This window comes from Variovorax sp. P1_H2 (genome assembly GCF_056405295.1).
Window position 1 is genome coordinate 1 of record NZ_JBFUCJ010000007.1, and the last position, 103,447, is coordinate 103,447.

The window sequence follows — 103,447 nt, forward strand, 5'->3', positions numbered from 1 at the left end:
CAGCACGTCCACAGCACGTCCATGCTCTGGGCGCGGGTGGTGCGCGGGGCGGCCTCGAGCGCGAAGGCGGTCAGGCCGGCCGCGGCCAGGCGCTGCAGGCCGGCGGCGTCGAAGGGGTTGAGCATGCCGATGAGCACCGCGCCGGGCTTCATCAGCGCGCACTCGCGATCGTCGGGGCTGCGCACCTTGAGCACGATGTCGCAGCCGAAGGCGCCCGCGGCATCGGCAATCTCGGCACCGGCGGCCTGGTAGGCCGCGTCGGTGACGCTGGCGGCCACGCCCGCGCCCGATTGCACCCGCACCACATGGCCTTGGGCCACCAGCTTCTTCGCGGTTTCCGGGGTCACGGCGACGCGGGTCTCGCCGGCTGTCGTCTCGGCAGGAACGCCTATTTGCATGGTTCTTTCTTTCGTGTCGAGGGTCTGCGTGCGCCGAGAATCAGCCGACGCGTTCAGTCGAAGTTCAGGATCACCTTCATCGCCTGCGATCGATCGGCCGCCAGCGCGAAGGCGCGGGCCGAGTCGCGGTACGAGAGCGTGGCCGAGATCAGCGGCTTGACGTCGACCAGCCCCTTGTTGAGCAGTTCCACCGCCACCGCGAATTCCTCGTGGAAGCGGAAGGCGCCGCGCAGGTCGAACTCCTTGGCGACGATGGTGTTGATCGGCAGCTGGATCTCGCCGCCCGCCAGCCCCAGCTGCACGATGATGCCGCGCGGCCGCAGCGCGTCGAAGGCGCCGACCAGCGCACGCGGGTTGCCGCTGGCCTCCAGCAGCACGTCGAAGCTGCCCTTGTCCTTGGCGAAGCGAGCCAGGCCGGCGGGCTCCTCGGCGACGTTGATCGCCTCGTCGGCGCCGACCTTCAGCGCCTTCTCGAGCGTCAGCGCGCCGACGTCGGTGGCCACGATGTGCGCCGCTCCGGCGCGCCGCGCCGCGATGATCGCCAGCGCGCCGATCGGCCCGCAGCCGGTCACCAGCACGCGCTTGCCGAGCAGCGGCCCCGCGCGCCGCACCGCGTGCAGCGCCACCGACAGCGGCTCGGCCATCGAGCCTTCGCCGTCGCTGACCGAATCCGCCAGCTTGTAGGCCTGGTGCGTCTCGACCACGATCTGCTGGCGGAAGGCGCCCTGCACATGCGGGTTGCGCATCGCGCTGCCGTAGTAGCGCATGTCCAGGCAATGGTTCTGCAGCCCCTGCTGGCAGAAGCGGCACAGGCCGCAGGGCCGGCTCGGGCTGATCGCGATGCGCTCGCCGGGCTGGAAGCCGGTGACGGCGGCGCCCACCGCCTCGATCATCCCGGCCACCTCGTGGCCCAGCACCATCGGCTGCTGGATGCGCACGGTGCCGAAGCCGCCGTGCTGGTAGTAATGCAGGTCCGAGCCGCAGATGCCGCCGCAGCGCACGCGCACCTGCAGCTGGTCGGCGCCCAGTTCGGCGGTTTCTATTTCCTCGACGCGCAGGTCGCCGGGGGCGTGAATGACAAGTGCTTCCATGGTCTTCCTCAGAGGGTTGCCGTCACGCCGCCATCCACGTAGAGGATGTGGCCGTTGACGAAGTTGGAGGCGTCGCTCGACAGGAACACGGCGGCGCCGACGAGATCCTCGACATCGCCCCAGCGGCGCGAGGGCGTGCGCCCGACGAGCCATTTCGTGAACTCCTCGTTCTGGACCAGCGCCTCGGTCAGCTCGGTCTTGAAGTAGCCGGGCCCGAGGCCATTGACCTGGATGCCGTGCTGGCCCCAGTCGATGGCCATGCCCTTGGTCAGCATCTTCACTGCGCCCTTGCTGGCCGTGTAGGGCGCGATGCCCGGACGCCCGAGCTCGCTTTGCACCGAGCAGATGTTGACGATCTTGCCGCGCTTGCGACCGATCATGTGGCGCGCCACGGCCTGGCCCACCAGGAACACGCTGTCGACGTTGGTCTTCATGAGCTCGTGCCAATCGGCTTCCGCAAACTGGTCGAGCGGTGCGCGGCGCTGCATGCCGGCGTTGTTGACCAGGATGTCGATGGCGCCGACCTCGGTTTCGATGCGTGCGATGGCGGCCGTCACCGCCTCGCCCGAGGTCACGTCGAACGCGGCGGTCAGCACCTGCAAACCCTCGCCGCGCAGCACGTCGGCCGCCGCTTCGAGCTTCACGGCATTGCGCGCGTTCAGGATCACGCGTGCACCGGCGCCCGCGAGGCCGCGCGCCAGCGCGAAGCCGATGCCGGAACTGGAGCCGGTGATGAGTGCGGTGCGGCCGGTGAGGTCAAAGCTTTTCAGTACGGATTGCAAGGGGATCTCCAGCAGTGATTGGGGTTTCGCCGAGCCAGCCCAGGACGGCCGCGCACTGTGCCTGCACCGGCTGCGTGGCGTCCGTCCGGAACACGTCGGGCTCTCCGACAGGTGGCTCGAGCATCTGGAACTGATTGTCCACGAGGCTGGCCGGGAACAGGTGGGCGGATCGCGCCGCGACGCGCGCCCTCGATTCGTCGCGGCCGATCTCGAGATAGATGATCTTCAGGTGGGGCTCCGCGCCGCGCAGGCGGTCGCGGTAGCCGCGCTTGAGCGCCGAGCAGGTCAGGACCGTGGGGACGGCGGAGGCCGCGAGCAGGGAACCCAGCGTTGCAAGCCATGGCGACCTGTCGCGGTCGTCCAGGGCAATGCCACGCCGCATCTTCTCCTGGCTTTCCGGCAGGTGGTAGTCGTCGCCTTCGATGAGCACGCCGTGAAGTGCGCGCGCCAGGCATGCCGCAACGGTCGACTTGCCGCAACCCGCGACCCCCATGACAAGCAGCTTGTGGGGCATCGCTCAGCTCGCCAGCACCTGGGGATTGACAGGCGTGGGCGGCCGGCCGGYCGACGGACCGAAGCCGAGCGCGGCAATCAGGTTCTCCGCCGTGAGCGCCGCCATGGCGTGGCGGGTTCGTACCGAGGCGCTTCCGATGTGGGGCGTCAGCACCACGTTCGGCACTGCAAGCAGATCGGGATGGATCGCGGGCTCGCCCTCGAACACGTCCAGGCCCGCCGCGGCGATCGTGCCGCTGCGCAAGGCCTGCGCCAGCGCCGCGTCGTCGACGATGCCGCCGCGCGCGATGTTGGTGAGCGTGGCGGTGGCTTTCATCAGCGACAGTTCGGGAGCGCCGATCGCGTGGTGGGAGGACGGGGCGTAGGGCACCACCAGCACCRGGTGGTCGGCTTCCTTCAGCAGCGTCTGCTTGTCGACGTAGCGGGCCCCGCATTCGGCTTCGACGGCTTCCGGCAGGCGCGAGCGGTTGTGGTAGATCACCTTCATGCCGAAACCCGCCGCGCCACGGCGCGCGATGGCCTGGCCGATGCGGCCCATGCCGAGGATGCCCAGCGTCGCGCCATGCACGTCGCCGCCGACGAACATGTCGTAGATGCCCGTTTGGGTCCACTCGCCCCGCCGCAGGAAGCGTTCGGATTCGGCGATGCGGCGCGCCGCCGCCATCATGAGGGCAAACCCGTAGTCGGCCGTGGTCTCGGTGAGCACATCGGGCGTGTTCGTGACGAGCACGCCGCGTTCCGTGCAAGCCGCGACGTCGACGTTGTTGTAGCCGACGCCCACGTTGCACACCGCCTTGATCGAAGGGCAGGCGTCCAGAAGGGCGGCACTGATGCGCTCGCTGCCGGTGCTCATGACGCCTTGCTTGCCCTGGAGCCGGCGGATCAGCTCGTCAGGGCTCCAGACGGTGTCGGCGGGGTTGTCCTCGACGTCGAAATGCGCGCGCAGGCGGTCTGTGATGTCGGCGAAGGTGGCTCGGGTGGCCAGGACGGCGGGGCGCATGAATGTCTCCTGTGTCTCGGTCAGCGGTGGGCCCCAAAGGTATCCGTGCCGCTGGCGGCGACCAAGACGAGATCGTTCTAGTCCCATTCGAAACGCTTATGTACCGGGAACGCGCCGGTCGCCCATAAGGAAATGCGGCACCCCTAGAGCGATGCCGTCTTTGCGTCGAGGGCTGCACGGCTCTACCGTTCGGGCATCGACATCGAGAGGAAGAATCCGTGAGCCCGTCCCGCATTTCCAGGCGCATCCGCCGCATCAAGCCGTCCCCCAGCAGCGCAGCCGCAGATCGCTTCGCCGAGCTGCGCAGGGAGGGCAAGGACATCATCAACCTGGCCATCGGCGAGCCCGACTTCGACACGCCGCCGCACATCCGCCAGGCGGGCTGCGAGGCGATCGAGCGCGGGGAAACCCGGTATACCCCGGTGGCGGGCACGCTGGCGCTGCGCGAGGCCATCGCCGCCAAGCTGAAGCGGGAAAACGGCCTGAGCTACGGCCCGCGCGAGATCATCGTCACCTGCGGCGCCAAGCATGCGCTGTTCAACGCGTTGTCGGTGACGGTGGAGGAGGGGCACGAGGTGATCGTGCCCGCGCCGTTTTGGGTGTCCTACCCCGACATGGTGCTGGCCTGCGACGGCACCCCGGTGACGGTGGCCTGCCGCGAGGAGGACGATTTCCGCCTGACGCCCGAGGCGCTGGAGGCGGCCATCACGCCCGCGACCCGCTGGCTGGTCTTCAACTCGCCGACCAATCCCACGGGCACGACCTACACGACGGCACAGTTGCGCGCCCTTGCCGACGTGCTGCTGCGCCACCCGCAGGTCATGGTGCTGACGGACGACATCTACGAACACATCCGCTTCGAGGCCGAGGCGCCCAAGCATCTTCTCGCCATCGAACCGGCGCTGCGAGACCGCACGCTGGTGGTCAACGGCGTGTCGAAGACCTACGCGATGACCGGCTGGCGGATCGGCTATGCAGCCGGCCCTGCGGACATCATCGCGGCGCTGGACATGCTGCAGTCCCAATCGACCAGCGGCGCCTGCTCGATCAGCCAGGCCGCAGCGGTCAGCGCATTGAACGCCGAAGCCGCATTTCTTCCGGATTGGGTCGCGACCTACAGGCAGCGGCGTGACGCGGCGGTCCGCCTGCTCAACGACATTCCCGGCATCCGCGCGCGGGCCCCGGGCGGCGCCTTCTACCTGTACCCCCACTGCGGCGGTCTCATCGGCAAGCGCACGCGCGAAGGCAAGGTGCTCGAGACGGACAACGACGTGGTGATCCACCTGCTCGAAGCCGGCGGCGTGATGGTGCTGGCCGGCACGGCCTACGGCGTGTCGCCGTACTTCCGGATGTCGACCGCGACCCGCATCGAACAGATCGAAGAGGGCTGCCGCCGCATCGCCCATGCCGTGGCGCAACTGCGCTGAGCGCCCGGCGCCCGGCCTGCGTATCAAGAAAGTTTATGGGCGAAGGCGCATTCCCTATTGGCCGCGCCGAAGTGCGCTTCCTATCATTCTTTCAACCCTTCAACCTTCGGAGAACAGCGATGACTTGCTACCCCACGACGACGAACAGGCGCACGGCGGCCTTGATGGCGATCGCAGCGATTTCCGCCCTGTGTACGTACGCGCCGGCACGCGCCCAGACCACGGAAACCTTCAAGGTCGGCATCATCAGCCCGATGAGCGGGCCCAACGCCCGCTACGGCGCCTTCGCCAACAAGGGCGCAGCGCTCGCCGCCAAGGAGATCAATGCGGCGGGCGGCGTGCTCGGCAAGCAGATCCAGCTCGTCAGCGGCGACAGCCAGTGCGTACCGGCTGAAGGCGTGGCGGCCACGCAACGCATGATCAGCCTCGAGAAGACGCCGGTCATCATCGGCGACGTGTGCAGCTCAGTGACCCTGGCGATGCAACCGCTGGCCGAGGAATCGAAGGTGCTGCTGGTCAACGCCGCCTCGTCGAACCCGGACATCACCTACAAGTCCGGCGTCGGCGGCTTCAAGTGGACCTTCCGCAACTACCCCACCGACGAAGTTCGGGCGGCCACGGTTCTCGAGTACGCGGCGAAGACCAAGGGCTTCACGAAGTTCGCGGTGCTGTCGGTCGACAGCGACTACGGGCGCGGCGCGATCAAGTTCACCAAGCGCTATCTGCCCAAGTACCCAGGCACGGAGATCCTCAGCGAGGACTACTACAAGGATTCCGAGACCGACTTCCGTTCGGTGCTCAGCAAGATCCGCCGCTCGGGCGCGCAGGCCATCATCCTGTACGGCCAGGCCGACACCACGCCCATCATCGCGCGCCAGATGCTCGAACTGGGCCTGGCCGGCAAGGTGGCCCTGGTGGGCAACGGCGAGTTCAACACCAAGGACACCATCGCCGCCGCGCCGAAGGTCATGAACGGTGCGGTCGAGGCGGCCGCCTGGCTGCCCGAAGTGCCGGCGCCGCGCAGCCAGAAGTTCGTCGAGGACTACAAGAAGGCCAACGGCGGCGAGATGCCCAACAACCACGCCTACACGCACTACGACACGCTGCAACTGGTGGCGCAGGCGATCAGGAACGCCAACAGCCTGAAGGGCGAGGACATCCGCAACGCGCTGGCCAAGATCAAGTACGACAGCCCGATGGGCGTCGTGACCTTCGACGACCACAACCAGGCCGTGATGCCGATGGTGCTGCTGGAGATCACCGACGGCAAGCCGGCCATCAAGGGAACGATCACCACCAAGATCGACTACGCGGCCCAGTGATCGACCACCCAACGCCTGCGAGCACATCGTGAGTTCCTTCATCCTCGAACAGATCGTCAACGGCATCATCACCGGGTCGATGTACGCCCTGGTCGCCGCCGGCATGACGATGATCTTCGGCGTGCTGCGGGCCATCAATTTCGCCCACGGCGAGTACTACATGCTGGGCACCTTCGCGGCCTGGTGGGTCATGGCGCAGCTCGCCGCCGACTACAGCATCGCCATCATCGGCGGCGTGGCCATCGTCTCGCTGATCGCGGTGCTGATCGGCCGCGCCGTGATGCAGCGGCTCATCGGCCAACCCTTCCAGGCCGGCGTGCTGGCCACGCTGGGTCTGTCGCTGATCCTGCAGAACATCGTGATCCTGGCGTTCGGCGGCGGCTACAAGGTGTTCTCGGGCGGCTGGATCGAGCCGATCGAGATGGGCGACTTCGGCATGTCCCAGCAGCGCGTGATCCTGGTCGTGGTCACGCTCGCCGTCTTCGCCGGTCTCGAATGGATGGTGCGCGGCACCCGGCTGGGCCGGTCGATCCGGGCCGTCTCGCAGAACATCGAGTGCTGCCAGGTCAACGGCATCGATGTCGAGCAGGTGGTGCGCCGCACCTTCCTGATCGGCGTGGCCATCGCCGCGTTGTCGGGCATCCTGACCGGCCCGATCAACGTCAGCATCTACGGCGGCATGGGCGAGTCGATCACCCTCAAGACCTTCGCCGTGATCGTCATGGGCGGCATGGGCAACGTGCGCGGCACCCTCATCGCCGGCTGCCTGCTCGGCGTCGTCGAAAGCCTGGTCGCCAGCTTCATCGGGTTGCAGTACCGCGACTCCGTCGGCTTCATCGTGCTGCTCCTGATGCTGATGTTCCGGCCGCACGGCCTGTTCAGCAGCAAGGCGCGATTCTGATCACTCATCGTCTGGAGCAAGTCCTCATGTCTTCCACCACGCTGGACGCACCGATTTTGCCGGCCGCAAGGGTCGCCAAGGTCAACTGGAGCGTCTCCGCCCTGGCACTCGCCGCATTGCTGGCCACGCCGCTCTTCCTGGGCGACTACTACCTGCACGCCATGGTGCTGGCGATGATCTTCCTGCTGCCCGCGCTGGGCCTGAACCTGATCCTCGGCTACACCGGCATGCTCTCGCTCGCACAGGGCGTCTTCTTCGGTCTCGGTGCCTATGCCTCGGCGCTGATGTCCATCCACTTCGGCACGCCCTTCCTCGTGAACTTCGTGGTCGCCGGCTTGTTCGCCGGGCTGGTGGCGCTGCCGCTGGGCATTCCGGCGCTCAGGCTGCGCGACACCTCCTTCGTGATGTGTACGCTTGGCATGGTCGTGATCGCCCAGATGGTGTCGAAGAACTGGGTCGACTTCACGCGGGGCGACATGGGCCTGTCCGGCATCGCGCGACCCCGGCTGGGCTTCGGCGACATGGTGTTCACGGTCATCAAGGCGCCCGAGTACTTCTACCTGGTGCTCGCGCTTGCCGCGCTGGCAGTGGCCTTCTTCGTCGCGCTCATCCGGTCCCCGGCCGGCCGCTGCATGGTGGCGATCCGCGACAACGAGACGCTGGCCGAATCGCTGGGCGTTCCGACCTGGACCTACAAGCTCATCGTCTTCATGCTGAGCGCCGTCTTCGCCGGCCTCGGGGGCAGTCTCTACGCCCACTTCTCGACGGTGGTGAGCCCGCTGGTGTTCCAGTCCTACTACTCCAACACGATCCTGATCATCGTGCTGGGCGGTGGCGTCGGGAAGATCCCGGGCGCCATCATCGGCAGCTTCATCTTCGTCGCGGTCTCGGAGGCGCTTCGGATCACGCCGGAGCTGCGCATGATCATCTACGGCTTCGTGCTGCTCGGCCTCGTGTTCCTGTTTCCGCAAGGCCTGGCGCCGCTGTTCCAGCGCGCGGCCGAACGCATCGCACGCCTCGGCGGGGCTGGCAAGGACAAGCACCATGTCGGCTGACGTCATGCTGCGCATCGAAGGCCTGCGCAAGAACTACGGCGCCGTGGCGGCACTGCAAGGCGTGGACATCGATGTTCGCCGCGGGGAGGTGATGGGTCTCATCGGCCCGAACGGCTCGGGCAAATCGACGCTCTTCGATTGCTGCACGGGCTTGCAGAAGAGCGACGCCGGCCGGGTGCTGCTCAAGGGCGTGGACATCACGGCCTGGCCGATGAACCGGATCGCTCGCGAAGGGCGCTTCCTGCGCAGCTTCCAGAAGACGGTCGTGTTCCCGACCCTGGATTCGGAGGAGAACCTGATCCTCGCCGGGCAGATGTCGCGCTTTCCGAGCGTGCTGTCCACCTTCTGGGTCGGGCCGGCCGCCCAGCGGCGCGTGAAGGCGCTGCGCGAGCGGGCACGGGAGCTGATCGAGGTGTCGGGCCTGTCGCGTGTGGCGCACCTGCCGGCCGGAAACATGTCGGGCGGCCAGCAGAAGCTGCTGCAGTTCGCGTCGATGCTGATGCCCGATCCCGAACTGATCCTGCTCGACGAGCCCTTGGCCGGCATCAACCCGATCCTGATCGAGAAGGTGATCCAGTGCATCGAGCATGCGAACCAGGTGCTGGGCGTCACTTTCGTCGTGATCGAGCACAACACCGACGTGCTCATGAACCTGAGCCATCGCGTCGTGGTGCTGCACCAGGGCACCAAGCTGGCCGACGACACCCCCGAAGCAGTGGTGCGCAACCCGGAGGTCGTCGAGGCCTACCTTGGAGGCTGAAATGAAGTTCACCCATTCCTGGCCTTGGCCGTGCCGTTTCATGCGTCGTGGGTCACGCGATAGCGTGGTGGAGAACTGATATGGCGGATACAGACATGGAACTCGAGATCGACAACCTGCGCGCCGGCTACGGCCACCTGGACATCCTGCACGGCGTGAACCTGAAGATCCGGCACGGCGAGTTCGTCACGCTGCTCGGACCGAACGGCGCGGGCAAGTCCACGCTGCTCAAGTCGCTCTTCGGCATGACCACGCACAAGGGCGGCGCGATCCGCTGGAAGGGCAAGGACATCGCCGGGCTGCGTCCGCAGGCCATGCTGGCGCAAGGCATCGCCTACGTGCCCCAGGGACGCTGCAACTTCCAGCTCATGACCATCGACGAGAACCTCGAGATGGCGGCCTACACGATCAAGGACGGCGACCTGAAGGGCGAGCGCGAATACGTCTACGACCTCTTTCCGATCCTGCGCAAGCGCCGCAACGAGCTGGCCGGGAACATGTCCGGCGGCGAACAGCAATTGCTGGAGATGGCGATGGCGGTGCTGCGGCGGCCCGAGATCCTGCTGGTGGACGAGCCTTCGGTCGGCTTGTCGCCGCAGGCGATCACGCTGGTCTTCAACGAACTCAAGCGCCTGCATCAGGGCGGCCGGACCGTTCTGCTGGTCGAGCAGAACACCCGCAAGGCCATGGAGGCCGCGGAGCGCGCGGTCGTGCTGCGCCTCGGCAAGGTGATCTGGGACAGCCCGGTCGGCGAGCTGAGCACCGCGGACCTGGGCGAACTCTTCATGACGGGCCGCCGCGCATCCGACGCGCAACCGGCCTGATCGCTGCATCCAATCGAACACTGAAGGAGCTGAAAAGCATGAAACTGGCATTTGACACCGGCGGCACGTTCACCGACTTCGCCATGACCGAAGACGACGGAACCATCCTGCTGCACAAGGTACTCAGCACACCCGACGCACCGGCCCGGGCCGTGCTGCAGGGCGTGGACGAACTGCTGGCCAAGGTTCGCGAGAAGAACGGCGGCCAGGCCGCGGGCGCCGGCACCCTGCAGATCCTCGGCGCCACCACGGTGGTGACCAATGCGGTGCTGGAGCGGCGCGGCGTGCACACCGCCTTCATCACCACCGATGGTTTCCAGGACATGCTGCGCATCCGCACGGAAGGGCGCTACGACCTGTACGACCTGCGCATCAAGTACCCCGACCCGCTGGTCACGCGCGATCTGTGTTTCGGCGTCGAGGAGCGCATTGCCGCGGACGGCACCGTGATCAAGGCGTTGGACGAGGAGGGCGTTCGCACGATTGCGAAGACGCTGCTGCAGCGCAAGGTCGAATCGGTCGCGGTGTGCCTGCTGCATGCCTACAAGTACGCGCAGCACGAGGGGCGCGTGGCGGAGATCCTCGCCGAGGAGGCGCCGGGCATCTCGGTGTCCCTGTCGTCGACCGTCTGCCCCGAGGTGCGCGAGTACGACCGCGCATCGACCACCGTGGTCAACGCCTACACCCGGCCGATGATGGTCGGGCACGTGAACCATCTGGAACGCGAGCTTTCGCAGCGAGGCGTCGAGGGGCAGCTGCTCTGGATGACGTCGAGCGGCGGCGTGGTGCCGAGTTCGTCGGCTTCCCGCACACCGGTGCGCCTGATCGAATCGGGCCCGGCCGCGGGCGCGGTGGCGGCCGCCGACTACGCCCGCCAGGCGGGAGAGGCGAGCGTGCTCTCGTTCGACATGGGCGGCACCACGGCCAAGCTGTGCCTGATCCCGAACGGCGAGCCGATGGTCGCCAACGACCTGGAGGTCGCGCGCCACGAGCGCTTCCGCAAGGGCAGCGGCTTTCCGCTCAAGATCCAGTCGATCCACATGATCGAGATCGGCGCCGGCGGCGGCAGCATCGCTGCGCGCAGCAAGCTGGGCCTGCTCGGCGTCGGCCCGCGCAGCGCGGCGGCGGCGCCGGGCCCGGCCTGCTATGGCCGAGGCGGTACCGAGCCGACGGTGACCGATGCCGACCTGCTGCTGGGCTACCTGGACGCGAAATCCTTCCTCGGCGGCGACTTCGCGCTCGACAAGCCCGCGGCCGAAGCCGCGATGGCGCGGCTGGCCAAGGAACTGGGCATCACGCCCGAGCGTTGCGCCTGGGGCGTTCACGACATGGTCAACGAAAGCATGGCCGAGGCCGCATCGATGCAGGCCACCGACAGCGGGGTCGACCCGCGCGCGTTGCCGCTCATCGCCTTCGGCGGCGCGGGCCCGGTGCATGCCTACGGCGTGGCGCGCAAGCTCGGCATCCGAAAGGTGATCTGCCCGACCGGCGCGGGCGTGACCTCGGCCATCGGCCTGCTCGGAGCGCCGGTCGCGGCCGACCTGTCCACCAGCCTGCCGATGCGGATCTCGGCGTGGAATCCGAGCGCGGTCAACGTGGTCAAAGCCACGCTGGCCGAGCAGGGGCGCGAGGTCGTGCTGGCGAGCAAGGTGCCCGCCGACCTCATCCGCTTCTCGTACACCGTCGACATGCGGCACGTGGGCCAGGGCTATGAGATTTCCGTCCCGCTGCCGGATCTCGATCCGGCCGACCCGGCCTTCGTCGCCGAACTGATGGCTCGCTTCCACGCCAACTACGTCGCGCTCTACGGCCGCGCGGTCACCGGCACGGATGCCGAGATCATCACCTGGCGCGTTCGTGCCAGCGGGCCCAAGAGTGCGGTGTCGCTGGCCGGACTGCGCGGAGCAGCCGGCGCGGCGCGCGAAGCGCGCAAGGGAACGCGGCCGGTCTTCTTCTCGGAACTCGGCAAGTACGTCGAGACGCCGGTCTACGACCACTATGCCTTGCGGCCCGGCGTGCCGATCGAAGGCCCCGCGATCATCGAGCAGCGCGAGTCGACCGTGGTGATGGGGCCGAACGCCACCGCCTCGCTCGACGACCAGCACAACCTCATCATGCTTCTGTCCTGAAGGTACGTCATGCCCATCCTCCAACCCGATTTCAACGACCCGATCACGCTGCAGGTGATGTGGGACCGCCTGGTCTTCATCGCCGACCAGGCCGACACCGCCCTCGGGCGCACCGCCTTCTCGCCGATCGTGCGCGAGAACCACGACTACGTGAACGTGCTGCTCGACGCCCAGGGCCGCGCGCTGGCGCAGTGCACCTGGTCGATCCCGGTGTTCATCACCACGCTGCCCATGGCCGCGCAGAACTACTTCCTCAAGGCCTTTCCGCCGGAATCGCTGGAGCCGGGCGACGTGCTCGCCACCAACGACCCCGTGATCGGCACCGGGCACCTGCCGGACATGGTCATGCTGACGCCGATCTTCCGCAACGGGAAGATCGTCGCCTACGCCGGCAGCATCGCGCACCTGCCCGACATCGGCGGGCGGCCGCAGTCGCCGGATTCGACCGACATGTTCGAGGAGGGCATCCGGATCCCGATGCTCAAGCTCTTCAAGGCCGGCAAGCCGAACACCGACGTGTTCTCCGTGATCGAGGCCAGTGTGCGTCTTCCGCATGAAGTCCGCGGCGACATCCAGAGCATGGTGGCGGCCAACGAAGTGATGAGCCGCGAGTTCAGCCGCTTCATGGACGAGTACGGGCTCGACGACTGCGAGGCGCTCGGCCAGGCCATCTTCAGCCGCTCCGAGCGGCACATGCGCAAGGCCATCGCCGCCTGGCCCAACGGCAGCTACAAGGCCGACATGACCATCGACGGCTTCGAGACCGAGGTGAAGCTGTGCGTCAGCGTCGAGGTGGGCGACGAATCGATCCACGTCGACTACACCGGCACCTCGCCGGAAGTGGCCAGAGGCATCAACGTGGTGCCGCACTATCGCGTGGCCCACAGCGTGTACGCGCTCAAGTGCCTGCTCGATCCCGATACGCCGAACAACGAAGGCTGCATGATCCCGCTGACCGACTCCGCGCCGGCGGGCTCGATCCTCAACCCGCGGCCGCATGCGGCGGGGGCAGCGCGGAACCTGGTCGGGCACTGCATTCCGAGCCTGATCTTCAAGGCGCTGCAGAACGTCGTGCCCGAAGGCGCGATGGGCGACAGCGGCGGCGCGCCGATCTGGGGCATCAACTGCCAGGGCCAGCGCTCCGACGGCACCGCCTATGGCAGCGCGCAGAATTTCCACGGCGGGCAGGGCGGCCGTTCGTCGATGGACGGGCTCGACACCCTGAGCTTTCCGTCGAACTGCCGCGTGACGCCGATCGAGATGTACGAACTGGCGGTACCGGTGCTGACCGAATGCAAGGAACTCATTCCCGATTCCGGCGGCCCGGGCAAGTACCGGGGCGGCCTGGGCCAGCGCGGGATCATCCGCAACCTGTCCGACCGGGAGATGAACATCTACCTCAGCACCGAACACGTGAAGCATCCGTGCCTGGGCGTGCTGGGAGGCCAAGCCGGACGCAACGGTGCGGTGCTGCACGACGACCAACCCGTGTTCGCCAAGGGCCGGCTGGTCCTCGCCCCGGGCGAGCGCCTGACGATCGAATTGCCCGGCGGCGGCGGCTGGGGCCACGCCGAAGAGCGACCGCGCGAGTTGATCGAGGATGACCTGAAGCAAGGCCTCATCAGCGTGAAAGGTGCCCGCGCCGACTACGGCTACGAAGCGCCCGCCGCCGCGAAGCCGGTGAAGGTGGCTGCGTGATGGCCGCCAAGGCACTGGCAGGCCAGGTGGCCCTGGTCACGGGCGGTGGGTCCGGCATCGGCCGTTCGACCGCCCTGATGCTCGCGGCCGAGGGCGCGCGGGTGGTCGTGATGGGGCGCCGCATCGACCCGCTGGAGACCGTGGTCGCACAGATTCGCGCGGCCGGCGGCGAAGCGTGGGCCCGGCAGGCCGATCTGCAGAGCCGCGAGCAGTTGCAGGAGCTGGTGCGCTGGACCGAGGCGGAGGTCGGCGCCGTCGGCATCCTGGTCAACAACGCGGGCCTGACCAGCCGCGTGCGCAACATCCGCTGGATCGAGCCGGACGACTGGGAATCCGCGATCTCCGTCAACCTCACGGCGGTCTATGTGCTGATCCAGGCGGTGCTGCCCGGCATGCTCGCGGCAGGGAAGGGGACCATCGTCACGGTGTCGTCGCTGGCGGCGGTTCGTCCCAACCTGCTGGGCGGAGCGCCCTACGGTGCGGCGAAGGCGGCGGTGACGAACCTCATGGGCTTCATGCACGCCACCTTCCGCAACAACAACATCCGCTCGACGACGATCCTGCCCGGCGAGGTCAACACGCCGATCATGGACACCCGCGTGCGCCCGCCGAGCGAGGCCGAGCGTGCGGCGATGGTCGCGCCCGAGGACGTGGCGCGCGCCATCCTGCTGGCCTGCACCTTGCCGCAGGGCACCACCATCGAGCAGCTGGTCATCAGTCCGACCCTGGCGCGCGACCAGGGGCCCGATGTCGAGATCAGCCGCTGGCTCGGCGCGCCCGACGGCACGCCCGGAAAACCCTGAACCGGAGCAAACAATGAGCACGACTCTTCACGAACGACTGGCGCACGGCGATGCCGTGCTGATGGTCAACCCCAATCACGTGTCGCCCACGCTGTGCGAGAAGCTGGTGCGCTCGGGCGCCGACTCGGTCTTCATCGACTGCGAGCATGGCCTCGCCAGCTTCGAGGACATCCACCACATGGCCAAGGCCGCGCGCTACGCCGGCGGCTGGGGCATCGTGCGCCCGCAGAACCAGGAACGCTCGACCATCACGCGCTGCCTGAACGCCGGCGCGGACGGCGTGATGGTGCCGCTGATCCACACAGCCGAGATCGCCAGGCAGGTGGTGCACACCTTCCGCTACGCCTGTCCGGACGATCATGCGAGCAAGCTGCTGATCGGCATGGTGGAGTCGGTCGAGGCGGTGCGCAATCTCGACGAGATCCTCGCGGTCGAGGGCATCGACGTGTTCTTCGTCGGCCCGGGCGACCTGTCGCAATCGATGGGCTATTCGCCCGCCGTCGGCGCGGGCAAGCGTCGTCCGCAGGCGGTGCTCGACCTCGTGGACCAGACGCTGCAACGCATTCGTGCGGCCGGAAAGATCGCCGGCACGCTGGTCGTGCGGCACGATGTGCAGCATCTCGTGTCGGCCGGTGCGCAGCTTCTGTATTACCACGCCGATCCGTTCGTGAACGAAGGCGTCGCGGCCATGCGCCAGCTGTCCTCGGTCGCTACCGACCCGGCCGTGGCCTGATCGTCAGGGCGACGGAACTTCCTTGGTTGGCGCACTGATTCCAGGGAGCCGGCCGGCAGCGAAGAGGTTGTCGATCTGCGCTCGAAGAATATCGAGCACGGCCTTCGCCTGGTCGGACATCGGCAGATGATTCGGTATGCACAGCGACACGGTCGCCTGCAGGCCCGGCTCGACGATGCGGCGGATGTCGGACGCTGAAGAGAAATCCGCGAGTGCCGCGGGAAGGATCGCGGCACCCATGCCGGCTTCGATGGCCTGACGCAGCGTTTCCGACGATTCGATCTCGGCCCGGATCTTCGGGACGACGCCGACGCGGGCGAAGGCCTCGTCAACCGTCCTTCGCAAGAAGTGCATTCGGCTGGGGAGGAGCAGATCGATGCCGGCAAGCGAGCGCAGGGTGATCGTCTGGTCGTTCGTCGGCGGCAGGCGAATGCTGGCGGGCGCGATGAGAAACAACGCCTCGGTGAGGAGGGGATGCAGCGTCACGCCCTTCATCGGACTGCTGGCGTAGATGATGGCCATGTCCATGCGTCCCGTCATGACCATCTCGCTGAGCACCAGCCCGAAGTTGTCGTTGATGAAGAGGTTGACTTCGGGGTATTGGCTCCGCACCGCCTTGAGCAGCGGCATCGAAAGGATGGACGCCGTGCTGTAGGTTGCGAGCCCGACCGACACCGGGCCCGAGATGGCGCTCGCGTCGATGCGATGGGCAAGATCGCGTTCGAGCTGATCCAGGTGACCCAGCATGATCTGCGCGTGCCGATACAACTCGGCGCCAGCGCTTGTCGGCGTGACGCCGGCATTGGATCGGACAAGCAGCTTTTGTTTGAAATGCTCTTCGAGGGAGGCGATGTGCTGGCTCAGCGCAGGCTGCGCAAGACGCAGCTGATGTGCCGCCGCCGACAGGCTCTTGGCCTCGACCGCCGTCACGAAGCTCTTGAGGGTCTTGAAATTGACTGTCATGGAAGCGGATCCGTTTTCCGGTCGTGGCGGGCGTCTTCCCGGCGCCGGCCTGGTTCACTGATCGTAACCCCGGTTGACGACGCCAAAGGGTGGCTTGATGCTTGCTTGATTCCATTTTGCAAGCAAATTCGGGGCCCTCGTGAATCTCAGGCGTTTGAAGTATTTCGTGAAGATCGTGGACGTTGGCAGCCTGACTTTGGCGTCCGAGATCCTGCATGTCGCGCAGCCGGCGCTGAGCCAGCAACTGGCGACTCTCGAAGGCGAGTTCAATCAAAAATTGCTTCTGCGAACTCAACAAGGCGTGGTGGCCACGGAGGCGGGAAAGGTGCTCTACCGGCACGCACAAACGATCTTGCGACAGTTCGACCAGGCGCGTGCGGATGTGCTCAACGCCGGGCGCAGTCTGGCGGGACAGGTGTCGGTGGGACTGGCGCCCGGGACCGCCGCGTCGACGCTGGCGCTCAAGCTGCTGCAGACGGTGCAGGGGCGGCATCCCCAGATCGTGCTCCATATCAACGAGAACTTCGGCACCACGCTATGCGATGTGGTGCGAAGCGGCCGCATGGACATGGCCGTGCTGTATGGCGGCGAGAGCCCGGCGCAAGGGATTTCGTTCGATCCGCTGCTGACGGAGGACCTGTGCGTCGTCGCGCCTCCGGAACTCGTCAGCCAGGATGGCGAACTGGCGCTGTCCGACCTTCGAAACATCGATCTGCTCCTGCCCTGCACGAGCAACCAGCTTCGCCGTTACATCGACCATGCGTTCGCGTCGGCGCAGGTGGTGCCCCGCGTGGTGGCGGAGATCGAGTCATCGAGCACGCTGGCGGCCGCGATCGCTTCGGGCGTCGGTGCGACGATCCTGCCGGTTTCGATTGCGAGGTCAGTCGCTGCCACGGCGTCGGCGAGCGTGTGCCGACTCGTTTCGCCCACCATCGAAGTGCCGCTCTCGCTTTGTGCGTCGGATCATCTGCCATTGTCCGAGCCTGCGCAGGTCGTCAAAGGCATCCTGCTCGAGCTTGTTGGCGGACTGGATCTGGCGGGCGGGCTGCACATGGCTCACTGATTCGGCGAACTGCAGCGCCGGGGAACGCGAGTCAGTTCGGGCAGCGTGCTTCGAGGGCGTCGACGAAGCTGCGGTCCCAGCGGCCTTCCTTCATGGCGCGCATCGTCTCGGCTTCGGTCGCCAGGTGCGACCGGGCCTTCTCGATCAGCCATTCGGCATCGTTCGGCGAGAACGCCATCAGCCCGTCCTGGTCGCCGACCACGACATCGCCGGGATTCACCAGCATGCCGCCCACCGACACCGGGACATTGATCTCGCCGGGACCGTCCTTGTACGGGCCGCGATGGTTCACGCCGCGTGCGTAGACCGGGAAGTCGCGCGCGCGGATCTCGGCCACGTCCCGGATGGCGCCATCGAGCACGACCCCCACGGTGCCGATGGTGGCGGCGTAAAAGGACAGGATGCCGCCGATGACCGCATTGGCCAGGTCGCCGTCGGCGTCGATCACGATCACGTCGCCGGGCCGGCAGAACTCGAAGGCGCGCAACAGCGTCAGGTTGTCGCCGCCGCGCGACTTGATGGTGACGGCCGTACCGGCCATCGTCCCGGGCCCCGGCCGGTGATAGGGGTTCAGCCCGACGCTGCCGATGTTGCGGTGCATGTTGTCGCTCAGCGCCGCGACCGGGATGTCGCGCAGCGCGGCGATGTGGGCCGGATTCACTTGCGGCGCGGACGGGTTCTTGCGGATGCCCTTGAATTGCATGGATGTCTCCTGTTCGGTGGGGGGGCGAGGCGGCCGGTCCCTGCTCAACGCAGTTCGGCGACCGCGCGGGCGATGCGCGTGCAGCCTTCCTCGAGAATGTCGATGGAAGTCGCGATCGACAGCCGGAAGTAGGGCGAGAGGCCGTAGGCGGTGCCCGCGACCATCGCGACGCCTTCGCTTTCCAGCAGGTACATCACGACGTCGCCGTCCTCGGCCAGGACCTTGCCGGAGGGCGTGGTCTTGCCGATCAGGCCGCTGCAGTTGACGTAGAGGTAGAAGGCGCCCGGCGGCGTGGCGCAGCTCAGGCCGGGAATGGCGTTGATGAGGGCCAGGGTGCGGTCGCGGCGCTGCTTGTAGACGGCGACACTCTCGGCGACGAAGGACTGGTCGCCATTCATCGCGGCCGCGGCGGCGGCCTGGCTGATCGAGCAGCAGTTGCCGGCCGACTGCGACAGCAGCGTGTCCATCGCGCGGACCATGTCGACCGGCCCGGCCACGTAGCCGATACGCCAGCCGGTCATCGCATAGGTCTTCGAGACGCCGTTGACGACCAGCGTGCGATCGCGCAGCTCGGGTGCCACGGCGAGGATGTGCGGCGTCTTCTCGCCGTCGAAGCGGATGTGCTCGTAGATGTCGTCGGTCATCACCATCACTTGGGGGTGGCGCACCAGCACGTCGGCAAGGGCCCGGTATTCGCCCGCGGTGTAGGCGGCGCCGGTCGGGTTGCTCGGCGAATTGATCAGCAGCCAGCGCGTGCGCGGCGTGATGGCGGCCTCGAGCTGCGCGGGCGTCAGCTTGAAGCCGTTGACCTCGGGGCAGGCGACGATCACCGGCTTGCCCTCGCAGGCCAGCACCATGTCGGGGTAGGAGACCCAGTAGGGCGCGGGCACGATGACTTCGTCGCCCGGCTCCACCGTGATCGCGAAGGCGTTGTAGATCGCGCTCTTGGCGCCGTTGGTGGCGATGATCTCGTTCATCGCGTAGGTCAGGCCGTTTTCCCGTTTCAGCTTGGCGACGATGGCTTCGCGCAGCTCGACCGTTCCGGCCATCAGGGTGTAGCGGGTGGCGCCCTTGTCCATCGCCGCGGCGGCGGCCTGTCGGATGTACAGGGGGGTGTCGAAGTCGGGCTCGCCGACGACGAGGTTCACGATGGACTTGCCCTGGCGGCGCAGCTCGTTGGCGCGGTCGGCGGCCGAGGTGCTGGGCGAAGGCTTGATGCGGCGGACGCGCTCTGCGATGCGGGAGGTGGTCATGGCTTCCTGGAGTGGGATGGCAGGACCGTACGGTACGCAGATCGCCTTCCCGAAGCCAAGACGAGATCGCTCTGGTCGGATAGGTAGAGCTTATGGAAGGCCCCGATGGCCCGTCCCCGGGGCCGGTGCTAGGCTCGGGATTTGCTTTGGAGGCAGGGTGAACCTGCGGCGACTCAAATACTTCGTGAAGATCGTGGACATCGGCAGCCTGACGCAGGCGGCCGAGGTTCTTTACATCGCCCAGCCGGCGCTGAGCCAGCAACTGGCCACGCTCGAGGGCGAGGTGCGGCAGCAACTCCTGGTGCGCACGAAGCGCGGCGTGACGCCGACCGAGGCCGGCAAGGTGCTGTACCGCCATGCGCAGATCATCCTGCGCCAATGCGAGCAGGCGCAGGTCGACATGGCGGCGGCCGGGCAGGGCGTCTCCGGCCAGGTGTCGGTGGGTCTCGCGCCCGGCACCGCGGCGGCGGCGCTCTCGCTGCCCTTGCTGCGCACGGTGCGGGCGCGCCATCCGGGCATCCTGCTGTACCTGAACGAGAACTACGGCACCACGCTGAGCGAACTGATCATGAACGGCCGAATGGATCTGGCCGTGCTCTACGGCGACAAGGCGATCCATGGCCTGACCTTTCTGCCGCTGCTGAGGGAGCCTTTGTTCCTGGTCGGGCCGGCGTCGATCCCGGCACCGGCCCAACCGGTGCGGCTGGCCGACCTGCGCGACATGGAACTCTTCCTGCCGCGTCCGTACAACGTGGTGCGCAAACTGGTCGATGCGGCCTTCAGCCGGCTTGGCGCGGCGCCGCGCGTCGTGGCCGAGATCGAATCCGCCTTCACGCTGACCGCGGCCGTGGCCGACGGACTGGGTGCCACGATCCTGCCGGCGTCCATGGCGCGCGAGGTGGTGGCGTCCTGTGGGGCCTGGCAGTTCCAGATCGTCGACCCGGTGATCGAGGCGCCGCTGGCCCTGTGCCAGTCGGACCACCTGCCGCTCTCCGAACCGGCGCAGGCGGTGAAGGACATCCTCCTCGAACTGGTCACCGAGCTGTCGAACAACGCCGCCGCGACCGAGGAGCCGGTGCTGGCCAAGGCGTCATAAGCCGACCTTATCCCGGCACAGCCAATCCGTCTTTGGCTTTGCAGCCTTCGCGGGCTACCGTTCATGCCTGCCGTCACGCGTTCGCGGAATGCGTCGGCCACCAAGGAGATCCCGCCCTTCAGCGGCGGGTCCGGCATGAACCAGGAACAGATCAGGATCCTCATCGACGCACTGGCGGCCTCGGCGCTGTCGGAGCTGGAGTACAGCGAAGACGGTTGCACGCTGCGGCTGGTGAAGCAGGGGGCGTCGACGCCGCTGGCCCGCGCCGGGCGCGGCGCCGCGGATGCCTCCGCCGCCCCGCAGGCCACCGCGCACGGGAGGGACGATGCGCGCGCCGACCTGGCTGGCGCCATCCAGGCGCCCTCCGTCGGCCTGGCTGCGAGCCCGATCGAATGCCTGGCGCCGCTCTATGGCGTGATCCACCTGCAGCCGTCGCCCGGCGAGCCGCTGTTCGTGCAGCCGGGCCAGCAGGTCGCGGCCGGCCAGACCTTGTGCGTGATCGAGGCGATGAAGGTCTTCAACGAAGTGCGCGCCGAGACCGACGCGACCATCGCCGAGGTGCTGGTGCGCTCCGGCGACGAGGTCGAGGCCGGCCAGCCATTGTTCCGTCTTGCCTGAAATGAAACACCCCCGAAGCGCCTGCGGCGCCTCGAGTCGCTGCCATTGGCAGCGGCTCTTCGGGTCCGTCCAAGCCTGCGCAGGCAGGCTTGGAGCCGCGGACCTCAGCCCCTCCAGGGGGCGATACCAGCGGCCCGGCGAAGCCGGTTCCGCGGTATCCCTGGTATCTGACGGCGCCGGTTTCATGCGTCATGGCTCGCGCGATAGCGCAGTGGAAAACTGAGAAGGACATCATGTTCGACACCGTCCTCATTGCGAACCGCGGCGAGATCGCCTTGCGAATCCTGCGCGCCTGCCGCGGCCTGGGCCTGAAGACGGTGGTCGCGCACTCCGACGCCGACCGCGATGCGGTCTATGTGCAGCAGGCCGACCAGGCGCTGTGCATCGGTCCGGCCAGCCCCGGCCAGAGCTATCTCAACCAGTCGGCGCTGCTCTATGCGGCCGAGGTGAGCGGCGCGCAGGCGATCCATCCCGGCTACGGGTTCCTGTCGGAGAACGCGGGCTTCGTCGAGAAGGTGGAGCAGGCCGGATTGCGCTTCGTCGGACCGAGCGCCGCCTGCATCCGCGTGATGGGCGACAAGGTTGCGGCCAAGCGTGCGATGCGTCGGGCCGGCGTGCCTTGCGTGCCGGGTCCGGACGACGGGTTGCCCGACGATCCGGAGGCCGTGCGTGCGCTGGCGCGCGAGGTCGGATACCCGGTGATCGTGAAGGCGGCCGGCGGCGGTGGCGGTCGCGGCATGCGCGTGGTCCGGGAGGAGGGCGAGCTGCTGGAGGCGCTGGCGCTCACGCGCGAGGAGGCGCGCCGCGCCTTCGGCAATCCCGAGGTCTACATCGAGAAGTTCCTGCTGCATCCGCGGCATGTCGAGATCCAGGTGCTGGCCGACAGCCACGGCCACGCGATCTGGCTCGGCAGCCGGGACTGCTCGCTGCAGCGGCGGCACCAGAAGGTGATCGAGGAAGCACCCGCGCCCGGCATCGACGAGGCGCTGATCGCCGCGGTCGGGGAGAGTTGCGCGGCGGCCTGCCGGCAGATCGGCTATTGCGGCGTCGGCACCTTCGAGTTTCTCTACGAGAAGGGCGCCTTCTATTTCATCGAGATGAATACGCGGCTGCAGGTGGAGCATCCGGTGACCGAGATGACCACGGGCATCGATATCGTGCAGCAGCAGCTGCGCATGGCGCGCGGCGAGCGGCTGGCGATCACGCAGGCCGATGTCCCCTGCAGGGGACATGCGATCGAATGCCGTATCAATGCGGAGGATCCCGACAGCTTCGCGCCGTCGCCGGGTCGCATCACGGGCTGGCGCGTGCCCGGCGGCTTCGGCGTGCGCTTCGATTCGCACGCGGGCCCGGGCTACCGCGTGCCGCCGTACTACGACTCGATGATCGGCAAGCTGATCGTGCATGGCGCCAGCCGCGAGGACGCACTGGATCGCATGCGGCTCGCGCTGGGCGAGCTGCAGGTCGACGGCATCGCAACCAACGTGCCGCTGCACCGCGCGCTGCTTCAGGACGACGGCTTTGCCACCGGCGGGGTCGACATCCACCACCTCGAACGCTGGCTGCAGCGCAGGAACGCACCGTGAACTCCCCGACGACTGGATCGATCCCGACGCTGAGCCTGCTGGGCACCACGGCGCTGCTGTTCGAAGCCCCGGGCGCGATGGAGCTTCATTCGCAGCAGCGCATCTGGGCGCTCGCGCAGGAGGCTGCCGAATGGCCCGAGGTGCGCGAGGCCGTGCCCGGAATGAACAACCTGATGCTGAGCTTCGTTCGCCCGCCGCGTGCGCTCGATGAACTGAAGGCCCGGCTGGAGGCCGCCTGGGAGGCCGTCACGCCGCTCACCCGCGAGGGCCGCGTGGTCGAGCTGCCGGTGCGCTATGGCGGTGCCGGCGGTCCGCACATGGCGGACGTGGTGGCGCACACCGGCCTGTCGGTCGAGGAGATCGTCGAGCTGCACAGCGCGCCGCTGTACCCGGTGTATGCGCTGGGCAGCCATCCCGGCTACTGCTACCTGGGTGGCATGGACCCGCGCATCGCGACGCCGCGGCGCAAGGTGCCGGTGCTCAGCATTCCGGGTGGCGCCGTGTCGATCGGCGGGGCGCAGACCGGTGTCTCGGCCTCCGCCGGGCCGAGCGGCTGGAACACCATCGGCAGCACCACCATGGTCTTCTTCGACCCGGGGCGGAATCCGCCGGCCACGCTGCAGCCGGGCGACCGCATTCGCTTCCTGGTGGAAGGGATAGAAAAATGATCGAGATACTTTCCAACGCGGCCCTGGCGACCGTGCAGGACCTCGGGCGCCTGGGCAGCCTGCGCTTCGGCGTGGGTACCGCCGGTGCCATGGACGACCTCGCGCTGGCGGCGGGCAACCTCCTGCTGGGCAACGATCCCGGCGCCGCGGGCATCGAGATCCCGGTCTTTCCGTTCAAGCTCCGCTTCACCGGGGATTGCGCCTTCGCGCTGACCGGCGCGGACTGCGGCGCGACGCTGGACGCGCAACCGCTGCTGCCGTGGTGGTCGCACCAGGCGCGGGCCGGCCAGGTGCTGACGCTGGGCCTGCCGCAGGGCGCGCAGCGCGCCAGCCGTGCGCTGCTGTGCCTGCCGGGCGGCATCGATGTGCCCGAGGTGCTGGGTTCGCGCAGCACCCAGATGCGCGGCGCCTTCGGTGGCCATGAGGGCCGGGCATTGCGCAAGGGCGACGTGCTGGGCGCCGCCGACCCGAAGCGCGCCTGCCGGACCGGCTTCGGCCTGGTGCCGCCGGCCATCGCCCTGCCGCTGGAGCTCGACGGGCGGGTCGCGCTGCGGGTCTTGCCGGCGGCCGAATACCTGGGCTTCGAGGCCGCGTCCCGCGAGGCCTTCTGGGCCGGCGAATGGCGCATCACGGCGCAGAGCGACCGCTACGGCTACCGGTTGGCCGGGGAGGCCCTGCAGCCCGTGGCGCCGATGGAACTGCGTTCGCATGGCATCGTGCCCGGCGTGATCCAGGTCCCGCACAGCGGGCAGCCGATCATCCAGATGCGCGACGCGCAGCCGTCGGGCGGCTATCCCAAGTTCGGCACCGTGATCGAGGCCGATCTGTGGCGACTGGGCCAGGCGCCGATCGGCAGCCGGATCCGCTTCATCGAGACGAGCTGGGACGAGGCCGTGGCCGCGCTCGAACAGAAGGAGGCCTGGCTGGCGAAGGTGGCACGCATGGTGGCGCTGCACCGCAGCGGGCCGATGGGGAGCGCTGCATGAAAAAGGCGCCTCACGAGCTCCTGGAGATCGCCGGCTGGATGGCGGCGACGGACATCGGCTTTCTCGAACTGCGGATGCCCGGCGCGACCGTGCGGCTGGGGCGGCAGGGCGAGGCGGTCGTGGCGCTGGACCCCATCCCGCCCGGCGAGGCCGCCGGGCCGGTCGCCCGCGGGCCCGTGGTCCCAACCCAGGCAGGGCTCGCTCCCGACACCGTGAGCGCCGCTTCCGTCGGCGTGTTCCTGCACGCCCACCCCGGCGCGACGGCGCCGTTCGTGCGCGTCGGCCATGACGTCCAGGCCGGCCAGACGCTCGGACTGCTGCGCATCGGCGTCCTGCTGCTGCCGGTGAGCGCCCCGCGAGCCGGCACCGTCGCCGCGCTGCGGGCCGACGACGGCGCGACTGTCGGCTACGGCACGGCCCTGGTCGAGCTGCATCCCATCTGACGACAAGGAAAGCACCATGGACATGGACCTGAACGCGGACCTGGGCGAAGGCTTCGGCTCCTGGCGCATGGGCGACGACGAGGCGCTGCTGGGCATCGTCTCGTCGGCCAACGTCGCCTGCGGCTTCCATGCGGGCGACCCGCAGATCATGGACCGCACCGTGCGCACGGCGCTGGCGCGCGGCGTGGATGTGGGCGCGCATGTCGGCTTCCCGGACCTGGCCGGCTTCGGCCGCCGCCCGATGCAGATGGACACGGGCGAGCTGGTCGCGGCCGTGGTCTACCAGCTCGGCGCCCTGGCGGGCATCGCACGCACCGCGGGGCACCGCATGACGCACATGAGTTTTCATGGCGCGCTCGGCAACATGGCGGCGGCGGACGCGGAATTCGCGGCGCCGCTGGTGCGGGCGGTGGCGGACTTCGATCCCTCGCTGACGATCAGCTCCTCGGCCAGCCGGGCCATCGAGGATGCGGCGCAGCGCTGCGGCTTGCGCATTCGCACCACCTTCCTGGCCGACCGCGCCTGCGACGACGCGGGGCTGCTGATCCCGCGCAAGATGCCGGACTCGGTGATCCACGACCCCGAACGGGTCCTGGCGCGTGTCCGGCAGTTGCTGGCGGAGGGCACCGTCACCACCTACGCCGGCAAGACGATCCCGATGCGCGTGCATTCGATCCTGGTCCACGGCGACACGCCGGGCGCGGTGACACTGGCGCGCGGGGTGCGCGAGGTGGTCGAGGCGCACGGCCGTGTGGTCCCGATCTCGCGCCAGGCCGCCTGAAGCGCGCCGTCGAGCGGGCACGGACATGGTGCTTACCCTAGGTCGGCGCGCACGCTTCCAGGGCGACATAAGGGGGGCTTATCGCTCCACAGCCAAACCGTCTTGGCGCGCCGAACCTGCGGTCGATACAGTGAATTCATCGCGGTCCGAAAGCGCATTCGACAAGGGCGCGACCGGCCGCCATCCCACAGAAAGAAAGTGATCCAGATGCCCTTCTCCGATTACAAGACCGCCCTGGTGACAGGTGCCTCCTCCGGCATCGGCGCCGCCGTTGTCGAGCGCCTCTGCAAGGAAGGCCTGCAGGTCCATGCGCTGGCCCGCAGCGGCGCCAAGCTGAAAGAACTCGCCGCGCGCACGGGCTGCATCCCGCACGCCATCGACGTGAGCGACCTGCACAGCGTCACCGCGCTGACGAAGGAGGTCGAGTTCGACGTTCTCGTGAACAACGCCGGCGTCGATCGGCCGGGATCGATCCTGAAAGCCGACGCCGAAGGCATCGACCTCCTGGTGGACGTCAATCTGCGCGCGGTGCTGCATCTCTGCCGGCTGGTCGTTCCGGGCATGGTGGCGCGCGACAGCGGCCACGTGGTCAACATCAGCTCGATCGCCGCGGCCTACAACTTCGGCGGCAACAGCACCTACCACGCGACCAAGGCGGCGGTGAGCATGTTGTCGAGGCAATTGCGGGTGGATTGCTTCGGCAAGCGGGTGCGCGTCACCGAGATCTGCCCGGGCCGCGTGGCGACCGACATCTTCGCGCACGTGCACGGCGACTCCGAGGAGACGCGCAAGCGCTTCGTCGAAGGCTACGAGCTGCCGGAGGCTGCCGACATCGCCAACGCCATCGCCTTCGCGATCGCGGCGCCTGTCGCGGTGAACATCGGCCACATGGAAATCACACCGACGCTGCAGGTGCCCGGCGGCCTCTCCACCGCCAAGCCGGAGACGGTGCGGGCCTGAGCCTCGCCCGTTCACACGAGAGCACGCCATGAAGGACTTCGACCTCCTTGCGATCCTGCTGAAGCCCGAGTTCGGCGCCATGCTGCTGCACGGGATGGTGCTGACCCTGAAGATCGCGGTCGGCTCCTGGCTGCTCGCGATGTCGATGGCCGTCGTCCTGCTGGTGGTCCGGCTCAGCGCCAACCCGGTGGCCGAGCAGGCCGTTGCGGCCTATGTCTCCTACCACCGCAACGTGCCGACGCTGGTGCAGCTGATGCTTTGGTACTTCGGCATCTTCAGCCTGCTACCGGACGCCGTGCAAGCCTGGCTGTCGAACAACAATGCCGAGGCGCTGATCTCGATCGTGGCGCTCGGTCTCTGCCAGGCCGCCTACTTCAGCGAGGACATGCGCTCCGGCCTGCGCGCCATCCCGGCCGGACAGTCCGAGGCGGCGCGTGCCCTGGGACACGGCTACATCGGCGCGATGCGGCACGTGATGCTGCCGCAGGCGGTGCGCAACGCGGTGCCGGCCCTGGTGAATCACAGCGTGTCCCTGTTCAAGAACAGCAGCCTGGCGATGGCCATCGGCGTCGCGGAACTGACCCATGCGGTCAAGGAGATCGAGAGCCAGAGCTTCCGCACCTTCGAGGCGTACAGCATGGCGACCTTGATGTACCTGCTGGTGTCCCTGCTCATCATGGCGGTCGGGGCCTGGATCGCACGCCGCTATCGCGTTTCCGGGGCGAGGTAAGACATGTTCGGCATCTTCGACATACTGCGCGACAACTGGCTGCTGCTGCTGGTCGGCCAGTATCCCAACGGGCCGATGGGCGGCATCGTCGCCACGCTCATTCTCTCGGTGCTGGGCATCGTGCTGGCCTTCCCCGTGTCGGTGCTGCTGGCACTGGCGCGGCTCTCCCCCTGGCGCGCGCTGCGCTGGCCGGCGACGGTGCTGGTGTACATCGTGCGCGGTGTTCCTCTCCTGATGGTCATCCTGTGGGTGTACTTCCTCGTGCCGATCCTGATCGGGCGGGACGTGTCCGGCTTCACCACGATGTTGTGCACGCTGGTGATCTACGAAGGCGCGTATCTGTCGGAAGTGGTCCGCGCCGGCATCCAGGCGCTGCCGAAGGGACAGACCGAGGCGGCCCGCGCGCTGGGCCACAGTCACCTGGGCACCATGGCTTACGTGATCCTGCCCCAGGCCCTCTACAACATGCTCCCGAGCATGCTGAGCCAGTTCATCTCCACCATCAAGGAGACCACGCTGGGCTACGTGATCAACGTGCAGGAACTCACCTTCGCCGCCAATCAGATCAACAACCAGTTGCTGACCAAGCCGTTCCAGGTGTTCTTCATCCTGGCGATGACCTACTACGTCGTCTGCTTCAGCCTGACCCAGCTGGCGCAATGGCTGGAGCGCCGAATCGTCCACAAGCGGCTCGGCAGCGCGACACCCGCCACCACCGAGGACGGCCTGCCGCTGCCGCCGGTGGCAGCCAACTCCTGACACCGCGATTCGACGGTGAGCGAAACAAAGAACGGAGACCGACCATGGAAACGCTTGAACAACCCAGCGCACGGCTGAAGCCGCGCGAGGACGACACCATGATCCTGTTTTCCAATATCAACAAGTGGTATGGCGACTATCAGGCGCTGACCGATGTCAACGCCGAGGTCAAGAAGGGCGAGGTGGTCGTGGTCTGCGGCCCCTCCGGCTCCGGCAAGTCGACCTTGATCCGCACGGTCAACCGGCTGGAGGAAATCAAGTCCGGCCAGTTGCTGTTCGATGGCCACGATATCCATGCCCCGATGAGCAGCCATGCGCTGAACAAGCTGCGCAGCCGCATCGGCTTCGTGTTCCAGAGCTTCAACCTGTTTCCCCATCTGTCCGTGCTGGACAACATCATGCTGTCGCCAGTGCATGTGCTGGGTGTGAAGCGCAGTGACGCCAAGGCCAGGGCCGGCCAGCTGCTGGAGCGCGTGGGGCTGTCGAACAAGGCCAATTCCTATCCGGCGCAGCTCTCGGGCGGCCAGCAGCAGCGCGTCGCGATCGCCCGCGCCCTGGCGATGGAGCCGCCGGCCATGCTCTTCGACGAGCCGACCAGCGCGCTGGACCCGGAAATGGTCGGCGAGGTGCTGTCGGTCATGCGCAGCCTGGCCAACGAGGGCATGACGATGATGTGCGTCACCCACGAGATGAACTTTGCGCGCGAGGTGGCCGACCGCGTCTGGTTCATGGACGCCGGCCGCATCCTGGAGAAGGCGGACCCTGAGACCTTCTTCACCCGACCCCAGCACCCGCGTGCGCAGCGATTCCTGTCGGACCTGCGGGCGCATTGAGCCGATCGATTTCCCCTTGTTTTTCACCCGTTATTCTTCCCAGGAGCTTCCCATGTCGAATGCCAACGTGTTTCGTCTTGCCGCCCTCGGCGCGGCCCTCTGCGCATGCTCGCTCGCGGCCCAGGCCGACCAGTGGAGCGACATCGCTGCACGCAAGGAACTCAAGTGCGGCACCTTCGCCGACGTGCCGCCCTTTGCAGCGCCGGACCCGAAGACCCGCGAGATGGTCGGCCACGACGTGGACCTCTGCAACGCCATCGCGAAGGAGCTCGGCCTGACGGCCAAGGTGACGCCGCTGTCGGTCGAGGCCCGCGTGCCCGAGGTCAAGCTCGGCCGCGTCGACGTGACCATCGCCAACCTGGCCTACACCAAGAGCCGCGGTGAGCAGATCCAGTTCAGCGACCCGTATTACGTCGCGAAGGAAATGCTGGCGGTCAAGGCGTCGGACCCGGGCACGACCAAGGCCGATTTCAAGGGCAAGCGCCTGAGTTCGACCAAGGGCTCGACCTCGGAGCTGTCGATCAAGATGAACGGCTCCGAACCCGTGACCTTCCAGGACACCGGCTCGGCCTTCATGGCCGTCCAGCAGAACAAGTCGATGGGCATGGTGGCGAACACCATGACGATCACCAAGCTGGTCAACCAGTCGAAGACCGAGGGCGTCGAGCTGAAGATGATCAAGGAACCGATGGTGCTGCAGCCGATCGGCATCGGGATGAAAAAGGACGAGCCGGTGTTGCTGGCCAAGGTGAACGAAGCGCTCTACGCGCTGGAGAAGAAGGGCGAGCTGGACAAGCTGTGGAACAAGTGGCTCGGCCCGAACACCGAATACAAGATGACGCGAGAAGAGAAGGTCACGCCGCTGGCCGACTTGAAGTTCGAACTGCTGCCTTGAGTGCCGGCTTGCCGCCGGGTGAGCGCCAGGTTGGCCGTCATCGACCCGTTGCGTCGCGCCGCGCGGCAGTGCGTTCGAGGAGACGCAGATCTTCAAATTAATTCGACTGTCAAACTAATTCGGCTCCGACGCGGTCGGAACATAGTGCGAGTGCAGGGCCGGCTGGTGAGGATTGAGAATCGCGTGCAGGACATAGGCTGCGCCTCCCACCGCGGTCGCCAGGTCGGCGTAGCGCGCTGTCTTCACCGCTGGCGCGACAAGACCGGCCCTTGCCGCGTACCGGGCGAGTACCTCGGTGGCGGCATCGAGCAGGGTGTCGCCGCCGAGGGTCACGGTCTCGCCTCCCAGGACGATCACCTGCGGGTTGAAGGTCGTCCAGGCGTTCTGGAGCAGCACGCCAAGCACGGCACCCGCTCGCGCGAAAGCGCTCCGGGTCGCCGGATCGCGAGCGCTCATGCGCGCACGCAGCGCGCGCCGGTCGATGGTGTCGTTCTGAAAGCAGCCTGCCGCGGCCGCGATGGCCTTGAGCCCGATGTACGCCTCTGCGCAACCGAGGCGACCGCAGGAGCAGGGCTGGCCATCGATCACGAGGGTCGTGTGGCCGATCTCGCCCGCTGAACCGCTGGCGCCCGTGAACAGCGCGTGGTTGAGGATGATGCCCGCCCCGACGCCGACGCCGCAGCTGACGTAGACCAGGGGATCGTCGACCGGCCGTTCGCAGAACTCGGTCTCGCCGACCGCTGCCAGGTCGGCCTCGTTGTGATAGTAGACCGGGACGTCCGCCAGACCCGCGCGTGCGAGTTCGGCGCCGAAGCGACGGCCGATCTCGACATGGCGCCAGCCGATGTTCGGCGCAAATTCGAGCATGCCCGAACGCTTGTCCACCGGCCCGTGCAGTCCGACGCCGATGCCCAGCAGGCGCGAACCGTCGCGTGTCATCTTCGCGGAGAGGGCGGTGGCCATCTCGACGAGTTGGTGGCAGGCTTGATCCGGATCCTTGGATCGCAACGCTGCCTGGCTCGACTCGAGTATTTCCCCATGGATCGAGGTCGCCACGACCCGGACGACGTCGGGTCCAAGGTCGACGCCGAGCAAGACCATGTTCTTGCCATCGAGCCTCAAAGGCGTGGGCCGCCGTCCGACGGTACCGGTCACGAATGCATCCGCCTCGACCAGCCACCCTTCATCGATGAGTTCCTTGATGAGCAGGCTGACCGTCGATCGCGTCAAGCCGCTGCGCTCGGACAGGCCGGCGCGCGAGATGCCGGCGTGTTCGCGCAGCAGGCGAAGCATGGCAATGCGATTGATGTTCTTGACGAGAGCCTGATCTCCCGTGACTGGCGTTGGCGTGTGCATTGGCTCCTTCGGCGCGCTCGTTCGTTTTATGGCTGCTGGTCGAACTAATGGTCTCACATTTCGATTTTCCAGATGTGTCATGGCGATCCTTGGAGCCGATGGCGCGGCGAGCCAAGCCGAAAGCGTGGCGTCGACTTCGAAAATCTGCACCATCGGCGTATTCCCTAGTGACGTCATCAGCGGCGGATGGCACATTTGTTTGGCCATCAAACAAATAGGAGACACGATGAGAAGCATCAAGTTGGTTTCTTCTGCGGTGCTCGCCGCGGGGATGTGCCTGTCCTCTGCCGGTGTCCTGGCCGCCGACATGACCGTTCGTCTGCTCCACGTGGACCAGAACCCCGAGACCGGCGCCTTCTACAACGACGTCGCACGCCGCTTCGAATCGACGCACCCCGGTGTCAAGGTCGAGATCCAGTACCTCGAGAACGAGTCGTACAAGAAGAAGCTGACCACGCTGCTGCAATCACCCGACCGGCCCAACATCCTGTACAGCTGGGGTGGCGGAACCATGCGCGACCAGATCAAGGCCGGGGTGGTCGAGGACCTCTCGGCGCCCATGGACGCGAAGTGGCGCGAGAGCTTCATGCCGGCTGCGCTGCAGGCCTTTACCGTCAACGGCAAGGTCTACGGGGTGCCGCTGCAGCTGGGCCAGGTCGGGTTCTTCTACAACAAGGACCTCTTTGCCAAGGCCGGCGTGGACGCCGGGTCGATCAAGACCTGGGACGACCTGCTCGGCGCCGTGAAGAAGATCAAGGACTCGGGAAGCACGCCGATCATCGTCGGCGGCGGGGACAAGTGGCCGCTGCACTTCTACTGGTCGCATCTGGCATTGCGACTCGGAGGCAAGGCTGCCTTCGACGCTGCCATGCAAGGCGAGGGTAAGGGCTTTGCGAGCGACACCTTCGTCCAGGCGGGCACCTTGTTCCAGCAGCTGACCGACCTGAAGCCCTTCCAGCCGGGCTACCTCGGCGCCACGTTTCCCCAGTCGTCGGGCCAGTTCGGCGACGGCAAGGGCGCCATGGTGCTCCAGCTGAACGCGATGCTCGGCTCGATGAAGGCGAACTCCGCGAACAAGCTCGGCATTCCCGAGGACAAGCTGGGATGGTTTCCGTTCCCGGTCGTCGCGGGGGGCAAGGGCGACCCGAGCGACACCTTGGGCGGAATGAATGGCTGGCTCGTCACCAAGGGCTCTCCGAAGGAGGCCRTCGAATTCCTGCGCTTCTTCTCGGAGGCAAAGAATCAACGGGTGCCCGCTGAACGCGGCTCCTACATCCCCGTGGTGATTGGAACGCAGGATGCCATCGCCAACCCCATTCTTCGCCAATTGGCAGGCAACGTTTCGAAGTCCCCCTACCACCAGATCTATTACGACCAGATGCTTGGCCCGTCGGTTGGTGCGGTGGTCAACGACGTGTCGGTCGAACTCGCCACGGGGAAGATGAAGCCGGCGGATGCAGCGGCTGCGGTACAAGCCGCCTGGCAGCGCGCCAACAGCACCAACTGAACGACCCACGCGACCCCGACTCAGGCGCCGGCATTCGATGCGCGTAGACAGGGAAGGAGCCATCGTGACGACGATCGATCACAGTGCAGGTGCCGTGGCGCCCGCCCTAACGGGCAGGTCGCGGGCCTGGCGTCGCAAGCCATCCAAGCGAATCGGCGGAACAACGGCCGTGGTGCTGTTCTTTCTTCCGCCGGCGATCTTGTTGTTCACCCTGTTCGTCGCCTTGCCGATGGGGGCCGCCGGTTGGTACAGCTTCTTCAACTGGAACGGCTATGGCGTGCCCACGAATTTCGTCGGCTTGCGAAATTTCGTGGACCTCTTCCGCAATCCTGCGTTCCACACGGCCCTCGGCAACAACCTGCTGATCATCGTGGGGTCGCTGGCCGTGCAGTTGCCATTGGCGCTGGCAATGGCGGTATTGCTTGCCGACCGGGTGATCGGCACGACCACGTTCAGGTTGATCTTCTTTCTGCCGTACATCCTGGCGGAGATCGCGGCCGGCCTGATCTGGCGCTTTGTCTACGACGGCGACTACGGCTTGCTGGCCAAGATCTGGGAATCGTTCGGAGCGACGGCGCCTTATGTGCTGTCCGAACCCGAGATCGCCATGTACGCCATCCTGGTGGTCGTGATCTGGAAGTACTTCGGCTTCCACATGATCCTGTACATCGCCGGATTGCAGCAGATCGATCGCAGCCTGTACGAGGCCGCTCGCATCGACGGCGCGTCGCGCTGGYAGATCTTCAGCCGGATCACGGTGCCGCTGCTGGGCTCGACGATCAGGCTGTCGGTGTTCTTCGCGATCCTGGGGTCGATCCAGCTGTTCGACCTCATCATGCCGCTGACCAAGGGCGGCCCGTCCGACAGCACGCAGACCATGGTGACCTTCCTCTACAACTACGGTGTCACTCGCATGGAAATCGGATTCGGCAGTGCCGTCGGCGTTGTCCTGTTCCTGATCTGCGTGGTCTTCGCCTTTGGCTACAAGCGGGTTCTGATGCGCCATGATTAGTCACGATACATCCGCGCCGAAGTCGGCGTCCATGTCGCCGGTCGTTCGCTACGCAGCGCTGTTCCTCGTTGCCGGCCTGGTGCTGATCCCGTTGGTCGCCACCGTCCTGGGTGGATTCAAGACCTTGGGAGACCTGCGCGTCAATCCCTTCGGGATCCCGGGGCAATGGGAGTGGCGAAACTACTGGGACATCCTGGGCGGGAGCCGCTACTGGCAACTGATGGGGAATTCCGCGGTGATCGCGTTGCTGACGGTCGTCCTGACGGTGATGGTCTCGGCGATGGCCGCATTTGTGTTCGTGCACATCCAGTTCTTCGGCTCGACCTTCCTCATCAACTACCTTCTTCTCGGATTGATGTTCCCCGCGGCGACCGCAATCTTGCCGCTCTTCATCCAGATCCGGGACCTGGGCCTGCTCGACAACTACTGGGGCGTCGTCCTGCCCCAGGTGGCCTTCGGCCTGGCGTCGAGCATCCTGCTGTTCCGCAACTACTTCAAGCAGCTGCCGGCGGAGTTGTTCGAGGCGGCACTCATTGACGGCTGCGGCTACTTCAGGTTCTTCTGGCACATCGTGCTGCCCCTGTCGAGACCCATCCTGGCGACGGTGTCGGTGATCGTCTTCGTGCACAGCTGGAACTCCTACCTGCTGCCCTTGGTGGTCTTCAACCGCGAGACGCTCTACACGTGGCCTCTGGGAATCATGGCGTACCAGGGCGAGTTCTCCACCGACTGGAACCTGGTGCTGGCATTCATCACGCTCACGATCCTTCCGGCCGTGATCATGTTCTTTGCTGCGCAGAAGCACATCGTGGCCGGCCTGACCTCCGGCTCTGTCAAAGGATAAGGACCCATCATGTCTTCGGTGAGTATCAGAAAAGTCCAGAAGGACTATGGCCCGGTGTCCGTCATCCGAGGCGTCGACGTCGAAATCGATGACGGCGAATTCGTGATTCTCGTCGGCCCTTCCGGCTGCGGAAAGTCGACCCTGCTGCGAATGATTGCCGGGCTCGAGGACATTTCGGACGGCGAGATCCGCATCGGCGAGAGGGTGGTCAACGATGTCGCACCCAAGGAACGCGACATCGCGATGGTGTTCCAGAGCTACGCGCTGTATCCGCACATGACGGTCGAGCAGAACATGGCGTTCTCGCTCAAGATGGGCGGTGCGAAGAAGAGCGAGATCGACCCGAAGGTCGCGCGTGCGGCGAAGATCCTCAGTCTCGAGCCGCTGCTGGGTCGCCTGCCGAAGGAACTCTCCGGTGGCCAGCGTCAGCGCGTCGCGATGGGCCGGGCGATCGTTCGCGACCCCAAGGTGTTCCTGTTCGACGAGCCGCTGTCCAACCTCGACGCCAAGCTTCGGGTGCAGATGCGCACCGAGATCAAGGCGCTGCACCAGCGCCTGGGAACCACCATCGTCTACGTGACCCACGACCAGGTCGAGGCCATGACGATGGCCGACAAGATCGTGGTGCTGCATGACGGCGTCGTCGAGCAGGTGGGCGCCCCTCTCGACCTGTACGACCGTCCGAGCAACTTGTTTGTGGCCGGCTTCATCGGCAGTCCCGCGATGAACCTCCTCAAGGGGAAGGTGGAGCGAGAGGGCTTCGTGGTCGATGCATCCGGTGGCCTGACCTTGCCCTTCTCGAACGCACCGACAGCGACGCCGGGACTGCCGGCGGTCTACGGCATCCGGCCCGAGCACTTCGTGCTCGACAGCGCGGGCTTCCCGATCACGGTGGAGGTGGTCGAGCCGACCGGCTCCGAGACTCAGGTGATGGCACAGCTCGGTGGACAGGCGATCACCGCGGTCTTCCGCGAGCGCATCACCGCCGGCCCCGGCGAAGTCATCCGGATCGCCGCACAGAGCGAACACGCGCATCTGTTCGATGCGGCGACAGAGCAACGAATCAATTGAAGGAGCAGGTCAATGGAATTTCTGAGCGTCAAGGCCAACCAGATCGTCGATGCCCGCGGCAAGAGCGTGCGGCTCAGGGGCACCTGTGTCGGCGGCTGGATGAACATGGAGGACTTCATCAACGGCTTCTCCGGCGCGGAGCACACGCTGCGGTTCGAGATGGCGGAGGTCCTGGGGAAGTCGAAGGCCGAGTTCTTCTTCGAGCGATTCCACGACCACTTCTTCAATGAAGCGGACATCGAATACCTCAAGAGCCTTGGCACCACGGTGGTCAGGCTCCCGCTGAACTACAGGCACTTCGAGGACGACAACAAGCCCTTCACCTACAAGGAGGCCGGCTTTCAACGGCTGACGCAGGTGCTGCGGTGGTGCGAGAAGCACGGCCTCCATGCCATCCTCGACCTTCACGCCGTCCAGGGGTGGCAGAACGTGCATTGGCATTCGGACAACGCCAACAGGCACAGCCTGTTCTGGAAGCACACGCATTACCAGGACCGGTTCATCGCCCTGTGGAAGGAGATTGCCCGGCGATACAAGGACGAGGCCGTCATCGCGGGATTCAACCTGATGAACGAGCCCTGCGTGAACAACCAGTTCGGCGACCTGCCCTGGAACATCCACAAGAACTACCGTCCGGACTGGGACCTGATGAACGCCGTCTATCGGCGGGCCGTCGACGCGGTCAGGGAGATCGATTCCAGGCACATCATCTTTCTCGAAGGCGATCGCTATTCCTACCTCTTCGATGGCCTGGAAGCCCCCTTCGCGGAGAACCTCGTCTACAGCAGCCACAACTACACCATCGCGGGCTTCGGCCCGGGCCAGTATCCCGGAACGATCGATGCGGGACAGTCCCGAAGCTATGGCCCCGAGCACTGGGACCTGGCGAGGCAAGAGACGGAGTTCACGAACCACGAAGGCACCGTGTTCACGAAGAAGCACGGCACTCCCTTGTGGGTCGGCGAGTTTGGATCGGTCTACAACGGCGGCCTGGAATCGGTGCCCGACCGCCTGCGTGCCATGGACGACCAGATCGGCATTTTCGAGCGCCATGGCGCGCACTGGACCACCTGGACTTACAAGGACGTCGGCGTGATGGGGCTGGTGACCCTCGACCCCGAGTCGGAGTACCGGCAGCGGGTCGGCGACTTCATCCGGAAGAAGGAGCAATTGGGCGCCGACGACTGGATGGTGTGGATGCCCCAGACGCCTGTCAAGCAGGAAACCGGAAAGCTCGCGCAGCAGATCTACGACGTCATCGGCGACGAAGACATCACTCAAAACTACAACCGCAAGTGCTTCAGCTCGGCGGTGCTCTGCTTCTACACCAGCGCCCTGATGCAGCAGACCTACTCCCGCCTGTTCAAGGACTTGTCCGAAACGCAGATCGATCGGGTCCTCTCGTCGTTCTCGCTGAAGCAGTGCAAGGTGAACAACGAACTCGCCGGGATCGTGAGGAAGTATGCCGCCTTCCCGACGCAGTCACGCGATTGATTCCCCACTGACAGAGGACCACTCATGGACAAGGTAGGTATCGGCTTCATCGGCTGCGGGAACATCAGCGAGGCTTATTTGAAGGCCGCGACGAAATTCCCCATCCTCGACATTCGAGGCGTTGCGGACATGAAGCCGGAGGCAGCGCAGGCGCGTGCCTCACAGTTCGGGCTCAAGGCACTCTCGGTCGATGCGCTCTTGCGCGACCCCGCGATCGAGATCATCGTGAACCTGACGATTCCGGCGGCGCACGTCGAGGTCGGCCTCATGGCGATCGCGGCCGGCAAGCACGTCCATTCCGAAAAGCCATTGGGTCTCACGACTTCGCATGCTCGAACGCTGCTCGAAGCCGCCGACAAGCGTGGCCTTCGCGTCGGCTGTGCGCCCGACACCTTTCTGGGTGGAGCCCACCAGACGTGTCGCAAGCTCGTCGACGAAGGCGCCATCGGCAAGCCAGTGGCTGGCACGGCGACTTTCATGTGTCCGGGTCACGAGCGTTGGCATCCGAATCCTGCCTTCTACTACGCGGAGGGCGGCGGACCGATGCTCGACATGGGGCCGTACTACATCACGGCACTGGTCAACCTCATCGGACCGGTTGCGCGCGTCTCCGGGTCGACCTCGCGCGTGCGCAGCGAGCGCCTCATCACCAGCGAGCCGCTCAAGGGCACGAAGATCGACGTCGAAGTGGCCACCCATGTCGCCGGCACGATGGAGTTTGCGTCGGGCGCCATCGTTTCGATCGCCACCAGCTTCGACGTGCCGAAGCACCGGCATGTACCGATCGAGCTCTACGGCACCGAGGCCAGCATGATCGTCCCCGATCCGAACTACTTCGGCGGCACGATCCAGCTCGCCCAGGCGGGGCAGGATTGGGTCGAGCAGCCGATCGGACATGCCTACGGAGACGGCAACTATCGAAGCATCGGCGTGGCCGACATGGCGCACGCCATCCGCGCCAACCGTCCGCACCGCGCGTCGGGCGAATTGGCCCTTCATGTCCTCGAAGTCATGGAGGCGTTCGAAACCTCATCGCGACTCGGTCGCCACGTGAGCATCGAGACCCGGCCCGAGCGGCCGCAGATATTGCCGACCGCGTTCTCGGCAGGCGGCCTCGGCTGAATCCATCAACGAATTGAACAGAGGCAACTCAATGCGCGAAGCCATGATCGTGTGGGGCGGCTGGATGGGGCACGAGCCCGACCAGGGTGCGAAGATCGTCTCGGACATGTTGACGGAGCGCGGCTTCAAGGTCCGTGTCGAAACCTCGACAAAGGCCTTCGCGGACCCGGCCATCGCGGACCTGAGCCTGATCGTTCCGATCATCACGATGGCCAAGATCGAAAAGGACGAACTCGCCAACCTGACCCGAGCCGTCCGCGAAGGCGTCGGCCTCGCCGGCTTTCATGGCGGCATGGGCGATGCCTTTCGCGAGGCGGTCGACTACCAGTTCATGACGGGAGGCCAATGGGTGGCCCATCCCGGCAACGTCATCGACTTCCGCGTGAACATCGTCAAGCCGGACGATCCGGTGACGAAGGGCATTGGCGACTTCGACTACCACTCGGAGCAGTACTACATGCACGTCGACCCGTCGAACGAGGTGCTGGCCACGACGACCTTCACCGGCGAGCATGCGCCATGGATCGAAGGCGTGGTGATGCCGGTGGTGTGGAAGCGCCGGCACGGGCAGGGGCGGGTGTTCTATAGCGCGCTCGGCCATGTCGCCAAGGAGTTCGAGGTGCCGCAGATGCGCACGATCCTCGAGCGCGGCATGCTCTGGGCGGCGCGCTGACACAACCCGACGCCGTACACCCATGACTTCTTCCACGCCCGTCTACAAGGACCCCGCGCAGCCGTTGGCGGCGCGCGTGAACGACCTGCTCGGACGCATGACGCTCGAGGAAAAGATCGCCCAGATGCACGCCTTCTGGCTGATCCTGTCCGAGAGCGGCGAACACCGGGTGCGTCCCGGCGAGGCTTTCGTTGTTGCCAGCGACGCCGATTCGGTGCTACGGCGCCTGGCCAACGGTATCGGACAGATCACCCGGCCATTGGGCACGCGCAGTGTCGAAGCAGGCAGCGGATTGCGCGCGCTCAACAAATTGCAGCGCTATCTACGAAACGAGACACGTCTGGGCATTCCCGCGATGTCGCATGAAGAGTGCCTCGCAGGCATGATGACCCGCGATGGCACGCTGTTTCCGTCTCCGCTGGCCCTCGGCGCCACCTGGAATCCCGCGCTCGTCGAGAAGGTGGCAGCGAAGATCGGCTTCGAATGCCGGGAGTTGGGATGTCAGCAAGGACTGGCGCCCGTTCTCGATGTCTCGCGCGATGTCCGGTGGGGACGCACGGAAGAAACCTTCGGCGAGGATCCCTATCTCGTCGGCGTCATGGCGACGCGTTATGTTCGCGGCATCCAGGGCCCCCGGCGAGACGTGCTCGCGACGCTGAAGCACTACGCGGGTCATTCGTTCAGCGAGGGCGCACGCAACCATGCCCCGGTGCACGTCGGCTGGCGGGAGCTGAACGACACCTTCCTGCTTCCCTTCGAGATGGCCGTGAGGCAGGCCAACGCAGGCTCGGTGATGCCGGCCTACCACGACATTGACGGCGAGCCGACACACTGCTCGCACCACCTGCTGACAGAGGTGCTGCGCGAGCAATGGGGCTTCGACAGTCTGGTGGTGGCCGACTATGTGGGGGTGAGCTTGCTCTATCAGCACCACGCGGTGGCAGCGGATGCGACCGAAGCCGCGGCCCTGGCCTTCAATGCGGGGCTGGATGTCGAGTTGCCTGCGGATGATTGCGCGCAGCACCTCGCGGCGGCGATCGAGCGCGGCCTGATCACGTTGGCGACCGTCGATCGCATCGTCTCTCGGATCCTCACGGAGAAGTTTCGCCTGGGACTGTTCGAGAAGACCTTCGAGGACGCCGCAGCGGCGCCCGCGCTGCGTACGCCCGAAGTCGTTGCGACGGCCCTCGAAGCGGCGCGCCAGGCGATCGTGGTGCTGGACAACCGGGGTGGCGTGCTGCCGCTCAGTCCGGCCGGCGCTCCCCGCCTCGCCGTGATCGGCCCCACGGCCGACGATCCATTGGCCATGCTCAGCGGCTACAGCTACCCCGCCCACGTCGTCCTGCACAACCAGGTCGAAGACACCCGTCACATCGTGACGCCGCTGCAGGGCCTGCAGGCGATCTATGGCGCAGACAGCGTGCGCTACGCGAGGGGCTGTTCGATCATTGAAGTCCGCAAGAAGGGAACCCCGGTGTTCCCGGGCGATGTGCGCGCAGAGGGCATCCAGCCCACCTCGCCGGTTTCGCTTCGCACCGATGAAATTCCCGAGGCTGTCGACGCCGCCCGCAATGCAGATGTCGCCATCGTCCTGGTCGGCGACCTCGCAGGCCTTTTTCAAACCGGCACGATCGGGGAAGGCTCCGATGCGGATTCGCTCGATCTGCCCGGTGTGCAGCAGCAGTTGCTCGAAGCCGTGGTCGATACCGGTACACCGACCGTGGTCGTGCTGACCAGCGGGCGCCCCTACAACCTTGGCGGACTGGAGGATCGCATCGCAGCCTTCGTGATGGCGTTTGCCGGCGGCCAGCAGGGCGGCACCGCCATCGCCGAGGTCCTTTCGGGCCGCGCCGAGGCCACGGGCAGGCTGACCGTCTCCGTGCCGGAAAACGTTGGCGCCATGCCGTACTACTACAACCACAAGTTCAAGAGCGGAGGAACGCCGATTGCCCTGCACTTCGGCAGCCGATATCCCTTCGGCCATGGCCTGAGCTACACGCGCTTCGAGTACCGCAATCTGGAAGTGCCCCTTTCTCCCGTCCCCATCGAAGACGGCGAGATCGTGCTCAGCTTCGACCTCGCCAATACGGGATCCCGAAAGGGTGTGGAAATCCCACAGCTGTACGTGCGCGATCGCCTGGCCAGCGTCGTGCGACCCGTGCGGGAATTGAAGGCCTTTGGCCGGGTGGAACTGAGCGCCGGCGAGGTCGCCCGGGTGACCTTTCGGGTACCGGTGGACATGCTGGCCTTCACCGGCATGGCCGGTGCGCGAATCATCGAGCCGGGCACGTTCGAGTTGGGGATCGGTGCATCGAGTGCCGACATCCGGCTGCGTGCGCAGATCGACGTATGCGGCAGCACGCGCACGCTCGAACAGAACTGGCGCATGGAAAGCAGCTGTGACATTCACCCCCTCTCCCCGGCACCCCTCCTCTAGATCTCCCAATGCAACCGAAGCTCAATTCATCGTTTCTTCCCACCGACGCTTCCGGCGCCTTGCTCGTTGGCCGAGTCTGGCGTGCAGGCCCAGTCAACGGACCTTGCGTCGTGGTGGTTCGAGACGGTCAAGTGGTGGACATCACTGCCTCGGCGCCCACCGTGTCCGACCTTCTCGAGCGGCATGACCTCCTGGAATTCATCCGCAACTGCCCAGGGGAGCCCTTGGGTGAGGTCGCCGGGTGGCTGGACAAAGCCATGACGGCCTCGGGAGAGTCTGGCGCCGAGAAGCTCCTGGCACCGTGCGATCTGCAGGCCATCAAGGCATGCGGCGTCACCTTCGCCGTCAGCCTGCTGGAGCGTGTCATCGAGGAGCAGGCCGGCGGCGATTCGGCCAAGGCCACACAGATCCGGCATGACCTTCAGCGCACGATCGGATCGGACTTGTCGGCCATCCGACCCGGCTCGCCCGAGGCGGAAACGCTCAAACGCGAACTCATCCGCCAGGGCACATGGTCTCAGTACATGGAAGTCGGAATCGGCCCGGACGCCGAAGTGTTCTCGAAGGCGCAACCCATGTCAGCGGTCGGTTTCGGCGAGGACGTCGGCCTGCACCCGAGCTCGTCGTGGAACAACCCCGAGCCCGAGATCGTGCTGGCCGTCAACAGCCGTTCGCAGATCGTGGGTGCGACACTGGGCAACGATGTCAATCTTCGGGACATCGAAGGCCGCAGTGCCCTGTTGCTGGGAAAGGCCAAGGACAACAACGGGTCCTGTGCGATCGGACCGTTCCTGCGCCTGTTCGACGATGACTTCACGCTGGACACGATCCGTGCGGCCACCGTGAGCCTGACCATCGAAGGGCAGGACGATGGCTTCAGGCTGGAAGGCTCCAGCCGGATGGCCGAGATCAGCCGCGACCCCGCGGATCTGGTGCGGCAGACATGCGGTCCACACCACCAGTATCCGGACGGCTTTCTGCTGTTCCTCGGCACGATGTTCTCCCCGATCCAGGATCGGGAGGCCGAAGGCGAAGGGTTCACGCACCGCCTCGGCGATCGCGTGACGATCTCGACGCCATCGCTGGGCGCGTTGTTCAATCACGTGCAACGCTCCGACGCCATCGCGCCCTGGACCTTCGGGGTCCGAGCGCTCTACCAGAACCTGTCCTCCCGCGGCATTGCCGCTTCCTGAGGCCCGCGAAGACCAAGAGAGGGACCATCAATGTCTGCCATCTATCCGAGCCTTGCCGACAAGCGAGTCGTCGTTACCGGCGGGAGTTCCGGCATCGGCGCGGCCATGGTCGAGGCCTTCGCCCGGCAGGGCGCCCAGGTGTTCTTCCTGGACATCGCCGACTCGGACGGCCGTGCGCTGCAGTCGAAACTTCGCGACGCCGCGCACCCGCCTGTGTTTCACCGTTGCGATCTGACCGACCTCCAGGCAACCCAGGCGACCTTCGCGGCGATCGAGGCAGCGGCGGGACCGGCCAACGTCCTCATCAACAATGCGGCCAACGACGACCGGCATGAAATCGGCGACGTCACCCCGGACTACTGGGACCAACGGATCGCCGTCAACCTGCGGCACCAGTTCTTCTGCGCACAAGCCGTTTCGGGCGGCATGCGGGCAGCCGGCGCAGGCGTCATCCTGAACCTCGGCTCGATCTCCTGGCACCTCGCGCTGGCCAATCTGTCGATCTACATGACCGCCAAGGCGGGCATCGAGGGACTGACCAAAGGATTGGCGCGCGATCTGGGCGGATTCAACATCCGTGTCAACTGCATCGTTCCGGGGGCGGTGCGCACGCCCCGTCAGATGAAGTTGTGGCAATCGCCCGAGAGCGAGGCGAAGGTCGTGGCGGCGCAATGCCTGCAGCAACGAATCGACCCTGTGCATGTGGCGGCGATGGCGCTCTTCCTCGCTTCGGACGATGCAGCCCGATGCTCCGGGCGCGAGTACTACGTGGACGCAGGCTGGTACGGCGGATGAAAACAGAGGCTGCCCGAAAGGCTCGCCGGTTTCGCTCGCAGGACTGGTTCGCCAACCCCGATCACATCGACTTGACCGCGCTCTATCTCGAGCGCTTCATGAACTACGGCGTCACGCCGGCAGAACTGCGCTCCGGCCGGCCCATTGTCGGGATCGCGCAATCCGGAAGCGATCTGAATCCGTGCAATCGCGTCCATCTGGAACTGGCAAAGCGCGTGCGTGACGGCATCCGCGACGCCGGCGGCATTCCGATGGAATTTCCCGTGCATCCGACTTTCGAGAATCGCCGGAGACCGACGGCGGCCATCGACCGCAACCTGGCTTACATGGCGCTGGTCGAGATCCTGCATGGCTACCCGATCGACGCCGTCGTGCTGACGACGGGTTGCGACAAGTCGACGCCATCCCAGGTCATGGCCGCGGCGACCGTGGACATTCCCACGATCGTGCTGTCCGGCGGCCCCATGCTCGACGGCTGGTTCGAAGGAGAACTCGTGGGCTCCGGCGCGGCGATCTGGAAGAGTCGGCGACTGCTGGCCGCCGGCCAGATCGACGAATCGAAGTTCATGGATATCGCGACCGCGTCGGCGCCTTCGGTGGGGCACTGCAACACCATGGGAACAGCGTCGACCATGAATGCGCTGGCGGAAGCGCTCGGCCTGTCCTTGACCGGCTGTGCCGCGATTCCTGCGCCTTACCGGGAACGAGGGCAAATGGCCTATGAAACCGGGCGCCGCATCGTCGAGTTGGCCTTCGAGGACAGGCGGCCCTCTTCGATCCTCACGCGGGATGCGTTTCTCGATGCGATCGTCGTCAATTCCGCGATCGGCGGTTCCACCAACGCGCAGCCGCACCTCATGGCCATGGCCCGTCATGCGGGCGTGGAACTGCGTCCGAGCGACTGGACCGAGTTCGGCTTCGACGTGCCGCTGCTGCTGAACATGCAACCGGCGGGCAAGTACCTGGGCGAGGCCTTCTATCGCGCCGGAGGTGTTCCGGCCGTGATGTGGGAGCTCGAGCAGGCGGGCAGGTTGCGCAGCGCGCGCCCGACCGTCACGGGCAAGACGATGGCACAGAATCTCGAAGGTCGACACAGCGCGAATCGGGAGGTGATTTGCGAGTTTGCGCGTCCCCTCAAGAATCAGGCAGGCTTCCTCGTTCTGAGCGGCAACCTGTTCGACTTCGCGATCATGAAGACCAGCGTGATCTCCGAAGAGTTTCGCGCGCGCTACCTGAGCCGTCCGGGCGCGGAGGGCAAGTTCGAATGCCGGGCCATCGTATTCGAGGATTCGGATGACTATCACGCGCGAATCAATGATCCTGCGCTCGCCGTCGACGAGAACTGCATCCTGGTGATACGCGGTGCCGGGCCTGTCGGCTGGCCGGGGTCGGCGGAAGTCGTGAACATGCAGCCGCCGGATGCGTTGCTCAGGCGCGGGATCACCAGTCTTCCCACCTTGGGCGATGGGCGGCAGTCGGGGACCTCGGACAGTCCGTCGATTCTCAACGCTTCGCCCGAAAGCGCCGTCGGCGGCGGGCTGGCGCACTTGCGAACGGGGGATGTCGTCCGCATCGACCTCGACGCCGGGCAATGCAACATGCTGGTGTCCGATGCGGAGATCGCGCGCCGCAAGGACGAGGGGACGCCGTCGATCCGGCCGACTCAGACGCCATGGCAGGAGATCTATCGCGCGACGGTCGGACAACTCGAATCGGGCGCCTGCATGGAGTTGGCGCTCAAGTATCGCGGCGTGGGCGACACGCAGCCTCGTCACAACCATTGATTGCGACGGTGTGTCATGAGGCGGCAAGTTCCGGATGAACTGTTGTTGCTTCATTGAGCCTCGGTACTCAGGAGGGACTCTGACTCGACGTCCCATGCGCTCCCTGCCATGTCGCAACGTACCCAAGTCGCCGCGAGATCCGGTCGGCGCATTCCAGAGGCGCCATGGGAGCCGGGAAATCCAAAGGCGGCAGCATGACGCTCGACGGTATCCATGGTCGGTGGCCCGATCATTTTGGGAGATGATGCCGAGGACAACCTGAATGGGCGGGCGTCATCAAGCACAAGGAACGACACCATGGACAAGCAGCCGACCGGCCTGAAGAAGGGCCTCACGAGCTACGGCGATCAGGGCTTCTCCCTGTTCCTGCGCAAGGCCTTCATCAAGGGTGCGGGCTATACCGAGACGGCGCTCGACCGCCCCGTGGTGGGCATCGCCGACACGGGCAGCGCCTACAACCCGTGCCACGGCAATGCGCCCCAGCTCGTCGAGGCGGTCAAGCGGGGCGTGATGCTGGCCGGCGGACTGCCGATGGCGTTCCCGACCATCTCGGTCCACGAGAGCTTCGCCGCGCCGACCAGCATGTACCTGCGCAATCTCATGTCGATGGACACGGAGGAGATGGTGCGGGCCCAGCCGATGGACGCCGTGGTGTTGATCGGTGGCTGCGACAAGACCGTGCCCGCCCAGCTCATGGGCGCGGCCTCGGCCGGCCTGCCCTCGATCCAGCTCATCACCGGCTCCATGCTGACCGGCGGCCACCGCGGCGAGCGCGTCGGCGCCTGCACCGACTGCCGCCGCTATTGGGGCAAGTACCGCGCGGCGGAAATCGACGACGAGGAAATCGCCGACGTGAACAACCAGCTCGTCGCCAGCGTCGGCACCTGTTCGGTGATGGGCACGGCCAGCACCATGGCCTGCATCGCCGAAGCCCTGGGAATGACGATGCCGGGCGGCGCGTCGCCGCCCGCGGTCACCGCCGACCGCATCCGCATCGCCGAGCAAACGGGCACGCAAGCCGTCCAGATGGCGCGCGACGGCCTCCGCATCGACAAGATCCTGACCCCGGCCGCCTTCGAGAACGCGATGCGCGTCCTGCTGGCGATCGGCGGCTCGACCAATGGCATCGTGCACCTGACCGCCATCGCCGGGCGAATGGGCCTGGAAGTCGACCTGGATGCGCTCGACCGCATGGGACGCGAAACGCCGGTGCTGCTGGACCTGAAGCCTTCCGGGCATCACTACATGGAAGACTTCCATCACGCGGGCGGCATGGCGACGCTTCTGCGCGAGCTCAAGCCGCTGCTGCGGCTCGAGGCAATGACGGTGACGGGCCGCACGCTGGGCGAGGAGATGGCGCGCGCCGGCGCCGGTTTCGCGCAGGACGTCGTCCGGCCCATCGCCAGACCGATCTACCCGCAAGGCGGCATTGCCGTGCTGCGCGGCAACCTGGCCCCAGGCGGCGCCATCATCAAGCAGTCGGCGGCGGACCCTGGGCTCATGGAACACGAAGGCCGCGCCGTGGTGTTCGAGAGCACCGAGGACCTGGCGAACCGTATCGACAACGACGATCTGGACGTCAGCGCCCAGGATGTGCTGGTGCTGAAGAACATCGGCCCCAAGGGCGCGCCGGGCATGCCGGAGGCCGGCTACATTCCGATTCCCCGCAAGCTGGCGCGAGCGGGGGTCAAGGACATCGTGCGGATCTCGGACGGGCGCATGAGCGGCACCGCCTTCGGCACCGTCGTGCTGCATGTCACGCCGGAAGCGGCCATCGGAGGGCCGCTGGCGCATGTTCGCAATGGCGACAGGATCCGCTTGAGCGTACGCAATCGCGAGATCTCGTTGCTGGTATCGGATGAAGAACTGGCGCGTCGCGCGCAGGAATCGCCGGTGGTCGAGCCGACCGCAGAGCGCGGCTACCGCAAGCTGTTTCTCGACACCGTCACCCAGGCGGACCAGGGTGTCGACTTCGACTTCCTGCGGGCACCGAGGAGGGTCGGAAAGGTGCCGGAGTAGGTCCGCTCCAACGCAGCACGAATCTTCTACTCGGCACGGATGTCGTTGTTCTTGACGACCTCGCCCAGCAGCTTGAAGTAGTCGCGCGTCAGCGTGGCGAGCTGCTCGGGCGTGCCGCCGCCGGCGTCGTCGCCTCGGTCGGCGATGGTCTTCTGCACGTTGGGTTCCTTGAGGGCGCTGTTCATCGCCGTGTTCACCTTCTTCACGATGTCGGCGTTCAAGCCCGGCGGGCCGTACAAGCCGATGAAGGAGATGACCTGGAAGTCCTTGATGCCGGCTTCGGCCGCCGTGGGCACATCGGGGAACGCAGGCACCCGCTTGGGGCCGGTGACCATCAGCGCCTTGAGCTGGCCGGCCTTGAGGAAGGGCGCGACCACCGACGACGCATCGAACATGGCGGGCACGCGCCCGGCGATCAGGTCGGTCATCGCCGGACTGCTGCCCTTGTACGGAACGTGGCTCATCTTCGGCTTGCCGATGCGCTCGCGGAAGAGCTCCATCGCGGTCTGCACGAGACTGCCGGGCCCGCCCGACGCGTAGTCGACGGCCTTGCCCGCTTTGTCCTGCGCCTTGACCCAGGCGATGAATTCGTTGACATCCTTGACTGGCAGGCTGGTCGGTACGACCAGCATCAGGGGAGAGGTCAGCAGCAGGCCGATGGGCGTCATCTTGAGCGGATCGGCCACAGGCGTGTTGCGGTAGGTGTGCGGATTGAGCACCATGTTGCTGCCATTGCCCACCAGCAGCTTGTAGCCGTCGGGCGGCGCCTTGAGGACGAAATCGGTGGCGATGTTGCCGTTGACGCCGGGCTTGTTGTCGATCACGACGCTCTGGCCCAGGCTGGCCTGCATCCCGGCCGTGAGGACCCGCCCGGCAAAGTCGGTCTGCCCGCCCGGCGGGTAGCCCACCACCAGCGTGACCGGCTTGGTGGGCCAGGCGCCCTGGGCGAGAGCGGATCCGGGCAACATGCCGGCGCCAAGGGTGCCGAGTCCGTACTGCAGGGCGCTGCGGCGCGACAAAGAGCGGTTTGGCCCGATGGGGTTCATGGGGGTCTCCAATATTGGCGTGCGCGAGCGAGCCATCATAGGAGTGTGCGGGGGGCCTCACAAGCGCGCTGTCGCGCGTGCCGCTGCACGATCCGCAGCGAGAATCCGGCCTTCAGGCGCGGCTGGACTTCAGCCACGCGGTCGTCTGCGCGACCAGGGCGTTGGCGATCGCCGAGGGTGCGAAGGCTGAATGCGTGACCGCGAAGATCCCGAACGACGGGCTTGCGGTGATCGGCCGGAAGTCCAGCGTGTCGGTGCGGCACGCACGCGCGGTGAGGTCGTCGACGATGGCGATGCCGGCACCGGAGGCTGCCAGCGCGCAGGCCATCTGCCCGGCGCGCACCTGGAGCGACGGGTTCTCGTCGACCGCGTGGCTCGCACACCAGTCGGCGATGATGCGGCCTTGCGGCGTCTCGCGGCTGAAGCCGATCAGCCGCTCGCGCACGACATCGCGCGGCAGCAGCGAGCGCTTCCGGCCCAGTGCGTGGCCCTTGGGGAACACGCAGGCCAGCCGCCACTGTCCGATGACCCGGGAGTCGAGCAGCGCATTGTCGATCGGCAGTGTCGAGATCGCGACATCGGCTTCGCGGCTGGTCAACCGGCTCACCATCTCGCGCGCCGGCAGCGTTTCGACGAACAGCCTGGCGCCCGGGAACTGCGTGGCCAGCGCCGCGATCGCGTGCGGCACGGCGACCAGCCCCGTGCTGGGACTTGCCAGTACGCGCAGCGACAGCCGGGCACCGGTCTTCAGGTCCCGTGCGCATTCACTGATCCGGCGAATCCCGCCATAGACCTCGGCAACCTCCTGGTAGAGGGCGAGCGCCTCGGGGGTCGGCGCCAGCCGGCCCTTCCTGCGCTCGAACAGCTTCAAGCCGAGTTGCAGCTCGATGTGGGCCAGCATGCGGCTGATGCCGGGCTGCGACACGTGCAGCAGGCGCGCCGCGTCGGTCACCGAGCTGGCGAGCATCACGGCGCGGAACACCTCGATCTGTCTCAGGTTCATGGCGTCTCCATATAACGTGATGTTATGGGATCGCCAGATGTTGGTATTGGCGTGTGCAGGCCGCGCTTCCTAAGATCGACCGATCGATCAACGACACAAGAATGGAGACAGACGCATGGCCCACCCCCTTCCCACCCCGAGCCGGCGCACGGTGCTTTCGGCCATGGCGCTCTTCCTCGGCGCCGCCTGCGCCGGAATTGGCCGGGCCGCGGACGCCTGGCCGAACAGGACGGTGCGCATCATCGTGCCGTTCGCGCCCGGCGGCGGGGCCGACAGTTCGGCGCGCGTGCTGGCCGAAGTGCTGGCCCCGCAGCTCGGCCAGAGCGTCATCGTGGAGAACAGGCCGGGCGCCGGCAGCGCCATCGGCGTCATGGCGGCGGCGCAGAGCAGGGATGGCCACACGCTCCTGATGGGCAGCAACAGCATGGTGATCAATCCGGTGCTGAACCCCGCCATCAGCTACGACGTCGCCCGTGATTTCGAGGCGGTCGGCATGGTGTCGGCGCAGCCGCTGGTGCTGGTGGTCCCGGCGTCGTCGAAGATCACCAGCTTCGCCGCGCTGGTGGCGCAAGCGAAGGCGCAGCCCGGCACGGTGACCGCCGGCAACAGCGGCAACGGCACGCTGGCGCACCTGACCGCCGAGCTGTTTGCGGTGCAGACGCAGACCGCGATCACCAGCGTGCCCTACAAGGGCGAAAGCGCACTTCTGCCGGACCTGATCGGCGGCCTGGTGACGTGCGGCTTCCTCAACCTGCCCAGCGTGATCGCGCACATCCGGTCCGGCCGGCTGCGCGCGCTGGCCGTGTCGTCGCCGACACCGGTGGCCGACCTGCCGGGGGTGCCGACGCTGCGCGCGCTGGGCCAGCCGAGCCTGGAGGTCCAGGGCTGGGCCGCGCTGCTCGCCCCCAGGGACACGATTCCCAGGGAAGGGCTGGTCCGTCTGGAAGCCTTGCTGATGCAGGCCCTGGCCTCCGATACCGTGAAGGCCCGTTTTGCGGCCCTGAGCGTCGAGCCGGTCGCCAGCGGCCGCGAAGCCACGGCCCGGTATCTGAAGGCCGAAGGCGCGCGCTGGCAGCAGGTGATCAAGGCGCGCGGCATCAAGGCGGATGCGTGATGGACAGCGCCACCTTCGGCTACCGCATCGCGTCGACGCTGACCGCTGACGTGGTCGTCTGCGGCGGCGGCATCGCCGGCGCGATGGCGGCGGTCGCGGCCGCCCGCGCCGGCGCGTCGGTGGTGCTGGTCGAACGCTACGGCTTTCTCGGCGGCAATGCCACGGCCGGCGCGGTCGCGCAGTTCAACAGCTGGCAAACGGCCAACGGCCGGCGCGTGGTCGCCGGGCTGGCCGACGAGGTGGTGGCGCGGCTCGGCCGCTACGGCGGCGCCGGCGAGCACGCGAGCTTCGTCATGTCGACCGGGCACAGGATGGACCGCGTCGAATACGCGCCCGAGGTGCTCAAGCTGGTGCTCGACGACATGGTGCGCCAAGCCGGCGTGCGGCCGCTGCTGCACGCCAGCGTGCTCGACGTGGGCGTCACGGGCCGCTGCATCGACGCCGTGCATGTGCTGACCAAGAGCGGGGCGGTCGAACTGCGCGCGCGCGTGCTGATCGACGCTTCCGGCGATATCGATGCGCTCCAGCGCGCGGGTGCCGCCTTCCTCGGTCTCGACGACGGGGAGGCGCTGCAGCCGGCCACGATGATGTTCCGGTTCGGCCCGATCGACTTCGGGCGATTCGACGCCCTGTCCAGCAGCGAGATCGCCCTGCTGGCGCGGCGCGGCTTCGAGGATGGGCACCTGGCCCGCGCTGCCCTGCATGCCAGCCGGGATCCGTTCAGCAGCGACGCCTGGTTCAACATCAGCCGCCTCGGCATCGATGCCACGGACGCGATGGCCTTGGGCGAAGCCGAGATCGAAGGCCGGCGCCAGGCCTGGAAGGCCGCGCAGTACCTGCGGCAATTCGTTCCCGGGTGCGAGGGCGGCCAGTTGCGCGCATTCGGCACGCAGGTCGGCGTGCGCGAGACCCGGCGCATCGTCGGCGACCATGTGCTGACCCGCGAGGATCTGCTGCGGCCGGAACAGTTTCCGGACGCGATCGCCGCCGGCGCGTATCCGATCGACATCCATCCGTCAGCCGGCGGCGAACTGCGCTACGAAGGCCTGGGCGGCGATCATGCCTACCAGATCCCCTATCGCAGCCTGATTCCGGTCGGCTTCGACAACGCGCTCGTGGTGGGCCGCGGCGTGTCGGCGACGCATAGCGCGCATGCGGCGATTCGCGTGATGACGATCTCCATGGCGGTGGGACAGGCGGCCGGGACGGCGGCCGCGATGGCGGCGCAGGCGGACGGCGCCTTGGCCCATGTGCGCGCGGTGTCGGTAGAGGCGCTTCGCAAGGCGCTGCGCGCGAGCGGGGCGGTGCTGCACTGAGTGAGTGCGACGCGCCGCCCGCCTGCCTTCGGCTTCAGGCGTTCGAACGCTCGCCTGCGCGGCGCAGGGCATCGGCCTGATGCGCCTGTTCGGCGTCGCGCAGGCTCTTTGCCGCGCGGGCCGCCGCGTACTGCACGTAGAGCACGTCGATGGCTTCCGTCCATCGCTGGATGGCCGCCTTGTGTTCGATGTCGGCGTCGTGATCGCGCACATGCGCGGCGGGGTTGCGCTCGGGGAAGGCCGGAACGGCGGTGCCGGCCCTGCGAAGGATGGCTTCTTTTTGGTCTATGGTGAGCATGACTGTCTCCAGCAAGCACCGTTCCAGGCCCTGGGCCCCGAACCTGGCGATGGGGGCTATTTTCATGCGCTCATCCTCGCCATGGCGCCCGACGGCCGCGCCTGATCCCCCAAGGAGGGGAGAATCACGACGATGCACCGACACCATTCCCCGCAGTTTCGAATGCAAGGGCTTTGCGCCCTGACGCTGGCTGCCGCCGTCCTGGCGGGCTGCGCTTCCGCGCCGTCGACCGCGCCTTCATCGCCGGCCGCCCCGGTGCCCGCCGCGCGGCCGGCTGCGGCGTCGCCGCCGATGCCCGCGGGCGCCGACGACGCGGCGCTCCAGCAGGGCTTCGCGCGCTGGGTCGCGGATTTCCGCGGCAAGGCGCGTGAAGCCGGCGTCAGCGAGGCGACGCTGCAAGCGGCCTTCGCCGACGTGCAGTACCTGCCGCGGGTCGTCGAGCTGGACCGCGCCCAGCCCGAGTTCACGCGCACGGTCTGGGACTACCTCGACAACACCGTGACGACCCAGCGCGTGGCGCTCGGCAAGGACAAGATGCTGCAGGTTCGCGCCGATGCCGATGCGGCGGCCGCGCGCTACGGCGTCCCGCCTTCCATCGTCGTTGCGATCTGGGGCATGGAGAGCAACTTCGGCGGCAACTACGGCAGCACGCCGACCATCGACGCCCTGGCCACGCTGGGCTTCGAGGGCCGGCGCGAGGAATGGGCGCGTCGCGAACTGCTCGCGGCGCTGAAGATCCTCGACAAGGGCGACATCGATCGCGCGCACATGATCGGCTCCTGGGCCGGTGCCATGGGCCAGACGCAGTTCCTGCCGTCGAACTTCCTGGCCTACGCCGTGGATGCCGACGCCGACGGCCGGCGCGACATCTGGGGCAGCATGGCCGACGTCACGGCCTCGACCGCGAACTTCCTCGCGCGTTCGGGCTGGAAGCCGGCCCAGCCCTGGGGGGTCGAGGTGCAACTGCCGCCGGGCTTCGACTTTGGCCGCGCCGACACCGGCGTGCGCCAATCCAGTGGGCAATGGGCCGCCGAGGGATTGCGCAGCATGGACGGTCGGCCGCTGCCGGAATTTGCCGACGGCATGGTGCTGCTGCCCGCGGGTGCCCGCGGACCGGCTTTCCTGGTGGGGCCGAATTTCCGCGCCATCCTGCGCTACAACAACTCGACCAGCTATGCGCTCGCGGTCGGGCTTCTGGCGCAAGGCCTGGCGGACGGGCCCGGCGTGCAGGCGGCCTGGCCCCGGGACCTGGCGGCGCTCAGCCGCAGCCAGCTGCTGGAACTCCAGACCGCGCTGAACCAGCGCGGCTTCGCCAGCGGGACGCCCGACGGCATGATGGGGCCGGCCACCCGCGAAGGGATCCGCCAATACCAGCGCAGCGTCGGCCTGCCCGCCGACGGCTATCCCAGCGCAGCCGTGCTGCAGCGCTTGCAGGCGCCGTAGCCACGGCCGCCCGGCCGACATCAGGCACCGCCCATGGTGTCCAGCAGCACGGCCTGCAGCAGGCAGCGGTGGTTCTCCGCCCGCCGAGCCTCGTCGATGGGGCCGTCCGGCCCCTGCAGGGACCAGTGAGGAGGATGCGTGGCATCGACGGCGAGGGCCCCCGCTTCCGGTGCCGCGTCCGGATTGCCGGCCACCCGGACCGCGAAGCCCATGTCCTGGGCCGCCGACAGGAAGGCGCGGTCGCGGCCCGTCTGCGGCTCGCCACGGAACAGGATCGTCGGCTCCGGTGGCGGCGGCGATCGGTAGTCGCACAGCGTCATCAGGTCCGCCAGCATCCTGGCCGGATGCTCGTCGAGGCCCAGCCCGGCATAGACCGGGACGCCCGCTTCCTGTTCGATCCGGTCGACCGTGGCGGGCGCGAGCGCGCCGCAGTCGATGGCGTCGTACATGCGTCCCAGCAGGCGCGCCAGCGTCCCGATGTCGTGCGGCGTCCCGGCCTCGGGTTCGACGAACCGGATCTCGGCCACCCGGGCCCCGAGGTCCAGGGCCGCGCGATGGAGGGTCGACGCCTTCCGCCCCGCAGGCGCGCCGAGCAGCAATGCCAGGTTCCTGCCGCGCAGCGACTTGCTGAGGGCGCCGTTGCGGCCATCCGCCCGCAGGCGCCTGGCGGTGGCGAAGACGGCGAGAACGCGAGCCGCATCCAGCGGCTCGTTCCACCAGAGCCGGTGAAAGGGGATGGAAGGGGTGGTGCTCACACCCGTGAAGGTAGGGCCTGCGGAAAAACAGATCTTGACCCCCATCAAATCCGTCGAGCGGTCGCGCGGATCGGCGGCTGATACCGAACCGACACCGAAGGTTGACGCACTGTTACCGAGGCCGTCATCGCATTGATGCGCCTGTTGCACGCGATTCCTAAGCTGTGCCCATCGATCTGCAAGGAGCCAGAAAATGATTGAAGCCAGCGTATCCAGGTGCACGGGGTCTGCCGTTCGGCGCATCGCCGACATGCTGCAATTGCTCGAGGACAGCTTCCCGATTCATCGGCGAGTGGTCCATGCGGGCGACTCGGTGTACCAGATGGGCCAGGAGTTCGGCAGCCTCTACATCGTCAATTCGGGCTACTTCAAGCTGGTCAACCTGTCCGGCGAAGGGCGCGAACAGGTGGTCGGGCTGTACTTCAAGGGTGACTGGCTCGGCCTGGACGGCATTGCGGCGGGACAGTACAACTGCGATGCCGTCGCGATGGACACCGGAGAGATCTGGGCCATCCGCTACGACGCCCTGATCCAGGCGGCCGTCCGCGCGCCGGCGCTGCTGACCCTGCTGCACGAGGCCATGAGCCGCGAACTGACGCGCGATCACGACTCCATGCTGGCGCTGTGCACGCTGCCCGCCGACGCCCGCGTCGCCGGCTTCCTGCGCTACTGGGCCGATGCGCTCGCCCAGCGCGGCCTTCGCACCGACCAGATCACGCTGCGCATGACGCGGGCGGAAATCGGCAACTACCTCGGCATGACGCTGGAAACGGTGAGCCGGGCGTTGTCGCGGCTGGCGCGCGGCGACGTGATCCGCTTCACCGAGAAGGGCCGGCGCGACATCCACATCCCGCAGGTGGAAGCGCTCACGGCCTTCATCCAGGGCAGCGTGGCACCGGCGGCCGCCGCCTTTCACTGGGCGGGGCCAGGGGGCGCGGCGGTTCAGGCCGCCTCGACCCTGGGCACGAGGATGTAGCCCGCGCCCCGGACCGACTTGATGATCTGGGGATTCTCGGGGTCGAGTTCGATCTTGCGCCGCAGGCGCCCGACCTGGACATCGATCGTGCGGTCGAAGGGACCGCCTTCGCGGCCCCGCGTGTGTTCGAGCAGGAAGTCGCGCGACAGGACCCGGCCCGGGTGATTGGCCAGCGTGGACAGCAGTTCGAATTCGCCGCTCGTGAGGGCCACTTCGTTGTTGCGCGAATCGATCAGGCGTCGCGCGGCGGTGTCGAGCTCCCAACGGTCGAAGCGCAGCCGCGTCGCGGGCCCCGCCGCAACGGCCGTCGCGGCCTGGGGCGCGGCGGGCGCGGGCGAGGCCAGGCGGCGAAGCACCGCCTTGATGCGGGCCACCAGTTCGCGCAGGTCGAAGGGCTTGGTGACGTAGTCGTCGGCACCCACCTCGAGTCCGACCACCTTGTCGACGGCATCGCCGCGTCCGGTCACGATGACCAGCCCGCAAGACCAGTGTTCCCGCAGCTGGCGCGCGATCGCGAAGCCGTCTTCCCCGGGCAGCCCCAGGTCGAGCAGCACCAGCGCCGGCGCATCGCGCGCCATGAGTTCGATCAGCGCCTTGCCGGAATGCAGCTGGCTGACCCGAAAGCCATGGCCGGCGAGGTAGTTGGCCAGCAGCTGGGTGATGTCCGGTTCGTCGTCCAGGACTGCGAGATGGATGGAGGTGCTCACCCGCGCATCGTAGTCGCGCCGGTCCGGTCCATCAATCGGCAACGGTCGGTGTCAGCCGGCGCCGCCGAGCAGGATGGCCTGGACGATCCGGCAGCGCCGGTCCGCGAGTGGCGATTGGCGGTCCAGCCGCGCAGCCAGCCTGGCGCTTGGATGGCTGCTCAAGGCGATCCCGCCATAGACCGGGATCCCCGAACCGGACCGGATCTGCGCCACCAGGCGGGGGTCCATCCCATGGCATTCGATCGCATCGTAGAGCCGGCCCAGCACATGGGCCGTGTGCCGGATGTCCTGGGCGCTGCTCCGGTCGTCGAGCTTGGGCCGGACATGGGCGATGCGGCCGCCCAGTTCTGTCACCGCACGTCGGAACAGCTGCGCGGCGTCGTCGTCGACGCGCTCGCACAGCAGGGCCAGGATCTTGCCGCGCAACGCCGATCGCAGCGGATCGCCGTCACGGGCATGCTCGAGCTGCCGGGCTCGCTCGACGAGCGTGGCGGCATCGGTGGGCCAGGACGCATCGATGGGCTTCGAACTGGCAGCGTGGGCGGGCGGGCGGGGCTGCATGGGCGGTAGGTTGCACGTGGACAGCCCAGCCTATCGCAGGCCCTGGCGCCGGCCTTGACCCCGATCAAGCGCGCTCGACGGCGGCCTTGCCAGGCGTCATTCCGTGCGCGGGGAAGCCGCCAGGACCTTGGCAATGGCGTTCGCCAGGTCCTGCCGCGTGCAGGGCTTGCGCAGCAACTCCCAGCGCAGCGGCGAATCGCGGTCGGCACCCAGCAGCTCGGGCGAGAAGCCCGACATCAGGAGGACCGGCATCGATGGGAAGCGCTGCTGGGTCCGGGCTGCGAGTTCGGTGCCGCGCAGGCCCGGGCCCAGCGCGATGTCGGTCAGCAGCAGGTCGAAGGGCGGCTCGGTGTCCAGCATCAGCAGCGCCTGTTCGGCGTTGGCCGCCATCGACACCTGGAGGCCCATCGCGTGCAGGAAGGTGGCGACGACGCTGCGCAGGTCGATGTCGTCTTCCACCAGCAGCACCTTGAGTCCCGGCGGAATGGGCTTGGCGGCGCCTTCCTCGCTGCTGGCGCCCTGCTCGCCCGCGAGGGACTGCGGTATGTACAGCGTCACGGTGGTGCCCGAGCCGAGTTCGCTGTCGATCGTCACGGCGCCGCGCGACTGGCTCACGAATCCATAGACGGTGCTCAAACCGAGTCCCGTTCCGCGCCCGGCTTCCTTGGTCGTGAAGAAGGGCTCGAGCGCCCGCTCCTTCACGTCGGGCGACATGCCTGTTCCGGTGTCGGAAATCGAAATCGCCACGTACCGTGGCCCCCGCGGACCGTCCGGTTCGGCGTCGACGTGCAAGCCGGGCGGCAAGGCGGAACAGACCCGGGACCCGAAGCGCAGCACGCCGCCGGCCGGCATCGCATCCCGGGCGTTGATGGCGATGTTGAGCAGGGCCGACTCCAGCTGGACCGGGTCGACCCGAACCGGCGGGCAAGGCGCGTGCGCGTCGACCTCGATGTGGATGTGCTGGTCGAGCGTCCGACGCAGCATGTCGGCCAGCGCCTTGAGGGTGAGTTCGATGTTCACCGGGCTGGGCAGCAGCACCTGGCGGCGCGAGAATGCCAGCAGCTTGCCCGTGAGGTCGGCGCTGCGCTGCGTGGCCCGCATGGCGGCGCCGACGAGTTGCTGTGCATGGCTGTCGCCGGCGATCGGCGGGTATTCCTGCAGCACTTGCAGGTTGCCCTGGATGATCGTCAGCAGGTTGTTGAAGTCGTGGGCGATGCCGCCGGTCAGCTGGCCGACGCTTTCCAGCCGCTGCGCGTGCTTGAGCGCATCCTCCGACTCGACCCGCTGGAGGCTGGCGCCCAGCAGGCTCGCGAGTGCCAGCAGGAAGCGCGTCTCGTCGTCGCCGAAGTCTCGCCGGGCCCTGGACCCCACCGACAAGGCCCCGATGGTGTTGCCCCGGTCCGATATCGGCACCGCCAGGCCGCTGGTCAGGCCGGCCTCCAGGTAGGCCGGGGGAACGACGAAACGGTCCTCCTGGCCATAGTCCTCCACCCGCAGCGGCCGCTCCTGGGACAGCACCAGGCCTGGCGTGGCGTCCGGGCGATAGGGCAGGACCGTGCCGATCTCCTCGCCCGGCACCGCGCCGACGCCGCTCGCCACGCGCAGCCCCTGGCGGTCCTTGTCGAGCAGGAAGACCATCGCGACATCCACCTCCAGGGCCTCCGCCGCGATGACCGGGACGTGGCCCAGCAGGGTGTGCGGATCGCGGGCATCGACCACCAGGCGGCCGAACTCCGCCAGATGGGCGTTGTAGCGCCCCCGCTGCAGGGCTTGCTGCACCCGCGGGTAGGCGCCGATGTCGCGGATCGCGGCGATGACGAGCGGCAGCCCCAGCGCCTGCAGGGGGCTGAGGGCGATCTCGACCATCACCTCGCTGCCGTCCTTGCGGCGCGCCACCAGTTCCGTGTGCGTTCCCATCGGGCGGGCCCGGGGGGCGCGCCCGTAGCTTTCGCGAAACTGCGCATGACGGGGCCGGATCGCATCGGGGACCAGCGCATCGACGGGACTGCCGATCAGCTCTTCGACCGTGTAGCCCAGCAGCCGGGCCGCCGGCGGATTGCCCATCACGATCGTGCCGCTGGCGTCGACCACCAGCAGCGAGTCGGGATAGGCCAGGAACAGCGAGCGGAACACGTCGCGCTCGTCGATGCCGGCCGGCAGCGCGGCCACGGGAGGGGAGGAGGTGGGCATGGGTGGCGGGTCGGACGTCATCGGGCGCAAGTGTCCGCGCATCCGGCCCGGATGAGAAGAGCGGCGACCCCCGATCGCGGCCGGTCAATGCGCCATCAGAACGGGCACCGTCATCGACTGCAGGAGGGTCCGGGTGGCGCCGCCGAGCACCAGTTCGCGGGCCCGGCTGTGTCCGTAGCAGCCCATCACGATCATCTCGGCGCCGCAATCGGCCGCCATGGAGAGCAGGTCCTCGCCGGCATGGCGTTCGGACAGCCGGGCCTGCTCGTGCACCTGCGCGATACCGTGCCGCCGGAGGTATTCCCGGACCTGCACCGGCGCCGCCTGGGTTTCGTCGTCGTCGCGGTCGACCAGGTGCACCTGCTTGGCGCCGCGCAGGAAATGCAGCGCCGCCGTGACCGCATGGGCGGCCTCGCGAGTCGACTTCCAGGCGACCAGGACGGTCTTGGGCGCGATGGTCGCCGCGCCGGCATAGGGGATCACGATGGCCGGGCGTCCGCCGTCGATCAGCACCGACTCGACGAAATCCGCCGGGACGTCGAAGCCCTGCGCATCGCCGGGGTCGCGCTGGCCGAGGAACAGCAGATCGGCGCTCAGCGCCCGGCGCGCGAAGGTCGCGGTCACCGGCTCGCCGGCGAGCTCCAGCCACTCGCAGGCCTGTTTGCTGCTGCCGCGTGCCCGCTCGAAGGCGCCCATGGCCTTGATCCGGTGGTCGAGATCGATCTTGCCCGCCAGCGGCAGGGCAGCGCCGCCCGGCATGGGCAGCACCGGCGGGTAGAGTGGTGCGACGGCGAACAACGCGCTCACCCGCGCATCGCAGTCGGCCGCCAGCTGCAGCGCGAGCCGCAGCCGTGTTTCTGCGCGTGCCGTGCCGTCCAGGTGGACGAGGAGGGATTTGAGAGGCGACATCATGGGACGGCTCCTGCGAGTGGCGGCATGGTCGGTGCGGGACTCTTCAGCGCTGCCGTCGACTCTCGACGATGTCCTGGCAGGCGGCGCAGCGAATGGCCATGGCCTGGGCCAGCAGCCGTTCGCGCGGGATCTCCTCGCCGCAGTCGATGCAGATCCCGTACCGGCCTTCGGCCATCCGCTGCTGCGCCTGTTCGATCTCCCTCAGCCGGGTGCGGTCGACCTCGATCTGGGCGAAGCGCACGTCGTCGAGCTGTTCGATCTCGGCATCGTCGGCATGGCTATGGACGTCGTGCTCGCCGGCGCGCGCGTCGCCAGCCGGGTGCGGTGCGGCGTCGTGCAGTTCGTCGAGAACCTGGCGCTTCAGGACGCCGAGTTGAAGGGCCAGGGCTTCGCGGTCGGCCGCAGTGAGATGTTTCATGGGGTCATTCCTCGACCAGCAGGTTGTTGACGACGCTCCCGACGCCGGGCGCCGACCAGGCGGCACCCTGCGCGGCGCGGCGCTCGGCCCAGGAGCGGACATGTCCGCGCAGCGTGACCTGGGCGCCTTCGACCAGCACCTCGATATGCAGCKCATCCCGGTCGGCCTGCCGCTGCAGGGCCTCCCGGATTTTGCGCTCGACGTCGGCCGGGCTGAAGCGGGCTTTCACCTCGACCAGGTCGGTGACGCCCTTGACGCCCAGCAGGTTGCGCACCGCGACCTCGGCCGCCCGGCGCTGGTATTCCCATTCGACATGCCCGTTGAGCGTGATCCAGCCGTTCTCGACCATCGGATGGATGGCGTCGTCGGGCACCAGCACATTCCACTCGAGCGCGTTCTCGGCCGCCCTGGCGATGTCGGCGTCGGTGCGTTCGCTGCCGGCGGGCAGCTTGACCGCCATCTCGACGGCCAGGGCCTTGACGCCCTTGACGCGCTGCGCGGCGCGCTCGATGGCGTGTTTCTCGGCGTGGCTCGAGGGGTGTCCGGTCAGCGTCACCACGCCATCCCGGACGATGACCCCGACGTCGGTGGCGGTGATCGCGGGGTCGAAATTCAGCTCGGCGACAATGTCGCTTCGCAGCATGGCATCGGATTTCATGGCATTCCTTTCGGTGATGGATCGCAGCGGCCCCGCCTGTTGCAGCAGGATCTCCTGGCTCGGTCATGGAGTCTGGCCCAGCGTCCGGGCGCGGCCTTGATCGGCGTCAAGGGAGGCGCATGGCCGTCGCGTGAACATCGGCCCGTCTCCATCGAAGACGAAAGACCCACCATGAACCTCGGGACCATCCTGGCGCACCTGGACCATTCGGCCGAGTGCGCGTCGCGCGTCGGACTCGCCGCTTCGCTCGCGAGGGTCCATGGCAGCCACCTGGTCGGGCTCATCCCCACCGGCCTGTACGACGGCCGCATTCCTGCCGATGCGATGTCGAAGGGCGACGCCAGCTTGGCCGCCGCGTCCGCCGACTACCTGCGCGTTCGCGCGGAGGCCGTCGCCCACGTGTTCAGGGACCAGTTGCGCGGACCCGGGCCGCTCTCCAGCGAGGTTCGCGTGGTGGACGAACCCTCGGTCGACGCCGTCATCCGGCATGGCCGTGCCAGCGACCTGGTCATCGTGGGGCAGGACGACGATGAGACCGACGACATGACCGCCCGCAAGCTGGCCGAGCAGGTCATGCTGCACGTCGGCCGGCCCGTCCTGGTGGTGCCTCGCGCCGGATCGGTACGGCAGCCTGGCAACAAGGTGCTGGTCGGTTGGGACGGCTCGCGGGAAGCGGCGATGGCCTTGCGCGACGCGCTGCCGCTGATCGCCCCGGCGTCATCCGTGTCGCTGATTTCGCTGCAGCGGGCCGGCGAGACCCTGGACGAAGGCCGGCTGCTGATTCCGCAGACGCTCGAATGGCTGCAACGCCACGGCATCCATGCGAAGGCCGAACGGCAGGTCGTCAGCACGGACTTCGCGCAGGCCTTGCTGGACAGTGCCGCCCGGATGGACAGCGACCTGCTGGTGATGGGCGGCTACGGGCACACCCGCATGCTGGAATTGGTTCTGGGCGGCGTCACGCGCGAGATCCTCGCGGGCATGAAAGTTCCCGTCCTCATGGCGCATTGACGACCGGCACATAGGCCAGGCGCCGATCGCGCATCACCAGCAGCGCCACCATCCGCCCCGGCGGGATCCCGGCGAGCTTGCGCCTGAAGTCCTCGACGCGGTCGAGCCGGCTGTCGTTCACGGCGACGACGATGTCGCCCGTGCGAACGCCCTCGGTGCGCGCCGGTCCGGCGGCGTCGCGGACCACCAGGCCACCGTCGCTGCCGAACTGGAGCTTCTGCGTTGGCGAGAGCTCGCCGAGCTTCAAGCCGAGGCCGTCGCCCCATTCGGAGCTCGGATTGGCCCGCGGGACGGCCCGTGGCCCGGCGTCTTCCGACAGCGTCACCCAGAGCGTCCGCTGGGTTCCGTGCCGCCACAGCTCCACCGGGCTTCGGCGCCCGGCCGGGCTGTTGGAGACCTGCCGCAGCAGTTCCGTGAAGTGCGAGATCGGAACGCCGTTGAACGCGGTGACGATGTCGCCCCGAAGCAGTCCCGCTGCATGCGCAGGGCCCTCGGGGTCCACCCGCACCACGAGGGCGCCGGTGGACTCCTTGAGGGCGAAGGACTGGGCCAGCGGGGGCGTCATTTCCTGGAATTCGGCGCCGAGGTGGGCGCGGCGTACCCGCCCCGATGCCTTCAGCTGGGCCGCCACCTTCATCGCCAGGTTGATCGGCACGGCAAAGGACAGGCCCATGTAGCCGCCGGTGCCGCTGTAGATCATCGAGTTGATCGCGACCACCTCGCCGCGGCTGTTGAACAGGGGACTGCCCGAACTGCCGGGATTGATCGCCACGTCGGTCTGGATGAAGGGGACTTCCCCGGCGCCTCCGATATAGCGGTCGACCGCGCTCACCACGCCCGCGGTGACGCTGCCATGGAATCCGAACGGGGCCCCGATCGCCGCGACCCAGTCGCCCGGCGCCAACTGCGAGGAGTCGCCGATGGGCGCGATGGCGAGACCGGTGGCATCGATCTTCAGCAAGCCGACGTCGGTGCGCCGGTCGATGCCGACCACCCGCCCGGGGAAGCGGCGGCCGTCGCCCAGGCGGACCTGCGCTTCGTCGATGCCGGCGAGCACGTGGGCGCTGGTGAGGATCAGGCCATTGCTGCCGAGGACCACGCCGGACGCCAGGTCGCGGATCTGGCTGATCCGGACGTCGGCCGGCAGCGGCCAGGCCAGCCTGTCCGCAAAATCGTTCTCGGGCGCGAACTCCAGCTCCAGGCCCTCGGCCCGTTCGTCGCGGCCGATCCGCAAGGTACTGATGTCGACCACGCTGGCACTGCGGCTGGCGACCAGCGAGGAGAAGGCGGGCGCGCCCGGCGGCGCCGGCATGGCCGGCGCGGCGCGCTCGGCGACAGGGGCCGGGGCGGCAGGCTGCTCGGGCACGGACGCGCAGGCGCCGACCAGCCCGACCACCCCGAGAGCGGCCAGCGCTCGAATGGTGACGAAGGCGGCGCGCAGCTGCCGCCCTTGCGGCCGCGGCATCCTCACGTCAAACCGCCTGCGGCGACAGCGTGACCGGGCGAACCACGGCTTTCGAGTCCTCCGCGCTGGCGACCGCCGTCCCGAAGGCCTGCAGCCGCGCCGCGCAGCTGCCGTCGTCGACTTCGCGCATCGTGATTGCGGTCGCCAGGATCGGAGGGCGCCCGATCAGGCGGGTGACCTCGGCAGCGGCTTCGGGCGCCCCGCTGCCGCCCATGACGGACACCATGGCGACATCGGGCAGGTGGTCGCGCCGCCGTGCCACGAAGCTGCGCATCGGGCCCGCCAGTCGCAGCGCCCAGATGGGCGATATCAGGACCACCGCGTCGAAATCCCTCGGCATCGGTCCGTCATAGCGGATGGCCGGCTGCAGCCGGAACAGGGACTCGAGGACGCAGCGCAAGGTGCCGGTCACGCCGCTGCGCGGCCGGACCTCCACGATCTCGGCCATCGGCCAGCCCTGCTGGCTGCTCAGCAGTTGCGCCGCGCGCTTGCAGGTGCCTGTGTAGGAGTAGAAGACCACCAGAACCTTGCTCATTGCCATCTCCGCATCGTGGGCCAAGCTTCAATTTAGAGGCATCCTGCCGACGCTGTCTTGCGCTGAATCAATGCAGCTCCCCCGGAGCCCCGGCGCGCCCATTCCTCCATCGCAGTGGCTCCGCCGCGCCTGGCGCGACCCACGACGCATGAAACCGGCGCGGTCCGATACCAGGGATACCGCGGAACCGGCTTTGCCGGGCCGCCGGTATCGCCCCCTTGAGGGGCTGAGGTCCGCGGCTCCAAGCCTGCCTGCGCAGGCTTGGACGGAACCGAAGAGCCGCTGCCTCTGGCAGCGACTCGGAGGCGCCGCAGGCGCTTCGGGGGGGCTTCATTTCCTAGTTCGCGATGCTTGATCCATGTCAACCATGGCCCGGGTTCATTGACTACGATGGGGCGCAATTCGCTCAGGGACCGTTGTGCCGCCCGAACACGGCGAAGGAGCCATCGATGGTGCTTTCACTTCCGCTGCGCGGCATGCTCGAAGGCATCAGCACACGCTCCGGCGCTTCCTTCGCGGTACAGCTGCCGGACGGCACGCGGGTGGCCGTGGGTGCGGACGCCCCCGCGTTCACGCTGTGCATCCACACCGATGCGGCCCTGTTCGGCATCGCCACACGCGGCCATATCGGCCTGATGGAGGCGTACTTCGACCAGGAGGTCGACGTCGACGGCGACTTCGCCGCGGCGCTGGCCACCGGCATGGCCTCCGGCTTCGACCAGCAGCCCGGCGCGCTCAACAACATCGAGAACGGATTGCACGAGCTGAGGCACTCGAACCGGGATCCGGCCACGGCCAAGGCGAATGCCCGCTTCCACTACGGCCTGGGCACCGACTTCTATCGCCAATGGCTCGACGAGCCGCTGATGATGTACACCTGCGGCTACTGGGACGCCGACACGCACAGCCTGGAGCAGGCGCAGCGCAACAAGATCGACCACGTCTGCCGCAAGATCAGGCTGGCGCCGGGCGAACGCTTCGTCGACATCGGCTGCGGCTTCGGCGGCTTCATGTTCCGCGCTGCGGAAACCCGCGGCGCGTCGGGCACCGGCGTGAACATCACGACCGAACAGGTCGAATGGGTGCGCGACGAGATCGAGCGCCGCGGGATGGCCGGGCGCCTGCGCGTGCGCGAGGCCGATTTCCGCGATGTCGACGCCCCCTACGACAAGGTGGTCTCGATCGGGGTCCTCGAGCATGCGGGGCGTGACCAGCTCGGCGAAGTGATCCAGGCGCATGCGGACTTCCTGAAACCCGGCGGGCTCGGCGTGCTCCATTTCATCGGCCACGTGGGCCGCTACGAGACCGAGCTCTTCATCCGCAAGCATGTGTTCCCGGGGGGATGGATCCCGAGCCTTGCCGACGTCATCGTCTGCATGGAGCGCAGCGGCCTGGAGGTGGTCGATGTCGAGAACCTGCGGCGCCACTATGCGCCGACGCTGGAGGCATGGGCGGCCCGCTTCGAGTCGCGCTGGGAGGCCATCCGGGTGCTCGACCCGACCCGTTTCGACGAGCGCTTCCGACGCATCTGGCGCACCTACCTGACCGGCTGCGCCGAGATGTTCCGCTCGCCGGCCGGCTACACGCACCTGTTCCAGATCGTCTTCAGCAAGGGCAACATCACGCGCGACAGCTACCCGATGACCCGCGCCCACCTGTATGCCGACTGATGCCGACGCGCATGCCGCCCGCCGGCGCCGGCTGCTCGCCGCCTTCGAGGCGAGCGCGGCGGCGCAGCAGGACGCGCCGCTCGGCCTGGCCAAGCGCAGCTCGAACCTGTTCCGCGACCGCCAGCGGATCGCCAAGCGGCGCCTGGACCTCGGCGAGTTCGACCACGTCCTCGGCGTCGACACGGCGGCTTCCACGGTGGAGGTCGAGGGCCTGACCAGCTATGAGGCGCTGGTCCGGGAGACGCTGCCGCACGGCGTGATGCCGGCCGTGGTGCCGCAGCTCAAGACGATCACGGTCGGCGGCGCGGTGGCCGGCGTCGGCATCGAGGCCACCTCGTTCCGGCACGGCCTGGTGCACCACACGCTGGTCGAGTTCGACGTGCTGCTGCCGGACGGGCGGATCGTCGCCTGCACGCCGGACAACGCGCATCGCGACCTGTTTCTCGGCTTCCCGAATTCCTATGGCTCGCTCGGCTACGCGCTGCGGCTGGTGCTGAGGACGCTGCCGGTGAAGCCCTGGGTGCAGGTCCGGCACCTGCAGTTCACGCGGCCCGACGCCTTTTTCGCGGAACTGGCGGAGCTCTGCGGCGGCGCCGCCGATTTCATCGACGGCGTGGTGTTCGGCAGCGATTCCCTGGTGCTCAACGTGGCGCGTTTTGTCGGCCAGGCCGAGTCGCCGAGCGACTACGGCTTCGAGCGGATCTACTATCGCTCGCTGCGCGAGACGCCGGTCGACGACCTGCGCACGATCGACTACCTGTGGCGCTGGGACACCGACTGGTTCTGGTGTTCGCGGAACTTCGGTGCCCAGAATCCCTTGCTGCGCCGCCTGTACGGCCGTTCCCGCCTGAACTCGCGCACCTACGCGGCGCTGATGCGATGGAACGCCCGCTGGGGCCTGAGCGCGAAGCTCTCGCGGCTGCGAGGCAGGTATCCCGAGTCGGTGATCCAGGACGTCGACCTGCCGATCGCGCGCGCCGGCGAGTTCCTGGATTTCCTGCTGCGCGACATCGGCATCCTGCCGATCTGGATCTGCCCGGTCCGCGCGCCCGAGCCGCAGCTCGACTTCACGCTGTACCCGCTCGAGCGCGGCACGCTCTACGTGAACTTCGGCTTCTGGGACGTGATCCTGGCCGAAGTGCCACACGAGGCCGGCCACTTCAATCGGCGGGTCGAGCACGAGGTGCAGCGGCTGGGGGGCATCAAGTCGCTCTACTCGGATTGCTTCTTCACGCGGGAGGCGTTCGACGCGGCCTACGGAATGGCCGCCTACGAGGCCCTGAAGGCCCGCTACGACCCGGGCGGCCGCGCGCCGCACCTCTACGACAAGTGCGTGCGCCGGGTCTAGGGATCTCGTTCACCCTAAGGCCTGGACGACCTGGCGGCCTCGAGCGCTCGCGAGGCGGCGTCCTTGGCGGCCAGCGCGGCGCTGCGCGTCGCATCCTCGGCCCGTTGCAGCGCCTCGCGGGTGGCCCGCGCGGCCTGCTCCGCTTCTTCCCGGCTCGCCGCCGCCGCCCGCCGGGCGGCCTCCTCGGCCTTCTCGAGCGCCTCCTTGGTCGCTGCGACCGCCTTCCTGCTTTCGTCCTGGGTCGCGCGTGCCGCATCCTTGCCGAGGTCGAGCGCCATGTCGGCCGAGGCCGATGCCTTTGCCTCGAAGCGGCGCGCCGCATCGGCTGCCTTCCGGGCCGCTTGCCGGATCGCTTCGGCCAGGGCCTTGGAGATCTTGCCGGCGCTCGCGCTGCTTTGATCGAGGGCCGCCTTGGCTGCGTCGGCCGCCTTCTGCCCTGCGATCTGGGCTTCGCGCGCCGCCTTGCTGGCGGCGTCCTTCGCCTTCTGGCTCGGCGTCGATGCCGGGCTCAACTGGCCGGGTGCGGTGTAGTCGGCGGAGAGTGCCGCCGTGTTCAGGGCCATCGCCAGCAGGGCGAGCACAATCCTGGCTTTCATGGAAACTCTCCCGAGTGAACGAGCCCTTGAAGCATCTTCCGCGCCGGCAGGGACGGGTTTGCGCCAGCGCAAGGAATTCGTCTCTGCGGCCGGTAAAAAGGGACGACTCCGATCGATGCCCGACACCAGCCCCGTACGCTCGTCGCCGACATGAAGCCTGAAACTCCCGATGCGCTCACGGCAGGCCGCTCCCTCGTGACGGCGCTGCGCGAACAACTGCAGGCCGAGACCGGCCAGCCGGTCTCGCTGGTCGAGACCCACATCTCCTGGGTGCTGCTGACCGAGCGCCTGGCCTACAAGCTGAAGAAGCCCGTGCGGTTGTCCTTCGTCGATTTCAGCACGCTGGCGGCGCGCAAGCATTTCTGCGACGAGGAGCTCCGGCTCAACCGGCGCCTCGCTCCCGCGCTCTACCTCGACGTCGTCGCGGTGCGCGGCAGCCCCGATGCGCCGCGCCTCGACGGCGGCGGCGAACCGATCGAGTACGCCGTGCGCATGCGGCGCTTTCCGGAAGACTGCCTGCTGCGCAACCTGTTGCTGGCCGGGAAGCTGCAGGCGCCGCAGCTGTCGCGTTTTGCCGACCGGCTCGCCGCATTCCACGCGCAAGCCGAGGTCGCCCCGCTGTTCTCCGAGTTCGGCGCGCCGGAACAGGTGGTGCGCCCGATGCGCGAAGCGCTGGCGGGCCTGGCCGCGGAATGCGGCGCCGAGCGGCTCCAGTCGCTGCTGGCCTGGATCGCCGAGCGTTCCGAGTCGCTGCGCACCGCATGGCTCGAACGCCAGCGCCAGCGGGCGGTACGCGAATGCCATGGCGATCTTCACCTGGCCAACGTGGTGCTCGTCGAAGACCAGTTGACCGCCTTCGACTGCATCGAGTTCGACCCCGCGCTGCGCTGGATCGATGTCATGAACGACGTCGCCTTCCTGACCATCGACCTGAAGGCCCACGGGCGCCCCGACCTGGCGTATCGCTTTCTCGACGCCTATCTGCAGCAGGGCGGCGACTATGCCGGCCTGGCGGTGCTGCGTGCCTACGAGGTGTATCGGGCCCTGGTCCGTGCCCGGGTCGGCGTGCTGCGGGCGCAAGTGTCCGACGGCCCGCAGCCCTCCGGGCCGGACTATCTCGGCTGTGCCGAGGCGCTCGCCGCGCCGAATGCCGCGCCGGCGCCCCGGCTGCTGATCACGCATGGACTGTCCGGATCGGGAAAGTCCACCGTCGCCGGGGAACTGCTCGCGCTCGCCGGCGCGGTCCGCATTCGATCCGACGTCGAACGCAAGCGGCTGTTCGGATTGGCGCCCCTGCAGCGATCGGCCGAGCAGTCGGTGGACATCTACACCCCGGAGGCGACGCGGCGCACTTTCGACCGGCTGGCTGCGTGCGCGCGCACGGCGCTGCAGTCGGGCTATCCGGTGATCGTCGATGCCGCCTTTCTGCGACGCGACGAGCGGATGGCCTTCCGGGCGCTGGCCGCCGAACTGCGCGTGCCTTGCTCGATTCTCCATTGCCAGGCCGCCGACGCCCAACTACGGCGCCGCGTGGCGGCTCGCGGCGCCGGCCACAGCGACGCCTCGGAGGCGGATCTGGCGGTGCTGGAGCGTCAGCTTGCCAGCCACCAGCCCTTGGACGGCGACGAGCGCGCCATCACGCTGGAAGTCGACACCGAAGCCACGCTGGACGCGGTGGCGCTGCGGGCCCGGTGGCTCGCCCGCAGCCGTTGAGACGTGCGGCGCGGGCGGCGTTGCGCTACTCGAAGGACAAAGCGGCCGACGGCAGGCTCACGTTCTCCGGCTGCTGTGCCGGCTCGGGCTTCGCCGTCGACGCGGCCTCCGCCGCGCGCACCAGCAGCACCGGCACCGTCGCATAGCGCAGCACGTTTTCGGCGCTGCTGCCCATCACCAGGCGGCCGACGCCGCGGCGGCCGTGCGTGCCCAGCACGATCAGGTCGGCGGGCCAGCGGACGGCCTCGGCCGTGACCTGCTCATGGACGGTGCCCGAGAACTTGTCGCACAGCACCGTGTCGGCTTCGACGCCGGCCGCCTTCGCCGCGGCCTGGCCCTCGTCGAGCAGGCGGCGGCCGGCCTGGCGCAGCTCGTTGAGCCAGTCGCCGGCGAAACCCGCGTAGGCATCCATGGCCAGCGCGAAGGAGAGTTCGTCGATGACGTGGAACAGCCGCAGCCGGCCCTGGGTGATCTTCGCGAGGGCGATGGCCTCGTCCAGCCCGCGCTGCGAGGTCGCACTGCCGTCGACGGGAACAAGAATTCGCTGATACATGAAATGCTCCTTGGGATGGATGCCGTCAGTATCGGAATGCGGGCGCACGGGGGCTTGACGTGGCGCAAACCTAGGCGATCGCATGCCCCCCGAGGTAGGCGGCGCTGACGCGCGCGTCGTTCGCCATCGTGGTCGCGTCGCCCTGGAGCACGATGCGGCCGCTGTCCATCACATACGCGCTGTCGGCCACCCGCAGGGCGGCGCGGGCGTTCTGCTCGACCAGCAGCACGGCGGTGCCTTCGGCGCGGATGTCGCGCACCAGCTCGAAGACCTGCCGGACGACGATCGGCGCCAGGCCCATCGACGGCTCGTCCATCAGCAGCAGCTTCGGCCGGCTCATGAGCGCGCGGGCGATGCAGAGCATCTGCTGCTCGCCGCCGGACATCGAGCCGGCCTTCTGGCCGATGCGCTCCTTCAGGCGCGGGAAGCGCGTGAGCATGCGTTCCAGATCCTGCGCGAAGGCCGCGGCGGGGCGCTTGCCGGCGCCGAGCTTGAGGTTCTCGAGCACCGTCATGGCCGAGAAGATCTGCCGGCCCTCGGGCGCCTGCGCCAGGCCGCCGGCCACCACCTCGTGCGGCGGCCGGTTCGTGATGTCGCGGCCCTCGAGCATGACCTGGCCCGACGTGGCCTTGTAGACGCCCGAGAGCGCACGCATCAGCGTCGTCTTGCCGACGCCGTTGCTGCCGAGCACGCAGACGATGCCGCTGGGCGGGACCTCGATCGACACGTCGTGCAGGATGGTCTGCTGTCCGATGCGGACGCCGAGATTGCTGACACGCAGCAGGGCTTCGTTCATGCGGGTTCTCCCAGTGGCACGGCGGCCGGGGCATCGGCCTCGACCTCATCCTCGACCTCGGTGCCGAGGTAGGCGTCGAGCACCTTCGGGTCTTTCGAGATCAGGCCGGGCGGGCCGTCGGCGATCTTCTGGCCCGAGGCCATGACCATCACGCGCTCGCACAGGCTCATGACGAAGCCCATGTCGTGCTCGACCAGCAGGATCGTCATTCCCTCGGCCGACAGGGCCCGCACGAAGCCGGCGAGTTCGGCCGTTTCGGTGTCGTTCAGGCCGGCCGCCGGTTCGTCGAGGATCAGCAGCGTCGGCTGCAGCGCCAGCGCGCGCGCGATCTCGAGGTACTTGCGCTTGCCGTAGGACAGGTTGGCGGCCAGTTCGCCGGCCAGCGCGTCGAGGCCGGTGCGCTCCAGTGCCTGCATCGTCAGGCGGCTGATGCGCTCGGAGATCGCGCGCCGCGCGAACAGGCTGTTCCACGGACTGTGGCCCACGTGGCCCAGCGCGCCGATCGACACGTTGTCGAACACCGTCACGTTCGGCAGGATGCGCAGGTTCTGGAAGGTGCGCGCGATGCCCAGGCGCGCCACTTCGTGCGGCTTGCGCGCCGAGATCGAGCGGCCCTCGAAGCGCACGTCGCCGGACGACAGGCGGGTGTAGCTGGTGATCAGGTCGAATAGCGTGGTCTTGCCGGCGCCGTTGGGGCCGATCAGGCCGACGCGCTCGCCCCTGGCGATGTGGCCGCTGAATTCGCCCACGGCGGTCAGTCCGCCGTAGTGCCGGGAAACGTTGTCGATGTCGAGCAGATGGGTCATGGTGGTGCCTGTGCGCCCCGTTCAGCGCCAGCCCAGCCGGTCGCTCGTGCGCCAGGCTGCGCCGAAGCGCTTGCGCACGAGTTCGATCGCCGAGACCTCGCCGAACAGGCCCTTGGGCCGGAACATGATCGACAGGAACATCACCAGGCCGACCACGATCATCCGGAAGTCGCCGACCGGGCGCATCAGCTCGGGCAGGCCGATCAGCAGCACCGCGCCGATGATGGCGCCGGGCATGCTGCCCAGGCCGCCGACCACGATCATCGAGATGATCAGGATCGACTCCGAGAAGCGGAAGTCCGCGGGCGAGACGTAGCCGGTGCTGTGCGCCCACAGCGCACCGGCCACGCCGGCGAAGAAGCAGGAGAAGCCGAACACCTGGATCTTCAGGCGCACCACGTTCAGGCCCATGGCCTCGGCGCACTGGTCGTCCTCGCGCACCGCGCGCAGCGCGTTGCCGAAGTAGGAATGCGACAGTCGGTGCACGACGGCCACGGTGGCCGCGAGGCACAGCGCCGTGACCAGGTAGGCCGCCATGTCGCTGTTGGCCGGCAGGCCCGGCACGCTGAGCGGCGGGATGCCGCTGATGCCCATCGGGCCGCGGGTGAAGCCGACCCAGTTCAGCAGCGTGACGTGGATGATCTCGCCGACGCCGAGCGTCGCGACCGCGAAGTAGATGCCGACCAGCCGCATCGTCGGCAGCGCCAGCAGGATGCCCGCGCAGGCGGTCACGATGCCGGCCACCGGCAGCGTCAGCCCTACCGGCCAGTGCAGCGCGGTGGCCAGCAGCGCCGCGCAGTAGGCGCCGATGCCGTAGAAGGCCGCATGGCCCAGCGACAGCAGCCCGGTGGTGCCGGTGATCAGGTTGGCGCTGAGCGTGAGGATCGAGAACACGCAGATGGTGGTCGCGATGCGGAAGATGTAGCCGCCGCCGACCAGCAGGCCGGCGGCCGGCACGGCCAGCAGCAGCACGGCCAGCAGCGCGAGCGCGAGGGTTCGGGAGGATGTCGTGGAAAGCATGCGTGCACCGGTGCTCAGGCGCGCTCGCGCCCGCCGCCGAACAGGCCGGTCGGGAAGAACACGAGCGTGATCAGCAGGAACAGGTAGGCGACCATGTCGCCCCAGCCCTGCGCGAAGAAGGTGGTGGTGAGCGCCTCGGCCATGCCGAGGATCAGGGCGCAGACGACCGCGCCGCCGATCGAGCTGAGTCCGCCCATCACCATGGCGACGAAGGCCTTGACGCCCGGCGTGAAGCCCATCGACGGGAAGATGGAGCCCTGGTAGAGGCCCACCACCAGCCCCGCGACGGCGCCCATCATCGAGCCGATGACGAAGGTCGCGACGATCGTCCGCTCGGTGTTGAGGCCGACGTACATCGCGCCCATCGGATTGTTGGCCACGGCGCGGATCGACAGGCCGATCCGGGTCCGGAACAGCAGGACGTACAGGCCGGCGAGCATGACGACCGACAAACCGAAGATCACGAACTGGCCGCTGGAGAACGAGATGGAGCCGATCTCGATCGGCGTCATCAGCAGGTAGTCCTGCGGGATGGTCTGCATGCTGGCGCCGAAGAACTTCTCGACCACCTCCCGGATGACGATCGACAGCGCCAGCGAGGACAGCAGGGTCGCCTCGCGGATGGCCTTCGACTTGAGCGAGGCCTCGTCGCGGAAGCGGCGGAACGGACGGAAGGCGATGCGCTCGAGGCTGAAACCCAGCGCGGCGCCCACGGCCAGCACGAACAGCAGCACCGCGAACAGCGGCGGCGCCGTGCTCGTGATGAACAGCAGGCCGGCGTAGGCGCCCAGCATGTAGATCTCGCCATGGGCGAAATTGACGACGTTGAGCACGCCGAAGATCAGCGTGAAGCCGATCGCCATCAGCGCATAGACGAGCCCGAGGCTCAGCCCGTTCGCGAGCTGCTGCACCAGGATTGCATCGAACATGTTCTCGGAGGTCTTACTTGGCGACGACGGCGAAGGCGCCGGAACTGACTTCCATGCGGGTCAGGCCCTTGGAGGGCTCCCGGGTCTTGGGGTCGAAGGTGGTGTCGCCGGTCACGCCCGGGAATCCCTTGGTGGCGGCCAGCGCGTCGCGCACCTTCTGGCGCGTCGGCTGGGGGCCGGCCGCGACGATGGCGTCGAGCATGATGTTGGTGGCGTCGAAGGCCTGCGCCGCGAACATGCTGGGTTCGGCGCCGTAGTGCTTCTTGTAGTCGTCGACGAAGGCCTTGACCTTCGGGGCCGGGTTGCCGGCCACGAAGGTGGTCGGGAACTTCACGCCGTCGGCGCTCGGCCCGGCGAGCTCGATCAGCTTGGGCGCATACATCGACGAGGCGCCGTAGATCGGCGTCTTGACGCCGAGCTGGGTGCGCTGCTGCAGGAACGAGGCACCTTCCTCGTAGAACATGAACATCACGATCGCGTCGGGCTTGTCGCGCCCCTGCTTGGTGATGATCGAGCGGAAGTCGCGGTTGCCCGGGTTGAAGAACTCGGTGCTCGTGATCTGCGCACCCGAGGCCTTGGCCGCTTCGGTGAAGGCCTTGACGGCGCTCAGGCCCCAGTCGTTCTGGATCGCGACCACCGCATACTTCTTCAGCCCGTTCTCGGCCAGCCACTTGGCGATGAAGGGCGACTCGATCTCCATCGTCGTGATGTTGCGGAACTGCCAGTCGCTGATCTTCAGGAAGTCGGGGTGCGACGCCGTCTGCGACAGCTGCGGCAGCTTCTGCTGCGCGTAGACCTGGCCCGCGGCCATCGACACCGTGGAGTTGAAGTCGCCCAGCACGCCCACGATGGCCGGGTCGTCGGCGAACTTCTTCGCGATGTTCACGCCTTCCTTGGCGTCGCTCTTGCTGTCCTCGTAGCGGATCTCGACCGTGCTGCCCTTGAGCTTCCCGGCCTTGTTGAAGTCCTCGAGCGCCAGGTTGGCCGAGTTCTTGAACAGCGTGCCGTATTGCGAGTTGTCGCCCGACAGCGGCAGCTGGTAGCCGATCACGATCTTGTTCTGCGCCAGGGCGGTCGATGCCGCGAGGGCGAGGCCGGCGGCCAGCAGGGCGGGTGCCGCGATGCGGAGGATGGATTTCATGGGAGCTCCAGAAGGGGTTGAAGACGGAAGGAGAGGGCGGGGTGTCAAGGCTGGGCTCAGGCTGGCACCCACTCGTCGCCGAGGAGTTCCGGGTCGTCGTAGGCCTCGAGGCGCGCGAAGTGGTGCTCGAAATCCTCGCGATAGAACAGGCTGGCGATGCCGTTGGCGAGGCGGCGCGCGCCCTCGCTGATGGCCGGGATGTCGCCGGACACCGCGCCGTGCGAGAGCGTGGCGGGGTAGCAGAAGCAGTGGATGCGGTCGAGGCCGGGGCAAGCGCCGGCGGTCTTCTCCTGCAGTTCGAAGACCGCTCCGAGATCGGGCGAGTCGGCCAGCTCCTGGTCGGCCTCGCCGGGGGCATGGGTGAAGCGGTCTTTCCAGGCGCGCACGTGCGGCGCGATGGCCGCGTATTCGGGACGCACGTTCCAGTCGATTCGGAAGCCGGTCGACACGATCAGGAAGTCGAGCGCGAATTCGCGCTTCGGCGTGCTCACGCGCAGTGCCGCGCCGTCGCGTTCGACCGACAGGATCGGGCAGCCGAAGTTGAAGCGGGCGTTCGGATGGCGCGAGACGCGCAGCGTGCTGCCGTGCGGCGGCGGCACGTTCGCCACGTTGATGTAGTGCCGCAGGCGCCACTTGAGTTCGTCGGCCAGGTCGAAGTGCCCCTGCGTCAGGCCCGGCACGCCGGCGCCCTTGGATTTGTTGATGCGCGGCAGGTCGTCGCGGCGAATCAGCAGGTCGACGCTGTGCGCGCCGGCTTCGAGCGCCGTGGCCGCGCTGTCCATGGCCGAGGAGCCGGCGCCGACCACGCCCACGCGCAGCCCTTCGAGCCGGCCGTAGTCCATCGCGTCGGCGGAGTGCGCCCAGCTTGCGCGGTCGAGCGCCTGCACGAAGGCCGGGATCGCCGGGCCGCCGAGGCCGTCGCGGCCGGTCGCCAGCACCACGCGGCGCGCCAGCACGCGCGCCGCGCCGGCCGGCGTCTGCAACGCGAGCAGCACCTTGCCGTCGGCGCGCGGTGCGATCGCGGTGACGGCGGTGTCGTTGCGCACCTCGACCGCCATCACGCGGCGGTACCAGCGCAGGTAGTCCATCCATTGCAGGCGCGGGATCTTGTCGAGCCGGGCCCATTCATCGGCGCCGAACTGCGCCTCGAACCAGGCGCGGAAGGTCAGCGCCGGCAGGCCCAGCGCCGGGCCGGTCAGCTCCTTCGGCGAGCGCAAGGTCTCCATGCGCGCGGTGGTGGCCCAGGGGCCTTCGAAGTCGAGCGGCGCGCGGTCGAACACGAGCGCGTGGATGCCGTGCTGGGCCAGCGCGGCGGCCGCTGCGAGGCCGGCCTGGCCGGCGCCGACGATGGCGACGTCGAGGACCGGCACGCCGTGCTCGGCGCCTTGCTGCGGCATCCAGTCGCGTGCCGGCCATCCAAGGCATTCGAGGTCCTTGGCCAGGCGCTGCTCGAGTGCGGCCAATCCGCCTGGGACGGCCTCGGGGTTGTGGCGGGTTTCCGGGGACATGGGCGTACTTGCGTTCAGTCCAGGCTGATGTTGGCGGCCTTCGCGACCTCGGCCCATTTCACCCGGTTCTCGTGCACCGTCTTCTTGAACTGTGCCGGCGTTTCGATCCGGACCGTGTTGCCCTGTGCCTCGAACTTGTCTCGCAGTTCGGGCTGCTCGAGCACGGACTTCACGGCCGCGTTGAGCTTGTCGACGATCTTCGGGTCGGTGCCCTTGGGGGCGAACACGGCGAACCAGATCGAGCTGTCGAAGCCCTGGGTGCCGGGCAGGCCGCTCGAAGCGATGGTCGGCACTTCCTTGACGGCGGCGACCGACGTCGCCGTCGTCACGCCGAGCAGGCGGACCTTGCCGGCCTTGTACTGCGGCAGCACCGTCTGGACCTGGTTCATGATGCAGCAGGTCTCGCCCTTGACCACCGAGCTGATCGCCTCCGGGCCGCCCTTGTACGGCACGTGCGTCATCTGCAGCCCGAGGCGCGAGTTGAACTCCGCGAAAGCCATGTGCGTGCCGGCGCCGTTGCCCGTGGAGGCGTAGTTGTACTTGCCGGGGTTGGCCTTCACGAGCGCGACGAACTCCTTCAGGGTCGTCACGTTGATCACTTCCGGATTGATCGTGAGCACGTTCGACACATCCAGCACCGGCGCCACGGCGACGAAGTCGCTCTCGACGTCGAAGGGCAGCTTCTTGTAGAGCGCCGCGTTGCTGCCGTGGGTGGCCGCCGTGCCGAAGGCCAGCGTGTAGCCGTCGGCCTTGGCGCGCGCCACGTACTCGCTGGCGATGTTGCCGGCGGCGCCCGACTTGTAGTCGATGATGATCGGCTGGCCCAGTTGCCTGGCCAGCGGCTCCTGGATGGCGCGCGCCACCACGTCGACACCGGAGCCCGCGGGGAAGCCCATGATCATGGTGATCGGCTTGGCGGGCCATTCTTCCGCTGCGGCAGGCGCGGCGTGGATGGCGAGCGACAGGGCAGCCGAAAGAAGGGCCGCGCCGGCGCGGCGGGAAATCAATGAAGAGGTCATGCGATCCTTGGCGGAAGGAGATGGCTTGTTGAGGCAATGTCCATGCCAAGTAGTAATTTATGGGCGGACGGACGGTGATCCATAAATATAAACTTGCGCCATATGCGGATACCGAGGAAAGATATTCCAAGTAGGTCGGGGTGCCCGACCATGCGCGAACAGGCTTTGCCTGACCGGGTCGCAATGCGACAAATAATTCTCCGGACCTCTTCGCCACGGCGAGGAGAGGGCGCTTTCCGGCGTCAGGCCGGTGGGCGCCCGGATGCGAGAAAAGAGTGCGCGGCGATGTGCACGCGATGCACGATTCCATGCGCTGCGAAATGCAGGTCGCGCGCGTGATGTCCCAATGACATCGGCCCGCACGAGGCGGGCCGGTCTCTCAGCAGCAGAAATGCAGGCGGCTTTCGCCGCCGGGCCGTCAGAGGTGGTGCTGCATCCGGTCGAGCGCCGACTGCATGTCGCGCACCAGGTCGTTGCAGGATTCCAGCCCTGCATGGATGCGCAGCAGCGGTCCTTCGAGCGTCCAGGGGCGGACGGCGCGCGTGGGTGCGTCGACCGGCAGCGCCAGGCTTTCGTAGCCGCCCCACGACAGCCCGATGCCGAACAGTTCCAGGCTGTCGAAGAAGACACCCAGCGCTGCGCGGCTGACGGGCTGCAGCGCCACCCCGAAGAGTCCGCTCGCGCCCTTGAAGTCGCGGCGCCACAGCGCATGGCCGGCGTCGCCCGGCAGGGCCGGGTGCAGCACCTTCGCCACCATCGGGTGGCGGGCCATGCTTTCGGCCAGCAGCACGCCGTTTTCCCAGTGGCGGTGCAGGCGCACCGACAGGCTGCGCAGGCCACGCAGCGCGAGGTAGAGATCGTCCGGGCCGGCGGTCTGGCCGAAGTCGTGCGCGCTGCGCTGAAGCAGCGCCCAGGCGCGCTCGTTGGCGGTCGCGGCGCCGAGCAGCGCGTCGGAGTGCCCGACGATGTACTTGGTCGCGGCCTGGACCGAGATGTCCACGCCGTGCGCGAAGGGCTTGAAGAAGAGCGGGCTGGCCCAGGTGTTGTCCAGGACCACGAAGGCATCGACCTTGTGGGCTTCGTGCGCGATGGCGGGGATGTCCTGCACCTCGAAGGTGGCCGAGCCCGGAGATTCGACGAACACCACGCGCGTGTTCGGCCGGATCTGGTGGCGGATCTCGGCGCCCGCGAGCGGGTCGAAAAACTCCACCGCGATGCCGAAGTTCGTGAGCACGTTGGTCGCGAAGCTGCGCGTCGGGCCGTAGACGCTGTCGCTGATCAGCGCGTGGTCGCCGGGCTTGAGCAGTGCCAGCAGGCTGTGCGTGCAGGCGGCCAGGCCGGAGGGAAAGACGATCGAGCGATACCCGCCTTCGAGTTCGGCGAGCGCGGTTTCGAGTGCGCGGGTGGTCGGCGTGCCGAAGCGCCCATAGGACGCGTAGGGGTTGCCCGGAAGCTTGCGCGATTCCCATTCGGTGAGGGAATTCGACAGGATGGTCGAGCCGCGGAACACGGGCGTGTTCACCATGCCGCCGTGGCTGGACGGATCGCGGCCGGCGCGTACGAGATGGGTTTCGGAATCAAAGGAAGTCAACGGACCGGTCTTTCAGGAGGGAAGCGAAGGCGATGCTCCAGTCTAGAAAGGAAGCAGTGGTTTCTTTTGCTGAAATTTGCCTCTTCGATCCATATGCAAGCAAAATATTACTCAACCACCATTCAATATTGGATTTGGATACCCCGATGGACAGAATCGACAAGGCGATCCTCGAACTGCTGCAGGTCAACGCGAGTGCCTCCCTGCAGGAGATCAGCGAACAGGTGAGCCTGTCGGCCACGCCCTGCTGGCGCCGCATCCAGCGGCTCGAGCGCGAGGGTTACATCCGCCAGCGGGTGGCGCTGCTCGACCCCGACAAGCTCAACGTGGGCGTGACCGTGTTTGTGGCCATCCRCACCAGCAATCACACCGAGAAGTGGTTCAAGCGCTTCAGCAGCGTGGTGGCGGCCATTCCGCAGATCGTCGAGTTCTATCGCATGAGCGGCGACACCGACTACCTGCTGCGGGTGGTGGTGCCGGACATCAAGGCCTACGACGCGGTCTACAAGCGGATGATCCGCGAGATCGAGCTGTCGGACGTGAGTTCGAGCTTCGCGATGGAGCAGATCAAGTACACGACGGCGCTGCCGCTGGACTACGCATGAACGGCCAGGCGACACCATGCAGATCAAGTGGCTTGAAGACCTGATCGCGCTGGCCGATACGCGGAGTTTCACGCGCGCCGCGCAGCTGCGGCACGTGACCCATCCGGCGTTCGGGCGCCGTATCAGGGAGCTCGAGCGATGGGCCGGCGTCGCGCTGGTGGCCAGGGGCAGCGGACCGGCGACCCTGACCGCGGCCGGCGAGACGCTGCTGCAGCACGCGCGGCAGACCGTGCATTCGCTGTCGGCCGCCCGCAGCGAGCTGCAGGACAACGCGGACATGCCGGGCCATCCGGTGTTCACGCTCGCCACGGGCCGGACCTTGGCCAGGACCATCGCTGCGGACTGGCTGTGGCGCGTCAGGTCACAGACCTCGAACGCGCTGGTCCATGTGCGCACCGGATCGATGGCCGAGACCGTGCAGCGCTTCGAACGAGGGGAGGCGGACTTCATGCTCACCTACCACCATCCGGTCATCGCCCTGCGCCTGAAGCCGTCCCAGTATCTTCAGCACACCGTCGCGCACGACAGGCTGGTTCCTGTGTCCCGGGCCCTCGCCGACGGCAAGGCGCTGTTCGGTTTCGACGCCGTCAAGCCGACGCCTTACCTGGCCTATGCCAGCACCCTGGCGCTCGGGCAGCTGGTGGCCGACCACCTGAGCAATCATGCGCAGGCGCCTCGCTTGAAGCGGGTCGTCGAATGCGACTCGGCCGACGCGCTGCTGGAGTACGCGCTCAAGGGGCTGGGGGTCGCCTGGCTGCCGTGGTCGCTGGCCGTGGGCGCCTGCAAGGCGAGAAAGCTGGCACCGCTGGCCGACAAGGCGCTCGGGATCGCGTTCGAGGTGCGCATGGTTCGGGCCAAGCGGCGCCTGTCGCCATTGGCCGAGTCGCTGTGGGAGGCCGTGAGCCCCGTCTAGGGTCTGTTCACACTGTTTCCGCGATCCCCGGAAATAGTGTGAACAGGCCCCAGGGTCTGCCGAGATGGCACGGGATGGTGCCGATCCGGCACATCGCTCCCACGCTGCCGGGGCAAGAATCGGCGGAACTCCAGGAGACATTCATGCGATGCGATTTCGGAATCCGGGCGACCGTGCTGACAGCCTGCCTTGCGGCCGGCCTGATGCCTGCGGCACGCGCGCAAGGCGAAGCCTATCCCGAGCGCCCGATCACCGTGGTCGTGGCCTATCCGCCCGGCGGCAGCACCGACCTGACCGGCCGCGCCGTGGCCGACCAGCTGTCGAAGAAGCTCGGCGTGCCGGTGGTGGTGGAGAACCTGGGAGGCGCGGGCGGCGCGATCGGCGCGCAGAAGGTGTCCCGCGCGGCGCCGGACGGCTACACCCTGCTGCTGGGCGCCAACAACGAGATCGCGATCAACCGGCTCGTCTCTCCGGCGGTCAAGTACAGCTACAAGGACTTCACGCCCATCGGGCTCGTCGCCTCGCAGCCCATGGTGCTGGTGGCGTCGGCCAGCAGCGGCATCAGGACGGTCGACGAGTTCGTCAAGAGCGTCAAGTCGAAGCCGGGCCACTACAGCTATGGAAGTTCCGGCGTCGGGACCGCGCTGCACCTGGCCGGCGAAATGGCCAAGCAGCAGGCGGGGCTCTACATGTCGCACATTCCCTATCGCGGGGTCGGGCCGCTGACGACCGACCTCTACGGCGGAAACATCGACTTCGGTGTCTACGTGCTGTCCAGCGGGCTGCCGCAGATCCGCAGCGGCAAGCTGGTGGCGCTCGGCGTCACGGAGAAGAAGCGATCCGCCGCGGCACCGGAGATCGCGCCTCTGGCAGATCATCCGATGCTCAAGGACATGGACATCGGCGTCTGGTTCGCGCTGATGGCGCCGCCCAGGTTGCCGGATGCGGTGGCCGTCCGGCTCCGGAAGGCGCTGGCCGATGCATTGCAGGCGCCCGAGCTGCGCAAGAAGCTCGAGGACAACGGCTCGACCCTGGCGCCCGCCGGCGTGGACATGGCGAAGTTCCTCGTCGATGAAAGCGCCAAGTATCAAAAGATCGTCGACTTTGCAAAGATCAAGGAATGAACAATGCGACTTTCTCGCTGAAGAAACCCGAGCTTGGCGCCTGGCGAGCGGGCAACACCGGTACCGAAGGCGTATGGCGCTTCGAGTCGGGCGTCGAAGGGCCCGTCGTGATGCTGAGCGCGCTGATCCATGGCAACGAGCTGTGCGGCGCCTGGGCGCTGAAGGAATTGCTGGAAGCCGGCGTCCGGCCGGAACGCGGTTCGCTGACCCTGGCCTTCTGCAACCTGGAGGCTTTCGACCGCTTCGACGTCGACCACCACGATGCCTCGAGGTTTGTCGACGAGGACATGAACAGGCAATGGCTGGCCGACCGGATCGCGCAGGCGGATACGCGCGAGCGTCGGCGCATCGCGGCCCTGAAGCCCTTCGTCGACAGCGCCGACTGGCTGCTGGACCTGCACTCCATGCACGAACCCGGCCTGCCCTTGTCGCTGGCGGGCATGCAGCCCCGCAACCTGGCGCTGGCCCGGCAACTGCGAGCGCCCGAGTACGTGGTCGTGGATGCCGGTCACCAGGACGGCGTGCGGATGCGCGATTTCGGCCGTTTCGGCCAGCCCGATGCCGAGCAGCCCGACACCCGCTCGCTGCTGATCGAATGCGGCTTTCATGGTGACGCCGAAAGCCTCGTCGTCGCGCGCGACCTGTGCGTTCGATTTCTGGTCCAGGCGGGCAGCTTGTCCGCGTCGTCCGCGCTGCGACGGCTGCCGGGCTGGAAGCAGCCCGACGCCCCCCGGCAATGGGTGCTGCGTGTCACCGGCCCGGTCGTCGCGAAGAGCGACCGCTTCCGCTTTTCGCAGGGGTTCAAGGGGCTGGAGCTCATTCCCGAGGCGGGCACGGTGATCGGCGACAACGACGGCGAGCCGGTCACCACCCCCTACGACGACTGCGTGCTGGTGATGCCGTCGACTCGGCAGGCACGCGCCGGCGTCACCGTGGTGCGATTCGCACGGCGGGAACCGCTCGCCTGATCGACCGGGGACGGCCGGGTCCCCGCGCCGGGATCCGGCCGGCCTTGGCAAGGCTTCATCGCGACTTGTGAACTTTGTCACGCTAGAGGGTAGTACTTAGAGGTTACAAAATGTACTTTCTAAGTACCTTGGTACTACTATTCATGCATCGGATGACCAAGGACAAGAAGCGCATGAACACGTACCCGACCGTCAGCCAGGCCACTGGCGTTGCCCGAACGCTGAGCAAGCACCTGTCGTGCACGATCGTCGTCTATCGCACGCCGCAGGCGAAGTTCGTGACCGCGCGCACCACCGACCGGGTCGCGGGGAACATTGAAAGCATCTATCGCAACGGCTACTGCACGCCGACGCTGCTGAGCGGCTCGCGCTGAAAGAACTCGACTCCCTCGGCTCCACGMAGCCGAACGGTTTATGCCTCCTTCGGGAGGCTTTTTTTTGGGGTTCTGCCGCTGCGACGGCGGCTGCGCATGTTCTTGATGCGCCGTTCCGATGCATTTGCACAATTCTGGAGCGAGATCCGGGTGACGGCGCAAGGCCTGTCGGCCCTTCGTGCGGGCACGCGCGGCCCTGCGGCACTCGAAAAAATCAGAACTTGCGCGCCGTGGCACAGATCATGCAATATGGAGTCATATTATGGCACCTTGTTCCAGTTTTTGGAACTAATTCATGGCATCACTCGAAAGCGCCGGCGTCATCCTCCGGCTGATCAACAAACTGAAGCGCCAGGTCACCGTGACCGACCTCGTCGGTCACCTGGCGATGCCCAAGAGTTCGGCGTCGCGCCTGCTGCGGCAGATGGCCGACGAAGGTTTCCTGGAGCGCGATCCGCTGACTCGCGCTTTCGGCCCGGCGCTGATGATCCTGGAGCTGTCGCGCCTGGTGCGCTCGACCACCCAGCTGTTCCCGCTTCTGCAGAAGGCGCTGCAGGGCCTGTGCCTGCGCAGCGGCCACACGGGCTACATCTCGGTGCTCGACGGCACCGAGGTGCTGGTGCTGTTCGTGCAGTCGGGCACCCATCCGCTGCAACTCATGACCTACCCCGGCCACCGTGCGCCGGCCTGGGCCACCTCCACCGGGCGCGCGCTGCTGGCGTTGGAAACGGACGATGCGGTGCGCCAACGTTTCCAGGGTGCATTGCCCGCAGTCTCCAACAATGCGCCGGCCGACGTGGACGCACTGATCGCCCGCCTGGCCGAGGTGCGCATCCGGCACTACGCCCATGCGCTCAACGAATCCATCCCGGGCGTCGGTTCGGTGAGCTGCGCGGTGAGCGACTCGACCACTCGAGAACGGCTCGCGTTCTGCCTTTCGTTTCCCAGCGCCGACGCCGATGCCGCCAGCATCCAGGCGCTGGCGCTGGATCTCATGACCGAGGCCGCTGGCATCGGTCGCCTCGTCGGTGACCCGTCATGGGCTCGACATTCCAACCACCGGTAAGAGGTCCCCATGTCCACGCCGTCCCCATCCAGCGTTCCGTTCGGCGCCGCCAGCCCGGCGGCACGGTTCGCGCCGCAGTCCCATCCGCATGCGCTGTCCGGCGCCAACCTGGTGCTGCTGGCGCTGCTCAGCGTCTTCGGTGCGGTCATCGGCATCCAGTTGCTGGTGACGCTCGGTGTGACGCCGAACACCTCCATCATCGGCGCGCTGGTGGCAATGATCCTGGCGCGCATCCCGCTGCAGATGATGAGCGGATACCGATCGGTGCATTTCCAGAATCTCGCGCAAAGCGCGATCTCCGCCGCCACCTTCGGCGCGGCCAACAGCCTGCTGCTGCCGATCGCCATTCCCTTCCTCATGGGCCGGCCCGACCTGGTGCTGCCGATGTTCCTCGGCGTTTCGGCGGCCATGCTGCTCGACGGCTACCTGCTCTATCGCATGTTCAACACCAAGATCTTCCCGGCCTCGGGCGCCTGGCCTCCGGGCGTGGCTGCGGCCGAGGCCATCAAGGCCGGCGACAAGGGCGGCAAGCAGGCGGCGCTGCTCGGCGCGGGGATGCTGGTCGGCGCGGTGGGCTCGTGGTTCAAGATACCGATGTCGGCTTTCGGCACGGCCTTCATCGGCAACATCTGGGCGCTGAGCATGTTCGGCGTGGGCCTGCTGCTGCGCGGCTATGCGCAGCCGCTGTTCGGCTACGACATCAACAAGGCCTACATCCCGCACGGCATGATGATCGGCGCCGGCCTGGTGGCGCTGTTCCAGGTCGGCATGGTGCTGATGAAGAAGACGGCCAAGGCCGAAGCCGAGGCGACGGAAGAAAACCTCGCCAGCCGCAGCGTCGGCCAGACCCTGCGCCTGGGTGGCTTCGCGTACATCCTGCTCGCGGCCGGCGTGTCGCTGCTCGGAGGCCTGTACGCCGACATGTCGACCGGCATGCTGATCGCCTTCATCCTCTATGCCGCGTTCGCGGCCTTCGTGCACGAGCTGATCGTCGGCATCGCCGCCATGCACTCGGGCTGGTTCCCTGCCTTCGCCGTGGCGCTGATCACCTTGCTGCTGGGCCTGCTGGTGGGCTTCCCGGTCACGGCGCTGGCGGTGCTGTGCGGCTTCTCGGTGGCCACCGGCCCGGCCTTCGCCGACATGGGCTACGACCTCAAGGCCGGCTTCATCTTGCGCGGCCACGGCACCGACCCGGCGTTCGAACTCGAAGGCCGCAAGCAGCAGCTGATCGCCGCGATGCTGGCCTTCGTGATCGCCATTCCGGTGGTCTACATCGCGCACGGCATCTACTTCGCCCAGGGCCTGGTGCCGCCGGTGGCCAAGGTGTATGTGGCCACCATCAACGCCGGCGCGGTGCCGGGCATCGCGCAGTCGCTGTTCCTTTGGGCCATCCCCGGCGCGCTGATCCAGCTGATCGGCGGACCGAAGCGCCAGCTCGGCGTGCTGCTGTCCACCGGCCTGCTGATCGCCAACCCGATGGCCGGCTGGGCCGTGGCGGTGGGCATCGCACTGCGCGTGTTGCTCGAGAAGTTCGGTGGCGCAAAGGCCCGCGGCTACATGGAAGTGTTCGCCGGCGGCGTGATCGCGGGCGATGCGCTGTTCAGCTTCTTCAACGCCACCCTCACCGCCAGGTTCGGCAAGAAATAAACCCCCAAAAAGGAAACACACCCATGAGCCTCGCTCAGACATTGCAGGTCTTCGAAGCCCTCGACACGGCGCATGCCAGCGGCCGGACCGTGGTGAAGCTGCTCGCCGCCTACGACAACGTGAGAGTCACGGTCACCCGGATCAGCGGCCAAAAAGGTTCGACCGATTTCGTGCGCATCGTGATCCCCGGCAGCGCCGGCAAGCTGGCCGGCGGCCCCGCACCCACGCTCGGCATCGTCGGCCGCCTCGGCGGCGTCGGCGCGCGGCCCACGCGCATCGGTCTGGTGTCGGACGCCGATGGCGCGGTGGCTGCAGTCGCCGCGGCGCTGAAGCTGGCCCACATGCAGACCCAGGGCGACATGCTGCCCGGCGACGTGGTCGTGGCGACCCACATCTGCCCCGACGCGCCTACGCGGCCGCACGAGCCGGTGGATTTCATGGATTCGCCGGTCGACACCGAGGACATGAACGAGCAGGAAGTCAGCGCCGAGATGGACGCCGTGTTGTCCATCGACACCACCAAGGGCAACCGCATCGTCAACCACAAGGGCTGCGCGATCTCGCCCACGGTGAAGGAGGGCTACATCCTGCGCCTGTCCGAGGATCTGCTGCGCATCATGGAAATGACCTCGGGCCGGCCGGCGGTGACTTTCCCGATCACCACGCAGGACATCACGCCCTACGGCAACGGCGTGTATCACCTGAACAGCATCCTGCAGCCGTCGATCGCCACTGCGGCGCCGACGGTGGGCGTCGCCATCACCACCGAAAGCGTGGTGCCGGGCTGCGGTACCGGCGCGAGCCACGAGACCGATATCGCGCTGGCCGTCAAGTTCGCGGTCGAAGTGGCGAAGGAGTTCACGCGCGGCACCTGCCGCTTCTTCGACGCGGACGAATACGCGCTGCTGCAGAAGCTGTACGGATCGCTCGCCCATCTGCAACGCCGCCAGCCGGCCTGATCCGGGACGATCGCCATGACCCGCATCACCACCCTGGGCACACTGACCATCGGCCAGGCGCCGCGGCCCGACATCACGCCGATCCTGGCGCAGCACCTGTCCCCCTATGCGCAATGCATCCACGCCGGCTTGCTGGACGGCCTCGCGCGCGCCGACATCGAGCGCCTCTACGCGCCCGAGCCGGCCCAGGCCACGCTGATCACGCGGCTGCTCGACGGCACTTCGGTGGTGGTCAGCAAGCCCAAGGTGCTGGGGCTGATGAACCGCAAGATCGCCGCGCTGCGCGCGCAGGGCTGCGGCTTCATCCTGCTGCTGTGCACCGGCGCCTTCGAAGGCCTGGTGTGCGACGGTGCCTGGCTCATCGAGCCCGACCTGATCGTTTCGCCCAGCGTGGCGGCGATTGCCGGCGACCGGCAGGTCGGCATCGTGGTGCCGCTGCAGTCGCAGGTCGCCTCGGAAGCCCACAAGTGGCGGGCGCTGAAACGCGAACCGATCTGCGCCGTGGCTTCGCCGTATGCGAACGAGACCGAATCGCTGGCGCAGGCCGCGCGCGACCTGCAAGCGCAGGGCGCAGAGCTGCTGGTGATGGACTGCATGGGCTTCGTCGAAGCGCATCGCGAGCTGGCGGCGAGTGCCTCGGGCCTGCCGGTGATTCTGTCCAATGCGCTGATCGCACGCCTGACGGCGGAGCTGCTGTCCTGAGCTGTCGAGAATCACCCCATGAACCTTCTGTTGCTGAGCAATTCCCGCAGCCCCGACGGCGGCTACCTCACCCATGCCGGCGAGGCCATCGCCGAGGTCGCCGGCGGCTGCAAGCGCGCCGTGTTCATTCCCTATGCCGGCGTCACCATCACCTGGGACGACTACACGCAGCGCGTCGCCGGCGTGTTCGCGCCTCTGGGCATCGAGGTGGCCTCCGCGCACAGGGCCGGCAACCCGCGCGCGCTGGTGGAACAGGCCGAGATCATCGTCGTCGGCGGCGGCAACACCTTCAAGCTGCTCAAGTGCTGCCGCGATGCAGGCCTGCTGCCGCTCATCGCCGCCCAGGTCCGTGCCGGCGCGCCCTACGTCGGCTGGAGCGCCGGCGCCAACCTGGCCGGCCCGACGATCTGCACGACCAACGACATGCCGATCGTCGATCCGGGTGGCTTTGACGCGCTCGGGCTGGTGCCGTTCCAGCTGAACCCGCACTACACCAACGCGCTGCCCGCCGGCCACCAGGGCGAGACCCGCGACCAGCGGCTGGCCGAGTACCTGGCGGCCAACCCGACTTCCAAGGTGATCGGCCTGCCCGAATGCAACTGGCTGCGCGTGCGCGGCGCGGAGGTGCAACTGGCTGGCCCCTGGCCCGCCAAGCTGTTCGAGGCCGGCCAACCCGTCCGTTCGATCGACGCTCCGGCGCAGATCCGCTTCTGAGGAAGGGGGTGTGCGCTGGACTACCGCGCCCGGTTCACCTCCGGCTCTTCGGCGATGCCGACGCCGAGCAGTCCTTCGAGCAGGGCCGCATCGCCGGCCAGCGCCGCGCTCGGGCCGGCATGCACGACCGTGCCGCGCTCCAGCACGATCGCCTGGTGCGTCATCTCGAGGGCCAGCACCGGATGCTGCTCGACCACGATCGACGCCAGGCCCTCGCTCTCGCACAGGTGGCGGATCGAGCGGGCCAGTTCCTCGACGATGATCGGCGCCAGGCCTTCCATCGGTTCGTCGAGCAGCAGCAGCTTCGGGTTGGTCATCAGCGCCCGGCCGATCGCCAGCATCTGCTGCTCGCCGCCGGACAGCTGGTTGCCGTAATTACCGCGCCGCTCGCGCAGCCGCGGAAAGAATTGGTAGACCCGCTGCAGGTTCCACTTGCCTGGCCGCGCGATCACGGTCAGGTTCTCCTCGACGGTCAGCGACGGGAACACCTCGCGCTCCTGCGGCACCCAGCCGAGGCCGGCGTGCACCCGGCGGTGAGCGGGCCAGCGCGTGATGTCCTGGCCGCACCAGCGCAGCGCGCCGCGCATCACGCGGGTGTTGCCCATCAGCGTTTCGAGCAGCGTGGTCTTGCCGACGCCGTTGCGGCCGAGGACGGCGAGGCCCTGGCCTTGGGCAAGTGCGAAACTCAGCCGGTCGAGCACCACCGCGTTGCCGTAGCCGGCGACCACCTGGTCGAAAGCCAGCATCTCAGACATGGGCTGCTCCCGAATGGCCGAGATAGACCTCGCGCACCCGTGGGTCGCGGCCGATCTCGGCGGGCGTGCCCTCGGTCAGGATCTGGCCGGCGACCAGCACCGAGATGCGGCGCGAAAAACGAAAGACGAGATTCATGTCGTGTTCGATGAACAGCACGCTGATGTCCTGCGGCAGCTCCGCGATGACTTCGAAGAGTTCGCCGCTCTCGTCCTCGGGCACGCCGGCGGCGGGCTCGTCGAGCAGCAGGATGCGGGGCCTGGCTGCCATCGCCAGCGCGATTTCGAGCAGCCGCTGCTTGCCGTAGGCCAGCTCGGCCACCGGCACCTCGGCCAGCGCGTCGAGCTTGAGGCGCCCGAGCAGCGCATGCGCCTCGTCGAACACGGCCTTGTTGCGCCTGAGCGGACGCCACCAGACGGCACCCAGGCCTTCGCGCTCGCTGATCGCGAGCACCACGGACAGCAGCGGCGTCAGGCTGGGAAACAGCGTGTTGATCTGGAAGGTGCGCGCCAGGCCCAGTCGGGCCCGCCTGTCGGCGCTGAGCGAGGTGAGCTCGCGCTCGCCCATGTGGATCGTTCCGTGGGTCGGCTTGAAGACGCCCGTCAGCAGGTTGATCAGCGTGGTCTTGCCGGCGCCGTTCGGCCCGATCAGGGCCTGCCGCGCACCGGGTTCCAGCGTCAGGTTGACGTCGTCGACCGCGCGGAAGGCGCCGAAGGAGATCCCGAGCCCGCGGGTCCGCAGAGCGGCGCTCATAGGGAGACCTCCGTGCTGCGCACTGCGGTGCGAGCTTGCTTGGGGCGGCCCGGCGCTGCGCTCATGTCGGCCTCCCGGTCTTCACCAGGCGTGACAGCGCGCCCATGATCCCGCCACGGCCCAGCATGACGGCGGCGATCAGGAAGATGCCGAGCCAGAACATCCAGTACTCGGGATTGAGATCGGCGAACCCGTCGTGCACCAGCATGTAGACGATCGCGCCGATCATCCCGCCGTAGAGCCGGCCGGTGCCGCCGAGCACCAGGATGATCAGCACTTCGGCCGAGCGGTTGAAGCCGATCGACTCGATGCCGACGAACTGCGTGGTCTGGGCCAGCAGCGCGCCGGCGATGCCGGCCACGCCGGCCGACAGCGCGTAGGCCAGGCGCAGGCGTGCCTCGACCGGCGAGCCGATCGCGAGCATGCGCTTGCGGTTGTCGTGGATGCCGCGCAGCGTGAGGCCGAAGGGCGAACGCAGCACCCGCCGGACGCCGAGGAACACCAGCAGCACCACGCCGTAGGCATAGGCGAAGGCGGTCTTGCCGAACAGGTCGAACTCGAACAGCCCGAGCACCGGCGAGATCGCGACGCCCTGCAGGCCGTCGGTGCCGCCGGTGATGGGCGCCAGCCGGTTGACCCCTTCGGCCAGCAGCACGCAGACGCCGATGGTGATCATCAGCCGCGTGAGGTCGGCCCCGCGCACGATCAGGTAGCTCAGCAGATAGCCCAGCGCGGCGCACACCACGAGCGCGAACAAGAGGCCGCTGAAGGGTTCGCTCCAGCCATGCTTTGCCAGCAGCCCGGCGGCATAGGCGCCGGCGCCGAAGAAGGCCGCATGGCCCACCGTGAGGATGCCCGCATAGCCGAGCGCCATGTCCAGCGAGACCGCGAACAGCCCGAAGATCATGATCTGGCTCATCAGCGTGAGCTTGTCCGGCAGCAGGAAGAAGCTGGCGCCCAGCGCAAGCCAGAAGGCGACTTCGACCGCGCGCAGGCGAGCCGGCGAAACGACGATGGCTTTCATTGGGCAAGCTCCGTGCTCCGCACTCCGGTGCGAGCCCCCTTCGGAGCGGCCGTGCGGGGTCTCATGCGAGCCCCTTGCGCGGGATGATGCCGTTGGGGCGCATCAGCAGCATGATGATCATGACGACATAGATGAGAAACGCGCCGGCTTGCGGCAGGTAGTACTTGCCCGCGACGTCGACGATGCCGACCAGCAGCGCGGCCACGAAGGGGCCGGTGATGGTGCCGGCGCCGCCGACGCAGACGACGATCAGGAAGTACACGAGGTACTTGAGCGGGAAGGAGGGCTCGAGGCCGAGCATGCCGAGGCTCAAGGCGCCGCCCAGGCCGGCCAGGCCGCAGCCCAGCGAGAAGGTCAGGAAGAACAGCCGCTGAACGTGGATGCCGGTGCCGCCGGCGACGCGCTGGTTGTCCACCGCGGCCCGCACCATCGCCCCGTAGCGCGTCTTGCCGAGCACCCCCAGCAGGCCGGCGAGCACCGTCACGCCGCAGAGGATCAGGAACAGGCGATAGCGTCCCACCTCCAGCCCCAGCAGCGACACCCGGCCGTCCAGCACCGGCGGCAGCTTGAAGGCCTGCATCGTCGGGCCGAAGACGTAGGTGAAGGCGGCGACCGAGACGAACACGATGCCGATCGACAGCAGCACCTGGTCGAGCGGATGCGCACGATAGAGCCGCCGGTAGAAGCAGAACTCGAGCACCGCGCCGACCCCTGCCGCGGCGACGAAAGCCGCCACCAGCGACGGGAAGAAGCCGACGCCGAAGTGGTTCATCAGAACGCTCGCGGCGTAGCCGCCGACCATCGCGAACGTGCCGTGCGCGAGGTTGACGAAGTTCATGAGGCCCATCGTGATGGACAAGCCCACCCCGATGAGGAACAGGAGCATGCCGTAGGCCACTCCGTCGAAGATCACGATTCCCATGGATTTCCCGTTGCCGCTGGCGCGCCGCCCCCGCGGTCTACTGGCTTTCCTTGGCCGGGTCCTTGACGCGCTCGAACTTGTCGAATTCGACGTTCACGAGCTCGCCGCCCTTGTTGCGTTCGGTCTTGCGGATGTAGACCGTCTGCACGATGTCGCGCGTGGCGGGGTCGATCGCGATCGGGCCGCGCGGGCTCTCGAAGCCGAGGCCCTTGAGTGCTTCCATGACCTTGTCGCCCGAGACCTCGCCCTTGGTCTTGGCGAGCGCGAGGTCGATGGCGGCCATCGTGTCGTAGGCGGTGACCGCGAAGTAGCTCGGGCGCAGTTTGGTGCCGAACTCGGCCGCGAAGTCCTTGACGAACTTCTGGTTCTTCGGCGACGGATGCGCGTACGAATAGTGATGGCTCGTGACCAGGCCCAGCGCCACGTCGCCGGTGGCGTCGAGGTAGCTGTCGTCGGTCGCTTCGCCGGTGGCGTAGAGCTTGATGCCGGCTTCTTCCATGCCGCGCTCCTTCCAGACCTTGAGGAAAGCCGGCGGCATCACGCCCGAGGGGAAGAAGAAGAACACCGCCTGCGGCTTGGCGTCCTTGATGCGCTGCACGTAGGCCGAGAAGTCGGGGTTGTTCATCGGCGTGCGGACTTCGCCGACCACCTTGCCGCCTTCGGCCGCGAAGACCTTCTTGAACGCGGTCTCGGCGTCGACGCCCGAGGCGTAGTCGGCGACCACGGTGTAGGCCTCCTTCACGCCCTGCTTGACCATCCAGCGCGCCATCGGGTCGGTGACCTGCTGCACGGTGAACGACAGCCGCGCCACGTAGGGCGAGCTGGTCGTGATGGCGGAGGACGCCGCATTCATCACGAGGGTCGGGATCTTGGCCTGCGTCGCGATGGCCGCGACGGCGTAGGCGTTGGGGCTGAAGTCGAGGCCGGTGAGGATGCTCACCTTGTCGCGCACCACCAGCTCCTGCGCGATGCGCTTGGCGGCGTCGGGCGCCGGGCCCGCGGTGTCCTTCTTGATGACTTCGACCGGGCGGCCGGCGATCTTGCCGCCGTGCTCCTTGAGATACAGCGCGACGCCGGCATCGAACTGGCGGCCGTAGTCGGCGTACGGGCCGGAGTAGGTCGCGATCAGGCCGATGCGCAGCGGCTCGCTTGCGGCTTGCGCGCCGGACATGGCACCGAAGGCGCCGAGGCAGGCCAGGGTCAGCGTGGCAAGCACATTTCTCTTGTTCATCATCATCGTGGAAACTCCGTTCAGTGAAACCGGCGAACCGGCAGGCAAGGGGTGATCAGGGAATGAGGTCGGGGCCGGCGCGGCCCCCGGATCTCACGCGGCCAGGGCCTCCGGCGTCTTCGGGGCCAGCGTCTTGAGGTCGAAGGATTCGTCGGCGAGCTGGTCGGCGCTGGCGCAGGCACGGGCGCCGATCAGCTTGCGGCTCTGCATGTGCTCGGCCGGCTTGTTCACGGAATGCGCGGCGACGAGGGTACCGTGGCGCAGGTAGAACACGCTGAAGCGGTCGCTGGCCATGTCGCCGCGCAGCACCACCTCGTCGCCCGGCGCGGCCAGGCCGGTCATCTGGAACTTGAGGTCGAACTGGTCGCTCCAGAACCAGGGCACCGCGGTGCAGGGCTGCTCGTGCCCGACGACCAGCGAGGCCAGCGCGCGGGCGCCGTCGTTGGCCGACTGGATCGATTCGAGCCGCATGCGCGCCGGTGCGCCGGGTGCCGGCGGCAGCGCCATGCTGGCGACGTCGCCCGCGGCCAGCACGCGCGGCGCCGAGCTGCGGCCCAGCATGTCGACAACGATGCCGTTGTCGACCGCGATGCCGGCCTGCTGCGCCAGCTCGGCATTGGGGAGCACGCCGATGCCGAGCACCACCAGGTCGCAATCGATGCGCTGGCCGTCGTCGAGCTCGACCGCGGCCACGCGGCCCTGTTCGCCGTGCAGCGCACGCACGCCGCGGCCGGTCAGCAGTTCGACGCCGCGCCGCCGGTGCGCGTTCTCGACGAAGGCGGACATCGCGGGCGGGAAGGCGCGCGTCAGCAGATGCGGCTGGGCCTCGACCACCGTCACCGCGACGCCGCGCGAACGCAGCGCGGAAGCCACTTCGAGGCCGATGAAGCCGCCGCCGATCACGCAGGCGCGCTGGGTGCGATCCGCGGCATGGGCGACGCGCAGCGCATCGTCGAGGGTGCGCAGGTCGAGCACGCCGTCGAGTTTCGAACCCGGCAGCGTGAACGGCCGGCAACGCGCGCCGGTGGTCAGTGCGAGCCAACCGTAGACGAGCACGGCGCCGTCGGCCAGCCGCACGGTGCGCGCACCGGCATCCAGCGCCGCGGCACGGCGGCCGAGAAGCAGCTCGATGCGGTTCTGCTGGAAGAAATCGGGCCCGCGCAGCAGCAGCTTGTCGACGGTCGTCTTGCCGGTCAGCAGGCCCTTGGACAAGGGCGGACGCTGGTAGGGTGCGTGGACCTCGTCGCCGACGATGACGATGCGCTCCTCGAAGCCGAGCTCGCGCGCGCTGGCGGCCAGCTGCACGCCCGCGTACGACGCGCCGACGATCACCAGGGGGTGGGCGGCGGGCATCAGCTCTGGGTCTCGGGCACGCGCACCGTGAGGCCGTCGAGCTCGGCGGTCATCGTGAGCTGGCAGCTCAGGCGGCTGTTCGGCAGGCGCTCGGAGGCGACGCCGTCGAGCAGTTCGCTTTCCATCTCGTCGGCCGGCGGCAGGCGATCGACGAAGGCCTCGTCGACGTAGACGTGGCAGGTCGCGCACGAGCACGAGCCGCCGCATTCGGCATCGATGCCCCGGATGTTGCCGCGGATGGCGTTCTCCATGACGCTGGAGCCGGTCTTGGCGTCGACGCTGCGGCGGCTGTCGTCTTTCAGGATGTAGTGGATCGTGGGCATGGCGGGCGGGATCAGAACATATCGAAGTACTCGCGGTGTTCCCACTCGCTGACTTCGAGGTTGAAGCGGGCGATCTCCGCTTCCTTGATGTGGCAGAGATAGTCGACGAAGGTCTTGCCCAACTGCGCGTTGAGCATCTCGTCGTTGCGCAGGCATTTCAGCGCATCGCCGAGCGAACGCGGCAGGTGCTCCGCCGGCGTCTCGTAGGGCGCGTCGGCCGATGGGCCCGGGTTCGTCTTGTTGCGCATGCCGTCGAGCCCCGAGAACAGCTGCGACGCCAGGTAGAGGTACGGATTGGCGGTCGGCTCGCCCACCCGGTTCTCGATCCGCGTCGCATTCTGCCCGACGCCGCCCAGCACGCGCAGCATCGCGCCGCGGTTGTCGCGGGCCCAGATGGCGCGGTCGGGTGCCAGCGAGAAGGGGCGGTAGCGCCGATAGCCGTTGATCGTCGGGCTGGCCAGCGCGGCCGAGCCGCAGGCGTGCTCCTTGAGCCCGCCGAGGTAGTGCAGGCCGATCTCGCTCAGGTCCTGGCCGGGCTCGGCCGGCATGAAGGCGTTCACGCCGTCGCTCTTGCGGCGCAGCGACTGGTGCAGGTGCCAGCCGCTGGACATGACGTTCGGGATGCGCGGCCGGCACATGAAGGTCGCGTGGTAGCCGGCGCGCTGGCAGATCTGCTTGATGGCGCTGCGCAGCAGCACCATGGTGTCGGCCGGCAGCACGCCGGCCGTCGGGCCGAAGGTCAGCTCGAACTGGCTCGGGCCGAACTCGATCTCGAGCGAGCGCAGCGGCAGGCCGAGGGCGACCAGCTGCGAACGCAGCAGCTCCATCACGGCGTCGACGCGGTCGTAGCGCAGCTCGGTCAGGTACTGGTGGCCATGCGACAGCAGCGACACGCGCGGCGGCTCGCCGGGCTGGCCCGAATCGGCCAGGCCCATGCGCGGGTCCTCGAGCTTGAAGACATGGAACTCGACCTCGAGGCCGGCGATGAAGTCCAGCCCCATCTCGCCGAGCTGCTTCACCGCGCGCTGCAGGATCTGGCGCGTCGCATACGGGCAGGGCTTGCCGTCGGCCATGTAGGCGTCGCACAGGACCCAGCCCGAGCGCGGCGCCCACGGCAGCAGCTTGAAGGTCGAGGGATCGGCCACGATCGTGAAATCGGCGCCGCCCTGGAAGCCCTCGATGGCGAAGCCGCCGCCGGCCGCGAACACCGGGAACACGGTCTTGTGCGAGGTGTCCTTGGCCAGCAGCGTGGAGGTCAGGTTGACGCCGTCCCACAGCGCGGCGCGGGCCTCGCTGGCGACCAGGGTCTTGCCGCGCAGCAGGCCGTGCTGGTCGGGCCAGGCGAAGCGCACCACGTCGACTTCGCCGGCATCGATGCGGCGCACCAGTTCCTGGGCCTGCTTCAGCTGGTCGTCGGACCAGAGGCCGTGGCAGTCTACGAAAGAGCTCATGGCGTTGCGTGCTCAGGCGGCGGCCAGGCGGGCCGAGGCCCAGTCCGACTTGAGGCGGCGTTCGCGGTCGGCGCTTTGCCAGTAGCCGTCGGTGTTGCCGGCTTCGCCGATGCCGTCGATCGACGGCGGTCCGGTGAGCGCGCTGGCCTGCGCGGCGTCGATCAGCATCGGCGCGCCTTCGCCGGCCTGCGTGCTCTCGATGGCTTTCACCAGCATGCGGCGGTAGGTGATGATCCCCTTGTCGGTGCTTCCCAGGTGCTCGCGCGTGCGATCCTGGATCGGGCCCTGCGACTCGACGGCCCATTGGTCGTGCACGTTGATGTCGTCGCCCATGCCGGTGTAGGTCTGGCTCAGCTGCTCGTCGATGCTGTAGCCGTAGTTGTTGCGCTTGTTCTTGCGCGAAGTGTAGTGGGGCAGCTCGTAGAGCTCGAGCCGCTGGTCGCGCATCTGCTGCTTGTCGACCGGGCCGGTGAAGCTGGTGAAGATCGCATACCAGTAGCAGTGCGTGTCGTCGACCGGCACGTGCCACTGCGAGATGGTCATCTCGGCGCTCATCGGGATCACGAAGGCCTGCGGGAACACCACGTTGGTCACGCGCACGTGGGTCTGCGTTTCCGAGAGCTTGCGCAGCGCGGTCAGGCGCATGCCGTAGTCGGTCGGGTCGACGCTGATGTCCGGGCGGTCGTACTCGCGCAGCACCTTGGTGATCGGCATGTCGGAGTCGGCCGAGGCGCCGCGGAACTGCTTGCCGTAGCTTTCCGACGTGTCCGCGTCCTCGAAGAAGCGATGCAGGTAGGAGGCGTGCGCCGGGTCGATGCCGACCTCGAGCGCCTGCAGCCAGTTGCACTCGAACAGGCCCTTGAAGGCGAAGGTGTGCGAGTCGGGCGCCACGAAGCAGTCGAACTCGGGAAACGCCGGCGGCTCGCCTTCGCCGATGTAGGCGAACACGGTGCCGGCGCGCTCGACGACCGGGTAGGCGGCCTGCTTGATGCGGCTGCACAGCTTGCTGCCTGTGGGTTCGGCGGGGGTTTCGAGGCAGTTGCCCTTGGCGTCGAACAGCCAGCCGTGGAAGGGGCAGCGCAGGCCGCCGTCCTCGAGGCGGCCGAAAGCCAGGTCGGCGCCGCGGTGCGGGCAGTCGCGGTCGAGCATGCCCAGCTGGCCCTTCTCGTCGCGAAACAGCACGAAGTGCTGGCCCATCAGCTGAACCGCCTTGACCGGGCGCGGGCCGGCCAGTTCGTCGGCGAGGGCCACCGGCTGCCAGTACCGGCGCAGCAGCGTGCCGGCGGGGGTGCCMCGGCCGACCCGGGTCATCAAATCGTTCTGTTCAGCGCTGATCATGGGTGCTCCATCGAAGGGTGACTGTGGGAAAACAGGACTGCATGCAATTGCATACATTGTCGAAGCTGTTTCTGTTCCAGGTCAATATCTTTCATTTCGCGTGATCGCCTCAAGGCCTAAATTGAGGGTTAACACTGATTATTCGATGCATCTTTGAGGTGCATCAGGCCATCTTGGATGCACCATTCGTTTGGTGTATGCAACAAATGGACCAATGGCCGCTGAATGTGTGCAGTGACTTTCATTCTCCTTAGAATCTAGCCATTCCTTCGCTTCGCCGACCCAGATGGACTCCCAACAATCCCGCGTGCTGGTTCAACTCCGCGACCTGATCCTCAAGGGCGAATTCGTGCCTGGCGAGCGGTTGGCCGAGATTCCGCTGGCGGAAAAGCTCGGCGCTTCGCGCACGCCGGTGCGGCTGGCGTTGACCAGCCTGGAGCATGAGGGCCTGATCGAGCAGTCGCCGAGCGGCGGCTACCAGATGCGTCGCTTCACCTCGCAGGAGATTGCCGACGCGATCCGCGTGCGCGGCGTGATCGAGGGCTTTGCGGCCCGTTTGCTGGCCGAGGAAGGCGCTTCGCGCCAGCTGCTGCGCGAGCTGCACGAATGCCTCGACGACGGCGACAAGGCGGTCAACAAGCCCGAGATGGGCCTCGACGACTACGCGGCCTATGTCGAGATGAACGACCGCTTCCACCGGCTGATCATGCAGGGCTGCGGCAACCTCGCGCTGCAGCGCGTGATGGACATGCTCGACGGCCAGCCCTTCGMCTCGCCGAGCGCGATGCTGCCGATGCAGTCCTCGATGGAAGAGGAAGGGCACCAGTGGATGAAGCAGGCCCACCGCACGCACCATGCGATGGTCCAGGCCATCGAGCGCGGCCAGGGCTCGCGCGCGCAGGCGCTGGGCGAGGAGCACGTCGAGATCGCGCGCATGAACCTCGAGTACGCGCTCGAGCGGCCGGAACTCGCGGCCGAGCTGATGCCGGGGATGCGGCTGGTGGCGGGGAAGACGCGCGGATAGGGCTGGCCTCAAGTCAGGCCTGCGCCTGGGCCGCAACCGGCAGCCCGGCGCGCTCTCGCATCATCGCCACGAAGGCCTCGGCCGCCGGCGACAGCGCCATGCCGCGCCGCTGGTAGATGAAGAAATGGCGCCGGATCTCCGGTCCGCGCAGCGCGATGAAGCGGACATCGAAGTTGCCCGCGAACAGCCGCGCATAGTCGGGCACGGCCGCCAGTCCGGTGCCGACGCCGACCAGCGCCAGCGCGGTCGTGAGATAGCCGACCTCGGCGGCGGTCTGCATCGAGAGCGAGGTGTCGTGCGTCTGCAGGGTGCGCTCCAGGTGCCGGTTGAACTCGCTCGAGTCGATMACCCAGCGCTCGTCCGATGTCGGGATGGGCGGCGCCTGGCCGAGGGACGCACGGCGCTGGACGGCCTGGCCTTCCAGACCCGGCCGCTCTACACCGGGAACCCGTGGTTCCTCGCGCCCTCGGTGCGCTACTACCGCTGGCGCGACCGGCAATCCTTCTGAGCACCCGGGCCGCCATCGGCGGCGGATCCGCAGCGCCGAGGCGACCTCCGCCAGCTGCGATGCGAAATGCAATGCATGGACAATAGGCGACTCATCCAGCCCCTTGGCGCGAAATCCAGCCTCTGCCTCCAGGAAACCTGCCTCCATGTCCCAGTCTACCGACCTCGAGTCGATGTTCGACCTGTCGCCCGTCTCCCTCTGGCTCGAGGACTACAGCGGACTCAAGGACCTGTTCGACGAATGGCGAGCCGCCGGCGTCACCGACCTGGCCGCGCACCTCGCCGAGGATCCGGCCCGTGTCCGCGACTGCATGGCGCGCTTCAAGGTCCTGCGCGTCAACCAGCACACGCTGGCCCTGTTCGGCGCACCGAGCCAGGAAGCCCTGTTGGCCTCGCTGGACCAGGTCTTCCGCGACGACATGGCCGACAGCGTCCTGCATGAGCTCCAACAGCTCTGGCAGGGGGCCCTGAGCGCGGAGAACCAGACCGTCAACTACACGCTCGACGGCCGCCGGCTCGACGTCCAGGTGCGCCTGCGGATCCTTCCGGGCCACGAAGCGCGCTGGGACCGCGTGCTGGTGTCGCTGGAAGACATCACGGCCCGCGTCGCCGCCTATCGCGAGCGTACGGACGCCGAGCGCTATGCGCGCGACCTCTTCGGCCACTCGCCGGTCTCGCTGTGGGTCGAGGATTTCAGCGCCGTCAAGAAGTTGCTCGACGAGATCCGGCAGCGCGGCATCACCGATTTCACGACCTTCATCAAGGTGCATCCTGAATTCGTCACCCGCTGCATGCAGGAGATCCGGGTGATCGACGTCAACCGCGAGACGCTGCGGATGTTCGGCGCCGCCGACACGCCCGACCTGCTGCGCAACATCGGCAAGGTGTTTCGCGGCGAGATGCAGGATTCCTTCGCCGAGCAGTTGCGGGACCTCTGGGACAACAAGACCTCGCAGCAGCGCGAGGTCGTCAACTACTCGCTGAGCGGCGACCTGATCAACATCCACATGCAGTTCACCGTGCTGCAGCACCACCTGCAGACCTGGGACCTGGTGCTGGTGTCGCTGGTCGACATCACGGCGCGCAAGAAGGCCGAGGCCTACCTCGAGTACCTCGGAAAGCACGACGTGCTGACGCAGCTGTGCAACCGCGCCTTCTATACCGAAGAGCTGCACCGGCTGTCGCGCAAGGGCCCCTGGCCGGTGTCCGTCATCGCGATCGACCTCAACGGACTCAAGCGCACCAACGACGAGGACGGCCACGCCGCCGGCGATGCCTTGCTGCGCCGCGTCGGCGAAGTGCTCTCCAAGGCCGTGGACGCGCCCGGCTGGCCGGCGCGCGTCGGCGGCGACGAGTTCGCGGTGCTGCTGCCCACGACCGACGAGCGCGGCGCCGCGGCCATGCGGGAGCGCATCCTGTCGCTGCTCGACCTCAACAACCAGTTCCATGCGGGGCAGAGCGGGCGTGCCGTCAGCCTGGCGATCGGCGTGGCGACCTGCGCTTCCGGGGACCAGCTGGAAGCGGCATTGCTGAGGGCCGACCGCGCCATGTACGAGGACAAGTCGCGGTACTACGCGAGCAGTACCGCGTAGGACACCGTGCCGCGCGCAGCCGTTGCGCGGGGGCAGGGGTCGTGGCACGCATCCTGCGAGAAGCGGTGGCATGCTCTCTTTCGTGATCGATACCTTTCCGCAACGGCTGTACAGGTGGGGCTCGGGCCAGGCCCAGGCGCTGCGGGTGCTGCTGACCCTCGGCAGCCTGATGGCGGCGTGCGGCGCCATGGGGCGGATGGAGGCCGTGACCCCGCTGTTCCTCGGCGCGATCGCGAGCGCGCTGGCCGAGACCGACGACAGCGGGCGGGGGCGCTATCGCACCCAGATGGTCACGCTGGCCTGCTTCGCGGGGGCCGCATTCGCGGTGTCGGCCTTGATCGACATGCCCATCCCGTTCATCGCCGGCCTCGCGCTGGCCGCGTTCTGGCTGACGATGCTCGGGGCGGTCGAGGCGCGCTACAAGGCGATCGGCTACGCGACGCTGATCCTCGCGATGTACGCCACGCTCGGCATCGGCAACCACCCGCTCGCGGGTCCAGTCGAACGCCGCCTGGAGCTGCTGCTGCTGCTCGCCGGCGCCGCCTGGTACGGCGTTTTCTCGGTGGCCTGGTGCGTGGCCTTTCCGGCCCAGCCGGTGCAGGCGCGCCTGGCCCGGCTGTATGCGGTGCTGGGCCACTATGTGCGTTTCAAGGCCTCGCTGTTCGAGCCGCTGCGCGGCATCGACATCGAGCGCAAGCGGCTGTCGCTGTCGCAGCTCAATGCGGAAGTGGTGGCCGAACTCAATGCCGCCAAGGAGAGCATCTTCAGGCGCATCGGTGCCCGCGCGCCCACCGGGCGGATCGCGCGCTACCGCGGCCTCTACCTGATCGCGCAGGACGTGCACGAGCGCGCGAGCTCGTCCCATGACGACTACAACGCGTTGGCGGACGCCTTCTTCCACAGCGACCTGCTCTACCGTTGCCAGCGCGTGCTGCGCCTGCAGGGCGAGGCCTGCGAACGGCTCGGGCTGTCGATCGAGCGGCGCGAGCCCTTCGCCGCCGACAGTGCGACGGTGCAGGCGCTGGCCGACCTGCGCAGCGCGATCGCGCACGAGCGCTCGCATGCCGCAGAGCCGGTGCGACAGGCGCTGCTGGCGTCGGTCGAGGCGCTCGCGCGCAACCTGGAGCAGCTCGACGGCCAGCTGGCCGGCGCCACCCAGCCCTCGGCGCGGGCCGGACGCACGGACATGGGCCTGTTCGATCGCTCGCCGCGCTCCTGGCGCGATGCGCTCGAGCGGGTCCGGCGCCAGCTCACGCCGCGATCGCCGTTGTTCCGCCACGCGCTGCGACTGGCGCTCGCGCTGGTGGCCGGCTATGGCTTGATGCGCGTGATCCATCCCGCGCAGGGCTACTGGATTCTGCTGACCACGCTCTTCGTCTGCCAGCAGACATGGGGCGATACCGTGTCGCGCATGGGCCAGCGCATGGCGGGCACCGCGGTCGGCGTGGTGATCGGCTGGGCGTTGCTCGACCTGTTTCCCCAGCACCTGGTCGAGGCGCTGCTGGCCGTGGTGGCCGGCGTGCTCTTCTTCGCGACGCGCAGCACGCGCTACCTGCTGGCCACGGCCAGCATGACGGTGCTGGTGCTGATGTGCTTCAACCAGGTGGGCGACGGCGGCGTGCTGATCGTGCCGCGGCTGGTCGATACCGCGATCGGCAGCCTGATCGCCGGGCTGGCCATGGTGCTGGTGCTGCCGCACTGGCAGGCGCGGCGCTTCAACGAACTGGCGGCTGCGGCGATGCGCAACCAGGCGCTCTATCTGCGCGGGATCGCCCAGCAGTACCACGCCGGCGCGCGGGACGACCTGGCCTACCGGCTGGCCCGGCGCAACGCCCACAACGCCGACGCGGCGCTGGCGGTCGCCGTCTCCGAGATGTTCCGCGAGCCCGCACTGGTGCGGCCGCGGGCCGGCGTCGCGCTGCGCTTCCTGATCCAGTCGCACACCCTGCTGAGCTATCTTTCGGCGCTGGGTGCGCACCGCGTGGCCTTGCGCAGCGCCGCGCACGCGGCCGCGCTGCACGCGGCGGCGGCCGGAGCGGCGGAGGCCCTGGAGGCACTGGCGGCGAACATCGAGCAGGCCTCGGCGGAGGCACTCGAGGCGATGACGGGCCGGGTGTCGGAGGTCCAGCGGCTGGCCGGCCTGGCCGGGCCGGACGGCGAGGGCGACCCGGCCACGCAGCTGGTGGGCACCGAACTCAGCCTGATCGGGCAGCAGATCGAGGCACTGCGCGGCTACGCGCTGCGCTGGCTGCGGCCCGAGGCCGCCTGAACCCGGGCGCCTTGCTCAGTGCGTCGCCGGCGATCCGCGTGTCAGCTTCTTCGCCAGACTGTCGAGCGCCGCCGCGGCGTCGGGTGCAAACGCGATCGATCGCGCGAGCATGAGATTCAGCGCTTGCCCGAGCCCTTCGACCGTCGTCCCGCTGGCCAGCTCGGTGACCACGCCGGCAGCGTCGCGCCGGCACGGAATCGCGGCCTGCACGCGGTCCGCATAGCTTCCCCGCGGAACGCCGTATCCGACCACCGGCTTGCCGAGCGCAACGGCGTATCCGACCTCGAACACCGTGCCGGAGTCGGGCTCCTGGCCGCGGAAATTCATCAGGTTGGCGATGACGCCGTCGGCCTCGCGGATCAGCGCGGCGTTGCCTTCGTAGATGGCCTGTGCCCGCTCGTCGTCGTTCGCCGCCGGCGGCAGGGCCAGCGGGGCGTCGGTCGGCGCGACACCGGCCAGGCCCAGGCGATCGCAGTGCGCCTTCAGCGCAGCGAAGATGCTTTCGCGCCCCGGAAAGAAGACATCGGGGCCGGCCAGGTAGATGCGTGGGCGCTTTGGACTCATGCCGCCGATGGTATCGGCCCGGGCGTGCGGGCCGCCCGCGATTCCCGCCCGCCGCTACGGAAGCGTCGCGCGGTCGCCCGGCTTGCCCGCCTCCGCGTGGGCCAGGATGTTGGCCCGGAGCTCGTTGTAGCGCGCCACGAAGTTGACCAGCACGCTGGCGGTCCAGKCGAAGGCGAAGATGCCTGAGATGCCGATGATCGGGGGCACGATGCGCCAGGCGCGCGGCAGCGAGAACGGTTCGCCCAGCGCGGTGTAGCAGTTGGCCGCGAAGTAGGCCGCACTCGACCAGTCGCCCACGATGTCGCCGGACTTCAGCGCGGCCGACCAGACCACCACCTCGGCCAGGTGCAGCGCCAGCAGCATCATCACCGTAACCGTGAACAGCAGGTCGGCACGCCACAGCGAAGCGCGCAGGCGCAGCGCGTGGGTCTGTTTGAGATACGAACTCGTGATGATGCGGATCCAGAAGGCGTGGAACATGATCACGAAGACCAGCACGGCGCCGCCGAACATGATGTCGGGCAGGGGCAGCGCCTGGGTCAGGGCGTTCTCGACCAGGCTGGGCCGCAGACTCGACAGGTCCGAGGCGGCGGTTGATACGACGCCGGGCAGCGAGTCGGAATCGAATTTCGTGTCAGCCATGTGCCGGTCTTGGATGGAGGCGGGTCGGAGCGGCCCGCGCCATGGTAACGAATGAGCTCGCCAGCCACGATGCGGGTTTCACGGGTCTGGTACCGGGTCCAGCACGAATTAGGGTTAACCCTTATAATTGCCCCAGCCCTGTGCGAATCCGCGTTGGGGCTTCAGGAGAACCCCATGTCCACGATCCTCGCCAACGGTCTTTCCGTCGATGCTCCCGGCGCCTCGCCGGCGGCCCGCGCCCTGTCGCATGTCCTGTCCCTCGGCCTCCGGCTCCTGACCGGCTGGAAGGCGGCAGCCCCCGAAGCCCCGCCGTCGCGCAAGGCCGAAGCCGACGCGGTCCGTGAATGGGCCTGGACCTTCGCCCGCACCGACCGCAGCTTTGCCGACGACCTGTTCGCGGCCGCCGACCGGCACGAGCGGGCCGGGAGCTGACCCCCACGCTCCCCCACTG

At 67.8% G+C, this 103,447-nt stretch carries 101 protein-coding genes; 58 read left to right on the forward strand and 43 right to left on the reverse strand.

Annotated elements, in window-relative coordinates; translation table 11 throughout:
• The 5 genes from AC1D2E_RS04280 to AC1D2E_RS04300 form a co-directional block, all read right to left on the reverse strand.
• A partial coding sequence (locus AC1D2E_RS04280; protein ID WP_478196262.1) for a Rossmann-fold NAD(P)-binding domain-containing protein occupies positions 1-398 on the reverse strand: 398 nt, incomplete at its 3' end.
• Between the two features lie 53 nt (positions 399-451).
• Positions 452-1,489 carry an L-idonate 5-dehydrogenase gene (locus AC1D2E_RS04285; protein WP_478177072.1) on the reverse strand — a complete coding sequence of 346 codons (1,038 nt, stop codon included), beginning with the start codon at positions 1,487-1,489 and terminating at the stop codon, positions 452-454.
• An 8-nt stretch (positions 1,490-1,497) separates the two neighbouring features.
• A complete protein-coding gene (locus AC1D2E_RS04290) occupies positions 1,498-2,277 on the reverse strand; it encodes a glucose 1-dehydrogenase (RefSeq protein ID WP_478196352.1) in 780 nt (259 codons plus the stop codon).
• On the reverse strand, positions 2,246-2,785 hold the full coding sequence (locus tag AC1D2E_RS04295; RefSeq protein ID WP_478196263.1) for a gluconokinase: 540 nt from the start codon (positions 2,783-2,785) through the stop codon (positions 2,246-2,248). Before AC1D2E_RS04295 ends, AC1D2E_RS04290 begins: the two co-directional genes overlap by 32 nt.
• A gap of 3 nt (positions 2,786-2,788) precedes the next feature.
• The gene (locus AC1D2E_RS04300; protein WP_478196264.1) at positions 2,789-3,784 is read right to left on the reverse strand and encodes a 2-hydroxyacid dehydrogenase; all 996 of its coding nucleotides are present in this window, start codon (positions 3,782-3,784) and stop codon (positions 2,789-2,791) included.
• 218 nt (positions 3,785-4,002) lie between these two features.
• On the opposite strand from AC1D2E_RS04300, the gene AC1D2E_RS04305 reads away from it, so the two are divergent.
• From AC1D2E_RS04305 to AC1D2E_RS04350, 10 genes are all read left to right on the forward strand, one after another.
• Positions 4,003-5,211 carry an aspartate transaminase gene (locus AC1D2E_RS04305; RefSeq protein WP_478196265.1) on the forward strand — a complete coding sequence of 403 codons (1,209 nt, stop codon included), beginning with the start codon at positions 4,003-4,005 and terminating at the stop codon, positions 5,209-5,211.
• Positions 5,212-5,330: 119 nt separating this feature from the next.
• Positions 5,331-6,533 (forward strand): ABC transporter substrate-binding protein, encoded by a 1,203-nt coding sequence (locus AC1D2E_RS04310; RefSeq protein WP_478196266.1) that lies wholly within the window; start codon positions 5,331-5,333, stop codon positions 6,531-6,533.
• 28 nt (positions 6,534-6,561) lie between these two features.
• Positions 6,562-7,434 carry a branched-chain amino acid ABC transporter permease gene (locus tag AC1D2E_RS04315; RefSeq protein ID WP_478177077.1) on the forward strand — a complete coding sequence of 291 codons (873 nt, stop codon included), beginning with the start codon at positions 6,562-6,564 and terminating at the stop codon, positions 7,432-7,434.
• 26 nt (positions 7,435-7,460) lie between these two features.
• Positions 7,461-8,489: a branched-chain amino acid ABC transporter permease gene (locus tag AC1D2E_RS04320; protein WP_478196267.1), complete on the forward strand. Its 1,029-nt coding sequence runs from the start codon at positions 7,461-7,463 to the stop codon at positions 8,487-8,489.
• The gene (locus AC1D2E_RS04325) at positions 8,479-9,249 is read left to right on the forward strand and encodes an ABC transporter ATP-binding protein (RefSeq protein ID WP_478196268.1); all 771 of its coding nucleotides are present in this window, start codon (positions 8,479-8,481) and stop codon (positions 9,247-9,249) included. The genes AC1D2E_RS04320 and AC1D2E_RS04325 overlap by 11 nt, the downstream gene beginning before the upstream one ends.
• Positions 9,250-9,329: 80 nt before the next feature.
• Complete coding sequence (locus tag AC1D2E_RS04330) at positions 9,330-10,073, forward strand: branched-chain amino acid ABC transporter ATP-binding protein (RefSeq protein WP_478196269.1); 744 nt, start codon at positions 9,330-9,332, stop codon at positions 10,071-10,073.
• 38 nt (positions 10,074-10,111) lie between these two features.
• Entirely contained in the window at positions 10,112-12,202 is a 2,091-nt protein-coding gene (locus tag AC1D2E_RS04335) for a hydantoinase/oxoprolinase family protein (protein ID WP_478196270.1), read from the forward strand.
• 9 nt (positions 12,203-12,211) lie between these two features.
• The gene (locus tag AC1D2E_RS04340) at positions 12,212-13,900 is read left to right on the forward strand and encodes a hydantoinase B/oxoprolinase family protein (RefSeq protein WP_478177082.1); all 1,689 of its coding nucleotides are present in this window, start codon (positions 12,212-12,214) and stop codon (positions 13,898-13,900) included.
• Positions 13,900-14,703: an SDR family oxidoreductase gene (locus AC1D2E_RS04345; protein WP_478196271.1), complete on the forward strand. Its 804-nt coding sequence runs from the start codon at positions 13,900-13,902 to the stop codon at positions 14,701-14,703. Before AC1D2E_RS04340 ends, AC1D2E_RS04345 begins: the two co-directional genes overlap by 1 nt.
• Before the next feature lie 13 nt (positions 14,704-14,716).
• The gene (locus tag AC1D2E_RS04350; RefSeq protein ID WP_478196272.1) at positions 14,717-15,436 is read left to right on the forward strand and encodes an HpcH/HpaI aldolase family protein; all 720 of its coding nucleotides are present in this window, start codon (positions 14,717-14,719) and stop codon (positions 15,434-15,436) included.
• 3 nt (positions 15,437-15,439) lie between these two features.
• Here AC1D2E_RS04350 and AC1D2E_RS04355 read toward each other — a convergent pair whose 3' ends face one another.
• Entirely contained in the window at positions 15,440-16,399 is a 960-nt protein-coding gene (locus tag AC1D2E_RS04355; protein ID WP_478196273.1) for a LysR substrate-binding domain-containing protein, read from the reverse strand.
• A gap of 139 nt (positions 16,400-16,538) precedes the next feature.
• On the opposite strand from AC1D2E_RS04355, the gene nac (AC1D2E_RS04360) reads away from it, so the two are divergent.
• On the forward strand, positions 16,539-17,462 hold the full coding sequence (gene nac / locus AC1D2E_RS04360) for a nitrogen assimilation transcriptional regulator NAC (protein ID WP_478196274.1): 924 nt from the start codon (positions 16,539-16,541) through the stop codon (positions 17,460-17,462).
• 31 nt (positions 17,463-17,493) lie between these two features.
• Here the strand turns inward: nac (AC1D2E_RS04360) and AC1D2E_RS04365 are convergent, their stop codons facing one another.
• Both AC1D2E_RS04365 and AC1D2E_RS04370 read right to left on the reverse strand, forming a co-directional pair.
• A complete protein-coding gene (locus AC1D2E_RS04365; RefSeq protein ID WP_478196275.1) occupies positions 17,494-18,165 on the reverse strand; it encodes an RraA family protein in 672 nt (223 codons plus the stop codon).
• A 44-nt stretch (positions 18,166-18,209) separates the two neighbouring features.
• On the reverse strand, positions 18,210-19,418 hold the full coding sequence (locus tag AC1D2E_RS04370) for an aspartate transaminase (protein WP_478196276.1): 1,209 nt from the start codon (positions 19,416-19,418) through the stop codon (positions 18,210-18,212).
• 157 nt (positions 19,419-19,575) lie between these two features.
• Here AC1D2E_RS04370 and nac (AC1D2E_RS04375) point away from each other — a divergent pair, with 157 nt between their 5' ends.
• From nac (AC1D2E_RS04375) to AC1D2E_RS04430, 12 genes are all read left to right on the forward strand, one after another.
• Positions 19,576-20,514 carry a nitrogen assimilation transcriptional regulator NAC gene (gene nac / locus AC1D2E_RS04375; RefSeq protein WP_478196277.1) on the forward strand — a complete coding sequence of 313 codons (939 nt, stop codon included), beginning with the start codon at positions 19,576-19,578 and terminating at the stop codon, positions 20,512-20,514.
• A 135-nt stretch (positions 20,515-20,649) separates the two neighbouring features.
• Complete coding sequence (locus AC1D2E_RS04380; protein WP_478196353.1) at positions 20,650-21,132, forward strand: acetyl-CoA carboxylase biotin carboxyl carrier protein; 483 nt, start codon at positions 20,650-20,652, stop codon at positions 21,130-21,132.
• Positions 21,133-21,365: 233 nt separating this feature from the next.
• Positions 21,366-22,718 (forward strand): acetyl-CoA carboxylase biotin carboxylase subunit, encoded by a 1,353-nt coding sequence (gene accC / locus AC1D2E_RS04385; protein ID WP_478196278.1) that lies wholly within the window; start codon positions 21,366-21,368, stop codon positions 22,716-22,718.
• Complete coding sequence (gene pxpB / locus AC1D2E_RS04390) at positions 22,715-23,386, forward strand: 5-oxoprolinase subunit PxpB (RefSeq protein ID WP_478196279.1); 672 nt, start codon at positions 22,715-22,717, stop codon at positions 23,384-23,386. Before accC ends, pxpB begins: the two co-directional genes overlap by 4 nt.
• Positions 23,383-24,372 (forward strand): 5-oxoprolinase subunit C family protein, encoded by a 990-nt coding sequence (locus tag AC1D2E_RS04395; protein WP_478196280.1) that lies wholly within the window; start codon positions 23,383-23,385, stop codon positions 24,370-24,372. The genes pxpB and AC1D2E_RS04395 overlap by 4 nt, the downstream gene beginning before the upstream one ends.
• A complete protein-coding gene (locus AC1D2E_RS04400; RefSeq protein WP_478196281.1) occupies positions 24,369-24,815 on the forward strand; it encodes an acetyl-CoA carboxylase biotin carboxyl carrier protein in 447 nt (148 codons plus the stop codon). Before AC1D2E_RS04395 ends, AC1D2E_RS04400 begins: the two co-directional genes overlap by 4 nt.
• A gap of 16 nt (positions 24,816-24,831) precedes the next feature.
• A complete protein-coding gene (locus AC1D2E_RS04405) occupies positions 24,832-25,596 on the forward strand; it encodes a LamB/YcsF family protein (protein ID WP_478196282.1) in 765 nt (254 codons plus the stop codon).
• A gap of 207 nt (positions 25,597-25,803) precedes the next feature.
• Positions 25,804-26,556 carry an SDR family oxidoreductase gene (locus AC1D2E_RS04410; RefSeq protein ID WP_478196283.1) on the forward strand — a complete coding sequence of 251 codons (753 nt, stop codon included), beginning with the start codon at positions 25,804-25,806 and terminating at the stop codon, positions 26,554-26,556.
• A gap of 28 nt (positions 26,557-26,584) precedes the next feature.
• A complete protein-coding gene (locus AC1D2E_RS04415; RefSeq protein ID WP_478196284.1) occupies positions 26,585-27,286 on the forward strand; it encodes an amino acid ABC transporter permease in 702 nt (233 codons plus the stop codon).
• Between the two features lie 3 nt (positions 27,287-27,289).
• Complete coding sequence (locus tag AC1D2E_RS04420) at positions 27,290-28,045, forward strand: amino acid ABC transporter permease (RefSeq protein ID WP_478196285.1); 756 nt, start codon at positions 27,290-27,292, stop codon at positions 28,043-28,045.
• Positions 28,046-28,143: 98 nt separating this feature from the next.
• On the forward strand, positions 28,144-28,878 hold the full coding sequence (locus AC1D2E_RS04425; RefSeq protein WP_478177114.1) for an amino acid ABC transporter ATP-binding protein: 735 nt from the start codon (positions 28,144-28,146) through the stop codon (positions 28,876-28,878).
• 52 nt (positions 28,879-28,930) lie between these two features.
• Positions 28,931-29,773, forward strand: coding sequence for an ABC transporter substrate-binding protein (locus AC1D2E_RS04430; protein WP_478196286.1), 843 nt, complete (start codon positions 28,931-28,933; stop codon positions 29,771-29,773).
• 114 nt (positions 29,774-29,887) lie between these two features.
• Here AC1D2E_RS04430 and AC1D2E_RS04435 read toward each other — a convergent pair whose 3' ends face one another.
• The gene (locus AC1D2E_RS04435; protein ID WP_478196354.1) at positions 29,888-31,366 is read right to left on the reverse strand and encodes an ROK family protein; all 1,479 of its coding nucleotides are present in this window, start codon (positions 31,364-31,366) and stop codon (positions 29,888-29,890) included.
• Between AC1D2E_RS04435 and AC1D2E_RS04440 the strand changes: the two genes are divergently transcribed.
• The 12 genes from AC1D2E_RS04440 (at position 31,356) to AC1D2E_RS04495 (ending at position 47,080) form a co-directional block, all read left to right on the forward strand.
• Entirely contained in the window at positions 31,356-32,636 is a 1,281-nt protein-coding gene (locus AC1D2E_RS04440) for an ABC transporter substrate-binding protein (protein ID WP_478196287.1), read from the forward strand. The genes AC1D2E_RS04435 and AC1D2E_RS04440 overlap by 11 nt on opposite strands.
• A gap of 64 nt (positions 32,637-32,700) precedes the next feature.
• Complete coding sequence (locus AC1D2E_RS04445) at positions 32,701-33,648, forward strand: carbohydrate ABC transporter permease (protein WP_478196288.1); 948 nt, start codon at positions 32,701-32,703, stop codon at positions 33,646-33,648.
• A gap of 31 nt (positions 33,649-33,679) precedes the next feature.
• Positions 33,680-34,492 carry a carbohydrate ABC transporter permease gene (locus AC1D2E_RS04450; RefSeq protein ID WP_478196289.1) on the forward strand — a complete coding sequence of 271 codons (813 nt, stop codon included), beginning with the start codon at positions 33,680-33,682 and terminating at the stop codon, positions 34,490-34,492.
• A 9-nt stretch (positions 34,493-34,501) separates the two neighbouring features.
• Positions 34,502-35,563 (forward strand): ABC transporter ATP-binding protein, encoded by a 1,062-nt coding sequence (locus tag AC1D2E_RS04455; RefSeq protein ID WP_478196290.1) that lies wholly within the window; start codon positions 34,502-34,504, stop codon positions 35,561-35,563.
• 12 nt (positions 35,564-35,575) lie between these two features.
• Entirely contained in the window at positions 35,576-37,057 is a 1,482-nt protein-coding gene (locus AC1D2E_RS04460; protein WP_478196291.1) for a glycoside hydrolase family 5 protein, read from the forward strand.
• A gap of 24 nt (positions 37,058-37,081) precedes the next feature.
• A complete protein-coding gene (locus tag AC1D2E_RS04465) occupies positions 37,082-38,179 on the forward strand; it encodes a Gfo/Idh/MocA family protein (RefSeq protein ID WP_478196292.1) in 1,098 nt (365 codons plus the stop codon).
• A gap of 31 nt (positions 38,180-38,210) precedes the next feature.
• Entirely contained in the window at positions 38,211-38,852 is a 642-nt protein-coding gene (locus tag AC1D2E_RS04470) for a ThuA domain-containing protein (RefSeq protein ID WP_478196293.1), read from the forward strand.
• A 22-nt stretch (positions 38,853-38,874) separates the two neighbouring features.
• Positions 38,875-41,289, forward strand: a complete 2,415-nt coding sequence (locus AC1D2E_RS04475) for a glycoside hydrolase family 3 protein (RefSeq protein WP_478196294.1) — start codon at positions 38,875-38,877, stop codon at positions 41,287-41,289.
• An 8-nt stretch (positions 41,290-41,297) separates the two neighbouring features.
• Complete coding sequence (locus tag AC1D2E_RS04480) at positions 41,298-42,482, forward strand: fumarylacetoacetate hydrolase family protein (RefSeq protein ID WP_478196295.1); 1,185 nt, start codon at positions 41,298-41,300, stop codon at positions 42,480-42,482.
• 30 nt (positions 42,483-42,512) lie between these two features.
• Positions 42,513-43,277, forward strand: coding sequence for a D-xylose 1-dehydrogenase (gene xylB / locus AC1D2E_RS04485; protein WP_478196296.1), 765 nt, complete (start codon positions 42,513-42,515; stop codon positions 43,275-43,277).
• Positions 43,274-45,061, forward strand: a complete 1,788-nt coding sequence (locus AC1D2E_RS04490; RefSeq protein ID WP_478196355.1) for an IlvD/Edd family dehydratase — start codon at positions 43,274-43,276, stop codon at positions 45,059-45,061. Before xylB ends, AC1D2E_RS04490 begins: the two co-directional genes overlap by 4 nt.
• A 297-nt stretch (positions 45,062-45,358) precedes the next feature.
• Positions 45,359-47,080, forward strand: coding sequence for an IlvD/Edd family dehydratase (locus AC1D2E_RS04495; RefSeq protein WP_478196297.1), 1,722 nt, complete (start codon positions 45,359-45,361; stop codon positions 47,078-47,080).
• Between the two features lie 26 nt (positions 47,081-47,106).
• Here AC1D2E_RS04495 and AC1D2E_RS04500 read toward each other — a convergent pair whose 3' ends face one another.
• Both AC1D2E_RS04500 and AC1D2E_RS04505 read right to left on the reverse strand, forming a co-directional pair.
• On the reverse strand, positions 47,107-48,126 hold the full coding sequence (locus AC1D2E_RS04500; protein WP_478196298.1) for a Bug family tripartite tricarboxylate transporter substrate binding protein: 1,020 nt from the start codon (positions 48,124-48,126) through the stop codon (positions 47,107-47,109).
• Between the two features lie 112 nt (positions 48,127-48,238).
• The gene (locus AC1D2E_RS04505; protein ID WP_478196299.1) at positions 48,239-49,129 is read right to left on the reverse strand and encodes a LysR family transcriptional regulator; all 891 of its coding nucleotides are present in this window, start codon (positions 49,127-49,129) and stop codon (positions 48,239-48,241) included.
• A 115-nt stretch (positions 49,130-49,244) separates the two neighbouring features.
• Between AC1D2E_RS04505 and AC1D2E_RS04510 the strand changes: the two genes are divergently transcribed.
• Both AC1D2E_RS04510 and AC1D2E_RS04515 read left to right on the forward strand, forming a co-directional pair.
• Positions 49,245-50,243, forward strand: coding sequence for a Bug family tripartite tricarboxylate transporter substrate binding protein (locus tag AC1D2E_RS04510; protein WP_478196300.1), 999 nt, complete (start codon positions 49,245-49,247; stop codon positions 50,241-50,243).
• The gene (locus AC1D2E_RS04515; protein ID WP_478196301.1) at positions 50,243-51,559 is read left to right on the forward strand and encodes an FAD-dependent oxidoreductase; all 1,317 of its coding nucleotides are present in this window, start codon (positions 50,243-50,245) and stop codon (positions 51,557-51,559) included. The genes AC1D2E_RS04510 and AC1D2E_RS04515 overlap by 1 nt, the downstream gene beginning before the upstream one ends.
• A 34-nt stretch (positions 51,560-51,593) precedes the next feature.
• Here AC1D2E_RS04515 and AC1D2E_RS04520 read toward each other — a convergent pair whose 3' ends face one another.
• On the reverse strand, positions 51,594-51,923 hold the full coding sequence (locus AC1D2E_RS04520) for a hypothetical protein (protein ID WP_478196302.1): 330 nt from the start codon (positions 51,921-51,923) through the stop codon (positions 51,594-51,596).
• 96 nt (positions 51,924-52,019) lie between these two features.
• On the opposite strand from AC1D2E_RS04520, the gene AC1D2E_RS04525 reads away from it, so the two are divergent.
• Positions 52,020-53,300, forward strand: coding sequence for a lytic murein transglycosylase (locus AC1D2E_RS04525; RefSeq protein WP_478196303.1), 1,281 nt, complete (start codon positions 52,020-52,022; stop codon positions 53,298-53,300).
• Between the two features lie 20 nt (positions 53,301-53,320).
• Here AC1D2E_RS04525 and AC1D2E_RS04530 read toward each other — a convergent pair whose 3' ends face one another.
• Positions 53,321-54,055, reverse strand: coding sequence for a Rossmann-fold NAD(P)-binding domain-containing protein (locus AC1D2E_RS04530; RefSeq protein ID WP_478196304.1), 735 nt, complete (start codon positions 54,053-54,055; stop codon positions 53,321-53,323).
• A 193-nt stretch (positions 54,056-54,248) separates the two neighbouring features.
• Between AC1D2E_RS04530 and AC1D2E_RS04535 the strand changes: the two genes are divergently transcribed.
• Positions 54,249-55,031, forward strand: a complete 783-nt coding sequence (locus AC1D2E_RS04535; protein ID WP_478196305.1) for a Crp/Fnr family transcriptional regulator — start codon at positions 54,249-54,251, stop codon at positions 55,029-55,031.
• Here AC1D2E_RS04535 and AC1D2E_RS04540 read toward each other — a convergent pair.
• From AC1D2E_RS04540 to AC1D2E_RS04565, 6 genes are all read right to left on the reverse strand, one after another.
• Entirely contained in the window at positions 54,998-55,738 is a 741-nt protein-coding gene (locus tag AC1D2E_RS04540) for a response regulator (RefSeq protein WP_478176057.1), read from the reverse strand. The genes AC1D2E_RS04535 and AC1D2E_RS04540 overlap by 34 nt on opposite strands.
• A 51-nt stretch (positions 55,739-55,789) precedes the next feature.
• Entirely contained in the window at positions 55,790-56,299 is a 510-nt protein-coding gene (locus AC1D2E_RS04545) for a Rossmann-fold NAD(P)-binding domain-containing protein (RefSeq protein WP_478196306.1), read from the reverse strand.
• A gap of 96 nt (positions 56,300-56,395) precedes the next feature.
• Entirely contained in the window at positions 56,396-58,489 is a 2,094-nt protein-coding gene (locus AC1D2E_RS04550) for a PAS domain S-box protein (RefSeq protein ID WP_478196307.1), read from the reverse strand.
• Between the two features lie 84 nt (positions 58,490-58,573).
• Positions 58,574-59,401 carry a universal stress protein gene (locus AC1D2E_RS04555; protein ID WP_478196308.1) on the reverse strand — a complete coding sequence of 276 codons (828 nt, stop codon included), beginning with the start codon at positions 59,399-59,401 and terminating at the stop codon, positions 58,574-58,576.
• A 43-nt stretch (positions 59,402-59,444) separates the two neighbouring features.
• Positions 59,445-59,819, reverse strand: coding sequence for a TraR/DksA family transcriptional regulator (locus tag AC1D2E_RS04560; protein WP_478196309.1), 375 nt, complete (start codon positions 59,817-59,819; stop codon positions 59,445-59,447).
• A 4-nt stretch (positions 59,820-59,823) separates the two neighbouring features.
• Complete coding sequence (locus tag AC1D2E_RS04565; RefSeq protein WP_478196310.1) at positions 59,824-60,477, reverse strand: BON domain-containing protein; 654 nt, start codon at positions 60,475-60,477, stop codon at positions 59,824-59,826.
• Positions 60,478-60,648: 171 nt separating this feature from the next.
• On the opposite strand from AC1D2E_RS04565, the gene AC1D2E_RS04570 reads away from it, so the two are divergent.
• Entirely contained in the window at positions 60,649-61,488 is an 840-nt protein-coding gene (locus AC1D2E_RS04570; RefSeq protein WP_478196311.1) for a universal stress protein, read from the forward strand.
• On the opposite strand, the gene AC1D2E_RS04575 is transcribed toward AC1D2E_RS04570, so the two are convergent.
• Both AC1D2E_RS04575 and AC1D2E_RS04580 read right to left on the reverse strand, forming a co-directional pair.
• On the reverse strand, positions 61,475-62,953 hold the full coding sequence (locus tag AC1D2E_RS04575) for a trypsin-like peptidase domain-containing protein (RefSeq protein WP_478196312.1): 1,479 nt from the start codon (positions 62,951-62,953) through the stop codon (positions 61,475-61,477). The genes AC1D2E_RS04570 and AC1D2E_RS04575 overlap by 14 nt on opposite strands.
• A 7-nt stretch (positions 62,954-62,960) precedes the next feature.
• On the reverse strand, positions 62,961-63,488 hold the full coding sequence (locus tag AC1D2E_RS04580) for a flavodoxin family protein (protein ID WP_478196313.1): 528 nt from the start codon (positions 63,486-63,488) through the stop codon (positions 62,961-62,963).
• Positions 63,489-63,937: 449 nt separating this feature from the next.
• On the opposite strand from AC1D2E_RS04580, the gene AC1D2E_RS04585 reads away from it, so the two are divergent.
• Together AC1D2E_RS04585 and AC1D2E_RS04590 are read left to right on the forward strand one after the other, a co-directional pair.
• A complete protein-coding gene (locus AC1D2E_RS04585) occupies positions 63,938-65,158 on the forward strand; it encodes a class I SAM-dependent methyltransferase (RefSeq protein ID WP_478196314.1) in 1,221 nt (406 codons plus the stop codon).
• Entirely contained in the window at positions 65,148-66,506 is a 1,359-nt protein-coding gene (locus AC1D2E_RS04590; protein WP_478196315.1) for an FAD-binding oxidoreductase, read from the forward strand. The genes AC1D2E_RS04585 and AC1D2E_RS04590 overlap by 11 nt, the downstream gene beginning before the upstream one ends.
• Before the next feature lie 14 nt (positions 66,507-66,520).
• Here the strand turns inward: AC1D2E_RS04590 and AC1D2E_RS04595 are convergent, their stop codons facing one another.
• Entirely contained in the window at positions 66,521-67,102 is a 582-nt protein-coding gene (locus AC1D2E_RS04595) for a hypothetical protein (RefSeq protein WP_478196316.1), read from the reverse strand.
• A gap of 150 nt (positions 67,103-67,252) precedes the next feature.
• Here AC1D2E_RS04595 and AC1D2E_RS04600 point away from each other — a divergent pair, with 150 nt between their 5' ends.
• Complete coding sequence (locus tag AC1D2E_RS04600) at positions 67,253-68,815, forward strand: bifunctional aminoglycoside phosphotransferase/ATP-binding protein (RefSeq protein ID WP_478196317.1); 1,563 nt, start codon at positions 67,253-67,255, stop codon at positions 68,813-68,815.
• A gap of 25 nt (positions 68,816-68,840) precedes the next feature.
• On the opposite strand, the gene AC1D2E_RS04605 is transcribed toward AC1D2E_RS04600, so the two are convergent.
• From AC1D2E_RS04605 to metC, 9 genes are all read right to left on the reverse strand, one after another.
• Positions 68,841-69,368: a universal stress protein gene (locus AC1D2E_RS04605; protein WP_478196318.1), complete on the reverse strand. Its 528-nt coding sequence runs from the start codon at positions 69,366-69,368 to the stop codon at positions 68,841-68,843.
• A gap of 70 nt (positions 69,369-69,438) precedes the next feature.
• The gene (locus AC1D2E_RS04610; protein ID WP_478196319.1) at positions 69,439-70,164 is read right to left on the reverse strand and encodes an ABC transporter ATP-binding protein; all 726 of its coding nucleotides are present in this window, start codon (positions 70,162-70,164) and stop codon (positions 69,439-69,441) included.
• Positions 70,161-70,970, reverse strand: coding sequence for an ABC transporter ATP-binding protein (locus AC1D2E_RS04615; protein WP_478196320.1), 810 nt, complete (start codon positions 70,968-70,970; stop codon positions 70,161-70,163). Before AC1D2E_RS04615 ends, AC1D2E_RS04610 begins: the two co-directional genes overlap by 4 nt.
• Before the next feature lie 21 nt (positions 70,971-70,991).
• Entirely contained in the window at positions 70,992-71,990 is a 999-nt protein-coding gene (locus AC1D2E_RS04620; protein ID WP_478196321.1) for a branched-chain amino acid ABC transporter permease, read from the reverse strand.
• A 14-nt stretch (positions 71,991-72,004) separates the two neighbouring features.
• Positions 72,005-72,919, reverse strand: a complete 915-nt coding sequence (locus AC1D2E_RS04625) for a branched-chain amino acid ABC transporter permease (RefSeq protein ID WP_478196322.1) — start codon at positions 72,917-72,919, stop codon at positions 72,005-72,007.
• 13 nt (positions 72,920-72,932) lie between these two features.
• On the reverse strand, positions 72,933-74,060 hold the full coding sequence (locus tag AC1D2E_RS04630) for an ABC transporter substrate-binding protein (protein WP_478196323.1): 1,128 nt from the start codon (positions 74,058-74,060) through the stop codon (positions 72,933-72,935).
• A 56-nt stretch (positions 74,061-74,116) separates the two neighbouring features.
• On the reverse strand, positions 74,117-75,568 hold the full coding sequence (locus tag AC1D2E_RS04635) for an FAD-dependent oxidoreductase (RefSeq protein WP_478196324.1): 1,452 nt from the start codon (positions 75,566-75,568) through the stop codon (positions 74,117-74,119).
• A gap of 14 nt (positions 75,569-75,582) precedes the next feature.
• Entirely contained in the window at positions 75,583-76,587 is a 1,005-nt protein-coding gene (locus AC1D2E_RS04640; protein ID WP_478196325.1) for a Bug family tripartite tricarboxylate transporter substrate binding protein, read from the reverse strand.
• A gap of 418 nt (positions 76,588-77,005) precedes the next feature.
• Positions 77,006-78,178, reverse strand: coding sequence for a cystathionine beta-lyase (metC, locus tag AC1D2E_RS04645; RefSeq protein ID WP_478196326.1), 1,173 nt, complete (start codon positions 78,176-78,178; stop codon positions 77,006-77,008).
• Positions 78,179-78,324: 146 nt separating this feature from the next.
• Between metC and AC1D2E_RS04650 the strand changes: the two genes are divergently transcribed.
• The 10 genes from AC1D2E_RS04650 (at position 78,325) to pepE (ending at position 87,250) form a co-directional block, all read left to right on the forward strand.
• Positions 78,325-78,783: an Lrp/AsnC family transcriptional regulator gene (locus AC1D2E_RS04650; RefSeq protein ID WP_478196327.1), complete on the forward strand. Its 459-nt coding sequence runs from the start codon at positions 78,325-78,327 to the stop codon at positions 78,781-78,783.
• Between the two features lie 16 nt (positions 78,784-78,799).
• Complete coding sequence (locus AC1D2E_RS04655; RefSeq protein WP_478196328.1) at positions 78,800-79,696, forward strand: LysR family transcriptional regulator; 897 nt, start codon at positions 78,800-78,802, stop codon at positions 79,694-79,696.
• Positions 79,697-79,839: 143 nt separating this feature from the next.
• Positions 79,840-80,820, forward strand: coding sequence for a Bug family tripartite tricarboxylate transporter substrate binding protein (locus tag AC1D2E_RS04660; protein ID WP_478196329.1), 981 nt, complete (start codon positions 79,840-79,842; stop codon positions 80,818-80,820).
• On the forward strand, positions 80,817-81,788 hold the full coding sequence (locus AC1D2E_RS04665; protein WP_478196330.1) for a M14 family metallopeptidase: 972 nt from the start codon (positions 80,817-80,819) through the stop codon (positions 81,786-81,788). The genes AC1D2E_RS04660 and AC1D2E_RS04665 overlap by 4 nt, the downstream gene beginning before the upstream one ends.
• A 173-nt stretch (positions 81,789-81,961) precedes the next feature.
• Positions 81,962-82,162 (forward strand): hypothetical protein, encoded by a 201-nt coding sequence (locus AC1D2E_RS04670; protein ID WP_478196331.1) that lies wholly within the window; start codon positions 81,962-81,964, stop codon positions 82,160-82,162.
• A 295-nt stretch (positions 82,163-82,457) separates the two neighbouring features.
• Positions 82,458-83,228, forward strand: a complete 771-nt coding sequence (locus AC1D2E_RS04675) for an IclR family transcriptional regulator (RefSeq protein WP_478196332.1) — start codon at positions 82,458-82,460, stop codon at positions 83,226-83,228.
• Between the two features lie 9 nt (positions 83,229-83,237).
• On the forward strand, positions 83,238-84,875 hold the full coding sequence (locus AC1D2E_RS04680) for an OPT/YSL family transporter (protein ID WP_478196333.1): 1,638 nt from the start codon (positions 83,238-83,240) through the stop codon (positions 84,873-84,875).
• A gap of 23 nt (positions 84,876-84,898) precedes the next feature.
• Positions 84,899-85,834, forward strand: coding sequence for a DUF1177 domain-containing protein (locus AC1D2E_RS04685; protein ID WP_478196334.1), 936 nt, complete (start codon positions 84,899-84,901; stop codon positions 85,832-85,834).
• Positions 85,835-85,849: 15 nt separating this feature from the next.
• Positions 85,850-86,536, forward strand: a complete 687-nt coding sequence (locus tag AC1D2E_RS04690) for an AroM family protein (RefSeq protein WP_478196335.1) — start codon at positions 85,850-85,852, stop codon at positions 86,534-86,536.
• 18 nt (positions 86,537-86,554) lie between these two features.
• A complete protein-coding gene (gene pepE / locus AC1D2E_RS04695) occupies positions 86,555-87,250 on the forward strand; it encodes a dipeptidase PepE (protein ID WP_478196336.1) in 696 nt (231 codons plus the stop codon).
• Between the two features lie 20 nt (positions 87,251-87,270).
• Here pepE and AC1D2E_RS04700 read toward each other — a convergent pair whose 3' ends face one another.
• The 9 genes from AC1D2E_RS04700 to AC1D2E_RS04740 form a co-directional block, all read right to left on the reverse strand.
• A complete protein-coding gene (locus AC1D2E_RS04700) occupies positions 87,271-88,005 on the reverse strand; it encodes an ABC transporter ATP-binding protein (RefSeq protein WP_478196337.1) in 735 nt (244 codons plus the stop codon).
• A complete protein-coding gene (locus tag AC1D2E_RS04705; protein ID WP_478196338.1) occupies positions 87,998-88,756 on the reverse strand; it encodes an ABC transporter ATP-binding protein in 759 nt (252 codons plus the stop codon). The genes AC1D2E_RS04700 and AC1D2E_RS04705 overlap by 8 nt, the downstream gene beginning before the upstream one ends.
• A 61-nt stretch (positions 88,757-88,817) precedes the next feature.
• Complete coding sequence (locus AC1D2E_RS04710; RefSeq protein ID WP_478196339.1) at positions 88,818-89,780, reverse strand: branched-chain amino acid ABC transporter permease; 963 nt, start codon at positions 89,778-89,780, stop codon at positions 88,818-88,820.
• Positions 89,781-89,841: 61 nt separating this feature from the next.
• A complete protein-coding gene (locus AC1D2E_RS04715) occupies positions 89,842-90,702 on the reverse strand; it encodes a branched-chain amino acid ABC transporter permease (protein ID WP_478196340.1) in 861 nt (286 codons plus the stop codon).
• 37 nt (positions 90,703-90,739) lie between these two features.
• Positions 90,740-91,939, reverse strand: a complete 1,200-nt coding sequence (locus AC1D2E_RS04720) for an ABC transporter substrate-binding protein (RefSeq protein WP_478196341.1) — start codon at positions 91,937-91,939, stop codon at positions 90,740-90,742.
• 87 nt (positions 91,940-92,026) lie between these two features.
• Positions 92,027-93,286, reverse strand: a complete 1,260-nt coding sequence (locus tag AC1D2E_RS04725) for an NAD(P)/FAD-dependent oxidoreductase (protein ID WP_478196342.1) — start codon at positions 93,284-93,286, stop codon at positions 92,027-92,029.
• The gene (locus AC1D2E_RS04730) at positions 93,286-93,609 is read right to left on the reverse strand and encodes a 2Fe-2S iron-sulfur cluster-binding protein (protein WP_478196343.1); all 324 of its coding nucleotides are present in this window, start codon (positions 93,607-93,609) and stop codon (positions 93,286-93,288) included. Before AC1D2E_RS04730 ends, AC1D2E_RS04725 begins: the two co-directional genes overlap by 1 nt.
• 11 nt (positions 93,610-93,620) lie before the next feature.
• Positions 93,621-95,060 carry a glutamine synthetase family protein gene (locus AC1D2E_RS04735; protein ID WP_478196344.1) on the reverse strand — a complete coding sequence of 480 codons (1,440 nt, stop codon included), beginning with the start codon at positions 95,058-95,060 and terminating at the stop codon, positions 93,621-93,623.
• Positions 95,061-95,072: 12 nt separating this feature from the next.
• Positions 95,073-96,398: an aromatic ring-hydroxylating dioxygenase subunit alpha gene (locus tag AC1D2E_RS04740; protein ID WP_478196345.1), complete on the reverse strand. Its 1,326-nt coding sequence runs from the start codon at positions 96,396-96,398 to the stop codon at positions 95,073-95,075.
• A 286-nt stretch (positions 96,399-96,684) separates the two neighbouring features.
• On the opposite strand from AC1D2E_RS04740, the gene AC1D2E_RS04745 reads away from it, so the two are divergent.
• Positions 96,685-97,422, forward strand: a complete 738-nt coding sequence (locus AC1D2E_RS04745; RefSeq protein ID WP_478196346.1) for a GntR family transcriptional regulator — start codon at positions 96,685-96,687, stop codon at positions 97,420-97,422.
• A 13-nt stretch (positions 97,423-97,435) separates the two neighbouring features.
• Here AC1D2E_RS04745 and AC1D2E_RS04750 read toward each other — a convergent pair whose 3' ends face one another.
• Complete coding sequence (locus tag AC1D2E_RS04750; protein WP_478196356.1) at positions 97,436-97,795, reverse strand: LysR substrate-binding domain-containing protein; 360 nt, start codon at positions 97,793-97,795, stop codon at positions 97,436-97,438.
• On the opposite strand from AC1D2E_RS04750, the gene AC1D2E_RS04755 reads away from it, so the two are divergent.
• The 3 genes from AC1D2E_RS04755 (at position 97,718) to yccS (ending at position 101,790) form a co-directional block, all read left to right on the forward strand.
• Positions 97,718-97,930 carry a hypothetical protein gene (locus AC1D2E_RS04755; protein ID WP_478196357.1) on the forward strand — a complete coding sequence of 71 codons (213 nt, stop codon included), beginning with the start codon at positions 97,718-97,720 and terminating at the stop codon, positions 97,928-97,930. The two genes, AC1D2E_RS04750 and AC1D2E_RS04755, sit on opposite strands and share 78 nt — an antisense overlap.
• Before the next feature lie 145 nt (positions 97,931-98,075).
• Positions 98,076-99,521 (forward strand): sensor domain-containing diguanylate cyclase, encoded by a 1,446-nt coding sequence (locus AC1D2E_RS04760; RefSeq protein WP_478196347.1) that lies wholly within the window; start codon positions 98,076-98,078, stop codon positions 99,519-99,521.
• Between the two features lie 70 nt (positions 99,522-99,591).
• Positions 99,592-101,790 carry a YccS family putative transporter gene (yccS, locus tag AC1D2E_RS04765; protein WP_478196348.1) on the forward strand — a complete coding sequence of 733 codons (2,199 nt, stop codon included), beginning with the start codon at positions 99,592-99,594 and terminating at the stop codon, positions 101,788-101,790.
• 15 nt (positions 101,791-101,805) lie between these two features.
• Here yccS and AC1D2E_RS04770 read toward each other — a convergent pair whose 3' ends face one another.
• Together AC1D2E_RS04770 and AC1D2E_RS04775 are read right to left on the reverse strand one after the other, a co-directional pair.
• A complete protein-coding gene (locus AC1D2E_RS04770) occupies positions 101,806-102,354 on the reverse strand; it encodes a nucleoside 2-deoxyribosyltransferase (protein WP_478196349.1) in 549 nt (182 codons plus the stop codon).
• A 54-nt stretch (positions 102,355-102,408) separates the two neighbouring features.
• A complete protein-coding gene (locus tag AC1D2E_RS04775) occupies positions 102,409-102,996 on the reverse strand; it encodes a hypothetical protein (RefSeq protein ID WP_478196350.1) in 588 nt (195 codons plus the stop codon).
• A gap of 174 nt (positions 102,997-103,170) precedes the next feature.
• On the opposite strand from AC1D2E_RS04775, the gene AC1D2E_RS04780 reads away from it, so the two are divergent.
• On the forward strand, positions 103,171-103,428 hold the full coding sequence (locus tag AC1D2E_RS04780; protein ID WP_478196351.1) for a hypothetical protein: 258 nt from the start codon (positions 103,171-103,173) through the stop codon (positions 103,426-103,428).
• The last annotated feature ends 19 nt before the right edge of the window (positions 103,429-103,447 follow it).

Excerpts from the sequence above, each read along its gene's own strand:
- AC1D2E_RS04615 (WP_478196320.1), bottom strand. The coding sequence starts at position 70,970 with ATGACCCATCTGCTCGACATCGACAACGTTTCCCGGCACTACGGCGGA.
- AC1D2E_RS04710 (WP_478196339.1), bottom strand. The coding sequence starts at position 89,780 with ATGAAAGCCATCGTCGTTTCGCCGGCTCGCCTGCGCGCGGTCGAAGTC.
- AC1D2E_RS04705 (WP_478196338.1), bottom strand. The coding sequence starts at position 88,756 with ATGAGCGCCGCTCTGCGGACCCGCGGGCTCGGGATCTCCTTCGGCGCC.
- AC1D2E_RS04670 (WP_478196331.1), top strand. The coding sequence starts at position 81,962 with ATGAACACGTACCCGACCGTCAGCCAGGCCACTGGCGTTGCCCGAACG.
- AC1D2E_RS04730 (WP_478196343.1), bottom strand. The coding sequence starts at position 93,609 with ATGCCCACGATCCACTACATCCTGAAAGACGACAGCCGCCGCAGCGTC.
- AC1D2E_RS04470 (WP_478196293.1), top strand. The coding sequence starts at position 38,211 with ATGCGCGAAGCCATGATCGTGTGGGGCGGCTGGATGGGGCACGAGCCC.
- AC1D2E_RS04655 (WP_478196328.1), top strand. The coding sequence starts at position 78,800 with ATGCAGATCAAGTGGCTTGAAGACCTGATCGCGCTGGCCGATACGCGG.
- AC1D2E_RS04520 (WP_478196302.1), bottom strand. The coding sequence starts at position 51,923 with ATGAAAATAGCCCCCATCGCCAGGTTCGGGGCCCAGGGCCTGGAACGG.
- AC1D2E_RS04285 (WP_478177072.1), bottom strand. The coding sequence starts at position 1,489 with ATGGAAGCACTTGTCATTCACGCCCCCGGCGACCTGCGCGTCGAGGAA.
- AC1D2E_RS04425 (WP_478177114.1), top strand. The coding sequence starts at position 28,144 with ATGATCCTGTTTTCCAATATCAACAAGTGGTATGGCGACTATCAGGCG.
- AC1D2E_RS04465 (WP_478196292.1), top strand. The coding sequence starts at position 37,082 with ATGGACAAGGTAGGTATCGGCTTCATCGGCTGCGGGAACATCAGCGAG.
- AC1D2E_RS04480 (WP_478196295.1), top strand. The coding sequence starts at position 41,298 with ATGCAACCGAAGCTCAATTCATCGTTTCTTCCCACCGACGCTTCCGGC.
- AC1D2E_RS04570 (WP_478196311.1), top strand. The coding sequence starts at position 60,649 with ATGAACCTCGGGACCATCCTGGCGCACCTGGACCATTCGGCCGAGTGC.
- AC1D2E_RS04365 (WP_478196275.1), bottom strand. The coding sequence starts at position 18,165 with ATGCAATTCAAGGGCATCCGCAAGAACCCGTCCGCGCCGCAAGTGAAT.
- AC1D2E_RS04325 (WP_478196268.1), top strand. The coding sequence starts at position 8,479 with ATGTCGGCTGACGTCATGCTGCGCATCGAAGGCCTGCGCAAGAACTAC.
- AC1D2E_RS04500 (WP_478196298.1), bottom strand. The coding sequence starts at position 48,126 with ATGAACCCCATCGGGCCAAACCGCTCTTTGTCGCGCCGCAGCGCCCTG.
- AC1D2E_RS04605 (WP_478196318.1), bottom strand. The coding sequence starts at position 69,368 with ATGTATCAGCGAATTCTTGTTCCCGTCGACGGCAGTGCGACCTCGCAG.
- AC1D2E_RS04560 (WP_478196309.1), bottom strand. The coding sequence starts at position 59,819 with ATGAAACATCTCACTGCGGCCGACCGCGAAGCCCTGGCCCTTCAACTC.
- AC1D2E_RS04590 (WP_478196315.1), top strand. The coding sequence starts at position 65,148 with ATGCCGACTGATGCCGACGCGCATGCCGCCCGCCGGCGCCGGCTGCTC.
- AC1D2E_RS04630 (WP_478196323.1), bottom strand. The coding sequence starts at position 74,060 with ATGAAATCCATCCTCCGCATCGCGGCACCCGCCCTGCTGGCCGCCGGC.
- AC1D2E_RS04760 (WP_478196347.1), top strand. The coding sequence starts at position 98,076 with ATGTCCCAGTCTACCGACCTCGAGTCGATGTTCGACCTGTCGCCCGTC.
- AC1D2E_RS04295 (WP_478196263.1), bottom strand. The coding sequence starts at position 2,785 with ATGCCCCACAAGCTGCTTGTCATGGGGGTCGCGGGTTGCGGCAAGTCG.
- AC1D2E_RS04505 (WP_478196299.1), bottom strand. The coding sequence starts at position 49,129 with ATGAACCTGAGACAGATCGAGGTGTTCCGCGCCGTGATGCTCGCCAGC.
- accC (WP_478196278.1), top strand. The coding sequence starts at position 21,366 with ATGTTCGACACCGTCCTCATTGCGAACCGCGGCGAGATCGCCTTGCGA.
- AC1D2E_RS04700 (WP_478196337.1), bottom strand. The coding sequence starts at position 88,005 with ATGTCTGAGATGCTGGCTTTCGACCAGGTGGTCGCCGGCTACGGCAAC.
- AC1D2E_RS04460 (WP_478196291.1), top strand. The coding sequence starts at position 35,576 with ATGGAATTTCTGAGCGTCAAGGCCAACCAGATCGTCGATGCCCGCGGC.
- AC1D2E_RS04660 (WP_478196329.1), top strand. The coding sequence starts at position 79,840 with ATGCGATGCGATTTCGGAATCCGGGCGACCGTGCTGACAGCCTGCCTT.
- AC1D2E_RS04525 (WP_478196303.1), top strand. The coding sequence starts at position 52,020 with ATGCAAGGGCTTTGCGCCCTGACGCTGGCTGCCGCCGTCCTGGCGGGC.
- AC1D2E_RS04770 (WP_478196349.1), bottom strand. The coding sequence starts at position 102,354 with ATGAGTCCAAAGCGCCCACGCATCTACCTGGCCGGCCCCGATGTCTTC.
- AC1D2E_RS04690 (WP_478196335.1), top strand. The coding sequence starts at position 85,850 with ATGACCCGCATCACCACCCTGGGCACACTGACCATCGGCCAGGCGCCG.
- xylB (WP_478196296.1), top strand. The coding sequence starts at position 42,513 with ATGTCTGCCATCTATCCGAGCCTTGCCGACAAGCGAGTCGTCGTTACC.
- AC1D2E_RS04345 (WP_478196271.1), top strand. The coding sequence starts at position 13,900 with ATGGCCGCCAAGGCACTGGCAGGCCAGGTGGCCCTGGTCACGGGCGGT.
- AC1D2E_RS04475 (WP_478196294.1), top strand. The coding sequence starts at position 38,875 with ATGACTTCTTCCACGCCCGTCTACAAGGACCCCGCGCAGCCGTTGGCG.
- AC1D2E_RS04610 (WP_478196319.1), bottom strand. The coding sequence starts at position 70,164 with ATGAACGAAGCCCTGCTGCGTGTCAGCAATCTCGGCGTCCGCATCGGA.
- AC1D2E_RS04545 (WP_478196306.1), bottom strand. The coding sequence starts at position 56,299 with ATGCAGCCCCGCCCGCCCGCCCACGCTGCCAGTTCGAAGCCCATCGAT.
- AC1D2E_RS04665 (WP_478196330.1), top strand. The coding sequence starts at position 80,817 with ATGAACAATGCGACTTTCTCGCTGAAGAAACCCGAGCTTGGCGCCTGG.
- AC1D2E_RS04510 (WP_478196300.1), top strand. The coding sequence starts at position 49,245 with ATGGCCCACCCCCTTCCCACCCCGAGCCGGCGCACGGTGCTTTCGGCC.
- AC1D2E_RS04625 (WP_478196322.1), bottom strand. The coding sequence starts at position 72,919 with ATGTTCGATGCAATCCTGGTGCAGCAGCTCGCGAACGGGCTGAGCCTC.
- AC1D2E_RS04405 (WP_478196282.1), top strand. The coding sequence starts at position 24,832 with ATGGACATGGACCTGAACGCGGACCTGGGCGAAGGCTTCGGCTCCTGG.
- AC1D2E_RS04555 (WP_478196308.1), bottom strand. The coding sequence starts at position 59,401 with ATGATGTCGCCTCTCAAATCCCTCCTCGTCCACCTGGACGGCACGGCA.
- AC1D2E_RS04685 (WP_478196334.1), top strand. The coding sequence starts at position 84,899 with ATGAGCCTCGCTCAGACATTGCAGGTCTTCGAAGCCCTCGACACGGCG.
- AC1D2E_RS04370 (WP_478196276.1), bottom strand. The coding sequence starts at position 19,418 with ATGACCACCTCCCGCATCGCAGAGCGCGTCCGCCGCATCAAGCCTTCG.
- AC1D2E_RS04720 (WP_478196341.1), bottom strand. The coding sequence starts at position 91,939 with ATGATGATGAACAAGAGAAATGTGCTTGCCACGCTGACCCTGGCCTGC.
- pepE (WP_478196336.1), top strand. The coding sequence starts at position 86,555 with ATGAACCTTCTGTTGCTGAGCAATTCCCGCAGCCCCGACGGCGGCTAC.
- AC1D2E_RS04575 (WP_478196312.1), bottom strand. The coding sequence starts at position 62,953 with ATGCCGCGGCCGCAAGGGCGGCAGCTGCGCGCCGCCTTCGTCACCATT.
- AC1D2E_RS04735 (WP_478196344.1), bottom strand. The coding sequence starts at position 95,060 with ATGAGCTCTTTCGTAGACTGCCACGGCCTCTGGTCCGACGACCAGCTG.
- AC1D2E_RS04635 (WP_478196324.1), bottom strand. The coding sequence starts at position 75,568 with ATGTCCCCGGAAACCCGCCACAACCCCGAGGCCGTCCCAGGCGGATTG.
- AC1D2E_RS04535 (WP_478196305.1), top strand. The coding sequence starts at position 54,249 with ATGATTGAAGCCAGCGTATCCAGGTGCACGGGGTCTGCCGTTCGGCGC.
- AC1D2E_RS04415 (WP_478196284.1), top strand. The coding sequence starts at position 26,585 with ATGAAGGACTTCGACCTCCTTGCGATCCTGCTGAAGCCCGAGTTCGGC.
- AC1D2E_RS04620 (WP_478196321.1), bottom strand. The coding sequence starts at position 71,990 with ATGCTTTCCACGACATCCTCCCGAACCCTCGCGCTCGCGCTGCTGGCC.
- AC1D2E_RS04400 (WP_478196281.1), top strand. The coding sequence starts at position 24,369 with ATGAAAAAGGCGCCTCACGAGCTCCTGGAGATCGCCGGCTGGATGGCG.
- AC1D2E_RS04320 (WP_478196267.1), top strand. The coding sequence starts at position 7,461 with ATGTCTTCCACCACGCTGGACGCACCGATTTTGCCGGCCGCAAGGGTC.
- AC1D2E_RS04495 (WP_478196297.1), top strand. The coding sequence starts at position 45,359 with ATGGACAAGCAGCCGACCGGCCTGAAGAAGGGCCTCACGAGCTACGGC.
- AC1D2E_RS04715 (WP_478196340.1), bottom strand. The coding sequence starts at position 90,702 with ATGGGAATCGTGATCTTCGACGGAGTGGCCTACGGCATGCTCCTGTTC.
- AC1D2E_RS04430 (WP_478196286.1), top strand. The coding sequence starts at position 28,931 with ATGTCGAATGCCAACGTGTTTCGTCTTGCCGCCCTCGGCGCGGCCCTC.
- AC1D2E_RS04725 (WP_478196342.1), bottom strand. The coding sequence starts at position 93,286 with ATGCCCGCCGCCCACCCCCTGGTGATCGTCGGCGCGTCGTACGCGGGC.
- AC1D2E_RS04420 (WP_478196285.1), top strand. The coding sequence starts at position 27,290 with ATGTTCGGCATCTTCGACATACTGCGCGACAACTGGCTGCTGCTGCTG.
- AC1D2E_RS04580 (WP_478196313.1), bottom strand. The coding sequence starts at position 63,488 with ATGAGCAAGGTTCTGGTGGTCTTCTACTCCTACACAGGCACCTGCAAG.
- AC1D2E_RS04355 (WP_478196273.1), bottom strand. The coding sequence starts at position 16,399 with ATGACAGTCAATTTCAAGACCCTCAAGAGCTTCGTGACGGCGGTCGAG.
- AC1D2E_RS04330 (WP_478196269.1), top strand. The coding sequence starts at position 9,330 with ATGGCGGATACAGACATGGAACTCGAGATCGACAACCTGCGCGCCGGC.
- AC1D2E_RS04680 (WP_478196333.1), top strand. The coding sequence starts at position 83,238 with ATGTCCACGCCGTCCCCATCCAGCGTTCCGTTCGGCGCCGCCAGCCCG.
- AC1D2E_RS04675 (WP_478196332.1), top strand. The coding sequence starts at position 82,458 with ATGGCATCACTCGAAAGCGCCGGCGTCATCCTCCGGCTGATCAACAAA.
- AC1D2E_RS04340 (WP_478177082.1), top strand. The coding sequence starts at position 12,212 with ATGCCCATCCTCCAACCCGATTTCAACGACCCGATCACGCTGCAGGTG.
- AC1D2E_RS04490 (WP_478196355.1), top strand. The coding sequence starts at position 43,274 with ATGAAAACAGAGGCTGCCCGAAAGGCTCGCCGGTTTCGCTCGCAGGAC.
- AC1D2E_RS04455 (WP_478196290.1), top strand. The coding sequence starts at position 34,502 with ATGTCTTCGGTGAGTATCAGAAAAGTCCAGAAGGACTATGGCCCGGTG.
- AC1D2E_RS04640 (WP_478196325.1), bottom strand. The coding sequence starts at position 76,587 with ATGACCTCTTCATTGATTTCCCGCCGCGCCGGCGCGGCCCTTCTTTCG.
- AC1D2E_RS04410 (WP_478196283.1), top strand. The coding sequence starts at position 25,804 with ATGCCCTTCTCCGATTACAAGACCGCCCTGGTGACAGGTGCCTCCTCC.
- AC1D2E_RS04310 (WP_478196266.1), top strand. The coding sequence starts at position 5,331 with ATGACTTGCTACCCCACGACGACGAACAGGCGCACGGCGGCCTTGATG.
- AC1D2E_RS04600 (WP_478196317.1), top strand. The coding sequence starts at position 67,253 with ATGAAGCCTGAAACTCCCGATGCGCTCACGGCAGGCCGCTCCCTCGTG.
- AC1D2E_RS04595 (WP_478196316.1), bottom strand. The coding sequence starts at position 67,102 with ATGAAAGCCAGGATTGTGCTCGCCCTGCTGGCGATGGCCCTGAACACG.
- yccS (WP_478196348.1), top strand. The coding sequence starts at position 99,592 with ATGCTCTCTTTCGTGATCGATACCTTTCCGCAACGGCTGTACAGGTGG.
- AC1D2E_RS04585 (WP_478196314.1), top strand. The coding sequence starts at position 63,938 with ATGGTGCTTTCACTTCCGCTGCGCGGCATGCTCGAAGGCATCAGCACA.
- AC1D2E_RS04550 (WP_478196307.1), bottom strand. The coding sequence starts at position 58,489 with ATGCCCACCTCCTCCCCTCCCGTGGCCGCGCTGCCGGCCGGCATCGAC.
- AC1D2E_RS04515 (WP_478196301.1), top strand. The coding sequence starts at position 50,243 with ATGGACAGCGCCACCTTCGGCTACCGCATCGCGTCGACGCTGACCGCT.
- AC1D2E_RS04380 (WP_478196353.1), top strand. The coding sequence starts at position 20,650 with ATGAACCAGGAACAGATCAGGATCCTCATCGACGCACTGGCGGCCTCG.
- AC1D2E_RS04780 (WP_478196351.1), top strand. The coding sequence starts at position 103,171 with ATGTCCACGATCCTCGCCAACGGTCTTTCCGTCGATGCTCCCGGCGCC.
- AC1D2E_RS04435 (WP_478196354.1), bottom strand. The coding sequence starts at position 31,366 with ATGCTTCTCATCGTGTCTCCTATTTGTTTGATGGCCAAACAAATGTGC.
- AC1D2E_RS04450 (WP_478196289.1), top strand. The coding sequence starts at position 33,680 with ATGTCGCCGGTCGTTCGCTACGCAGCGCTGTTCCTCGTTGCCGGCCTG.
- AC1D2E_RS04350 (WP_478196272.1), top strand. The coding sequence starts at position 14,717 with ATGAGCACGACTCTTCACGAACGACTGGCGCACGGCGATGCCGTGCTG.
- AC1D2E_RS04395 (WP_478196280.1), top strand. The coding sequence starts at position 23,383 with ATGATCGAGATACTTTCCAACGCGGCCCTGGCGACCGTGCAGGACCTC.
- AC1D2E_RS04335 (WP_478196270.1), top strand. The coding sequence starts at position 10,112 with ATGAAACTGGCATTTGACACCGGCGGCACGTTCACCGACTTCGCCATG.